General features: G+C 64.9%; 102 protein-coding genes, 1 tRNA gene and 3 pseudogenes (1 of these 106 only partly in view). 49 read left to right on the forward strand and 57 right to left on the reverse strand.

Annotated features, from left to right (window positions below):
* The first annotated feature begins 132 nt into the window (after positions 1-132).
* The 3 genes from ACQY39_RS11990 (at position 133) to ACQY39_RS12000 (ending at position 1,882) form a co-directional block, all read left to right on the forward strand.
* Positions 133-618, forward strand: coding sequence for a DUF2726 domain-containing protein (locus ACQY39_RS11990; RefSeq protein ID WP_428506488.1), 486 nt, complete (start codon positions 133-135; stop codon positions 616-618).
* A 164-nt stretch (positions 619-782) separates the two neighbouring features.
* Positions 783-1,157: an antitoxin Xre/MbcA/ParS toxin-binding domain-containing protein gene (locus tag ACQY39_RS11995; protein WP_428506490.1), complete on the forward strand. Its 375-nt coding sequence runs from the start codon at positions 783-785 to the stop codon at positions 1,155-1,157.
* A complete protein-coding gene (locus ACQY39_RS12000; protein ID WP_428506492.1) occupies positions 1,157-1,882 on the forward strand; it encodes an RES family NAD+ phosphorylase in 726 nt (241 codons plus the stop codon). Before ACQY39_RS11995 ends, ACQY39_RS12000 begins: the two co-directional genes overlap by 1 nt.
* 730 nt (positions 1,883-2,612) lie before the next feature.
* Here ACQY39_RS12000 and dnaA read toward each other — a convergent pair.
* From dnaA to exaC, 5 genes and pseudogenes are all read right to left on the reverse strand, one after another.
* A pseudogene (gene dnaA, locus ACQY39_RS12005) lies at positions 2,613-3,674 on the reverse strand (chromosomal replication initiator protein DnaA); the annotation flags it as partial.
* Positions 3,675-5,357: 1,683 nt separating this feature from the next.
* A complete protein-coding gene (locus tag ACQY39_RS12010) occupies positions 5,358-6,317 on the reverse strand; it encodes an AAA family ATPase (RefSeq protein WP_428506494.1) in 960 nt (319 codons plus the stop codon).
* Positions 6,314-7,648, reverse strand: a complete 1,335-nt coding sequence (locus tag ACQY39_RS12015) for a hypothetical protein (RefSeq protein ID WP_428506496.1) — start codon at positions 7,646-7,648, stop codon at positions 6,314-6,316. The genes ACQY39_RS12010 and ACQY39_RS12015 overlap by 4 nt, the downstream gene beginning before the upstream one ends.
* Positions 7,649-7,651: 3 nt before the next feature.
* A complete protein-coding gene (locus ACQY39_RS12020) occupies positions 7,652-7,993 on the reverse strand; it encodes a CU044_2847 family protein (RefSeq protein ID WP_428506498.1) in 342 nt (113 codons plus the stop codon).
* Between the two features lie 1,732 nt (positions 7,994-9,725).
* Positions 9,726-11,246 carry an acetaldehyde dehydrogenase ExaC gene (gene exaC / locus ACQY39_RS12025; protein WP_428506500.1) on the reverse strand — a complete coding sequence of 507 codons (1,521 nt, stop codon included), beginning with the start codon at positions 11,244-11,246 and terminating at the stop codon, positions 9,726-9,728.
* A gap of 445 nt (positions 11,247-11,691) precedes the next feature.
* Here exaC and ACQY39_RS12030 point away from each other — a divergent pair, with 445 nt between their 5' ends.
* From ACQY39_RS12030 to ACQY39_RS12075, 10 genes are all read left to right on the forward strand, one after another.
* Entirely contained in the window at positions 11,692-13,713 is a 2,022-nt protein-coding gene (locus ACQY39_RS12030; protein ID WP_428506502.1) for a sigma-54-dependent Fis family transcriptional regulator, read from the forward strand.
* A gap of 36 nt (positions 13,714-13,749) precedes the next feature.
* Entirely contained in the window at positions 13,750-13,968 is a 219-nt protein-coding gene (locus ACQY39_RS12035) for a hypothetical protein (protein ID WP_428506504.1), read from the forward strand.
* Positions 13,969-14,019: 51 nt separating this feature from the next.
* Complete coding sequence (gene tadA, locus ACQY39_RS12040) at positions 14,020-14,658, forward strand: tRNA adenosine(34) deaminase TadA (RefSeq protein ID WP_428506506.1); 639 nt, start codon at positions 14,020-14,022, stop codon at positions 14,656-14,658.
* Positions 14,655-15,620, forward strand: coding sequence for an LD-carboxypeptidase (locus tag ACQY39_RS12045; protein WP_428506508.1), 966 nt, complete (start codon positions 14,655-14,657; stop codon positions 15,618-15,620). The genes tadA and ACQY39_RS12045 overlap by 4 nt, the downstream gene beginning before the upstream one ends.
* 505 nt (positions 15,621-16,125) lie before the next feature.
* Positions 16,126-18,849: a TonB-dependent receptor gene (locus tag ACQY39_RS12050; RefSeq protein WP_428506510.1), complete on the forward strand. Its 2,724-nt coding sequence runs from the start codon at positions 16,126-16,128 to the stop codon at positions 18,847-18,849.
* Between the two features lie 524 nt (positions 18,850-19,373).
* Positions 19,374-20,024: an energy transducer TonB gene (locus tag ACQY39_RS12055; RefSeq protein WP_428506512.1), complete on the forward strand. Its 651-nt coding sequence runs from the start codon at positions 19,374-19,376 to the stop codon at positions 20,022-20,024.
* 106 nt (positions 20,025-20,130) lie between these two features.
* Positions 20,131-20,964: a MotA/TolQ/ExbB proton channel family protein gene (locus ACQY39_RS12060; RefSeq protein WP_428506514.1), complete on the forward strand. Its 834-nt coding sequence runs from the start codon at positions 20,131-20,133 to the stop codon at positions 20,962-20,964.
* Between the two features lie 25 nt (positions 20,965-20,989).
* Entirely contained in the window at positions 20,990-21,418 is a 429-nt protein-coding gene (locus tag ACQY39_RS12065) for an ExbD/TolR family protein (protein WP_263519256.1), read from the forward strand.
* Positions 21,419-21,435: 17 nt separating this feature from the next.
* Positions 21,436-21,867 carry an ExbD/TolR family protein gene (locus ACQY39_RS12070; RefSeq protein WP_428506516.1) on the forward strand — a complete coding sequence of 144 codons (432 nt, stop codon included), beginning with the start codon at positions 21,436-21,438 and terminating at the stop codon, positions 21,865-21,867.
* A 91-nt stretch (positions 21,868-21,958) separates the two neighbouring features.
* Entirely contained in the window at positions 21,959-23,212 is a 1,254-nt protein-coding gene (locus ACQY39_RS12075) for a hypothetical protein (protein ID WP_428506518.1), read from the forward strand.
* 126 nt (positions 23,213-23,338) lie between these two features.
* Here ACQY39_RS12075 and ACQY39_RS12080 read toward each other — a convergent pair whose 3' ends face one another.
* The 7 genes from ACQY39_RS12080 to ACQY39_RS12110 form a co-directional block, all read right to left on the reverse strand.
* Positions 23,339-24,097, reverse strand: coding sequence for a 3-hydroxyacyl-CoA dehydrogenase (locus ACQY39_RS12080; RefSeq protein ID WP_428506520.1), 759 nt, complete (start codon positions 24,095-24,097; stop codon positions 23,339-23,341).
* Between the two features lie 103 nt (positions 24,098-24,200).
* Positions 24,201-24,854, reverse strand: a complete 654-nt coding sequence (gene adk / locus ACQY39_RS12085; protein WP_428506522.1) for an adenylate kinase — start codon at positions 24,852-24,854, stop codon at positions 24,201-24,203.
* A gap of 124 nt (positions 24,855-24,978) precedes the next feature.
* The gene (kdsB, locus tag ACQY39_RS12090) at positions 24,979-25,788 is read right to left on the reverse strand and encodes a 3-deoxy-manno-octulosonate cytidylyltransferase (RefSeq protein ID WP_428506524.1); all 810 of its coding nucleotides are present in this window, start codon (positions 25,786-25,788) and stop codon (positions 24,979-24,981) included.
* Positions 25,785-25,991, reverse strand: coding sequence for a Trm112 family protein (locus ACQY39_RS12095; protein WP_428506526.1), 207 nt, complete (start codon positions 25,989-25,991; stop codon positions 25,785-25,787). Before ACQY39_RS12095 ends, kdsB begins: the two co-directional genes overlap by 4 nt.
* Before the next feature lie 12 nt (positions 25,992-26,003).
* Positions 26,004-27,086: a tetraacyldisaccharide 4'-kinase gene (gene lpxK / locus ACQY39_RS12100; RefSeq protein WP_428506528.1), complete on the reverse strand. Its 1,083-nt coding sequence runs from the start codon at positions 27,084-27,086 to the stop codon at positions 26,004-26,006.
* Complete coding sequence (locus ACQY39_RS12105) at positions 27,086-27,502, reverse strand: ExbD/TolR family protein (protein WP_263519264.1); 417 nt, start codon at positions 27,500-27,502, stop codon at positions 27,086-27,088. The genes lpxK and ACQY39_RS12105 overlap by 1 nt, the downstream gene beginning before the upstream one ends.
* Positions 27,503-27,523: 21 nt before the next feature.
* On the reverse strand, positions 27,524-28,141 hold the full coding sequence (locus ACQY39_RS12110; protein ID WP_428506530.1) for a MotA/TolQ/ExbB proton channel family protein: 618 nt from the start codon (positions 28,139-28,141) through the stop codon (positions 27,524-27,526).
* Between the two features lie 397 nt (positions 28,142-28,538).
* On the opposite strand from ACQY39_RS12110, the gene xseA reads away from it, so the two are divergent.
* The 11 genes from xseA to ACQY39_RS12165 all read left to right on the forward strand — a co-directional run bounded on the left by xseA (position 28,539) and on the right by ACQY39_RS12165 (position 38,574).
* Positions 28,539-29,849, forward strand: coding sequence for an exodeoxyribonuclease VII large subunit (gene xseA, locus ACQY39_RS12115; RefSeq protein ID WP_428506532.1), 1,311 nt, complete (start codon positions 28,539-28,541; stop codon positions 29,847-29,849).
* A 134-nt stretch (positions 29,850-29,983) separates the two neighbouring features.
* Positions 29,984-30,565, forward strand: a complete 582-nt coding sequence (locus ACQY39_RS12120; protein WP_263519267.1) for a superoxide dismutase — start codon at positions 29,984-29,986, stop codon at positions 30,563-30,565.
* Between the two features lie 161 nt (positions 30,566-30,726).
* A complete protein-coding gene (locus ACQY39_RS12125; protein WP_428506535.1) occupies positions 30,727-33,045 on the forward strand; it encodes a heavy metal translocating P-type ATPase in 2,319 nt (772 codons plus the stop codon).
* A 2-nt stretch (positions 33,046-33,047) separates the two neighbouring features.
* Positions 33,048-33,248 (forward strand): cbb3-type cytochrome oxidase assembly protein CcoS, encoded by a 201-nt coding sequence (gene ccoS, locus ACQY39_RS12130; protein WP_428506537.1) that lies wholly within the window; start codon positions 33,048-33,050, stop codon positions 33,246-33,248.
* A gap of 21 nt (positions 33,249-33,269) precedes the next feature.
* Complete coding sequence (ccoN, locus tag ACQY39_RS12135; protein ID WP_428506539.1) at positions 33,270-34,715, forward strand: cytochrome-c oxidase, cbb3-type subunit I; 1,446 nt, start codon at positions 33,270-33,272, stop codon at positions 34,713-34,715.
* Between the two features lie 34 nt (positions 34,716-34,749).
* Positions 34,750-35,373 carry a cytochrome-c oxidase, cbb3-type subunit II gene (gene ccoO, locus ACQY39_RS12140; protein ID WP_263519271.1) on the forward strand — a complete coding sequence of 208 codons (624 nt, stop codon included), beginning with the start codon at positions 34,750-34,752 and terminating at the stop codon, positions 35,371-35,373.
* Positions 35,374-35,394: 21 nt separating this feature from the next.
* Positions 35,395-35,550, forward strand: coding sequence for a cbb3-type cytochrome oxidase subunit 3 (locus ACQY39_RS12145; RefSeq protein WP_263519272.1), 156 nt, complete (start codon positions 35,395-35,397; stop codon positions 35,548-35,550).
* A complete protein-coding gene (gene ccoP / locus ACQY39_RS12150) occupies positions 35,547-36,461 on the forward strand; it encodes a cytochrome-c oxidase, cbb3-type subunit III (protein ID WP_428506542.1) in 915 nt (304 codons plus the stop codon). The genes ACQY39_RS12145 and ccoP overlap by 4 nt, the downstream gene beginning before the upstream one ends.
* A 2-nt stretch (positions 36,462-36,463) precedes the next feature.
* Positions 36,464-37,978 (forward strand): cytochrome c oxidase accessory protein CcoG, encoded by a 1,515-nt coding sequence (gene ccoG, locus ACQY39_RS12155; protein WP_428506544.1) that lies wholly within the window; start codon positions 36,464-36,466, stop codon positions 37,976-37,978.
* Between the two features lie 37 nt (positions 37,979-38,015).
* On the forward strand, positions 38,016-38,270 hold the full coding sequence (locus ACQY39_RS12160) for a hypothetical protein (RefSeq protein WP_428506546.1): 255 nt from the start codon (positions 38,016-38,018) through the stop codon (positions 38,268-38,270).
* 1 nt (position 38,271) lies between these two features.
* Positions 38,272-38,574 (forward strand): hypothetical protein, encoded by a 303-nt coding sequence (locus tag ACQY39_RS12165; protein WP_428506548.1) that lies wholly within the window; start codon positions 38,272-38,274, stop codon positions 38,572-38,574.
* An 85-nt stretch (positions 38,575-38,659) separates the two neighbouring features.
* Here ACQY39_RS12165 and fnr read toward each other — a convergent pair whose 3' ends face one another.
* On the reverse strand, positions 38,660-39,394 hold the full coding sequence (gene fnr, locus ACQY39_RS12170; RefSeq protein WP_428506550.1) for a fumarate/nitrate reduction transcriptional regulator Fnr: 735 nt from the start codon (positions 39,392-39,394) through the stop codon (positions 38,660-38,662).
* 182 nt (positions 39,395-39,576) lie between these two features.
* Here fnr and hemN point away from each other — a divergent pair, with 182 nt between their 5' ends.
* The 4 genes from hemN to icd all read left to right on the forward strand — a co-directional run bounded on the left by hemN (position 39,577) and on the right by icd (position 45,491).
* The gene (gene hemN / locus ACQY39_RS12175) at positions 39,577-41,019 is read left to right on the forward strand and encodes an oxygen-independent coproporphyrinogen III oxidase (protein WP_428506552.1); all 1,443 of its coding nucleotides are present in this window, start codon (positions 39,577-39,579) and stop codon (positions 41,017-41,019) included.
* A 5-nt stretch (positions 41,020-41,024) separates the two neighbouring features.
* A complete protein-coding gene (locus tag ACQY39_RS12180; protein WP_428506554.1) occupies positions 41,025-41,723 on the forward strand; it encodes a sulfite exporter TauE/SafE family protein in 699 nt (232 codons plus the stop codon).
* Positions 41,724-41,861: 138 nt separating this feature from the next.
* Positions 41,862-44,099 carry an NADP-dependent isocitrate dehydrogenase gene (locus ACQY39_RS12185; protein WP_428506556.1) on the forward strand — a complete coding sequence of 746 codons (2,238 nt, stop codon included), beginning with the start codon at positions 41,862-41,864 and terminating at the stop codon, positions 44,097-44,099.
* A gap of 138 nt (positions 44,100-44,237) precedes the next feature.
* Entirely contained in the window at positions 44,238-45,491 is a 1,254-nt protein-coding gene (icd, locus tag ACQY39_RS12190) for an NADP-dependent isocitrate dehydrogenase (protein WP_428506558.1), read from the forward strand.
* A gap of 112 nt (positions 45,492-45,603) precedes the next feature.
* On the opposite strand, the gene ACQY39_RS12195 is transcribed toward icd, so the two are convergent.
* Positions 45,604-45,852: a cold-shock protein gene (locus ACQY39_RS12195; protein ID WP_428506560.1), complete on the reverse strand. Its 249-nt coding sequence runs from the start codon at positions 45,850-45,852 to the stop codon at positions 45,604-45,606.
* Between the two features lie 223 nt (positions 45,853-46,075).
* Here ACQY39_RS12195 and clpS point away from each other — a divergent pair, with 223 nt between their 5' ends.
* Positions 46,076-46,432 carry an ATP-dependent Clp protease adapter ClpS gene (gene clpS / locus ACQY39_RS12200; protein WP_171825978.1) on the forward strand — a complete coding sequence of 119 codons (357 nt, stop codon included), beginning with the start codon at positions 46,076-46,078 and terminating at the stop codon, positions 46,430-46,432.
* On the forward strand, positions 46,429-48,756 hold the full coding sequence (gene clpA / locus ACQY39_RS12205) for an ATP-dependent Clp protease ATP-binding subunit ClpA (RefSeq protein ID WP_428506562.1): 2,328 nt from the start codon (positions 46,429-46,431) through the stop codon (positions 48,754-48,756). The genes clpS and clpA overlap by 4 nt, the downstream gene beginning before the upstream one ends.
* Before the next feature lie 70 nt (positions 48,757-48,826).
* Here the strand turns inward: clpA and ACQY39_RS12210 are convergent, their stop codons facing one another.
* The 5 genes from ACQY39_RS12210 to ACQY39_RS12230 all read right to left on the reverse strand — a co-directional run bounded on the left by ACQY39_RS12210 (position 48,827) and on the right by ACQY39_RS12230 (position 52,249).
* Positions 48,827-49,633, reverse strand: coding sequence for a zinc-dependent peptidase (locus ACQY39_RS12210; RefSeq protein ID WP_428506564.1), 807 nt, complete (start codon positions 49,631-49,633; stop codon positions 48,827-48,829).
* Entirely contained in the window at positions 49,633-50,424 is a 792-nt protein-coding gene (locus ACQY39_RS12215) for a UDP-2,3-diacylglucosamine diphosphatase (RefSeq protein ID WP_428506566.1), read from the reverse strand. Before ACQY39_RS12215 ends, ACQY39_RS12210 begins: the two co-directional genes overlap by 1 nt.
* A gap of 10 nt (positions 50,425-50,434) precedes the next feature.
* Positions 50,435-50,941 (reverse strand): peptidylprolyl isomerase, encoded by a 507-nt coding sequence (locus tag ACQY39_RS12220; RefSeq protein ID WP_428506568.1) that lies wholly within the window; start codon positions 50,939-50,941, stop codon positions 50,435-50,437.
* Positions 50,938-51,573: a peptidylprolyl isomerase gene (locus tag ACQY39_RS12225; RefSeq protein WP_428506570.1), complete on the reverse strand. Its 636-nt coding sequence runs from the start codon at positions 51,571-51,573 to the stop codon at positions 50,938-50,940. The genes ACQY39_RS12220 and ACQY39_RS12225 overlap by 4 nt, the downstream gene beginning before the upstream one ends.
* 82 nt (positions 51,574-51,655) lie before the next feature.
* A complete protein-coding gene (locus tag ACQY39_RS12230; protein ID WP_428506572.1) occupies positions 51,656-52,249 on the reverse strand; it encodes a tetratricopeptide repeat protein in 594 nt (197 codons plus the stop codon).
* Between the two features lie 239 nt (positions 52,250-52,488).
* Between ACQY39_RS12230 and cysS the strand changes: the two genes are divergently transcribed.
* The 11 genes from cysS (at position 52,489) to ACQY39_RS12285 (ending at position 63,753) form a co-directional block, all read left to right on the forward strand.
* Entirely contained in the window at positions 52,489-53,865 is a 1,377-nt protein-coding gene (cysS, locus tag ACQY39_RS12235) for a cysteine--tRNA ligase (RefSeq protein ID WP_428506574.1), read from the forward strand.
* Positions 53,866-53,867: 2 nt separating this feature from the next.
* On the forward strand, positions 53,868-54,521 hold the full coding sequence (locus ACQY39_RS12240; protein ID WP_263519291.1) for a DNA-3-methyladenine glycosylase family protein: 654 nt from the start codon (positions 53,868-53,870) through the stop codon (positions 54,519-54,521).
* Between the two features lie 78 nt (positions 54,522-54,599).
* On the forward strand, positions 54,600-55,571 hold the full coding sequence (locus tag ACQY39_RS12245; RefSeq protein WP_263562660.1) for an acetyl-CoA carboxylase carboxyltransferase subunit alpha: 972 nt from the start codon (positions 54,600-54,602) through the stop codon (positions 55,569-55,571).
* Between the two features lie 63 nt (positions 55,572-55,634).
* Positions 55,635-57,014 carry a tRNA lysidine(34) synthetase TilS gene (gene tilS / locus ACQY39_RS12250; protein WP_428506577.1) on the forward strand — a complete coding sequence of 460 codons (1,380 nt, stop codon included), beginning with the start codon at positions 55,635-55,637 and terminating at the stop codon, positions 57,012-57,014.
* A 130-nt stretch (positions 57,015-57,144) separates the two neighbouring features.
* A complete protein-coding gene (locus ACQY39_RS12255; RefSeq protein ID WP_263562658.1) occupies positions 57,145-58,416 on the forward strand; it encodes an aspartate kinase in 1,272 nt (423 codons plus the stop codon).
* Between the two features lie 51 nt (positions 58,417-58,467).
* Positions 58,468-58,560: transfer RNA gene (locus tag ACQY39_RS12260), tRNA-Ser, on the forward strand.
* 451 nt (positions 58,561-59,011) lie between these two features.
* Positions 59,012-59,314, forward strand: a complete 303-nt coding sequence (locus tag ACQY39_RS12265) for a DUF2249 domain-containing protein (RefSeq protein ID WP_428506579.1) — start codon at positions 59,012-59,014, stop codon at positions 59,312-59,314.
* Between the two features lie 24 nt (positions 59,315-59,338).
* Entirely contained in the window at positions 59,339-60,559 is a 1,221-nt protein-coding gene (locus tag ACQY39_RS12270; protein ID WP_428506581.1) for an NnrS family protein, read from the forward strand.
* A gap of 39 nt (positions 60,560-60,598) precedes the next feature.
* The gene (locus ACQY39_RS12275; protein WP_428506583.1) at positions 60,599-61,108 is read left to right on the forward strand and encodes an RrF2 family transcriptional regulator; all 510 of its coding nucleotides are present in this window, start codon (positions 60,599-60,601) and stop codon (positions 61,106-61,108) included.
* Positions 61,095-62,531 carry a cytochrome c oxidase accessory protein CcoG gene (ccoG, locus tag ACQY39_RS12280; protein WP_428506585.1) on the forward strand — a complete coding sequence of 479 codons (1,437 nt, stop codon included), beginning with the start codon at positions 61,095-61,097 and terminating at the stop codon, positions 62,529-62,531. Before ACQY39_RS12275 ends, ccoG (ACQY39_RS12280) begins: the two co-directional genes overlap by 14 nt.
* Positions 62,532-62,550: 19 nt before the next feature.
* Entirely contained in the window at positions 62,551-63,753 is a 1,203-nt protein-coding gene (locus tag ACQY39_RS12285; protein ID WP_428506587.1) for an NnrS family protein, read from the forward strand.
* Between the two features lie 46 nt (positions 63,754-63,799).
* Here the strand turns inward: ACQY39_RS12285 and ACQY39_RS12290 are convergent, their stop codons facing one another.
* Positions 63,800-64,369 carry a Crp/Fnr family transcriptional regulator gene (locus ACQY39_RS12290; protein WP_428506589.1) on the reverse strand — a complete coding sequence of 190 codons (570 nt, stop codon included), beginning with the start codon at positions 64,367-64,369 and terminating at the stop codon, positions 63,800-63,802.
* Positions 64,370-64,886: 517 nt separating this feature from the next.
* Between ACQY39_RS12290 and ACQY39_RS12295 the strand changes: the two genes are divergently transcribed.
* From ACQY39_RS12295 to ACQY39_RS12305, 3 genes are read left to right on the forward strand one after another with little or no spacing between them, the layout of a single operon-like run.
* The gene (locus ACQY39_RS12295; protein WP_428506591.1) at positions 64,887-66,818 is read left to right on the forward strand and encodes a type IV pili methyl-accepting chemotaxis transducer N-terminal domain-containing protein; all 1,932 of its coding nucleotides are present in this window, start codon (positions 64,887-64,889) and stop codon (positions 66,816-66,818) included.
* On the forward strand, positions 66,815-67,516 hold the full coding sequence (locus ACQY39_RS12300; RefSeq protein WP_428506593.1) for a response regulator: 702 nt from the start codon (positions 66,815-66,817) through the stop codon (positions 67,514-67,516). The genes ACQY39_RS12295 and ACQY39_RS12300 overlap by 4 nt, the downstream gene beginning before the upstream one ends.
* A gap of 36 nt (positions 67,517-67,552) precedes the next feature.
* The gene (locus ACQY39_RS12305; protein WP_428506595.1) at positions 67,553-68,683 is read left to right on the forward strand and encodes an HPP family protein; all 1,131 of its coding nucleotides are present in this window, start codon (positions 67,553-67,555) and stop codon (positions 68,681-68,683) included.
* 18 nt (positions 68,684-68,701) lie between these two features.
* Here ACQY39_RS12305 and ACQY39_RS12310 read toward each other — a convergent pair whose 3' ends face one another.
* Positions 68,702-69,121 (reverse strand): SirB2 family protein, encoded by a 420-nt coding sequence (locus ACQY39_RS12310; RefSeq protein WP_428506597.1) that lies wholly within the window; start codon positions 69,119-69,121, stop codon positions 68,702-68,704.
* 16 nt (positions 69,122-69,137) lie between these two features.
* The gene (locus ACQY39_RS12315) at positions 69,138-71,183 is read right to left on the reverse strand and encodes a TonB-dependent receptor plug domain-containing protein (RefSeq protein WP_428506599.1); all 2,046 of its coding nucleotides are present in this window, start codon (positions 71,181-71,183) and stop codon (positions 69,138-69,140) included.
* A gap of 423 nt (positions 71,184-71,606) precedes the next feature.
* Between ACQY39_RS12315 and ACQY39_RS12320 the strand changes: the two genes are divergently transcribed.
* Both ACQY39_RS12320 and ACQY39_RS12325 read left to right on the forward strand, forming a co-directional pair.
* On the forward strand, positions 71,607-73,184 hold the full coding sequence (locus ACQY39_RS12320) for a cytochrome D1 domain-containing protein (protein WP_428510795.1): 1,578 nt from the start codon (positions 71,607-71,609) through the stop codon (positions 73,182-73,184).
* A gap of 139 nt (positions 73,185-73,323) precedes the next feature.
* Positions 73,324-73,632 (forward strand): c-type cytochrome, encoded by a 309-nt coding sequence (locus ACQY39_RS12325; RefSeq protein ID WP_428506601.1) that lies wholly within the window; start codon positions 73,324-73,326, stop codon positions 73,630-73,632.
* A 79-nt stretch (positions 73,633-73,711) separates the two neighbouring features.
* Here the strand turns inward: ACQY39_RS12325 and mobB are convergent, their stop codons facing one another.
* Complete coding sequence (gene mobB / locus ACQY39_RS12330) at positions 73,712-74,215, reverse strand: molybdopterin-guanine dinucleotide biosynthesis protein B (protein WP_428506603.1); 504 nt, start codon at positions 74,213-74,215, stop codon at positions 73,712-73,714.
* Positions 74,216-74,340: 125 nt separating this feature from the next.
* On the opposite strand from mobB, the gene napF reads away from it, so the two are divergent.
* Positions 74,341-74,778, forward strand: coding sequence for a ferredoxin-type protein NapF (napF, locus tag ACQY39_RS12335; RefSeq protein WP_428506605.1), 438 nt, complete (start codon positions 74,341-74,343; stop codon positions 74,776-74,778).
* On the opposite strand, the gene ACQY39_RS12340 is transcribed toward napF, so the two are convergent.
* The 30 genes and pseudogenes from ACQY39_RS12340 to ACQY39_RS12485 form a co-directional block, all read right to left on the reverse strand.
* Positions 74,761-75,387, reverse strand: coding sequence for a NapC/NirT family cytochrome c (locus ACQY39_RS12340; RefSeq protein WP_428506607.1), 627 nt, complete (start codon positions 75,385-75,387; stop codon positions 74,761-74,763). The genes napF and ACQY39_RS12340 overlap by 18 nt on opposite strands.
* 10 nt (positions 75,388-75,397) lie before the next feature.
* Entirely contained in the window at positions 75,398-75,865 is a 468-nt protein-coding gene (locus ACQY39_RS12345) for a nitrate reductase cytochrome c-type subunit (protein ID WP_271008912.1), read from the reverse strand.
* A 2-nt stretch (positions 75,866-75,867) separates the two neighbouring features.
* Complete coding sequence (gene napH, locus ACQY39_RS12350) at positions 75,868-77,529, reverse strand: quinol dehydrogenase ferredoxin subunit NapH (protein WP_428506610.1); 1,662 nt, start codon at positions 77,527-77,529, stop codon at positions 75,868-75,870.
* Positions 77,530-77,559: 30 nt separating this feature from the next.
* A pseudogene (gene napA / locus ACQY39_RS12355) lies at positions 77,560-80,105 on the reverse strand (nitrate reductase catalytic subunit NapA).
* Positions 80,106-80,209: 104 nt separating this feature from the next.
* Positions 80,210-80,521 carry a chaperone NapD gene (locus ACQY39_RS12360; protein WP_428506612.1) on the reverse strand — a complete coding sequence of 104 codons (312 nt, stop codon included), beginning with the start codon at positions 80,519-80,521 and terminating at the stop codon, positions 80,210-80,212.
* Between the two features lie 13 nt (positions 80,522-80,534).
* The gene (locus ACQY39_RS12365) at positions 80,535-81,332 is read right to left on the reverse strand and encodes a tetratricopeptide repeat protein (RefSeq protein ID WP_428506614.1); all 798 of its coding nucleotides are present in this window, start codon (positions 81,330-81,332) and stop codon (positions 80,535-80,537) included.
* A complete protein-coding gene (locus ACQY39_RS12370) occupies positions 81,329-81,751 on the reverse strand; it encodes a cytochrome c-type biogenesis protein (protein ID WP_428506616.1) in 423 nt (140 codons plus the stop codon). Before ACQY39_RS12370 ends, ACQY39_RS12365 begins: the two co-directional genes overlap by 4 nt.
* A 32-nt stretch (positions 81,752-81,783) precedes the next feature.
* Complete coding sequence (locus ACQY39_RS12375; protein ID WP_428506618.1) at positions 81,784-82,308, reverse strand: DsbE family thiol:disulfide interchange protein; 525 nt, start codon at positions 82,306-82,308, stop codon at positions 81,784-81,786.
* The gene (locus tag ACQY39_RS12380) at positions 82,305-84,266 is read right to left on the reverse strand and encodes a heme lyase CcmF/NrfE family subunit (protein WP_428506620.1); all 1,962 of its coding nucleotides are present in this window, start codon (positions 84,264-84,266) and stop codon (positions 82,305-82,307) included. Before ACQY39_RS12380 ends, ACQY39_RS12375 begins: the two co-directional genes overlap by 4 nt.
* Positions 84,263-84,730: a cytochrome c maturation protein CcmE gene (gene ccmE, locus ACQY39_RS12385; protein ID WP_428506622.1), complete on the reverse strand. Its 468-nt coding sequence runs from the start codon at positions 84,728-84,730 to the stop codon at positions 84,263-84,265. The genes ACQY39_RS12380 and ccmE overlap by 4 nt, the downstream gene beginning before the upstream one ends.
* The gene (gene ccmD, locus ACQY39_RS12390) at positions 84,727-84,891 is read right to left on the reverse strand and encodes a heme exporter protein CcmD (RefSeq protein WP_263519319.1); all 165 of its coding nucleotides are present in this window, start codon (positions 84,889-84,891) and stop codon (positions 84,727-84,729) included. The genes ccmE and ccmD overlap by 4 nt, the downstream gene beginning before the upstream one ends.
* A complete protein-coding gene (ccmC, locus tag ACQY39_RS12395) occupies positions 84,888-85,640 on the reverse strand; it encodes a heme ABC transporter permease CcmC (RefSeq protein WP_428506624.1) in 753 nt (250 codons plus the stop codon). The genes ccmD and ccmC overlap by 4 nt, the downstream gene beginning before the upstream one ends.
* A 29-nt stretch (positions 85,641-85,669) precedes the next feature.
* Positions 85,670-86,329, reverse strand: a complete 660-nt coding sequence (gene ccmB, locus ACQY39_RS12400) for a heme exporter protein CcmB (RefSeq protein WP_428506626.1) — start codon at positions 86,327-86,329, stop codon at positions 85,670-85,672.
* Positions 86,326-86,934 (reverse strand): heme ABC exporter ATP-binding protein CcmA, encoded by a 609-nt coding sequence (gene ccmA, locus ACQY39_RS12405; RefSeq protein WP_428506628.1) that lies wholly within the window; start codon positions 86,932-86,934, stop codon positions 86,326-86,328. Before ccmA ends, ccmB begins: the two co-directional genes overlap by 4 nt.
* On the reverse strand, positions 86,931-87,992 hold the full coding sequence (locus ACQY39_RS12410; protein WP_428506630.1) for a cytochrome D1 domain-containing protein: 1,062 nt from the start codon (positions 87,990-87,992) through the stop codon (positions 86,931-86,933). The genes ccmA and ACQY39_RS12410 overlap by 4 nt, the downstream gene beginning before the upstream one ends.
* Entirely contained in the window at positions 87,989-88,654 is a 666-nt protein-coding gene (locus tag ACQY39_RS12415; RefSeq protein WP_263519324.1) for a Crp/Fnr family transcriptional regulator, read from the reverse strand. Before ACQY39_RS12415 ends, ACQY39_RS12410 begins: the two co-directional genes overlap by 4 nt.
* A 195-nt stretch (positions 88,655-88,849) precedes the next feature.
* On the reverse strand, positions 88,850-89,560 hold the full coding sequence (locus tag ACQY39_RS12420; RefSeq protein WP_428506632.1) for a Crp/Fnr family transcriptional regulator: 711 nt from the start codon (positions 89,558-89,560) through the stop codon (positions 88,850-88,852).
* Between the two features lie 175 nt (positions 89,561-89,735).
* Positions 89,736-91,622, reverse strand: coding sequence for a nitric oxide reductase activation protein NorD (locus tag ACQY39_RS12425; RefSeq protein WP_428506634.1), 1,887 nt, complete (start codon positions 91,620-91,622; stop codon positions 89,736-89,738).
* A 16-nt stretch (positions 91,623-91,638) separates the two neighbouring features.
* A complete protein-coding gene (locus ACQY39_RS12430; RefSeq protein WP_428506636.1) occupies positions 91,639-92,634 on the reverse strand; it encodes a 4Fe-4S binding protein in 996 nt (331 codons plus the stop codon).
* A complete protein-coding gene (locus tag ACQY39_RS12435; RefSeq protein WP_428506638.1) occupies positions 92,627-93,436 on the reverse strand; it encodes a CbbQ/NirQ/NorQ/GpvN family protein in 810 nt (269 codons plus the stop codon). The genes ACQY39_RS12430 and ACQY39_RS12435 overlap by 8 nt, the downstream gene beginning before the upstream one ends.
* Before the next feature lie 2 nt (positions 93,437-93,438).
* Positions 93,439-94,881 carry a cbb3-type cytochrome c oxidase subunit I gene (locus ACQY39_RS12440; RefSeq protein WP_428506640.1) on the reverse strand — a complete coding sequence of 481 codons (1,443 nt, stop codon included), beginning with the start codon at positions 94,879-94,881 and terminating at the stop codon, positions 93,439-93,441.
* Between the two features lie 9 nt (positions 94,882-94,890).
* Positions 94,891-95,316, reverse strand: a complete 426-nt coding sequence (locus tag ACQY39_RS12445) for a c-type cytochrome (RefSeq protein WP_428506642.1) — start codon at positions 95,314-95,316, stop codon at positions 94,891-94,893.
* Between the two features lie 153 nt (positions 95,317-95,469).
* On the reverse strand, positions 95,470-96,099 hold the full coding sequence (locus ACQY39_RS12450) for a nitrous oxide reductase accessory protein NosL (RefSeq protein ID WP_428506644.1): 630 nt from the start codon (positions 96,097-96,099) through the stop codon (positions 95,470-95,472).
* Positions 96,100-96,105: 6 nt separating this feature from the next.
* Entirely contained in the window at positions 96,106-96,666 is a 561-nt protein-coding gene (locus ACQY39_RS12455; protein WP_428506646.1) for a nitrous oxide reductase accessory protein NosL, read from the reverse strand.
* Positions 96,663-97,487: an ABC transporter permease gene (locus tag ACQY39_RS12460; protein WP_171829201.1), complete on the reverse strand. Its 825-nt coding sequence runs from the start codon at positions 97,485-97,487 to the stop codon at positions 96,663-96,665. Before ACQY39_RS12460 ends, ACQY39_RS12455 begins: the two co-directional genes overlap by 4 nt.
* Positions 97,487-98,473 carry an ABC transporter ATP-binding protein gene (locus tag ACQY39_RS12465; RefSeq protein WP_428510797.1) on the reverse strand — a complete coding sequence of 329 codons (987 nt, stop codon included), beginning with the start codon at positions 98,471-98,473 and terminating at the stop codon, positions 97,487-97,489. The genes ACQY39_RS12460 and ACQY39_RS12465 overlap by 1 nt, the downstream gene beginning before the upstream one ends.
* Complete coding sequence (locus ACQY39_RS12470) at positions 98,460-99,779, reverse strand: nitrous oxide reductase family maturation protein NosD (RefSeq protein WP_428506648.1); 1,320 nt, start codon at positions 99,777-99,779, stop codon at positions 98,460-98,462. Before ACQY39_RS12470 ends, ACQY39_RS12465 begins: the two co-directional genes overlap by 14 nt.
* Positions 99,776-102,427, reverse strand: a complete 2,652-nt coding sequence (locus ACQY39_RS12475; RefSeq protein ID WP_428506650.1) for a 4Fe-4S binding protein — start codon at positions 102,425-102,427, stop codon at positions 99,776-99,778. Before ACQY39_RS12475 ends, ACQY39_RS12470 begins: the two co-directional genes overlap by 4 nt.
* Before the next feature lie 106 nt (positions 102,428-102,533).
* Positions 102,534-104,480, reverse strand: coding sequence for a TAT-dependent nitrous-oxide reductase (gene nosZ / locus ACQY39_RS12480; protein ID WP_428506652.1), 1,947 nt, complete (start codon positions 104,478-104,480; stop codon positions 102,534-102,536).
* Between the two features lie 14 nt (positions 104,481-104,494).
* Positions 104,495-104,878 carry a hypothetical protein gene (locus ACQY39_RS12485; protein ID WP_428506654.1) on the reverse strand — a complete coding sequence of 128 codons (384 nt, stop codon included), beginning with the start codon at positions 104,876-104,878 and terminating at the stop codon, positions 104,495-104,497.
* Between the two features lie 201 nt (positions 104,879-105,079).
* Here ACQY39_RS12485 and ACQY39_RS12490 point away from each other — a divergent pair, with 201 nt between their 5' ends.
* Positions 105,080-105,484 carry a c-type cytochrome gene (locus ACQY39_RS12490; protein WP_428506656.1) on the forward strand — a complete coding sequence of 135 codons (405 nt, stop codon included), beginning with the start codon at positions 105,080-105,082 and terminating at the stop codon, positions 105,482-105,484.
* Positions 105,485-105,494: 10 nt separating this feature from the next.
* A complete protein-coding gene (locus ACQY39_RS12495) occupies positions 105,495-106,541 on the forward strand; it encodes an FAD:protein FMN transferase (protein ID WP_428506658.1) in 1,047 nt (348 codons plus the stop codon).
* A gap of 122 nt (positions 106,542-106,663) precedes the next feature.
* Here ACQY39_RS12495 and ACQY39_RS12500 read toward each other — a convergent pair whose 3' ends face one another.
* From ACQY39_RS12500 to ACQY39_RS12515, 4 genes and pseudogenes are all read right to left on the reverse strand, one after another.
* Complete coding sequence (locus ACQY39_RS12500) at positions 106,664-107,824, reverse strand: IS30 family transposase (RefSeq protein WP_428504309.1); 1,161 nt, start codon at positions 107,822-107,824, stop codon at positions 106,664-106,666.
* Positions 107,825-108,076: 252 nt separating this feature from the next.
* On the reverse strand, positions 108,077-108,526 hold the full coding sequence (locus ACQY39_RS12505) for a hypothetical protein (protein WP_428506660.1): 450 nt from the start codon (positions 108,524-108,526) through the stop codon (positions 108,077-108,079).
* 136 nt (positions 108,527-108,662) lie between these two features.
* A pseudogene (locus tag ACQY39_RS12510) lies at positions 108,663-108,935 on the reverse strand (integrase core domain-containing protein); the annotation flags it as partial.
* 828 nt (positions 108,936-109,763) lie between these two features.
* Positions 109,764-112,412, reverse strand: the 3' portion of a protein-coding gene (locus tag ACQY39_RS12515) for an alpha/beta hydrolase family protein (protein WP_428506662.1). The gene runs 408 nt beyond the window's last position; 2,649 of the gene's 3,057 nt are visible here — the last part of the coding sequence; its start codon lies beyond the right edge, outside the window; the stop codon is at positions 109,764-109,766.

Here is a 112,412-nt window from a genome sequence, read left to right on the forward strand (position 1 = left end):
CTCCAGACTCAGGGCAGCGACTCTCAACGAAGCCTTACGCTAGCTAGCGTGCAAGCTCAGCACAAGCCACCCAGGCAGTCGGTACAGTCGCTGTCGGCTTCGTGCTGACAGCTTGTTTGAAGGGAAGAGCCCATGCCAAAGAACCTGACCACGACCTTGATCCTGTTGATGGTCTTCGGGCTGGCCGTGACGATGATCGCCATCAAGAGCATGAGCGCTGGGCGCCGCAGGGCCAGGGGCGACATTCGCGCGCGCAAGCTGCTAACGAATCGAGAACAGGCAATGTTTCACCGCCTGCAGCAGGCCTTCCCTGAGCACATCGTGCTCACCCAGGTTGCGTTCTCCGCACTAATCACGGCCAAAGACCTACCCACTCGCGCCATCTTCAATCGCAAAGTGGCGGACTTCGTCCTGGCGAGCAAGGCCTTCGACGTCGTGGCGGTCATCGAGCTCGATGACGCCAGCCACCGTGGTCGGGAAGATCATGACCGCGGGCGTGACATCCTGCTGGAGCGCGCGGGCTATCGCGTGATGCGGTTCAAAAACGTACCGGACGTTGAAGCAGTCCAGCTCGCGGTGCGCCCGCCTATCGCAGCGGACCCGGCGCTTCGGGTTTGACGCTGCAGGTAGACGGCGGTTGTCGCATCACAGGGCCACGCCCCCAGCGCGCAGCGTGTTGGCGATAGCCAGTTGGCTCTCGCTATGCCTCTGCACGATGAAAAATTCTGTTTTGGGTTACTATTCTTTCAGCAGAAATAAGAAAGAGCACCTAAGGAAGAGCCATGCAAGCCAGCCCCGTAATGGAAGTTGACCGCACCCATGTGCTGGGCAAGGCCACGCAACGTGCCGCCGAAGCCCTGGGCCTTAACGGCCGCGAGTTGGCACTGACCGTCGGATTCAGTGAGCCGACGGTGTCACGCATCGTGAAAGGCGAGCGTGGCATTGATCCTGCATCCAAGGAAGGCCAACTCAGCCTCATGCTGGTGCGCGTGTTTCGCTCACTCGACGCGCTGGTGGGCGGCGATGCCGCAAAGCGCCAGACCTGGATGAAGTCGCACAACTCAGCCCTGAACGGTGTTCCGGCGACACTCATCGTCACGGCTGAGGGCCTGGGCCGCACACTGGCCTACCTCGACGGCATGCGCGCTCCGATCTGATGACCACGGCTCCAATCGAAATTCCGTTCGCTTGGGAACCAGCATGGTTTCAGACTTGCGCGCCGGCCGAAATGACAGCCTGGCGAGGCGTGGAAAGCCAAGCACAAGTCGCCACATGGCGGCTCGTCGATTCGAGCGCCGAACACGACGCATTGGAAGGAATGCTGGAGGCTTCGAAGCCACCGCTGCCTGAAGGCTGCCAGGGACTTCACTATTTGCTGTTCACACCGTTTCGATACACCTCGCCCTACCAGTCACGGTTTCGGCGCCCGAACGAGGCTGGCATCTGGTATGGCGCCGAATCGGTGGAGACCGTGTGCGCCGAGCTCGCATATTGGCGCCATCGCTTCATTCTCGATTCAGCAGGCTTGGCCAAGGATGCCGATGGACTGCTGACGCTGCACACGCTTTTTCAGACTCGTGTCCAAGGTCAGTCAATGAACCTGACTGAGGCCCCTTGGGATGCTGGGCGCGCCCTGTGGACACACGGCGCCGACTACAGCAGCACACAGGCAGTCGCCGCCGAGGCTCGCGTTCATGGCGTCGAGTGGATTCGTTACGAGTCGGTGCGTTGCCCCGGGACGCACTGCGCAGCGGTTCTTAGCCCGCGGGCACTGCGCTCAGTTCCGCCCTTCGGCATGCAGGAATGGGTCTGTAGTACAACCCGCGCTCGGGTGATCGTCACCCACAAGGACAGCGGCACGACCTTCAGCTGGGATTTCTAGCGTCAGATGCAATGCTGCGACGGGGTACTCCTGCAGTTAAACACTACCGTCACTGAAATCGGTACCTCGTGCAGTTTGGCTGGGCTTGTGGGTCAGCACTTATCGTCTGTTCCGTGTCAGTTGGCAGCTTCGTGCCCGAAGCCGAAGTCTGTCGAATTTCAGCAATAGGCTGATTGCGGATGTTCACCATCGGCTGCTTCGAGACACTTCGTTGACCGGCACGGCGATGACGATATCCAGCGCCTTGAGCTCGTGCTCGCACACACGATGCGTCCTTTCTTCGGCTCGTAACTGCAGACCAAGGCCGCCGCCGACATCCCACCGCACTAGAGCGAGCGCTCGAAGAGGGCCGCCTGGCGCGCAGTGCGTCGTGCCAGGCGACCGGCAGGTGCCATTTGACCGGAATGGCACGGGCCACGACTCGCTGCGGGAACCTACGCGCCCCGAGAGTGGCGAAAACATGGCGCTTGAGATTTTTGGCGCCACAGAGTCATCGCTCTGGTGCACGAGCACATGGGCAGTGCAAAGGCGGTTCAACCGGGTAAGCGCATGCAACTGTACCCGGCACCGCGGCAGCGTTGTAGACAGTCACTATCGACTAGGCACGCACACTGGCAGTCCAACTTCTGGGGTCAGTGCAAGTCGTTGATGGATACGAGCATCCTAGGCACCGCTCAGCGGATCAACATGCCTTGCCAGGGCGCTTGCACTGCGCTTGCAAACTGACGAGTTAACCCTTCAGCATCTGTTCCAGCACGTGTAGCTGCTGGTTCAGCTCTGTATTCTTTTGGCGCTCGCCGGCGATCTTGCGCACTGCGTGCAGAACAGTCGTACGGTCGCGACCACCGAAAAGTTCGCCAATCTCGGGCAGGCTTTTCTGCGTAAACTCCTTGGCTAAGTACATCGCAATCTGGCGCGGAACGCCGATCTCGGCCGTGCGCCGTTTGGAATACATCGTGGCGACGCTGACTTTGTAGAAGTCGGCCACCGTCTTCTGAATGTTCTCCACACCGATCTGGCGGCTCTGGACGTTCAGCAGATCTTTCAGCGCCTCGCGTGCCAGCGCAATGCTGACTTCCTTGTGCGAAAACTTGGCGTAGGCCAGCACTTTGCGCAGCGCGCCTTCGAGCTCGCGCACGTTGGAGCGCACGTTCTTGGCGACGAAGAAGGCGACGTCCTCCGGCATCAGCGTGCCCTCGGCCTCGGCCTTATTGATCAGGAGGGCGACGCGCATCTCCAACTCTGGCGGCTCGATGGCCACCGTCAGGCCGCCGTCGAAGCGGCTGCTCAGGCGCTCGTCAATATCCACCAGACCCTTGGGGTAGGTGTCCGACGTCAGGATGATGTGGGCTTTTTTTGCGAGCAGGGCCTCGAAGGCGTTGAAAAACTCTTCCTGGGTGCGTTCCTTGCCGGCGAAGAACTGCACGTCGTCGATCAGCAGCAGGTCCAGTGAGTAGTACTTGGCCTTGAGTTCGTGAAAGGACTGGCGTTGGTAGTTCTTGACCACGTCGGAGATGAACTGCTCGGCGTGCAGGTAGAGCACACGGGCGTCGGGGCGGTCCTTGAGCAACGCATTGCCTACGGCATGGATGAGGTGGGTCTTGCCCAGGCCCACGCCGCCGTAGATGAAAAGCGGGTTGTACAGGGCGCCCGGTGCGCCGGCCACGTGCAGGGCGGCGGTACGGGCCATCTGGTTGGAGCGGCCGGGCACTAGAGTCTCAAAAGTCAAGGATGGGTTGAGGTGGTGGGGAGAGCGGCGCGATGCAGAGGCTGAGCCTGCGACAGGAGCTGTACGCGCGGCCGGGTGTAGGGCACGGGGACTACTTGGTGCGCTTGAAAGACTGTTTGGCGTCCCCTGCGCGCTTGAGGGCAACAGCGCCTGCCGTGTGTTCTTGTCAGAACTTCTGATTGCCCAATTCTGCCCAGGGAGACTACCCAGCATCCAACGAAGTCTGTCGGTGTCGAGACCGGCGGGAAGCTTTACGTCGTTTTGTAGGAGGAGGCTGCGAGTAGCAAGAGCCCAAGCGGTTTGGACCGCCTCGCCGCCGTCACCGATCAAGCGTTCGCTTCGCGAAGCGAGCCTAAGCATGAAGTCCGCAACGTCTTGCGTGAGGTCTTCTGGGCCATGAAACAGCCACAGAGCAGCGCACTCCATTAAGCGTTCGCCCTCAGCGCATGCGTTGCGCAGCACGGTGGCCATCTCGCTCTTGCGAGTCATCAGAGGGAGCACCAACTGGGCATACTCTGTGCGAACCAACGGCGACATTGCCAAGAGCGCCTCCCAGTGTGTGCGAACTACTGTGTCGCGCAGTGCGTCTGGTAGGCGCGCGAAGTCCTGACCAATATCGTCTCGACTTTCAGGGCGCAGAGCGCAAGCATTGGTCGAAGCGATGACTGCTGAGTCATGCCAGACTTCGTTTTCAGTGGCAATGTCCACTTCTATCCCAGCACCTTGCAACTTGCGTCTGAGCTGGCGGAAAAGAGTGGACGGCACATACGCATTGCCGAAAAGAGCGGCGCGAAGGATTACGGCGCCGTCCGTCAAATCGCGCGGCGCTTCGTCGGATGGGAGCGCAATGCCGGATCTTGCGATGCGCAGGCGTGGACCATCATCAAGAACAATCACTGAATAGGCAGCAGTGGTCGCCGGATCCAGTCGTCTGGCCGCTATCGGTGCGAGGAGGAATGCCTTTCCTCCACTCCGGCGCTGCTTCTCGCCGCAGGCGGTCCATCGGCGATGTGATGCACTTCCCGGCCGATATTGCCCTCCGTCGCTCAGCACGACTAGTGGCACTTGCCCCAGGCGTAGATGGGCCTCTTGACCGTGTTGATTCACTAGGCGGGTCGGGTCACCATCCGACCGGTAAAGCTTTACGCGATGCCCAAGCGTACGTTGGATCTGCTTGGCGAGTGGCGCAAGGTCCTGTCTGAACGGATTGACGGCAACCCCGGTGTCAACGACCAGCTGCAGTGTGGATGGCCAGCGCGGGCGGGCCGCAGGTGGCCATTTAATGATCGGCCGGAGGAGAGCGATTTCACGCACGATCTTCGCGAGGTCGGGCAGCCGCCCGGCGCAATCCTCCGTCAGGTTGCGACGGAGAAATGAAGCGAACCGCGGGCTCGGTACGAACGGCGCGACTCTTGGGGGAACAGCGTCGGGACTGCTTTCGAATACGTTCTCTGATGGCGGTTCGCCCATTTCAAGCCACGCGGGAATGTCGACACTTCCACGCGATTCGGCTTTGTCCCCGCCTAAACGCATCAGTCGCTGCGCAGCGGGTGACTTAATTGCAGGACTCGCGACAGGCTGAGTCAATGCAAATGTCGCGTCGCGCCAAGCGCCCAGCGATTGCAGGGCTTTGGCGTCATAGCCCAGCGCGGCAGCTGCGGCAACGTGTTCATGCGGATCCAGTTGGGCTAGGACACGCAACAGATCAGCCTCGGAGATGACGGCAAACGACATCCGAGTAGGTCCTCAAGCCCGACTGGGGACAGACTTTCGGAAGGCGAATTCGTCGAGCCGTTCAATTGACTGGATCTGAGCCTTGGCATCGTCCGGCCACAGTGCCGAGAGCGCGTTGATCAGATCCAGAAATTCGGCTGTGCCAGGCATGTATTCCGCCGCCTTGCGGGCACCCTCCCGAGCGTCCCAAAGTCGCTCTGCTGCCTGCTGCATAACGAAGCAACGTCCAGCCCGCTTGGTCAGAAGAAACCTCTCGTGGCGCTGCCCAATGTCGACCAGGTAGTTACATAGCGCAGATTTACCCTCTGGAAGTTCGAGCGTTAGGACTAAGCATCGCCTTAGAAAGGCGCTGGGTAGCTCCCGCTCTTCGTTGGTCGTAATGACGACGAGCGGACGGTTCTGATCGCCGCACCGGACAAGCTGACCGCCATACGGCACACGGAATCCTTTGTTCGCCAGAATCTCCAATAGGGCGTTTGGAAGGTCGGGGTCCGCCTTGTCGATTTCATCAATCAAGAGCACGGCTCGATTGTTTTCAGGATCCCAGTTGTGGGGCCGTTCGCATGGCGGCGGGTGCTCGCCTGATTTCGACGCAGCACTTACCCAGTCGTAGGCCCACCAAAGCGCCTGTGGCTCGACATACGAAGCCTCCTCCGCGAGCAGGGCATCGCGGCGCGTTGCCTGAGCATCCGACAAGCGTCTGACGGCGTCGAAGCGCCACATAAGGTCATGCGCCTCCGTCCTGCCGTCGATGACGACTGATAGAAAGGGTCGTTCGGCAAATGCAGCCGCAGCGCGAGCGGTTTGACTTTTTCCGACGCCAGGTGAGCCACGGACAAGCAAAGGTCTGCCGCATGCCTCAGCCGCACGAAGGGCTGCGACAGCACGCTCGTCGAAGTGATGAATAGATGCCGGCCAGGTTCCCTGGTCGTTCAACTGCACATCTGCGTCCACTGGGTAGGCGGGGATCATGCACACTCCTCGATGGCGCGCAAACAAAGAGCCAGCGCGCTGTTTAGTTTTCCTTCGTCGACCAGCAGAATGTCTCCTGCGATACCGCTCCGCGCTACTGCCACTACCGGAAGAGTCTGCGCGAGCCTTCGCAAACCCGCGCCGCCGGTTGTATCTACACCTGTCAGCACGAATGGTCGATCGTCTCCTTCTGAAAGGTTCGTCATCGCATCAACCAATTCTTTATGAAGTGACGCGTGCAGCGGTTGCTCACCGGACGGAAAGGCCTCTATGAAGACTTGGCACCAAAATTCTTTTTGAACTTGAGCAACTCTGTCTTTGCCAACGCCAGCATCGAGCCCTGCGTCATCAACCATTCGCTCCACGCGAAAATTGGAGCGCATCGGGCTGGGCGAAATCTTGACACCTGCGCTGGAAGCAACGGCATGAATGAATGCAGAGGCCTCGGCGGACTGGCAGGGCAGCGTGAGCTGTTTGTTAATCCATGTCCTGGCTGATTCACCGTCGATGGCTAGTCGGTACACACGCGCAAGGATGTCTCTGCATCCATCTTTAAATCTACGCATGGATCGGCCGTCGAAGGTCAGCCCTTCGCTGGAGGCTAACTCGATGGCTGCGCGCATCCGGTTCACTACGCGTGTGACGTCGTGGGTGGTCAGGCCTTGGAGGGGGTCAGTCCCCCACGTGCGGGAAAGAGCAAGCATTTCCTCTCGCAGAAGGATGACTCGTATGGCATCACGCGTCTCTGCGTATGGAGCTCCTGTGACGTCTGACGAGAAAGCGCTCAACGTTGGAGCATGGCTTAGCAACCATGGCAAGAGCCGATGCATAGAGACCGCGCGGCAAAGGGGTTCACCCTTCATTCGCGCAAACAACAGGCCAACCACCTGATTCTTCCAGGTGATGACGCCGCCACTGTGGCCGCGGGCGTTGTCTGGCGTGAGAACGTACTCAGCACGTCCGGCGTCGTAGCTGCCTATCTGATAGTCCGCACGATGAACTCCATGGTGCAGAGGGTCGATTGCATGCATCGTTACCACTTGATTATTCAGTGAAATATGTTCGTTCATCAGCCAGGGCGGCGGACCATTTATCGGACATTCAGCATCGAGCTGGAGAATTGCTGCATCGTGGTCCTGATGGCAGTTGATGACGGTGGCGGCAACAAGACCATGATGGTCATCGACAAGGCCGACGTATGCTTTTTCCCTGTCACGAACTAGATGCTTTGCAGTCAGAACGTGTCGGCCATCGAGCTGACATCCCGATCCGAGAAATGCATGAGTCAAGTCAGGCCCGCTCCAGATCGAGAGAATCTTGGCTGCCCCCACGTCTCAGCCGCCTTTTTTCCACTTCGCAGTGACTTTGAAGGCTGCATTTGCCTCACCTTTGGTCAGGCATGGGATCCCTGCTTCGCCTTTGAATCCAATGTTCAGTTCAACGCTCCACTCATTTGGCTGGGCATCCTCAAGCGACTGCTTGGCTGACTTGACGACGGCATGAAGCATGCGACGCAACTCGTCACCGACGTCGGCGACTCTGTCAGTGACTCCCGTTTCCTCAAGGGCGCGATCTGTCAGCGTGCCTTGCGTGCCGTGCAGACTTACCGGCGTTTCGAGGCCGTCAATTTCAAGGTGAACAGTGACCCCGTCGAGCAACACTGATGTGATTGGCATGGCTTCGTCCTTTCAATTGGTTAGGCCTGCTTGAGGGCTAGAGGCAGATTTAAGAGTTAGAGCGGCTATCAACGCCCTACGCACCCGCAGCACGGGGAGTAGGGGCGGACCTACTACGCAGCAGGCGAACACGGACGGTCCGAGGGCAAGCCGGCTATACAGCCTGCAAAAGCAGCCGTACAGGCATGGGGCTTTGGCGCCAACAACTGCTCCTGAACTTGCATACCTCCCTCCCTCGTCTTTGGTCGCCAGCGTCGCGTTGGCACGCGCTGGGTATGCGCGAGATGCTATCCCGTGAGGGCATCTGAGACAAACGTCTGGACCCCGAGCGCTCGAAGAATACATGAGGCCGGAAAGCTGGCTCTAGCAGCACGGAGACGGCCCATCATCTCGACGGCGATCCAGGAGTTGCGATCAAGCTTTCGGCGTGAGTGGCTGGGGCCCTCCCGCGCCCTTGGACCGCGGGCCAGATACCTTCCCGCTACGCGTGAACGGGCCCACTTGGCGAACAGTCCGGTCCGGATCGACTGCGCTGCGCGCGTGTCCGGCCAGATCGCCACCCCATGCGCCCTCCAAGCCCAAGGCCGGGCCACCAAAATCCGCGATGTGCTCGTCTCGGCTTGGCCGTCGCGCCGGCCACGGGGCCGCCTCAGCTCGTGGACATGCGGGGCCTTCGCTGCATCTGCTGCGCCAGCTAGGCCGTCACATCGAACGTGGCGGCTGCGGCGCTGTGGGGTAGGGCAGCCCTGTGCGCCAGTCGTCCACCATGCTCCCCCCAACACCCCCCATGCCTGGGTGAGGGGGCGAGGGAAGACTCGTGGGGGTCTTCAAGCGGTGGGCCGGGTAACCGGCTCACTGCTTCGGCTGCGAGTCAAAACTTCCATCCCCCACCCGTTCCCGCTGAAAGGGACAGTGCCCACCCCGGCCCGCCCGTGGGCGGGAGCGAGGAAGTCCGAGCGATAGGATCTGCAGTCAGGGAACCCGTCATTACAGGCGACAACCTACGGGTCGTGCCTGAACTCCAGCGTTAAACGGCGGCTATGGGGCGTCGAGTTCGAGTAAAGAAGATGCCGCAGACGCTGCATAGATGCCGGCCGACGGCCAACGATGCCTTCAGGCTGATCTGAGACGGTCGACGCCCGAGTCCTGAGCGGCGCCAACGACGAACACCGGTGATCCAGCGCCGGCTGCCCTTACCGACAGCGTCACCGCCGATTCCTGTCGCCTGATCAAGGCCGGCCTAGCAAGCCGGCCCGAACGCCCCCGGATTGCTGCAGGCTCAAAGCGGCCCTGAGCTGTAGGTCAGTCATGCCGCGACCGTCTGACCTAAACCAACTGCCTGCCGCGGAAATCGGGGCGGTTCAGTCCGAGGTCGCGATGCGGTACCGTCACCGATACCGTCGAGCGGAGGGTGAACGGAGACGGCAATACCGTCAGTCATAGACGGGGCCAGAATCAAACTGTCAGAGCTAGCCAGCAGTGATTGAGACAGGCTCGTTGGCGTCCGGGGCGTCGCGGTCGTCGGTCAGTCCAGTGGTGCGCTCGGACGGTATTGGTGACGGTATCGGTACGGGCGAGCTATCGCGGACCTGCTCACTTCCCAGGAGGGGCGAGTTGGATTGACAATCGAGTGGGAATGATCTTTCTGGCCTGAACTCGATGCTCGGGCCATGAGTAAAAAAGGCGGCCCGCAAGGCCGCCTTTCTTGTTTCAGCTCAGCAAGGCTGAAGGCTCAGAAGAAGCCCAAGGCGTTCGGCGAGTAGCTGACCAGCAGGTTCTTGGTCTGCTGGTAATGGTCCAACATGGCCTTGTGGGTTTCGCGGCCGATGCCGGATTCCTTGTAGCCGCCGAAGGCCGCGTGCGCCGGGTAGGCGTGGTAACAATTGGTCCAGACCCGGCCGGCTTGGATGGCGCGGCCCATGCGGTAGGCGCGGCTGCCGTCGCGCGTCCAGACGCCAGCGCCCAGGCCGTAAGGCGTGTCATTGGCGATCTGCAAGGCCTCGGCCTCGTCCTTGAAAGTGGCCACGGCCAGCACCGGGCCGAAGATCTCTTCCCGGAACACGCGCATATTGTTCGTGCCCTTGAACAGCGTCGGCTCGATGTAATAGCCACCGGCCAGCTCGCCGCCCAGCTGCTTGCGGCCGCCGCCGATCAGCAGCTGAGCGCCTTCCTGTTTGCCCACTTCCAGATAGGACATGATCTTGTCCATCTGCAGCGAGGAGGCCTGCGCACCCATCATGGTGTCGGTGTCCAGCGGGCTGCCTTGCTTGATGGCGGCCACGCGTTTGAGCGCGCGTTCGATGAAGCGGTCGTAGATCGACTCCTGGATCAATGCCCGGCTCGGGCAGGTGCAGACCTCGCCCTGGTTGAAGGCGAACAGGACCAGGCCTTCGATCGCTTTGTCGAGGAAGGCATCGTCCTGCGCCATCACATCGTCGAAGAAGACATTCGGGCTTTTGCCGCCCAGCTCCAGCGTCGCCGGAATCAGATTGGTCGCCGCAGCCTGGGCGATCACACGGCCGGTGGCGGTGGAGCCGGTGAAAGCGATCTTGGCGATGCGCTTGCTGGTGGCCAGGGCCATGCCGGCTTCGCGGCCATAGCCGTTGACGATGTTGAGCACGCCGGGCGGCAGCAGGTCGGCGATCAGCTCGGCCAGCACCAGGATGCTGATGGGCGTTGATTCCGCCGGCTTGAGCACCACGCAGTTGCCCGCGCCCAGGGCAGGTGCCAGCTTCCAGGCCGCCATCAGGATGGGGAAGTTCCAGGGGATGATCTGGCCGACCACGCCCAGGGGCTCGTGGAAGTGATAGGCGACTGTGTGGTCGTCGATCTGGCTCAGCGCGCCTTCCTGTGCGCGCAGGCATCCGGCGAAGTAACGGAAATGGTCAGCGGCGAGCGGAATGTCGGCATTCAGGGTTTCGCGGATGGGCTTGCCGTTGTCCACGGTCTCGGCATAGGCGAGCAGTTCCAGATTGGCATCGATGCGGTCGGCGATTTTGAGCAGGATGTTGGCGCGGGCGGCAGCATTGGTCGCGCCCCACTGGGCGCTGGCCGCATGGGCTGCATCGAGGGCCAGCTCGATGTCCTCGGCGGTGGAGCGAGCTGCGCGGGTGTAGACCTGGCCGCTGATGGGGGTGATGACATCAAAATACTCCCCCTTGACCGGTGGCACGAATCGGCCGCCGATGAAGTTGTCGTACTGTGTTTTGTAGGCGAGTGTGGCGCCGGGGGTGTTGGGGCTGGCGTAAAGCATGTCGGTCTCCATTTGTTGTGCGGTCAGGCCTGGTCTCCAGGCCTGTCTTCTAAAGGCATGGCTTGCGTCGGATCCATCCGCGGATGGATGTCGCCGCAAGCACACCTGTGAGATGACTTGCAGGGAGCGTGCCAGGCGCCTGGCTTGTACAGGAAGCCCCGGCTTTTCTGCACGAGCCGGGGAGCGAGTTTGGAATCCGGCCCTCCTGGTGCTGACGCCTGTGACGGCGTACTGTCACGAAACAGCACAGTCTTGGGCGTCGTTTGGCACAACTTCCGTGGAATTCGACGGGAAGTCGCCAAAAGGAGTGCAAATGCTTGGCAGCGGACGGAGGCCTGTTAAGGTCGCGCTGCGACGGTGGGTGCAGGCCGCAAAGGCGTGCTCCGTTTGAGCCTCAGCGTCCGATTCAGAGCCCATGCAAGGGCCGACCACGGAGACAAGTGAGATGACTGCGAATGCTTTGATGAGCCTGCGGGCGGCGCCCAGCCGCTTGCGCCAGGCGCGCCGACAGTTGCTGGAAACCGGTGAGCTGGGCGACGGCCTGCTGGACCCGCGCCTGCAGGCCAGCTGGCTGCGCAGCCGGGCTTTCGGCCTGACTCCCGAGGGCCGTGCGCAAGGAGTGCCGCACGCCTCGGCCGCCCAGCTGGCACGCTCGCTGGAGCAACGGCGGGCCTTGCTGGCCCAGGCCCGGCCGGTGATGGAGTTCGTGGCAGAACAGGTCAAGGCCAGTGACAGCTTGGTCATTTTGGCCGACCCGCAGGGCATGCTTTTGCATGCGCTGGGTGATGATGGTTTCGCCGACAAAGCCGCCCGGGTGGCCCTGCGGCCTGGCGCCGTTTGGCTGGAACAGTGGCGGGGCAGCAATGCCATCGGCACGGCCTTGGCGGATGGGCGTCCCGTGGTCATCAATGGCGCCGAGCATTTTCTGGAGCGCAATGGTTTCTTGACCTGCGCGGCCGCACCGATTGCCGACTCCAGCGGTGCCTTGCTGGGCGTGCTGGACATCTCCGGCGACCGTCGCGGCTACCACCCTCACACCCTGGGCCTGGCGCGATCGGCGGCGCGCATGATCGAGCATCAGCTGTTCCAGGCTCGCCATGGCAGCGGTTTGGTCTTGCGTCTGCATGCCCGCCCCGAAGGCCTGGACACGGTCACCGAGGGGCTGCTGGCGCTGGCTGACGACGGCATGATCTTGGGCGCCAACGGGCTGGGCCTGGAATGGCTGGGTCTGAACAGTGCTGCGCTGGGGCGTTGCACGGTCGAGGCGGCGCTGGGTTTGTCCATGCAAACGCTGCTGGGCGATGGCCTGCTGACCCAGCCGCGGCAGTTGCAGCGTGCCGATGGCAGCCTGCTCTATGGCCGACTCGATGGCGCGCGGCCGCGTGCGCGCTCGGTCGTCTCTGCGCCGGCGGTCTCGGCGCTGCCCGCACTGCCTGCACGCTCCGCTCTATCCGACGCGGTGGTGCCGGCACCCGATGCGCTGAGCGCCCTGGATACGGGCGATGCCGCCGTGCAAGGCTTGCTCTCGCGGGCCCGGCGCGTCTTGGGCAAGCCGATTGCGCTGCTCTTGCAGGGTGAGTCCGGTGTCGGCAAGGAGTTGCTGGCGCGCGCCTGCCACCAGAGTGGGCCGCGTCGCAGCGGCCCATTTGTGGCCATCAATTGCGCGGCTCTGCCCGAGTCACTGATCGAGGCGGAGTTGTTCGGCTACCGCCCGGGCGCCTTCACCGGCGCGCTCAAGGAGGGTGCGCCGGGCCTGCTGCGGCAGGCCCACGGGGGCACGCTTTTCCTTGACGAGATCGGCGACATGCCTCTGGCCTTGCAGGCCCGGCTCTTGCGCGTGTTGCAGGAGCGTCAGGTGTCGCCCTTGGGCGGCGGGCCAGCGGTGGCGGTGGACTTCGCCCTGATTTGCGCCAGTCACCGGCGCCTGCGAGATGAGGTCGAGGCGCAGCGTTTTCGTGAAGACCTGTATTACCGGATCAATGGCCTCAGCCTCTTGATCCCGCCCCTGCGCCAGCGCAGCGACTTTGCAATGCTGGTGGAGCGCCTGCTCAAGGACGCCGAGCCCACACGCAAGCTCAGCGTGGCGCCTGAGCTCTTGGCGGCGCTGGGCGCTCACCCTTGGCCCGGCAATCTGCGCCAGCTGGCCAATGTGCTGCGCACCTGCTGTGCCTTGATGGACGGCGCAGAGGCGCAGATCGATTGGAGCCATCTGCCTGACGATATCGCCGAGGACTTGAACGCCTCAGCGCAGGCGACTCGCGCGGCCGCGCTGCCGCCCTTGACGCCGGCGGTGGACAGCGCGCTCGATCTTCGCCTGCAGTCCAGTCGTTGTGTGCAGCAGGCCTTGGCGCTGGCCCAGGGCAACCGCAGCGAAGCCGCGCGACGCCTCGGTGTCAGTCGCAACACCTTGTACCGGAAGATGCGAGAGGCCGGCCTGGAGCCAGGGCAGGGCGGTGGCTTCGAGTAGGCTGGCGGTTTGTCAATCAGAAGCGGAGCCGAATCGATGCGCGCAGCTTTCAGCATTCTTGGCCTGGTGATCGCCCTGGCCGCGGTCTTGTTCCTGGTCAAGCAGCAGGCGCGCACGCTGGCGCCGACCACGGCTCCAAGCTCCGCGCCGGGCAGCGCCGCCAGCGCGACGGCGACGCGGCCCGAAGCTGTGCGGCAAGAGGTGCAGCAGCTGCTCGATCAAGCTGCGGTGCGTGCCTCAGAGGCGCAGCCCTGAGGGCTTTCCCTGGGGGCGCTGAGGGGCTTGCTACACTGCGCCGGGCCGACCATGTCTGAAACCCGCATCCTCACCCCAGAGCCCGCCGCCGTCGCCATTTCGGCCGCCTTTTCGGCCGCCGATGAATTTGCCATGCGCATCGCGCTGGACCAGGCCCATAACGCCTGGCTTGCCGGGGAGGTGCCGGTCGGCGCCGTGCTGATGCGTGCCGGCCAGGTGATCGCCACCGGCTACAACCGCCCCATCACCACGCACGATCCCACGGCCCATGCAGAGATTGTGGCCTTGCGCCATGGTGCCACGCTGCTGGGCAATTACCGCCTGCCGGAATGTGAGCTGTTCGTGACCCTGGAGCCCTGCGCCATGTGCGCGATGGCCATGATGCATGCGCGCCTCAAGCGGGTGGTGTTTGCCGCACGCGACCCCAAGACCGGCGTGGCCGGTTCTGTGCTCAACCTGTTTGAGCAGCCGCAGCTCAACCACCACACCTGCATCCAGGGTGGCGTGCTGGCCGAGCCCTCGGCCCAGTTGCTGCGCGAGTTTTTTGCCCAGCGGCGCGATGCTGCCCGGCAGCGCCGTGCGGCTGCGCGCGCCGAAGCCTCCGGTGCGGAGCTGGCCGACGCCATCCCGACTGGTGATGCGACCCATCTCGATTTCTCCCCTGAACCTCCATCGGAACCCCTGCCATGAGCGCCTCCAACAGCTTGACTCTCTACACCCCGGCCGGCGTGCTGGCCCACGCCGCACCGCTCAAGCGCGCCGCCAAGCGCCTGGAGAAACTGGGGTTTGCCGTCACGGTGGATGAGGACGCTTTGGCTCGGCATCAGCGTTTTGGTGGCGACGACGCGACACGCTTGGCGGCCTTGCACCGCGTGGCTGCTGCGGCGCCCAGCGTGGCCTTGGCCACCCGTGGCGGCTACGGCCTGACTCGCTTGCTGGATCAGATCGACTGGAAATTGCTCGCGCGCAGCGTCGAGCAGGGTACGCGTTGGGTGGGCTACAGCGACATCACTGCCTTGCAGTTGGGCTTGCTGACCCACGCCAAGGCGCAGAGCTGGGCTGGCCCCTTGGCCTGCGGTGATTTTGGCCGCAGCAAGGATGAAGGCGGTGTCGATGATGTCACCCAGGACTGTTTCGTCGAGGCCATGGACGGACTGCTGGAGGCCGTAGGCTTTCGCACCGAAAAGGGCTTTGAGGGCCTGGGCCTGAAGGGGCAGCTTTGGGGTGGCAATCTCTGCGTGTTGACCTCCATGCTGGGTACACCGCATTTCCCGCGCATCAAGGGAGGCGTGCTGTTCCTTGAGGACGTGGGTGAGCATCCTTACCGGGTGGAGCGCATGCTCTTGCAACTGCAGCAGGCTGGTGTGCTGGATGCGCAGAAGGCGGTGCTGCTGGGCGAGTTCAGCGCCTGGAAGAAGTCGCCGCTGGACCATGGCTACACGCTCAAGCACGCGATCGAAGCGGTGCGCGCGCGCACCAAAACGCCCATCCTCACCGGACTCCCCTTCGGTCATGTCGACACCAAGGTTTGCCTGCCCGTGGGTGCCAAGGTCGAGCTGGTAGTGGAGGGGCGCGATGTCATGATGGGCTGGCAGGGCGACCCACAGCATCGCCACGATCACTCTGAGCCTCATTCCGAGCACGCGCACTGAGCCTCATTGGTCGCCGCGCGGCCTTGTTGGTGAGCCCGGGAGGGCTTGCCCAGCGAGCTTTCTATCCAGCCTAACTGCTGACTTGCGCTGTCGCGAATGCAGTCCGACCGCCCGTCGAGGAGTGAGGTACCTGGGTGACTTTGTCTGTCGTCGGGCCTTTGTCGCTCAGGCGACAGGAGGGCGCAGAGTGCGCATTTCCCGTTGCGTCAGGGCGACAGCGCACAACTTTACTTTTGGCTGATCCGCCCATTCAGCGCTAACCCTGCAGTCCCATGTGAACGGGAAATCCCCTGCGGAATCAAGCACCTAGCGGTGCGGGTCGGGTGTGAGAAGTTACCTTTCGAAATTGCGCCGCGCGTAGTTTCCCTAGGCTGCCGGGAAGCCGCCAGACTCGAAGAATGTACGCAAGCGTGCGTCCAACGCACCGAGGCTTTCATCAATCGCCCTGCGTGTGCTGACCATGCTCAGTGTCTATCGACCTCGCAATTTCCCCCAGGAGTAGCTCATGTTCAAGAAATCCCAGATCAGCACCGCTGTCTGGACCGCCCTCGGCGGTCTGGTGCTGTCTGCTGTGCCCGCTCACGCTCAGCAAACGCTCGAGCGCATCGAGGTCACCGGTTCGTCCATCAAGCGCATGGTCGATACCGACAGCGCCTTGCCCATTTCCGTGATTTCGGCTGCCGATCTGCGTGCCACTGGTGTCAATTCCGCCGAAGGCGCATTGGCCAAGATCGCCGCCAGCCAGTCCATGACCGGCAGTTCGCAGACCATCGGTTCGGGCACGGGGGGTGCGGCCTATGCCAATCTGCGCGGTCTCGGCTCCAACAAGACCTTGGTGCTGTTGAATGGTCGCCGCGTGGCTGCCTTCGCTTTCAGCTCGGCCTCGGTTGACCTGAACTCCATCCCTTTCGCCGCGATCGACCGCGTCGAAGTGCTGCGTGACGGCGCTTCAGCCATCTACGGTACCGACGCCATCGGCGGCGTGATCAACTTCATCACCAAGCGCGATTACCGTGGCATGGACGCTTCGGTGAACTATTCCAAGCCGAAGGAAGAGGGCGGCGTCAAGAAGGGTATCGCCGTCAGCGGTGGTTTCGGCAACCTGGAAGCCGACGGCTTCAACGTTTGGGCCTCGATCGACAAGCAGACCAATGAGCGTGTGCGCGCTGTGGACCGCGATTTCGCCCGAACCGGCGTGATCCCCGATCGCGGCCTGCTCAAGACCTCGGGCACATCCTTCCCTGCCAACTTCGCCCAAACCCAGCCGGTGCTGGATGCCAATGGCCAGCCGGTGCTGGACGAGACCGGGGCTCCCACGACTATTTCGCTGTCGGGTAATCCTTCATTGAAGGGTTGCTCGCCGCCGTTCTCGCTCTACCTGCCCAGCATCTCGACCAGTACCTGCCGTTTTGACTACACGGCCTTTATCGACATCATTCCTGACACGGAAACCAAGACCGGTCTGCTGAAGGCGTCGGCCAAGCTCGGCAGCAACTACCTGTCTTTGGAGCACATGGCGACGGACAACAGCAATATCGCTCGCGTCGCATCGGATCCGGTGACTGGCCTGAGCATGCCCGCCAACAGCCCCTTCTTCCCGAAGACCTACGCTGGTATTGACGCGACCCAGCCCATCACCGTGGGCTGGCGCATGATCCCGGCCGGTGCGCGTACCAACCAAGCATCGACCAAGGCCAACCGTACCGTGATCTCCCTGGATGGCACGTATGCCAACTGGGACTATCGCGCCGGCTTCTTCAATGCCGAGAGCAAGGGTGCTCAGGACATTCAAGACGGCTACGTCAACAAGTCCCTGATCCAGAAGGGTGTGACGGACGGCAAGCTGAACCCCTTCGGCGATGCTGATGCAGCCGGTTTGGCCATCATTGAAGCCGCCAAGATGAAGGGCGTCTACTCCAACGCCAAGGGCAGCAGCCAGGGCTTGGACTTCAATGCCTCGACCCAGTTGTGGGACATGGCCGGTGGCCCGGTTGGCGTGTCGGTGGGTGCCGAGTTCCGCAAGGACAAGTACCGCAATGACACGGTCGACAGCATCGTCGAGAACGTGCCTTCCCTGGGTGTGGCGCCTTACCACGTGAGCGGCGATCGCAAGATCTCGGCTCTGAGCACTGAGTGGCTGTTCCCGGTCAGCAAGGAAGTGGAATTGACCTTCGCCGGTCGCTTCGACAAGTACTCTGACTTCGGTTCGACCTTCAACCCCAAGGCCGCGATTCGCTGGACCCCGGTGAAGAACGTCAATCTGCGCGCCTCTTACAACACGGGCTTCCGTGCACCGTCCTTGGACGAGGTCTATGGCCCGCAAGCCGTCAGCTTCACGGGTGACCCGTACGACGATCCGGTCCTGTGCAAGGGCGGCGTGGTGCAGCCTGGTGGTGTCGAGTCGCGTGACTGCGGTCAGCAAGGTCAGATCCAGTCCGGTGGCAACACCGATCTGAAGCCAGAAAAGTCCAAGACCTTCTCGCTGGGCTTGGCCTTCGAGCCGGTCAAGGGTCTGACGGCTTCGATCGACTACTGGAACATCAAGATCACCAACTCCATCTCGGCCGTGTCCGAGCAGGCGATCTTCGGTGACCCGGCCAAGTACGCATCGCGCTACAAGCGCTGCAAGGACTTGAGCTCGGAGATGCAAGCCACCCTGGATCGTTGCAATACGCCTGAGTGGAAGAACTCCAATGCACTGGGCTATGTGGTTGCGTTGAATGACAACCTGGGTGACGTCAATACCGACGGTTTCGACTTCGCTGCAGGCTACGCCTTCAACAATGCCATGGGCCGTTTCCAGCTGGGCTGGGAAGCCACCTATGTTCGTAGTTATGAGTACCAGCGCGACAAGGGTGATCCGTTCATCCAGAACGTCGGCAAGTACAGCGACTCGAGCCCGGTGCTGCGTTGGCAGCATGCCGTGACCGTGAACTGGCGTCTGGGCGACTTCAGCACCAACTTCGGTCTGAGTCACAAGTCGGGCTATGTGGACCAGAACGCGGTGGAGGACCAGTACCTCAACAACGTCAAGGCTTACACTTTGGCCGACCTGTCGGTGACCTGGAGCGGCATCAAGCACACCAAGTTCACCGTGGGCGTGAAGAACCTGTTTGACACCAAGCCGCCGTTCTCGAACCAAGGCACCGTGTTCCAGCAGGGTTATGACCCCCGCCTGACCGATGCTTACGGCCGCACGCTGCTGGTTCGCGCCAGCCTGTCGTACTGATCGTTTCGCGCGCCTCGTAAGAGGATGAAAAACGCGGCCCTTGTGGCCGCGTTTTTTTTGCTGTCGTGTCAGAGCGGGTTCCGCGTCGATTCGCGAAAACCCTAGGCTTTGATGGTGGCTTGAGTTTCTGGATACCACTAAAATACCAGTGACGGATTGGCTTCCTTGTCGTCGGTCGGGCTCGGGGTGCTTTGCAGCACTTGCTGCAAGCTCGGTTCTTCGGGTAAGCCCCATGTCAGGCGGTCTTTGGAACTCGTTTATGATCGCAGGCGTTTGAGGATTTGCCCTGTTTCGGCTCGCCGATCGGGTGGATACCAAGCCGAAGCCCGTGGTCGAAAGCTGACGGGCATTTTTGTTGTAGGAGTTGTCGTTGATGCCGAGATCAGCAGCGCTTCATCATCATTTGATGAAGCACATCTGTTCGGTACCATGCGCCACTCAAAGGTTCGAGACGGGCGCTGCGCAGGGGCTGAACCCCCACGTGTCTTGATGGAAGAATTTCGCAGTCTTAAGAAGGAGCGCGCATGAACTTTGCGCAGGATAAGCAAGGCTCGTCACGCTTTACGGGTATCGGCATCGTGGTCATGATCCACGTGTTGATCGCGTGGGCGTTGGCAAGTGGACTGGCCCGGAAAGCCATTGAGGCGGTCAAGGGTCCCATCGAGACCAAGGTGATTGAAGAGAAGGTCAAGCCGCCGCCGGAGCCGGAAAAAATTGTGCCGCCGCCGCCGGATCTGAAGGCTCCGCCGCCGCCCTTCATTCCGCCCCCGGAATTCCAAGTCACGGCACCCACGCCTCCGGCGCCGGCTATTCAGTCGACCCAGGTCGCTCCGCCTGCGGCTGCCCCCGTTCGCCCGGCTCCTGCTCCGGCACCGGCTGCAGCACCTGCGCCGGCACCGGTTCGCGCGGGCCCCAAGACTGCCGGCATGGTTTGCACCAAGATGGGCAAGCCGGAAGTGCCTTCGGTGAACTGGAGTGGTGAAGCCTTGTACAAGGTGACCGCGACAGTCAAGTCCGGTCGCGTGGCCAGCATTGAGGTGCAAAGCTTGCGGCCTGGTGTGGATCGCAAGGCGCAACGCGCCATCATTGCGGCCATCGAGGAAACGCTGCGCGACACCTATGAATGCCCGGGTGATCACGTGTTCGAGCAGGAATTCCAGTTCCGCATCGAATAAGGCAGCGTCAGGCTACAGTTCTGCAAGACCCCAACATTGGGGCAGGGCATCGCCCGGCTCCATTTCTCTCAAACCGATTTCGATTTCATTCGCAGGAGTTGACTCCATGATTTCTCGTATTTCCGGCCTGTTCGCCGCCATCGCTTTTGCTGCGGCAATGGCTGTTTCGCCTGTGCAAGCTCAAGAAGCTGCTGCTTCCGCTGCTGCACCTACCGAGGCAGTTGCTCCTGCTGCCGACGCCGCTCCCGTGGCGCAAGCCGCCGCCAAGCCTATTGACAACCCTTACGGCCTGCAGGCCATGATCGCTCACGGCGACATGGTGTCCAAGGGCGTTCTGGCCCTGCTGCTGATCATGTCCATGGGCAGCTGGTACATTCTGATCACCAAGCTGTGGGACACCCAGAAGCTGTCCAACGAAGCCAAGGAAGTGCGCGCCACCTTCTTCAAGAAGGCCAGCCTGGCCGAAGGCATCAAGGGCCTGAAGGAAGCCAGCGCATTCCGCTACATCGCAGCCAATGCGATCGAAGCTTCTGAGCACCACGAAGGCGCCCTGACCGAGAACATCGATCACAACACCTGGGTGTCGACCAATATCGAGCGCTCGGTCGCCGAAGTGCAGGGTCGCGTTCAGACCGGCCTGGGCTTCCTGGCTACCGTCGGTTCGACCTCGCCGTTCATCGGCTTGTTCGGTACCGTGTGGGGTATTCTGCAAGCGCTGACCGCCATCGGCGTGGCCGGCCAGGCATCTATCGACAAGGTGGCCGGCCCTGTGGGTGAAGCGCTGATCATGACCGCCATCGGTCTGGGCGTCGCTGTTCCTGCTGTGCTGGGTTACAACTGGCTGGTGAATCGCAACAAGACCGTCATGGGCCAAGTGCGTGCCTTCGCTGGTGACCTGCACGGCGTCCTGATGGGCAACCGTCAAGTTGCTAAGCGCTAATCAGCGCTGACCCGGAGAACCCATCATGGGAATGAACGTCGGATCTTCTTCCGGCGATGATGAAGTGGTCTCAACGATCAACACCACGCCCCTCGTGGACGTGATGTTGGTTTTGTTGATCATCTTCCTCATCACCATCCCGGCGGTGGTCAGCACGGTCAAGGTTGAGCTTCCTAAGGAAACCAACGTCGTCCGCGTGACCAAGCCTGAGAACATCGATATCTCGGTCACCAAGAGCGGCGAGATCTACTGGAACACGCAGCTGGTGCCTGATGTCGATGCCCTGGTGCAGCGACTGGGCAAGGTGGCGGTGCTGAATCCGCAGCCTGAGGTGCATGTTCGTGGTGACGACAAGTCGCGCTACGAATCCGTGGGCCGTGTGGTTTATGCCTGCCAGCGCGCCGGCATCATGAAAGTCAGCTTCGTCACCGAGCCGCCTGCGCGCGGTGGTTGAAGCGAGGAGCGAATAGCATGGGAATGAATGTAGGTAGCTCCTCCGGCAGTGAAGAGCCGGAAGTCATGATGGACGTCAACACCACGCCGTTGATCGACGTGATGTTGGTGTTGATCGTGATGCTGATCATCACGATCCCGATCCAGCTTCACTCGGTGAACCTGGACATGCCACCCCCGAGCAACTCGGTGCCGTTGAAGGATCCTGTGATCCACGTGGTGCTGATCGACTTCGATGGCAAGGTCTACTGGGACGAGAACGAGCTGCCCAACCACGAGGCTGTGGAAGCCAAACTGGCTGAAGTGGCCGCCGCGTCGGACCAGCCCGAAGTGCACATCAAGCCCAACAAGCTGGCCGAGTACGGCGCCGTGGCTGCTGTCATGGCATCTGCGCAGCGACTGGGTGTCAAGAAGATGGGCATGGTCGGCAACGAACAGTACGTCAAGTGAGACGGCGCAAGCCGTGAGCTGAGACGTCAAATGAACAGCGCGCCGTCCGTCAAGGGCGGCGCGTTTTTTTTCGCAAAGAGGGTAGAAGACGATGAAGATCAGGACATTGGCCTCGGTCGCTATTGGCACCATGGCGTTTGTGTTTGGCAGCGCGCCCCAAGGCGAGCTGGGCTTTGCGCAAGCCCAGGCGCAGGCCGAAGGCGTGCGTCCGCAGGTGGGCAAGGCTCTTAAGGATGCCGTCGCCTTGATCAAGTCCGGCAAATACAAGGACGCGCTGGCCAAGGTTCATGAAGCGGAAGCTGTCAGCGGCCGCAATGCCACCGAGAACTACAACATCGAAGCGATGCGCATGGCCGCCGCTTCGGGCGCCAGCGACACCGAATCCATGGTCAAGGCCTTTGAGGCGCTGAAGGCCAGTGGCAAGCTGTCGGGCGCCGATCAGCTGCGCTACATGGAGTCCATCTCGGGCACCTACTTGCGCAACAAAGACAACGCTCGCGCTCTGACTTGGGCCCAGCGCTACTTCAAGGAAGGTGGCAACAGCTCCACCATGAAGCAGGTTCTGACTTCGGCACAATTCAATTCCGGCGATATGGGGTCCATCATCAAGGACACCGAAGCCGAAATTGCTGCCGATGAAAAGGCGGGTCGCACGCCCTCGCAGGATAAGCTGAACCTGCTTCTGAGCGCTGCCATCCGCCAGAAGGACGGCAATGCCGAGCAACTGGCCATCTCCAAGCTGCTGAGTTACTACCCGCGCAAGGAGCTGTGGACGCAGGTCCTGTCGGGCATCCAGACCAAGAAGGGCTTCTCGGATCGCTTCTCGCTGGACGTCTATCGCCTCAAGCTGGCCACCGGCAACCTCAAGGATGCCAACGACTATATGGAAATGGCTCAGCTCGCTGCTCAGGCCGGTTTCCCTGAAGAAGGCAAGCAGGTCGTGGACAAGGGCTTTGCCGCCAATGTTCTGGGCCAAGGCAAGGAAGGTGAGCGTCACAAGCGCCTGAATGACCTGATGGTCAAGCGCATTGCTGAGGCCAAGGCTGCTTTGCCGGAGGCTGAGAAGGCCGCGCTGGCTGCTAAGGACGGCAATGCTCTGGTCGCGCTGGGCTTGGCTTACTCCTTCCGTGGCGATGCCGCCAAGGGTGTCAAGTACATCGAGCAAGCGATCGAAAAGGGCAACCTGACCCGTCCGGAAGACGCCAAGCTCTATCTGGGTCTGGCTCACTCCATGGCCGGCGAGGCGTCCAAGGCGCAAGCCGCTTGGCGTTCGGTCAAGGGTAGCGACGGTTCGGCCGATTTGGCTCGCCTGTGGGGCATCCACTCCCGCAGCGCCAAGCGTTAAGCACTCGCCTGCATTTGCTGGCTCAGGTCTGACTCCGGTCGGGCCTGAGTCGGCGATGGCAGCCGAACGAAAAAGGGCCCTGGCGCGCAGCCAGGGCCCTTTTGTTTGTCCGGATCTGCTTTCTGCTTACTTCGGTGCCAGGCGGATGGCGCCGTCGAGGCGGATCACTTCGCCGTTCAGCATCTCGTTGGTCACGATCTGATGCACCAGCTTGGCGTAGTCAGCCGGAGTGCCCAGGCGCGAAGGGAAGGGGACGCCGGCAGCCAGGGCGTCCTGCACCTCTTGCGGCATGCCGAAGAGCATGGGCGTGCCGAAGATGCCGGGAGCGATGGTCATGTTGCGGATGCCGTTGCGGGCCAGATCGCGGGCGATCGGCAAGGTCATGCCGACCACGCCACCCTTGGAGGCGGCGTAGGCTGCCTGGCCGATCTGGCCGTCATAGGCGGCCACAGACGCGGTCGAGATCAGCACGCCGCGCTCACCGGTGGGCTCCGGCTCGTTCTTGCTCATGGCCTCGGCGGCCAGACGGATCATGTTGAAGCTGCCGATCAGATTGACCGTGATGGTCTTGTTGAACAAGGCAAGGGCATGAGCGCCGTCCTTGCCCACGGTCTTGGCAGCCGGGGCGATGCCAGCGCAGTTGACCAGGCCGAAGAGCTTGCCCAGGCTCAGAGCCTTGGCGACCACGGCCTGGCCGTCGGCTTCCTGGCTGACATCGGCCTTGACGAAAGCACCGCCCAATTCGGCCGCTACGGCCTCGCCGCGCTCGACCTGCAAGTCGGCGATCACGACCTTGGCGCCGTGCGCCGTCAGCATGCGTGCCGTGCCCTCGCCGAGGCCCGAAGCGCCGCCGGTGACGATGAAAACCTTGCCTGCGATGTCCATGTTCAATCCTTTGAAAGAAGGGTTGGTTGACGTTGACGTAAACGTCAATTATTGGTCAAAAGAAAGCCGCATTGAAGCGGCTTTGCTTGAGAAGAAAAAATGATCAGCTCAGGGCTGCCAGAGCGCGCTGGGTGATGTCATCGACCGAGCCGATGCCTTCGATGCAGCGGTACTGGGGGGCGCCGGCTTCGCCGCTGGCGGCCCAGTTTGAGTAGTAGGCCACCAGAGGACGGGTCTGGGCCTGATACACCTCCAGGCGCTTCTTGACGGTTTCTTCCTTGTCGTCGTCGCGCTGGATCAGCTCTTCACCGGTGCCGTCGTCGCGACCCTCCACCTTGGGTGGGTTGAACTTGACGTGGTAGGTGCGGCCCGATGCCACATGGACGCGGCGGCCGCTCATGCGCTCGATGATGGCGCTGTCAGGGACGTCGATTTCCAGCACATAGTCCAGCTTCACGCCGGCCGCTTTCATGGCGTCAGCTTGCGGAATGGTGCGGGGGAAACCGTCGAACAAAAAGCCCTTGGCGCAATCGGCTTGGGTGATGCGTTCCTTGACCAAGCCGATGATGATGTCATCGCTGACAAGGCCGCCCGCGTCCATGACCTTCTTGGCGGCCAGGCCCATCTCGGTACCGGCCTTGACGGCGGCACGCAGCATGTCGCCGGTGGAAATTTGCGGGATACCAAATTTTTGGCAGATGAAGGCAGCTTGGGTGCCTTTGCCGGCGCCGGGGGCGCCCAGAAGAATCAGTCGCATGGGTCTCCTTGATGCAGCATGGAAGGCACGCAAGGCCCTCTTCAACAGCGGGCGAGGATAGCACGCGCTGACCTACGCCAGACTGACGCAGGCCCCGCTTCTTGCCTCAGGGTAACCCCAGGGTTCAAGGGACGCCCTCAGTGCCCACCCGAGGCCCACCCGAGGCCCGCGCGCGGAACACGGCGCGCACGCGCGCGAGGTCCTCGGGGGTGTCCACGCCCGGGCCTGGCCGCTGTTCACTCACGTGCACCGCGATGCGCTCACCATGCCAGAGCACACGGAGCTGTTCCAGCGATTCGATCTGCTCCAGTGGGCTGACTTGCAGCCGCGGGAAGCTGCGCAGGAAGCCGGCCAGGTAGCCGTAGAGGCCGACATGGCGCAAGGCCGTGCCCGGCTGTGGCTGGCCTGGGTTTTGCGCTTGGCCGTCGCGCCAGAAGGGAATGTGAGCGCGGGAGAAGTAAAGCGCCAGGCCGTTCTTGTCGGTCACGACCTTGACGACATTGGGGTTGGCGAACTCAGCTCGGCCTTCCGGGCTGTCGTCCAGCGCGTGGGCGACCGTGCTCATCACGCATTCCGGGCGCTGGCGCAGCAGTTCCGCGCAGGCGTCGATCATGGCCGGCTCGATCAGGGGCTCGTCGCCTTGCACATTGACGACCAGATCCTGGCCGTCCAAGCCCAGCAGCTCGCAGGCTTCGGCCAGGCGGTCGCTGCCCGAGACATGGTCGGCGCTCGTCAACACCGCTTCGATGCCATGCGCGGCACAGGCTTGCACCACAGTGGCTGCATCGCTGGCCACGACCACACGCGCGGCCTTGGACTCTGCCGCCCTCTGCGCCACGCGCACGATCATGGGCAGGCCTTCGATCTCGGCCAAGGGCTTGTTGGGCAGGCGGGTGGAAGCCAGACGTGCCGGCACGATGACAGTGAAGCTCATGGCGCAGCGGGCTTGTTGCCTTCTGCCTCCGGGTCGTAGGCGCGGGCCTCGTTCTCCAGCATCACGGGAATGCCGTCGCGCACGGGAAAGGCGAGGCGGTCAGCATGGCAGATCAGCTCGCGACCGCCCTCGGGGCTGCGCAGATGTTCCAGGGGGCCTTTGCACAAGGGGCAGACCAATATTTCCAGCAAACGGTTATCCATCGTCATCCCCATCTAGGTTCGGTGAGCAGGCTCACGGGCCGGGCAGCCCATGGCCGCCAGGCGCTCAAGCAAAGCCTGCTCAAAAGCGTGTTCGGGCCGGAAGTCTAGCGTCACCACCCAGATTCGCGGCCCGCCGGGCTTGCTGCCGGGCGTCGGGCGCAGCTTGACGGCATCTTTCTCCGTCACCAGCACATCGGCTGCGTCCGCGCGCCAGGGGCGGGTGGCGAAGTCGAAATGGTCGGGCAGGGCGTGGCGCTCTGTGATCTCAAGGCCGCAGGCTTCCAGCATGTCAAAAAAACGCGCCGGCTGGGCCATGCCGGCTGCCGCGACCAGAGGGCGGCCGCGCAAGCTTTGCACGCTGGATAGACTCGCTGGCTGGCCATCCCACCAGTCCTGCAGCGACACCGCGCCGCTGAGCGTGCGCTTTGCCAGATGCCCGGGCAGGGCGGTGCTGGCTTGCGCGGCGTTGTAGAGCACCAGATGGTCGGCCGGCAGCCGGGCTTGAAAGGGTTGGCGCAGCGGGCCAGCGGGCAGCACATGGCCATTGCCGATGCCGCGGCTGTCGAACACCAGGATCGACAAGGCGCGCGGCAGGCGGCCATGCTGCAGGCCATCGTCGCTGATCAAGATTTGCAACTGCGGGTGGGCTTGCAGCAGCGCGCGCGCGGCGGCCACCCGGTCGCGGCCCACGGCCACGGGTACGTCGCTGCGCAAATGGATCAGCAGCGGCTCATCGCCGACGGCGCGCGCCGGGCTGTCGCGCCGCACCAAGGCGACCTCGTCGCTGTCGCGGCCATAGCCGCGCGAGATCACGCCGGCCTTGATGCCCCAGCTTTGCAGCAGTTGCAGAAGGGCCAGGGTGGTGGGGGTTTTACCGGCGCCGCCGACGATCCAGTTGCCGACCACGATCACCGGCACCGGCAGCGCTTCCGCGCGCTTCAGGCCCCAGCGGTACAGCAGGCTGCGCACGGCCCAGAGCAGTCGGTACAGGCCCGAGAGCGGCAGCAGGCAGGTGGACAGCGCGCCGCCGCTGAGCCACTCGCGTTCGAGGCGCCGGGCCAGGGTCGCGGCGGCTGGGTCGTGCGGCCCGGCCATCACTGGCCGTTGGTCTGGGCGGCGAAGGTCAGGCGGGACAGTCCAGCGCGGCGTGCCGCATCCATGACATTGATCACCGACTGGTGAGCGGCTGAAGCGTCGGCCGAGACGATCACCATGGTCTCGGCGCGGCCTTGGCTGGCCTGGGTCAGCGCGGCGGTCAGCAGGTCAACGGTGCGGCCTTCCACGGCTTGACCGTTGATTACATAGCGGCCATCGGCCGAGACGGCGATGATGATTTCCTGCGGCCTCTCCTTCAACTGCTCGGCGTTGGCTACCGGCAGCGCAATCTGCAGCTCGGTGAACTTCGAGTAGGTGGTGGACAGCATCAGAAAGATCAGGACCACCAAAAGGACGTCGATGAAGGGGATCAGATTGATCTCTGGCTCTTCGCTGCGGCGCTGTCTGAATTTCATCGTGGCAACTCCGGCGCGGACTCAGGCCGTGTAGCGTTGCAGCTGGCTCAAGAGGCGTTCGCCGCTTTGCTCCAACTCCAGCACATACTCTTCCACGCGGCCACGGAAGTAGCGGTAGAACATCAGCGAAGGAATCGCCACCATCAGGCCGAACGCGGTGTTGTAGAGCGCGATCGAGATGCCGTGCGCCATTTGCGCCGGGTTGCCGCCGCCGGGCGCCTGGCTGCCGAAGATCTCGATCATGCCGACCACCGTGCCCAGCAGGCCCAGCAAGGGGGCTGCAGTGGCAATGGTGCCCAGGGTGTTGAGGTAGCGCTCCAACTGGTGGATGGCTCGGCGGCCCGCCAGCTCGAAGACCTGGCGGAGCTTGGCCTCTTGCATCTGCGGCTCCAGCGTCACGGCGCGCAGGCCGGACGCCAGCAACTCACCGAGCAGGGAATGCTCGGCCAGGCGGTTGACCATCTCGGGCGTGGGCAAGGTCTGGCTGCTGATGCCCAGCACCTCATCCAGCAAGCGCGGCGGCACGATGCGGCTGCGGCGCAGGCTGGAAAAGCGCTCGATGACCAGGGCCAGGGCAATAACGGAACAGATCAGCAGGGGCCAAATCGGCCAGCCGGCGGCTTGTATGATCGAAAACAAAGACAACCCCTGTCGTTGAATGCTGCGATTGCTGGAAAACCTGCCGCGTGCTCCGGCCCGATTGGGTGGCTCGCGATTGCGGGCGATTATGGCCCGAAGCGCGTGCCATTCGAGAGAGTCTCTACCCGAGTCGGCGAGGCGGACCGCGGACACCGTTTTGGGGCGAAGTCCGGATCTTGGAACCATCCACTTCATCTGTGGATAACTTTGTGGGCAAGCTGATTTTTCAGGGCGCCAAGGCCCGAAAAATCAGGGTCTTAGATAAATTGCCTCTTTTTTGAGCAGAAAAAACACTTGAAAAACAAGCCTTTGTGTGCCTGTGACGGCACCGTGACGCGCGCTTCAGCCGGCCGGCCCATGATGGCCGTGGCTGTGGAGTTCTCGCGGGTGGACGCTGATGTTTGAGCGGTCTGTGACGCCGCCGCCGCGCGTGGTCTGGGGCGTGCAGGCCTTGCTGACCGCGGTCAGCGACAGCCTCGCGGCACGCTTCTCCGTCTGTGTTGTGGGCGGTGAGGTTTCGGGCTTCACTCGTGCTGGCAGCGGCCATTGCTATTTCAGCCTCAAGGACTCGGGCGGTTCGGGTGCCTTGCTGCGCTGTGCCATGTTTCGGCGTGCTGCTGGCCTGCTGGACTTCTCGCCGGCGGAGGGCATGCTGGTCGAGTTGCGCGGCAAGGTCACCCTGTACGAGCCGCGCGGCGAGTTGCAGTTCATCGTCGAAAGCATGCGCCGGGCCGGCGCGGGTGCCCTTTACGAACAGTTCTTGCGCTTGAAAGCGCGGCTGGAGGCGCAGGGCTATTTCGATGCCGACCGCAAGCGGCCGCTGCCGGCCTTTCCGCGCCGCTTGGGCGTGGTCACCTCGCGTGCGGGTGCGGCCCTGCATGATGTGCTGACGGCGCTGGCCCGCCGCGCGCCTCATGTGGAAGTGGTGATCTACCCCTGCTTGGTACAGGGCGAGCAGGCGCCGCCGCAGATCGTGCGGGCGCTGGAGCTGGCCAATGAGCGGCACGAGGTGGACGCCTTGTTGTTGGTGCGCGGCGGCGGCTCGCTGGAAGACTTGTGGGCCTTCAATGACGAACGGGTGGTCCAGGCCGTGGCCTTGAGTGCCTTGCCGCTGATCTGCGGTGTCGGCCACGAGACCGATGTCACCCTGGCCGACCTGGCGGCTGATTTGCGGGCGCCGACGCCGACCGCAGCGGCCGAGCTGGCCGCGCCCTCACGTGAAGCGCATCTGGAACGCCTGGCCGCCATCTCGGACGCCCTGAGCCGGCGCCTGGAGCAGCGCTTGGACGGATTGGCCCAGCGCCTGGACCGCGCGGCCCTGCGCCTGGCCCGGCCGACCGAGGTGCTGACGCGCCAGCGCCGCCGCCTGGCACTGCTGGCCCAGCGCTGGGGTCAGGCCTTGCCTCGGGTGCAAGGGGCAGAAGCCCAGCGCCTGGAACACATGACCCAGCGCCATCGCCGCGCTGCACCGCAGCTGCTACGAGCTCAAGAGCTGCGGCTGGATGCCTTGCAGGCCCGGCTCTTGGCGCTGGACCCGCAGCAGGTGCTGGCGCGCGGCTATGCCTGGCTGGACGATGGCCAGGGCAGGGCGCTGATCTCCGTGCAGCAACTGCAGCCAGGTCAACAGGTCCATGCCGTGCTGGCCGACGGAGAGGCGCAGATGCAGGTTCTGGAGCTCAAACCGAAGGCAGCCGCGAGTGGCATGTGAGGGTGTGGCGAAACCCGTGGTTTGAAGGGTTATCGCCAGCGCACCGTCAAAGGCAGCCAGCCTGCCTACAATCGCCCGCAAAGTCGTTTCACCCCCGCCTTTTTCTTTTCTCAATACTGCCCTGAGGAGTTGATATGGAACATCTGTTGCCCGCACTGCCCTATGCCAAGGACGCCCTGGCCCCTCACTACAGCGCCGAGACGCTGGAGTTCCACCATGGCAAGCACCACAACGCTTATGTGGTCAACCTGAACAATCTGCAAAAGGGCACCGAGTTCGAAGCCCTGAGCCTGGAAGAGATCGTCAAGAAGTCCAGCGGCCCGATCTACAACAACGCCGCCCAGATCTGGAACCACACCTTCTTCTGGAACTGCATGAAGCCCAATGGCGGCGGCGCACCGACCGGCGCGCTGGCCGAGGCCATCAACGCCAAGTGGGGCAGCCTGGATGCCTTCAAGGAAGCCTTCACCAAGAGCGCCGTGGGCAACTTCGGTTCCGGCTGGACCTGGCTGGTGAAGAAGGCCGACGGTTCGCTGGACATCGTCAACACCGGCGCTGCCGGCACGCCGCTGACCACCGCTGACACCGCTCTGTTGACCATCGACGTGTGGGAGCACGCCTACTACATCGACTACCGCAATCTGCGCCCCAAGTTCGTCGAGACCTTCCTGAACAGCTTGGTCAACTGGGACTTCGCTCAGGCCAATTTCGCTTGAGCTCCTGAGATGAAGTCTGGCGGCTTGACCGCCACCCCTTGAAAGCCGGCCTTGTGCCGGCTTTTTCGTGGCGTCTGTGCGGCACGCAAGCGACATGGGCTTGATAAATGTCATGACGATGGGGGCGGGCGTGACCTAGATTACGTTCATTCCGCCGCCCTATGACTCCCGCCATCGCCTCCCTCCCCACGATCAGCGCCGCAGTGCAGGCGCTGGATGACCCTGATTTGCTGGCGCCCTTCACGCGTTGGTTGCCCGCGGTGCCAGCCGAGGCCACGCCGGCTCTGGCTGAATCGCAGTTCCAGCTGTCCGGCCTGCACTGTGCCGCCTGCGCCGGCATCATCGAGCGTGCTTTGCAAGTTCAGCCTGGTGTTGTCGGTGCCACGGTCAATGCCGCGAGCGCCCGCCTGACGCTGCGTTGGCGCCCTGAGCAGACGCGCTTGGCGGACTTGCTGGCCAGCATCGAGCGCAGCGGCTATGGCGCTGCCCCCGATGTGGCCGCCCCAGCCCGAGCCTTGCGTGAGCGCGAGCAGCGTCAGGCGGTCTGGCGCTTGTTTGTGGCGGCTTTTCTGATGATGCAGGTCATGATGATGGCCGCGCCGGCCTATTTCGCCGAGCCCGGCGATCTGAGCCCCGATCTGGCCCGTCTTCTTCAGTGGGCCAGCTGGGTGCTCAGTCTGCCGGTGCTGCTGTTCTCGGCCGGGCCATTCTTTCGCGGCGCTTGGCTTCAGCTGCGCGCCCGCCGCTTGGGTATGGACGTGCCGGTGGCGCTGGGTTTGGCCGTCACCTTTGTGGCCAGCAGCGGAGCCGTGTTCGAGCCCGGCGGCGTGTTTGGCCATGAGGTTTACTTCGACTCGCTGACCATGTTCGTCAGCTTCTTGCTGGCCGGGCGCTGGCTGGAGCTGCGGGCGCGGCACCGGGCGGCCGCGAGCCTGGAGGCGGCCAACTCGGCCTTGCCCGATGCCGTTGAGCGCATCGAGGCCGATGGTTCGGTCAGCCGCGTCGCACCCATGCGTCTGCGCGTCGGTGACTTGGTGCGGGTCTTTGCCGGCCAGTCCTTTCCGGCGGACGGTCGGGTTGAGAGCGGCAGCAGCGCTGCCAACGAGGCCTTGCTGAGTGGCGAGTCCCTGCCCGTGGCGAAGGCCGCGGGTGATGAGGTGGTCGCTGCCAGTCTGAATCTGCAGGCACCTTTGCTGGTGCGCATCAGCCGGGTGGGCGCGGACACGCGGCATGAGGCGATTCAACGCCTGATGCGTGAGGCCATGAGTCAGCGCCCCGCTTCCATCGAGTTGGCCGACCGGGTTGCGGGCTATTTCCTGTGGGCGGTGCTTCTGCTCGCGGGCGCCGCGGCCATGGCTTGGAGTGTCATCGAGCCCGGCCGTGCGGTCTGGGTGGCTGTCTCGGTGCTGATCGTCACCTGCCCCTGTGCCTTGTCCTTGGCCGCGCCGGCTGCGCGTCTGGCGGCCACCGGGGCCCTGGCCCGGCGTGGCCTGCTGCTGGTGAACATGGATCTGCTGGAAACCTTGTGCAAGGTCGACACGGTGGTGCTGGACAAGACCGGCACGCTGACCGAGGACCGCATGGCCTTGCTGGCGCAGGCGGCCAGCGAACCGGCGGCCGAGGCCGCCTTGCTGGCGGCGGCGCGCAGTCTGGCGCGGCAGTCGCAGCATCCCTTTTCGCGCGCCTTGGTGCAAAGTGGGGCCGGACAGGCGGCCGCAGCGGATGAAATTCCGGGGAGCGAGCCAGCCTGGCAGCAGGTGCAGGAATCACCCGGTCGTGGCTTGCAGGCGCTGGACGCCCAAGGTCGCGTCTGGCGCCTGGGCGCGCCGGCCTGGGTGGCTTCCGCGGAGGCGCTCGCGGCCTTGCCCGAGCGCTTGCGTGCCGAGGCTCAGCTGGCTTTTGGCCAGCCCGAGGGTCAGGTCTTGCTGATGCAGTTCGGGGAAGTCTTGCGTGCCGATGCCTGCGAGGCGGTGCAGCAGCTCCATGCCCTGGGCTTGAGCACCTGCCTGCTGTCCGGCGACGCGCCCGAGCGCGCCGAGGCGCTGGCTCGCCAGGCCGGCCTGCAGCGCGCCGTCGGCGGCGCCAGCCCCGAGCGCAAGCTCGCTGAAGTGCAAGTTCTGCAGGAGGCTGGGCATTGCGTGCTGATGGTGGGGGACGGCATCAACGATGCGCCCGTGCTGGCGCGGGCCGATGCCAGTGTGGTGATGGGGCAGGGTGCCATGTTGGCACGTGCCAGCGCCGATGCCTTGCTGCTGTCGGGCCGCTTGATGGACCTGGTGCTGCTGCGGCGCCTGGCCTTGCGCACGCGCCGCATCATCCGGCAGAACCTGGCCTGGGCCGCTGCCTACAACGCGGCCTGCATTCCTCTGGCCTTGGCCGGCTATCTGCCACCTTGGGCCGCGGGCCTGGGTATGGCCGGCAGCTCGGTCTGGGTGGTCTTGAACGCGCAGCGTCTGGCGCGCAATCTGAGCGGACGCTGAGCATGGAAGTTCTGTATCTCTTGATCCCGGTGTCGGTGCTGCTGGTGCTGGTGATCGTCGGTGTGTTCGGGTGGGCAATTAACAACGGCCAGCTCGATGATCTGGAGCGCGAAGGCGTTCGTATTCTTGAAGAAGTTGCGGGGGTTGATGAAGGTCAATCTCCGTCGCCGGGCGCTGGCAAAGAATCGCCCTCGTCAAACTAAAAGCTGCAAGGAGCCAAAACAATGGCAAAGACTGCTGCGCCGGACATCGCTTCCGGAGGCGTATATGAGGATGGTGTGGTGCGTGCCTTTGCACTCGCCGCCGTCCTATGGGGTGTTGTGGGCATGTTGGTGGGGGTGATCATTGCTGCCCAGCTGACTTGGCCGGAACTCAATCTGGGCATTCCATGGCTGAGCTATGGCCGCCTGCGACCGCTGCACACCAATGCGGTGATCTTCGCCTTCGGCGGGTGCACGCTGTTCGCCACCGCTTACCACGTGGTTCAGCGCACCGGTCAGACGCGCCTGTTCGCGCCCGGTCTGGCCTGGTTCACCTTCTGGGGTTGGCAGCTGGTCATCCTCTCGGCTGCGATCACATTGCCCCTGGGTCTCACCAGCGGCAAGGAGTATGCCGAGCTGGAGTGGCCGATCGACATCTTGATCACCCTGGTTTGGGTCTCGTATGCGGTGGTGTTCTTCGGCACCGTCGGTACCCGCAAGGTCAAGCACATCTATGTGGCCAACTGGTTCTTCGGCGCCTTCATCATCGCCGTGGCCCTGCTGCATCTGGTCAACAGTGCCGCCATCCCGGTCTCGCTGTTCAAGAGCTACTCGGCCTATGCCGGCGTGCAGGACGCCATGGTGCAATGGTGGTACGGCCACAATGCCGTGGGCTTCTTCCTGACTGCAGGTTTCCTGGGCATGATGTACTACTACATCCCCAAGCAAGCCGGCCGCCCGGTCTACAGCTACCGCCTGTCCATCGTCCACTTCTGGGCGCTGATCTTCACCTATATGTGGGCGGGCCCGCATCATCTGCACTACACCGCGCTGCCGGACTGGGCGCAATCGGTGGGCATGGTGTTCTCTCTGGTGCTGCTGGCTCCCAGCTGGGGCGGCATGATCAACGGCATCATGACCCTGAGCGGTGCCTGGCACAAGCTGCGTGACGACCCGATCCTGAAGTTCCTGATCGTGTCCCTGTCCTTCTACGGCATGTCGACCTTCGAAGGTCCGATGATGTCCATCAAGACGGTGAATGCCCTGAGCCACTACACCGACTGGACTGTGGGCCACGTGCACTCCGGCGCCTTGGGCTGGGTGGGCCTGATCTCCATGGGTTCGCTCTACCACCTGATCCCGCGCATGTTCGGCCGCACCGAGATGTACTCGAAGAAGGCCATTGAGCTGCACTTCTGGATCGCCACCCTGGGCATCGTGCTCTACATCGCCGCGATGTGGATTGCCGGTGTGATGCAAGGCCTGATGTGGCGTGCAGTCAACCCGGACGGCAGCCTGGTCTACACCTTTGTCGAAAGCGTCAAGGCCACCTATCCCTTCTATGTGATCCGTTTGCTGGGTGGCTTGCTCTACCTGGGCGGCATGTTGGTGATGGCCTGGAACGTGGTGAAGACGGTGCAAGTGGGCCGTGCCGTCAAGGCACCGATCCCCACCTTGGTGGCCGCCTGAAGCGCTGAACGCGAGAACCTAGGAGAAATACAAAATGGCATCCACAGAACACAAGTCCAGTGGCCACCAACGCATCGAGACCAGCAATTTCTTGATGATCGTGCTGGTGCTGCTGACGGTGATCGCCGGTGGCGCGGTGGAAATCGTGCCGCTGTTCTTCCAGCGCTCGACCACCGAAGCTACCCCGGGCCTCAAGCCCTACACACCGCTGCAGCTGGCCGGCCGGGACGTCTACATCCGCGAGGGTTGCTACAACTGCCACTCGCAGATGATCCGCCCCTTCCGTTCGGAGACGCTGCGCTACGGCCACTACTCGACCGCCGGTGAATTCGTCTACGACCACCCCTTCCAGTGGGGTAGCAAGCGCACTGGTCCTGATCTGCATCGCGTCGGCGGCAAGTACAGCGACGAATGGCACCGCATTCACCTGATCAATCCGCGTGATCTGGTGCCCGAGTCCAATATGCCCGCCTACCCCTGGTTGGCCACGGCTGCTCTGAACCCGGCCGATATGGCGCCCAAGATGAAGGCCCTGCGCACCGTGGGCGTGCCCTACACCGACGCTGAAATCAGCGCTGCGGCCGACGAGGTCAAGGGCAAGACCGAAATGGAAGCTGTGATTGCTTATCTGCAAGTGCTCGGCACTTCGCTGAAGTAATAGGCAAGAAGGAGATCCGCAATGGATATCAATAGCTTGAGAACGGCGGTGACCCTGCTGTCACTGCTGGTGTTCCTGGTGATCGTGGTCTGGGCCTATTCCAGCCGCAACAAGGCGCACTTTGATGATCTGGCCGGCATGGCCTTGCAAGACGAAGCCGATGGGAGGCCTCAATGAGTGATTTTTTCTCTGATGGTTGGTCCATGTTCGTGGCCGGCACGACGATCGCTGGCCTAGTGTTCTGCATCATTTTGCTGCTGATCGCCGCTCGCCACCGTGTCATGGCCAGCGACAACAGCACCGGCCATGTCTGGGACGAAGACCTGCGCGAGATGAACAACCCGCTGCCGCGCTGGTGGGCCATCCTGTTCGTGCTGACCGTGGTGTTCGCCGGTATCTACCTGGCCGCCTACCCGGGTCTTGGCAGCATGAAGGGTTCGCTGGGTTGGTCCAGCGCCGGGCAGTACCAGAAGGAGCAGGATGACGCACACAAGGCCATGAGCGCGCTCTACGCCAAGTTCACCGGCAAGCCGGTTGAGCAGCTGGCTCAGAACAGTGAGGCCATGGCCATCGGTGAGCGTCTGTTCGCCAACAACTGCGCCAGTTGCCACGGCTCGGACGCCAAGGGCAGCAAGGGCTTCCCCAACCTGACCGACAGCGACTGGCTCTACGGCGGTTCACATGAAGTCATCGTGCAGACCATCACCAATGGCCGCAACGGCGTCATGCCGCCCATGGCTGCCGCCGTCGGTACTGCCGAAGATGTGCGCAATCTGGCCAACTATGTGCTGAGCCTGTCGGGCAGCGCCCATAACTCGATCGCCGCGCAGAAGGGCAAGGAGAAGTTCATGGCCTGTGCCGCCTGTCACGGTGCCGACGGCAAGGGCAACCAGGCTCTGGGCGCGCCCAATCTGACCGACAAGATCTGGTTGCACGGCTGGGGTGAGGATGCGGTGATGGCCATGATCAACAATGGCAAGAACAATATGATGCCGGCCCAATCCACACGTCTGAGCCCTGAGCAGATCCAGGTTCTGGGCGCCTATGTCTGGAGCCTGTCCAGCAAGACGGCAGTCGCCGCCCCCTGACCATGACTGAAGCCCGGGCAGTCCCGCCGGCGCCGCGTGTCGGACCGGCCATTTCTCCCTCCGCGTCGGCCGCCCAGGCGGCGGGCGAGGATGCGGTGGTTGAAATCATCTCGCTCTACGCAGCGCAGAAGAAGATCTACCCACGCGCCGTGTCCGGCCTCTTCGCCAGCTGGCGTTGGGGCTTGGTCTGGTTCACGCAGATCTTGTTCTATGGTCTGCCCTGGCTGCTCTGGAACGACCGGCAGGCCGTGCTCTTCGAGCTCGCCAGCCGGCGCTTTTACATTTTTGGCTTGGTCCTGTACCCGCAGGATTTCATCTACTTGACCGGCCTGCTCTTGATCTCGGCCTATGCCTTGTTCCTGTTCACGGCCGTGGCTGGGCGCTTGTGGTGCGGCTATGCCTGCCCGCAGACGGTCTACACCGAGATCTTTCTCTGGATCGAACGCCAGTTCGAGGGTGACCGTCAGGCGCGCATGAAGCTCGACGCTTCGCCCTGGGGCTTGAACAAGCTCTGGCGCAAGGGCGGCAAGCAGGCGGTGTGGATCACCGTCGCTTTGTGGACCGGCTTCACTTTCGTCGGCTATTTCACGCCCATCAAATCGCTCTGGGCCGAGGCTTTCACGCTCAGCTTCGGTCCCTGGGAGTGGTTCTGGGTGCTGTTCTACGCATTTGCCACCTACGGCTTCGCCGGCTTCATGCGCGAGCAGGTCTGCAAGTACATGTGTCCCTATGCGCGCTTCCAGAGCGCCATGTTCGACAAGGACACGCTGATCATCAGCTACGACGCCGAGCGCGGCGAGCCGCGCGGTTCGCGCAGCAAGAAAGCCAGCGTGGATGAGGTCAAGGCTGCCGGCTTGGGTTCCTGCATCGATTGCACCCTGTGCGTGCAGGTCTGTCCGACGGGCATCGACATCCGCCAGGGCTTGCAGTACGAGTGCATCGGCTGTGCCGCCTGCATCGACGTTTGCGACGGCGTCATGGACAAGATGAACTACCCGCGTGGCCTGATCCGTTACGACACGCAAAACGGTCTCCAGCAGCACCTGAGCCCGGCGCAAAAGCTGCGCCGCATGTTCCGCCCGCGCGTGATCATCTACACCGTGGTCTTGTTCGTGCTGTGCACGGCCTTGCTGGCCAGCCTGCTGTTCTTGCGCAGCCCCGTCAAGCTCGATGTGGTGCGTGACCGCGGTGTGCTAGCACGCGTGGTGGAAGACGGTTATGTCGAGAACCTCTACCGTCTGCAGGTCATGAACGCGACCGAGCAGACCCATCGCTACCGTGTCACCGTCAGCGGCCTGGAGGGTATCCAGCTCGAGAAGGCGGTCGAGTTGAGCGTCGCACCGGCCGAGGCGCGCTGGCTGACCCTGTCGGTGCGCGTGCCGCCCGAGACGGCGGCACGTGCGGCCCAAGACCACAAGGGCTCGCATGGCATCGAGTTCCAGTTGCGCAGCCAGGATGGCGGCCAATCCGGCGCCACCGTGGTGCACGAGAAATCAACCTTTATCGTGCCGCGCTGAGCGCCGGCTCGCACACGCACAGTCAGGAGACATACCCATGAGCCAGAACCTGAATCTCGATGCCCAAGCCCCGCTGGACAAGCCGGCCGGCTGGTGGCGTACCCCCATGATGTGGCTGGTCGTTGGCGGGCCCGCGCTGGTGATCGTCGCCAGCTTTGTGACCCTGAGCCTGGCCATCAGCCATCCCGACCCGGTGCTGGAAGAGAAGGTGGTGGCCAACAAAGCCAGCGGCGCCAAGGCCTTGCTGCCGGCCCGTGAAGCACGCAACCACGCTGCCACCGGCGGGCAGTGAAATGGACAGCGCTGATCGCTCCGCGTCGGCCGTCCCCAAGCTCAGCAGCCGCTGGGCCATGGCCGTGGCCTGGCCATCGTTTTTCATGGCCGGGGTGATGGAGGTGCTGGTGTTTGCCGTCATCGATCCCAGTGATCTGACTTGGTTCGGCGCTGAGCGGCTGGACTGGTCGCGCCAGGCGGTCTACACCGTCAGCTTCATGATCTTCTGGCTGGTGATCAGCCTATCGGCCAGCGTCAGTGTGATGTTGGCGACCTTGCCGGATCTGCCCGAAGACGCCCATCCACGCGGTTGGCCGCGCTGAGCGCCGCGCCAGACCCAGTCGCCATGGCGCGCATGAAAAAAGGCCTTCGGAATTCCGAAGGCCTTTTTCTTGGAGGTAGTTCGTCTCAGCAGGTGCTGTTGTTGACCAGCTTTTGTAGGCCTGCTTGGTCGAGGATGCGCAGATGGCGCTGCTTCACTTCGAGCAGGCCTTCTTCCTGGAATTTGGAGAAAGTGCGGCTGACGGTTTCCAGCTTCAGGCCGAGATAGCTGCCAATTTCCTCGCGCGTCATGCGCAGCACCAGGGCGGCGGCGGAGAATCCGCGCGCCTGCAGGCGTTGGGTCAGGTTGAGCAGGAAGGCAGCCAGGCGCTCTTCCGCACGCATGCTGCCCAACAGCAGCATCACGCCGTGGTCGCGCACGATCTCGCGGCTCATGATCTTGTGGAACTGGCGCTGCAGGTCGGTGAACTCACGGGACAGCTCTTCAAGCTGTTCGAAGGGGATCACGCAGACTTGCGAGTCTTCCAGCGCGACGGCGTCGCAGCTGTGGCGGTCGGTGCTGATGCCGTCCAGGCCCAACAACTCACCGGCCATCTGGAAGCCGGTGACCTGGTCGCGCCCGTCTTCTGAGGACACGCAGGTTTTGAAGAAACCGGTGCGCACGGCGTAAAGCGACTGGAACTCGTCGCCGCTGCGGAACAAGGTGTCGCCGCGCGCCACGGTGCGGCGAGTCGCGACCAATTGGTCGAGCTGGTCCAGGTCACCGGAGGACAAGCCGACCGGCAGGCACAGCTCGCGCAAATTGCAGCTGGAGCAGGCGACTTTCAGGGGCTCGATCTTGATCGGGACGGTGACGTTCATCGTGTGCTTCTTCAGGGGTTCAGCCCGCTCGCTTGAGCCGGCTTGCGCTTGTGGGACTTCCAGATTCTTGACGGACATGAGCATGATGCACCTCAAAACTTGAGGCATTGTTGTTCCGTCAAAGCGCGCGGAGCTTGATCCTTGTCAAGTCGCGCGGCCAAAGCCTTGGCAAAGTGCTGGACATGGTACAGAACATTCAAGGCCGCGCGCGCCCGGCCCCCGAGACAAGCCTCCCCGCCGCTGCCTGCATCAGTGAGGAGTTGCTGCGCCGCTTCGATGTTTCCGGCCCGCGCTACACCTCGTATCCGACGGCCGACCGCTTTGTTGAGGCTTTCACGCTGGAGCAATACCAGCAGGCCCTGGCGCAGCGATCGGGCGGCTCCCAAATTGGAGGCAACACGCCGCTGTCGCTGTACATCCACATTCCGTTCTGCGAATCGGTCTGTTATTACTGCGCTTGCAACAAGGTGATCACCAAGCACCATGACCGTGCCACCGAATATCTGCAGGCTCTGGTCACGGAAATGGACCTGACCCTGGAGCATCTCGGTCGCGGCGCCGCGGTCTCGCAGCTGCACCTGGGCGGCGGTTCACCAACCTTTCTCAGCGATGCCGAGCTGAGCCAGCTGATGGCGGACTTGTTGGAGCGATTCCGTTTGGCGCCCGGTGCCGAGGTGTCCATCGAGGTCGATCCGCGCACCGTGACGAACGAGCGTCTGGCTCATTTGCGTCAGCTCGGCTTCAACCGCCTGAGCTTTGGTGTGCAGGATTTTGACCCCGAGGTTCAGAAGGCGGTGCATCGTCAGCAGAGCTACGAAAGTGTGGAGGCGCTGATGACGGCTGCGCGCACGCTGGGTTTCGAATCCACCAATGTGGATCTGATCTACGGCCTGCCGCTGCAGACGCCCGAGTCCTTTGCGCGCACCATCGCCCAAGTCGGTGCGCTCAAGCCGGACCGCATTGCCCTGTACGGCTACGCCCACCTGCCGCAGCGTTTCAAGCCGCAGCGGCGCATCAACGAGGCCGAGCTGCCGGTGGCGGGCGACAAGGTGACCATGCTGGCCGCGGCCATCAGCGGCTTCGAGCAGCATGGCTACAGCTATATCGGCATGGACCACTTTGCACTGGCCACAGATTCCTTGGCTGTGGCCAAGCGCCAGGGGCGGCTGCATCGCAATTTCCAGGGCTACAGCACCCAGCCTGATTGCGATTTGATTGCCCTCGGCGTGTCTGCCATCGGCCGGGTCGGCGCCAGCTACAGCCAAAACGCCAAGACCCTGGACGAGTACTACGACTCACTGCGCCAAGGGCAGTTGCCGATTCAACGCGGCCTGGCATTGACGCGCGACGACATCGTTCGCCGGGCGGTGATCATGGCGCTGATGTGCCAAGGGCGGCTGGAGTTTGAGTCGATCGAGCTGGCGCATCTCGTCGATTTCGAGAGCTACTTCCGGCCTGAGCTGGAACGCATGCGCGGCCTGGCCGAGCAGGGTCTGGTGACGCTGGAGCCCGGGGCCATTCAAGTGACCGCCATGGGCTGGTATTTCGTGCGCGCTGTTGCTATGGTGTTTGACCGATACCTGCAAGCCGACCGCAGCCGTGAGCGCTTCTCCCGCATCATCTGACCCCCATGCTTGACGCCAGCCTGGCCGCATCTGCCGCTTTGATGGGCCTGGCGGGCACGCCGCATTGCTTGGCCATGTGTGGCGCGACCTGCGCTGCGGCCGGCGGCCGTTCGCCCTTGTCGTTTCAACTCGGCCGTTTGCTGGGCTATGTGATCGCGGGTGCCGTGGCCGCGGCCAGCATGCAGTTGCTGGACCAGATGGGGCAAGCCACGGCCTTGTTGCGGCCGCTCTGGGTGCTGGTCCATGTGGCGGCTCTTCTCTTGGGCCTGTCCCTGCTGTGGCGTGGCCGCCAGCCGGCCTGGTTGGAGCGGGTGGGGCAGGATGTGGGGCGCCAGGTCGAAATCCCTGTCGCCGGCCTGCGTCGCGGTGGCCAGGCTTTGGCGGCGCCGGCGCGGGCAGGCTTGGCCGGCCTGGCCTGGGTGGCCTGGCCATGTGGTCTGCTGCAATCGGCGCTCTTGTTGGCGGCGCTGGCCTCTGGGCCGGCACAGGGCGGGGCGGTCATGGCCAGTTTCGCGCTGACCTCGGGTGCGGGCCTGGCCGTGGGGCCGTGGCTGTTGAGCCGGATGGGCCGCACGCCATTCGGTGTGGACGGCTTGCGGCTTTCGGTGCGTCTGGGCGGCTTCGGTCTGGCGGCCGCGTCGGGCTGGGCCCTGGGCCATGGGCTCTGGGCGCAGATTGCTGCGGCATGCAGTGTGCCGGTCTGAACCGGCTGGCCTGAAGCAAGCGCCGAAATGCCAAGACTTATATAAGACTTGAGTCCGCAGCGGGCGCCGCTGACTTAGAATCGGCGCCCTAATCGTTCCAACCCTTGGGCCTGATTGCTGGGCCGATCTGGATAGCATATGACCGCTTCGCACCCCACCATCATCTACACCTTGACCGACGAGGCGCCGCTGTTGGCGACCGCGTCCTTCTTGCCCATCGTGCGCGCCTTCACGGCGCCGGCAGGCGTGAACGTCGAGACCAGCGACATCTCCGTGGCGGGCCGCATTCTGGGCCAGTTCCCGGAGTTCCTGAGCGAGGCACAGCGTGTGCCTGACCATCTGGCCGCGCTGGGCAAGTTGACCCTGAAGCCCGAAGCCAACATCATCAAGCTGCCCAATATCAGCGCCTCGGTGGCGCAGCTGAAGGCCGCCATCAAGGAACTGCAGGGCAAGGGTTATGCGATTCCGGACTACCCGGAAAGCCCCAAGACCGACGAAGAGAAGGACATCCGCGCTCGCTACGGCAAGTGCACCGGCAGTGCCGTGAACCCGGTGCTGCGCGAGGGCAACTCGGACCGTCGCGCGCCCAAGGCGGTCAAGGAATACGCCCGCAAGAACCCGCATAGCATGGCCGACTGGAGCCAGGCCTCGCGTTCGCATGTCTCGCACATGCACAACGGCGACTTCTATCATGGCGAGAAGTCCATGACCCTGGACCGCGCCCGCAATGTCAAGATGGAGCTGATCACCAAGAGCGGCAAGACCATCGTCTTGAAGCCCAAGGTGGCGCTGCTGGACCGCGAAGTGGTCGACAGCATGTTCATGAGCAAGAAGGAACTGCTGGCCTTCTACGAGCGCGAGATCGAAGACGCGCACAAGACCGGCGTGATGTTCTCGCTGCACGTCAAGGCAACGATGATGAAGGTCTCGCACCCCATCGTTTTCGGCCACTGCGTGCGCATCTTTTATCGCGAAGCGTTCGAGAAGCACGGCAAGCTGTTCGATGAGCTGGGCATCAATGTCAACAACGGCATGGTGGACCTCTACAGCAAGATCGCCTCCTTGCCGCAAAGCAAGCAGGAGGAGATCAAACGTGATCTGCATGCCTGCCATGAGCACCGCCCCGAGCTGGCCATGGTGGATTCGGCCAAGGGCATCACCAACTTCCACTCGCCGAACGACATCATCGTCGACGCCTCGATGCCGGCCATGATCCGCAATGGCGGCAAGATGTGGGGTGCCGACGGCCGCCTGAAGGACGTCAAGGCCGTGATGCCGGAGTCGACTTTCGCCCGCATCTACCAGGAGATCATCAACTTCTGCAAATGGCATGGCGCCTTCGACCCCAAGACCATGGGCACCGTGCCCAATGTCGGCCTGATGGCCCAGCAAGCCGAGGAGTACGGCTCGCACGACAAGACCTTTGAGATCGCCGAAGACGGCGTCGCCAACATCACCGACCTGGATACCGGCGAAGTGCTGATGAGCCAGAACGTGGAGCAGGGCGACATCTGGCGCATGTGCCAGTGCAAGGACGCCGCCATCCGTGACTGGGTCAAGCTGGCCGTCAATCGCGCGCGCAACTCAGGCATGCCGGTGGTGTTCTGGCTGGACCAGTACCGTCCGCATGAGGCGCAACTGATCACCAAGGTCAAGATGTACCTGCACGAGCACAACACCTCGGGCCTGGACATCCAGATCATGAGCCAGGTGCGCGCCATGCGTTACACCCTGGAGCGTGTGATCCGCGGCCTCGACACCATCAGCGCCACAGGCAACATCCTGCGTGACTACCTGACCGATTTGTTCCCCATCATGGAGCTGGGCACCTCGGCCAAGATGTTGTCCATCGTGCCTTTGATGGCAGGCGGCGGCATGTATGAAACCGGTGCCGGCGGCTCGGCGCCCAAGCATGTGCAGCAGCTGGTGGAAGAAAACCATCTGCGCTGGGATTCGCTCGGCGAGTTCCTGGCCCTGGCCGTGAGCCTGGAGGACCTGGGTCTGAAGAACGGCAACGCCAAGGCCAAGCTGCTGGCCAAGACGCTGGACGCCGCCACGGGCCAGCTGCTGGACAACAACAAGAACCCCAGCCCCAAGACGGGCCAGCTGGACAACCGCGGCAGCCAGTTCTACCTGGCCTTGTACTGGGCCCAGGCCTTGGTTGCGCAGACCGAGGATGCCGAATTGGCAGCCAAGTTCGCTCCGCTGGCCAAGGCGCTGACCGAACAAGAAGGCACCATCGTGGCCGAGCTGGCGGCAGTGCAGGGCAAGCCGGCGGATATCGGTGGCTACTACATGCCTGATATGGCCAAGCTGGCCGAGGTGATGCGCCCGAGCGCGACCCTCAATGCGGCGCTTGCGGCCATCACGGCCTGATCCTTCGAGGGTCCACTGACAAAGCCGGCGCCTTGACGCCGGCTTTGTCTTTCATCCCGGTCCGGCGCGCGATTGCCGCTAGAATTTTTGGCTGCTTTCAGCGCGACGGCATCTCGTCCAATTCGGAGACATTCCCCCATGTACCAGCACATCCAGATCCCTGAGCAGGGTTCCAAAATCACGGTCAACGCCGACATGTCGCTCAATGTGCCGGACGAGCCCGTGGTTCCGTATATCGAGGGGGATGGCACCGGTCTGGACATCACGCCGGTCATGCTGAAGGTGGTGGACGCGGCGGTGGCCAAGGCCTATGGCGGCAAGAGGAAGATCCACTGGATGGAGGTCTTTGCCGGCGAGAAGGCGACTCGCGTCTATGGCCCCGACGTTTGGCTGCCGGCTGAAACCCTGGAAGTCTTGCGCGAGTACGTGGTGTCGATCAAGGGGCCTTTGACCACGCCTGTGGGCGGCGGCATCCGCTCGCTCAATGTGGCCCTGCGCCAAGAGCTCGATCTCTACGTCTGTCTGCGCCCGGTGCAGTACTTCAAGGGCGTGCCTTCGCCGCTGAAGGAGCCGGAAAAGACCAATATGGTGATCTTTCGCGAGAACTCCGAAGACATCTATGCAGGCATCGAGTACGAGGCCGAGAGCGACAAGGCCAAGAAGCTGATCAAGTTCTTGCAGGATGAGATGGGCGTCACCAAGATCCGTTTCCCGAACACCTCAGGCATCGGCATCAAGCCCGTGTCACGCGAAGGTACCGAGCGTCTGGTGCGCAAGGCCATCCAGTACGCGATCGACAACGACAAGCCCAGTGTCACCATCGTGCACAAGGGCAACATCATGAAGTACACCGAAGGCGGCTTCCGAGATTGGGCTTATGCGCTGGCGCAGAAGGAGTTCGGCGCCGAGCTGATCGACGGCGGCCCCTGGTGCCGTTTCACCAGCCCGAAGAGCGGCAAGCCCATCACCATCAAGGATTCGATCGCCGACGCCTTCTTGCAGCAGATCCTGCTGCGCCCCGCTGAGTATTCAGTGGTGGCCACGCTGAACCTCAACGGCGACTACATCTCTGACGCCTTGGCTGCTCAGGTGGGCGGCATCGGCATCGCGCCCGGCGCCAATATGTCGGATTCGGTGGCCTGTTTCGAGGCCACCCACGGCACGGCGCCCAAGTATGCCGGCAAGGACTATGTCAATCCGGGCAGCGAGATCCTCTCGGCCGAGATGATGTTGCGCCATATGGGCTGGACTGAAGCCGCCGACGTGATCATTCGTTCGCTGGAGGCCGCTATCGCCAGCAAGAAGGTCACCTATGACTTCGCGCGCCTGATGGACGGTGCGGTTCAAGTGTCATGCTCTGGCTTCGGTCAGGTCATGATCGACCAGATGTAAATCTGGCAGCGGGCTGCCCAGCCCGCCTGCGCCAAGAAAAAAAGGCCCGCAAATGCGGGCCTTTTTGCTTGAAGGCCGGCCAAGTTCGTGGCCGGTCTGTTTTCGACCGCACTCAGGCCGCTTCGCTGAACTCCATGGCGGGCTGTGCCGCGCCGTTGTCCAGCGGGGTGATGTTCTGCGCCAGCTGACCCTTGGGGCCTTGCACCAGCTCATAGCTCACCTTGCCGCCTTGTTGCAGGGTTCGAAAACCCTCCATCTGGATGGCCGAAAAATGGGCGAACACATCTTCGCCGCCCGCTTCCGGTTCAATAAAGCCAAAACCCTTGGCATCGTTGAACCACTTCACCGTTCCTATCGTCATAACGCCTCCGTCCCGGTGTCTGATGCACCGCGGCGGATTTTTGGGGGCGGGTGGCTGGCTGTCAATTCAGGGCCTGCCCTCATGGGGCAGACCCGGAGATGGCGGCAGCGCCGCAAAAAAGCTGTCTGAGTGCAGCCAATTCCAGTCTTGTAATCTCGGCCACAGGCGCAAGATGAATTCCTGTGTGCCAGCGGCTCTCGGTGGCACTCGATAGAATCAGCCCATGCCAGATTTCCCCAGTCAACCGCCGATGCCTCCCGGCCTGCCTCCAGGGCGGGAGGACGCTGACGGCACGACCACCGTTGAGCGCCTGACCCAGAAAACCGAGCCGCCGCGCCTGTACCAGGTGCTGCTGCTCAACGACGATTTCACGCCCATGGAATTCGTGGTCATGGTTTTGCAGGAATATTTCCGGCATGACCTGGATACGGCCACCCAGATCATGCTCAAAATCCACCACGATGGGCGTGGGGTCTGCGGCGTCTTCAGCAAGGACGTTGCAGCGACCAAGGTCGAATTGGTGCTGGCAGCCGCAAGGCGCGCCGGCCATCCTTTGCAGTGCATTATGGAGGCCGCATGATTGCGCAAGAGCTTGAAGTTAGCCTGCACATGGCGTTTGTCGAAGCACGCCAGCAGCGCCATGAGTTCATCACCGTCGAGCACTTGCTGATGGCCCTGTTGGACAACCCCTCCGCCGCCGAAGTGCTGCGCGCCTGCTCGGCCAATCTGGACGATCTGCGCAAGAGCCTGACGCAGTTCATCAAGGAGAACACGCCCACGGTGGGCGGCTCCGACGAGGTGGACACCCAGCCGACGCTTGGTTTCCAGCGCGTCATCCAGCGCGCCATCATGCATGTGCAGTCCACCGGCAGCGGCAAGAAGGAAGTGACCGGCGCCAATGTGCTGGTGGCGATCTTTGGCGAGAAGGATTCGCACGCCGTCTACTACCTGCACCAGCAGGGCGTGACCCGCCTGGACGTGGTCAATTTCATTGCCCACGGCATCAAGAAGTCAGATCCGCCGGAAGCGCCGGGCTCGGGCAAGGGCCAGGAAGGCAGTGCCGGCGCCGAGGCCGAGCGCGAGGAAGGCGAGGGCCAGGGCAAGGGCTCACCGCTGGAGCAGTTCACCCAGAACCTGAACCAGCTGGCCAAGGACGGCAAGATCGACCCGCTGATCGGGCGCGAGCATGAAGTCGAGCGTGTGGTGCAGGTGCTCTGCCGCCGCCGCAAGAACAACCCGCTGCTGGTGGGCGAAGCCGGCGTGGGCAAGACGGCCATCGCCGAGGGCCTGGCCTGGCGCATCACCGAGGGCGATGTGCCCGAGGTGCTGGCTGAGGCCGTGGTGTATTCGCTGGACATGGGCGCCTTGCTGGCTGGCACCAAGTACCGCGGTGACTTTGAACAACGCCTCAAGGCCGTGCTCAAGCAGCTGAAGGACCAGCCGCATGCCGTGCTCTTCATTGACGAAATCCACACCTTGATCGGTGCCGGTGCGGCCTCGGGCGGCACGCTGGACGCCAGCAATCTGCTCAAGCCGGCGCTCAGCTCCGGCGCGATGAAGTGCATTGGCGCCACCACCTTCAGCGAGTACCGTGGCATCTTCGAAAAAGACGCGGCGCTGAGCCGTCGCTTCCAGAAGGTCGATGTGGCTGAGCCTTCGGTCGAGCAGACCATCGAGATCCTCAAGGGCCTGAAGTCGCGCTTCGAAGAGCACCACAACGTCAAGTACGCCCTGGGTGCTCTGCAGGCGGCGGCCGAGCTGTCGGCCAAGTACATCAACGACCGCCATCTGCCTGACAAGGCCATCGATGTGATCGATGAGGCCGGTGCCGCCCAGCGCATTCTGCCCAAGAGCAAGCAGAAGAAGACCATCACGCGCAGCGAGGTGGAGGACATCGTGGCCAAGATCGCGCGCATCCCGCCCGCGTCCGTGTCCAGCGATGACCGCAGCAAGCTCAAGAGCCTGGATCGAGATCTCAACAGCGTGGTGTTCGGCCAGGAGCCGGCCATCGATGCCTTGGCTGCCGCCATCAAGATGGCACGCTCGGGCTTGGGCAAGCCGGACAAGCCGATCGGTTCCTTCCTGTTCAGCGGCCCCACCGGCGTGGGCAAGACCGAAGTGGCCAAGCAGCTCGCCTACATCCTGGGTATTGAGCTGATCCGCTTCGACATGTCCGAGTACATGGAGCGTCATGCGGTCAGCCGCTTGATCGGCGCGCCTCCGGGCTATGTCGGTTTCGACCAAGGCGGTCTGCTGACCGAAGCCGTGACGAAGAAGCCGCATGCGGTGCTGCTGCTCGACGAAATCGAGAAGGCGCACCCGGATGTCTTCAATGTCCTGCTGCAGGTCATGGACCATGGCTCGCTGACCGACAACAACGGGCGCAAGGCTGACTTCCGCAACATCATCATCATCATGACGACCAATGCGGGCGCCGAGGTGATGAACAAGAGCAGCATTGGCTTCATGAATTCGCGCCAGCAGGGCGATGAAATGGCTGACATCAAGCGCCTGTTCACGCCGGAGTTCCGCAACCGCCTGGATGCCATCGTGTCCTTCCGTGCGCTCGATGAGGAAATCATCATGCGCGTGGTCGACAAGTTCCTGCTGCAGCTGGAAAGCCAGTTGCAGGAGAAGAAGGTCGAGGTCACCTTCAGCGATGCGCTGCGCAAGCAGCTGGCCAAGAAGGGCTTCGACCCGCTTATGGGTGCTCGCCCCATGCAGCGCCTGATCCAGGACACGATCCGCCGCGCCTTGGCCGATGAGCTGCTGTTCGGTCGCCTCGTGGACGGTGGGCGCCTTGGCGTCGATGTGGATGAGGCCGGCGCGGTGCAGCTGGACATCCAGCCGCTCAGCAAGGTCAAGGACAACAAGCCCAAGGCGGAGCCCGCGACCGCCAGCTGATCGCTTTCTTCAGTGCTGCTAAGGCCCTGGGACGAACCGTCTCGGGGCCTTTTCTTTTTCCTTTGCTGTTTCAGGCGGCCGGATCCTGGTGGAAGAAGCCGGCCAGGAGGCGGTAGAGCGGCGCTTGTTCGGCGCGCAGGGCTTTCGGGGCGACGAAAAATGCCTCCACCGCCACGGCGAAAAACTCCTCCAGACTCTCGGCGCCATAGGGATCGATCAACGTCGCTTCACCGGCATCCACGCGTTGGCAGAAGGCCTGCCATTCGGCCTCGATCACGTCCAGCCACTGCTCGCGTGCGGCGAGGCTGGCCAGGGGCGGCACGCCGTCGGCCCAGCCATCTCGCATGTCGATCACGTGGGCGAACTCATGGATGACCACGTTGAAGATGCTGTCCCCGTGGTCCATGGCGGGGTCGGCCAGCGGCGACATGGCCTGCCAGCTCAGCATCAAGGGCCCGCCTTCCATGGCCTCGCCGGCCAGTTCTTCGTCAAAGGCATGGACCACGCCGTCTTCGTCCATCACCTCGCGCCGAGCCAGCACTTCGTCCTCGTGCATGACGATGCCGACAAAGCCGTCGTACCAATCCAGCCCTAGGCGCAGCACCGGTAGGCAGGCTTGCGCCGCGACGGCCAGAGCGACTTCATCGCGCACTTCAAAACCAGCCGCGCCGTGAAACTCCTTGCGGTCGAGAAAGAGCGAGCACAGACGACGCAGCTCGATCAGGTCTTCTTCAGAGCGCTCGGCCAGGAAGGGGTAGCGCAGCAGCGTCAGCTGCCAAAGGGGCTCTGGGATGGCCAGGCGTTGAACCGTGAGCCGATCGCGACGCCGCGTCCAGGCCTCACGGAGCCCCTGCAGGCGGCGCAGCCAGTTCAGCATCAAGCCAGTTCAATGCGGCGCAGGCCGGCGTGGCGCAGGCGCAGCACATCGCCTCGGGGCTGTTGTGCGTCTTCAAAGTCCCAGTCCGACAGCACATGGCGGCGCAGTCCTGGTGCCAATTCATGACGCGCCGGCCGGTGGGTGTGGCCGTGGATCAGGTCGCTGCAGCCCGAGGCTTTAAGCCAGTTCTGGCAGGCGGCGGGGTCGAGGTCGACGTATTCGGTCTGTCCGGCCTGGCCTGCTTTGCTTGCATCGCGCATCTGGCGGGCCAGGGCGCGGCGCTGCTCGAGAGGGCGGGCCAGGAAGGCCGCCTGCCATGCAGAGCTGCGCACCTGGGCCCGGAAAGCCTGATAGGGCTTGTCGTCCAGGCACAAGGCGTCTCCGTGGCTGAGCAGCCAGCGTTGCCCGAATGCGTTGAGCACGGTGGGGTCGGCCAGGCCTTGCATGCCGCAAGCGGCCAGCATGTCCGGGCCGACGAGAAAATCGCGGTTGCCGGCCATGAAGTAAAGGGTGTGGCGCTGGCTGGCGGCGTGCAGCAGTTCCACGCAAGAGGCTTCGAAGTCCTGGTGCCGGGCGTCGTCACCGATCCAGACTTCAAAGATATCGCCGAGCAGAAACACCGCCTCGGCGCTAGTTTCTTGCAGATGCGCGGCCAGGGCGGCCAGTGTGGCCGGCGTATCCGGCGAAAGGTGCAGGTCGGACAGAAAGTCCAGCCGGCGCCACTCGGCGGGCACGCTCAGCTCGGCAAACTCGGGCAGGGCAGGGGTGGTGTCACCGGCTGCTCCTGCCATGGTGCTCGTCTCAGGCTGCAACTTCGACGGCGCGTTCGATCACCACGTTTTCCAGCGGCACATCGTCATGGAAGCCCGAGCGGCCGGTCTTGACCTTTTCGATGGCGTCCACGACTTCCTTGCCTTCGATCACGCGACCGAACACGGCATAGCCCCAGCCCGATGGGGTCTCGGACTTGAAGTTCAGGAAGCCGTTGTTGGTGGTGTTGATGAAGAACTGGCTCGAGGCCGAGTGCGGCGCATTGGTGCGTGCCATGGCCAGGGTGTAGTGATCGTTCTTGAGGCCGTTGTTGGCTTCGTTTTGGATCTCGCCCGTGGTCGGCTTTTGCTTCATGCCGACTTCAAAACCGCCGCCCTGGACCATGAAGCCCTTGATCACGCGGTGGAACACGGTGCCGTTGTAATGGCCGCTGTTCACATAGGACAGGAAGTTGGCAACCGAGATCGGCGCCTTGGCGTCGTCGAGTTCGACGCGGATCAGGCCGTGGTTGGTGTGCAGTTCAACGATCTTGCTCATTTCTTGGGCTCCACAAGGGCTTTGGTGATGGTGATGGGGTTTTGCGGAAGGTTTTGGTGCGGGCCTTGGGCCGTGGTCGGCGTGGTGCGGATCTTGTCGACCACGTCCATGCCTTCGAGCACGAGGCCGAAGACGGCATAACCATTGCCGTCTCGCGAGTTGTCCGCATCCAGGAAGGCGTTGTCCACCGTGTTGATGAAGAACTGCGATGTGGCCGAATTCGGGTCATTGGTGCGGGCCATGGCCAGGGTGCCGCGCAGGTTCTTCAGGCCGTTGCGCGACTCCAGCGGAATCGGCGGTTTGGTCGGGCGCTGCTGCATGTCTTTGGTGAAGCCGCCGCCCTGGATCATGAAGTTCTCGATGACGCGGTGGAAGATCAGGCCGTTGTAATGGCCGGCCTTCACGTACTGCACGAAATTGGCCACGGTCTTGGGCGCCTTGTCGGCATCGAGCCCGATGCGGATGTCACCTTCGCTGGTGCTCAGGCGTACGAACACGGTCGGATTGATCTGCGCAGTGGCTGCTGCTGATGCGGCCAGGGGTGCCTGTGCCTCGGCGCCACAAACAGCCAGGGCCGCCAGCGAGAACAGGGCCAGTCTTCGGCCCAAGGATTGAATCGTTTTCGTTTGCATGGCTTTCATTCCTCCAGGATGTGGGGCAATTCTCGGTGGTGCTTGCTTGAGGCTCGGCGCCGTCGTGAAAACCGCTGGCTTGTCACTGCGGGCGGCGCGAGGCCTCTTGCAGCAAATCATGGGTTCGCTTGAGCTTGAGCGCCAGGGTGGTGGATGGCGCCGCCAGGGCCTGCTGGGCCCTCTGGTAAGCCCGCAAGGCCTGGCGCAGCAAGACGTCGCCCAGGTTCTCCTGAGCCTGCGCGTGATTGGGTTGCAGGCGCAGGGCTTGTTCCAGTTCGTTGCGGGCGCGGTCAAGGTCGCCCTGGCTGGCGTGGATGACGGCCAGGTTGTTGTAGGGGTCGGCCAGGTCGGGGAAGTCTTCGGTCAGCTGGATGAAGATCTGCTGCGCGCTGCCCTGTTCACCCAGCTCCATGCGCATCACGCCCAGGGCAAAACGCAGCTTCAACTCATCCGGGGTCTGCTTCAGAGCGGCTTCCAAGGTGGCCACCGCCTGCGGCCGTTGGCCAGCCAGCCACTGCCTTTGGGCAATGTCGAGCTCGCTGGCATGGGCCAGAGGCAGACCGAACAGATGGAACAGCAGGGCGGCGAGTGCCAGACGGAGCGTCGCGGGAAAGCGAGCCTTTGCTGGCCGGCTGGCGCTGCGTTGCGGACGAATTGACGGGTGTTGGAGGGGCATTGAGGGCGGGTTTGGGCTGGTTGCGGGGTAAGTGCCAAGGCCTGGCCGCAAAACCCTGCCGGTATACTGAAGCTCATTCTACGGCGCCCGCCTCAAGTCGTCCGGCCGGCCTTCGACGCAGTGTGCGCATCGCTTGGAGCCGAACCGGCTCGCAGCGCATGCATCCAAGCGCAGCGCGGGCAGGCCAGCCGAATTCAAGTTCCCGGCGGTTCGGCGCGTACATCCTGGTTCAAGCACCCATGTCTCTTCGCATTTACAACACGCTGACCCGCTCGGTCCAGCCTTTCGCCCCTATCGAACCCGGTCATGTGCGCATGTATGTCTGCGGCATGACGATTTACGACCTCTGCCATGTGGGCCACGCTCGCATGATGATGGCCTTCGATGTGGTGCAGCGCTGGCTCAAGGCCTCGGGCTACCGCGTGACCTATGTGCGCAACATCACCGACATCGAGGACAAGATCATCAAGCGCGCGGTCGAGCGCGGCATCAGCATCCGCGAGCTGACCGACGAGATGATCGCCGCCATGCACCGCGACATCGGCGCCCTCGGCGTCGAGCGTCCTACCCATGAGCCGCGCGCCACCGATTACGTCGGCCAGATGCTGGATTTGATCGGCACGCTTGAGAACAAGGGCTTGGCCTACCGCGCCAGCAATGGCGATGTGAACTACGCCGTGCGCAAATTCCCTGGCTACGGCAAGCTCAGCGGCAAGTCGCTGGACGATTTGCGCGCGGGCGAGCGCGTGGCCGTGGACGATGGCAAGCTCGACGCCCTGGACTTTGTGCTGTGGAAGTCCGCCAAGGAGAGCGAGCCCGAGGACGCCAAATGGGCCAGCAGCTACGGCGCCGGCCGCCCGGGCTGGCATATCGAATGCTCGGCCATGGCCTGCGCTTTGCTGGGTGAGCGCTTTGACATCCACGGCGGTGGCATGGACCTGCAGTTCCCGCACCATGAGAACGAGATCGCCCAGAGCGAGGGTGCGCTGGGCCATGCTTTCGTCAACGTCTGGATGCACAACGGCTTCTTGAACGTGGACAACGAGAAGATGTCCAAGAGTCTGGGCAACTTCTTCACCATCCAGGACGTGCTCAAGACTTACGACGGCGAAACCCTGCGCTACTTCATGCTGCGCACCCATTACCGCAGCCCCTTCAATTTCAGCGATGCCAATCTGGACGACGCGCGCGCCGCACTGCGCCGCCTCTACACGGCGCTCGATGGTTTGGACGTGCCGGAACTGGCTGAGTTGGACTGGAGCGAGCCGCGCGCGGCTGCCTTCCGCGCCGCCATGGACGACGACTTCAACACGCCGGGCGCCCTAGCCGTGTTGTTTGAGTTGGCCAGCGAAGTCAACCGCTCGCGCTCGCTGGCTGATGCCGCCTTGCTGAAAAAGCTGGCCAGCACCTTGGGCTTCTTGCAGCAGCCGCCGCGCCAGTATCTGCAGGCCGGTGCCGGTCTGGATGAAGTTGCCATCCAGGCTCAGATCGAGGCTCGCGCCGCTGCCAAGGCCGCGCGCGACTTCGCCGGCGCCGATCGAATTCGCGCCGAACTCCTGGCTGCAGGCATCGTCCTGCAGGATTCCGCCGCTGGTACCAGCTGGTCGCGGGCCTGAGCGTGGTGCGCTCCAATCCGGCCGGGGTGACCCCGGACTACTGGGATGAGGCTTGCCGCCATCTGGTCAAGCGCGACCGGGTGCTCAAGAAGCTGATCCCTCAGTTTGGCGAGGCGCGCCTGCAGAGTCGCGCCGATGCATTCACGACCTTGGCTCGCTCCATCATCGGTCAGCAGATCTCGGCCAAGTCGGCGCAGGCCACCTGGGAGAAGTTTGTTGCACTGCTGCCCGGCAATGCCGCGAAGATCCAGCCCGCGGCCTTGTTGGCCCAGGCGCCGGAGGGCTTGAGGGTGGCCGGGCTTTCGGCTCGAAAGGTCGACTATCTGCGCGACCTGGCTCAGCATTTCGAAGACGGCCAGGTCCATGTCAAGCAATGGACGCAGATGGACGACGAAGCCATCATCGACGAGCTGGTGGCCATTCGCGGCATCGGTCGTTGGACGGCCGAGATGTTCCTGATCTTCCATCTGACGCGGCCCAATGTGCTGCCGCTGGACGATCCGCGCTTGATCAAGGGCATCAGCGATTTGTACTTTTCCGGCGAGCCGGTGTCGCGGGCGGAAGCGCGCGAGCTGGGCGACGCCTGGGCGCCTTACCGCTCGGTAGCCACATGGTACATTTGGCGCAGCCTCGATCCGGCCCCGGTGCAGCCCTGATTCGCCAGCCCTCTGGCCTGCCTTAAAATGGTGGCTTGAGTCGTCTTCGGACCCTCCTCACTGACACGAAATCGCAGGATGAGCAAAAAACATTTTCTCGAGTTCGAGCAGCCTATCGCTGAGCTGGAAACCAAGATCGAAGAGCTGCGCTATGTGCAAAGCGAATCGGCGGTGGACATCTCCGAAGAGATTGATCGGCTCTCCAAGAAAAGTCAGCAGCTGACCAAGGACGTCTACGCCAGCGTCGAGCCCTGGCAGGTCTACCAGATCGCCCGGCATCCGCAGCGCCCCCAGACCCTGGACTACTGCGCCGAGGTCTTCACCGAATTCCAGGAACTGCACGGCGATCGTCATTTCGCTGATGACGCTGCCATCGTCGGCGGTTTGGCTCGCTTCAACGGCCAGGCCTGCATGGTCATCGGCCATCAGCGTGGCGCCGATTCGAAAGAGCGCGCACTGCGCAACTTCGGCATGCCGCGCCCCGAGGGCTATCGCAAGGCCTTGCGCCTGATGAAGCTGGCCGAGAAGTTCGGCCTGCCGGTCTTCACCATGATCGACACCATGGGCGCCTACCCTGGCATCGGTGCTGAGGAGCGTGGTCAATCGGAAGCGATCGGACGCAACATCTTCGAGATGGCGCAGCTGGAAGTGCCCATCATCGCCACTGTGATCGGTGAAGGTGGCTCGGGCGGCGCCCTGGCCATCGGCGTGGCCGACCAGGTGCTGATGCTGCAGTTCTCGGCCTATTCGGTGATTTCGCCGGAAGGTTGCGCCTCCATTTTGTGGAAGTCTTCGGAGCGCGCTCCGGAGGCTGCCAGTGCCCTGGGCATCACCGCCCACCGCCTCAAGGCCATGGGCCTGATCGACAAGATCGTCAATGAGCCGGTCGGTGGCGCCCATCGCGACAACAAGCAGATGGCATCCAACCTCAAGCGCGCCCTCAGCGACGCCCTGCGCCAGGTCAGCGACCTCAAGCCCAAGGAACTGCTGGATCGTCGCTATGAGCGCCTGCAGGCCTATGGCCGCTTCGGCGACACCAAGAGCCGCTGATTCGTCGGCGGATCTCAAATTCCGGGCCCCGTGGGGCCCGTTTTTCATGGGCGATCTGTGGTTGTGCTGAATCCCGAACTGAATGCCGATCTGTCCGCGCCCCGGCGCGTGGCTGTGGCATTCAGCGGAGGCCGTGATTCGACGGCCTTGCTCCACTGTGTTGCCCTCCAGGCCCAGGCACTCAATCGAACGATCGATGCACGTGTTCAGGTGCTGGCCTTGCATGTCCATCACGGCCTGAGCTCGCAAGCTGATGCCTGGCTGCAGCACGGCCAAACGCTGTGCCGAGATTGGGCGGCGCAAGGTCTGCCGGTCGAGTTCCATCACCGGCGCTTGGCAGGCCAGCCCGCTGCGGCGCAGAGCATCGAAGCCTGGGCGCGCGAAGGGCGCTACGCCGCCTTGGCCGAGATGGCGCTGGAGGCGGGTTCCAAGCTCATCCTCTTGGCCCACCATAGGCGTGATCAGGCCGAAACCCTGCTGCTGCAAGCTCTGCGCGGTGGCGGCGTTGCTGGGCTGGCTGGCATGCCGCGCTTGCAGGAGCGAGCGGGGCACACCGGCCTGGTTTGGGCGCGGCCCTGGCTGCAGTTGGGACGAGAGGCCATCGAGGCTTATGTGGAGGCTCAGGGCTTGCCCCATGTCGAGGACGACAGCAACAGCGACCCGCGCTACAGCCGCAACCGCCTGCGTTTGCAGATCTGGCCGGCGCTGGCCGACGCCTTTCCGGCGGCGGAGCGCAGCTTGGCCCTGGGTGCGCATTGGGCCCAGCAAGCGCTGGCCCTGCAGCGCGAAATGGCCGAGCAAGACTTGCCGGCTTTGCTGAGTCAGCAAGGCCTGCATCTGCCGGCTTTGCAGGCTTTGAGCCCCGCGCGCGCCAGCAATGCCTTGCGTGCCTGGCTGCATCAGCAGACGGGGCAGGCCGCTTCAGCGCACCTGGTCACCGAGGTCTTGGCGCGCGAGGACTGGGGATCAACACTCAGCTGGCCTTGCGGCCCTGGCGTCTTGCATCTCTACCGCCAGCATCTGAGCTGGCAGGCGGCCCTTGAGGTGGGTGCTCCGATGGGTGAGGCGAGGCTGCTCGATTTGAGCCGACCGGGTGTCTACCCTCAGCCCGATTGGGGTGGCGCCTGGGAGGTCGTAGCCGTGAGTGAGGGTGGCGTGCTGCCGGAAAGTCTCGCCGCTGTCTGCATGCGGGCCCGGCAGGGCGGCGAACAGTTTCAGCGTCAGCCTCGTGGCGTGGCGCGCAGCCTCAAGAAGGCTTATCAGAGTGCGGCGCTGCCGGCCTGGCATCGAGAGGGGCCCTTGTTGCTGCAAGCCGCAAGGCAGCAGGTGCTGTTCGCGCCAGGCCTCGGCCTTGATGCGCGCCATTGGGCTCCGCCGGGCGCGTCGCAGCTGGCGGTGCGCTGGCTTCGTCTGGGTGAGAGTGAGCCTGCATTGGATGCGTAAGCCTCGGCCCGCAGGCCCGGGGGAGGGCGTCATATTGCTGCAATGCAGCAGCTAGAATCTTTGGCTGCGACCGCGGCGCACCCCACCCGACCGGGAATTTTCCTATTCCGCGCGTGACGAACGAACCCTTATGGCCTTGATTGTTCACAAGTACGGCGGCACCTCGATGGGGTCGACCGAGCGCATCCGCAATGTCGCCAAACGAGTCGCCAAATGGGCCCGCGCCGGGCATCAGATGGTGGTCGTGCCCTCGGCAATGAGCGGTGAAACCAACCGTCTTCTGGGCCTGGCCAAAGAACTGGCCCCAGCGGGCAGCAGCGCCGCGCTGAACCGTGAACTGGACATGATTGCCTCGACTGGCGAACAGGTCTCGGTAGGCCTCTTGGCCATCGCCTTGCAGGCCGAAGGCCTGGAGTCGGTCAGCTACACCGGCTGGCAAGTGCCCGTGGCCACCGATTCGTCCTACACCAAGGCACGCATCGAAAGCATCGACGACACCCGCGTGCGCGCCGACCTGGCCGCCGGCAAGGTGGTCGTGATCGCCGGTTTCCAGGGCATCGACGAGCACAAGAACATCACGACCCTGGGTCGTGGCGGTTCGGACACTTCGGCGGTGGCGATTGCCGCGGCCATGAAGGCCGACGAATGCCTGATTTACACCGATGTGGACGGCGTCTACACCACCGACCCGCGCATCGTGCCGGAGGCCCGCCGCCTGCACACCATCAGCTTCGAAGAGATGCTGGAGATGGCCTCGCTGGGCTCCAAGATTCTGCAAATCCGCTCGGTCGAGTTCGCGGGCAAGTACCGCGTGCCGCTGCGCGTGCTGTCCAGCTTCACGCCCTGGGATATCGATATCAACGAGGAAGCCAAGTCCGGCACCCTGATCAGTTTTGAAGAGGACGAGAAAATGGAACAAGCCGTCGTGTCGGGCATTGCCTTCAACCGTGACGAAGCCAAGGTGACCCTGCTGGGTGTGCCGGACAAGCCCGGCATCGCCTTCCAGATCCTGGGCCCGGTGGCCGATGCCAATATCGACATCGACGTCATCATCCAGAACGTCTCCCACGACGGCAAGACCGACTTCAGCTTCACCGTGCCGCGCAACGATTACGCCCGCACGCTGGAACTGTTGGAGACCAAGGTCGGCCCCGCCACCAATGCCTCCAAGGTGGTTGGCGATCCGCGCATTTGCAAGGTCAGCATCGTCGGCATCGGCATGCGCTCGCATGTCGGCGTGGCCTCCAAGATGTTCCGCGCGCTGAGCGAAGAGGGCATCAACATCCAGATGATTTCCACCAGCGAGATCAAGACTTCGGTCGTGATCGACGAGAAGTACATGGAGCTGGCCGTGCGCGCGCTGCACAAGGCTTTCGATCTGGACCAAGACGAAAAATCTTGAAGAAGTTCTTGCGAAGCCTGAAATTCTTCGTATAGAATGCAAGGCTACGCTGGAGTCGTGACCGAGTGGCCGAAGGTGCTCCCCTGCTAAGGGAGTATGTGGGCAAAACCTGCATCGAGAGTTCGAATCTCTCCGACTCCGCCAGCTGAAGTTGGCAGACTGAAAAGTCGAAAACAGACGCTGCAAAAATGCGAAACCCCTGATGAGCGAAAGCTGATCAGGGGTTTTTGCTTTCTGGGCTCGCCATGGCTGCGGGCTTTGATGGGGGCAATAAAGCCCGGCCACCTTGCGGCTGCGGGTTGCCGCCCAACTAACGGTTTACGAAGACGCGGCTGCCGCAGCACCGAGTTATCTCCTTCGGTCCTGAGGCTTTGGGTCTGTGGGCTTCCGACACAGCGCGCTTGCCGCGCTTCAAGCCGTGCCGCGCCGGACGGTCAAAAGCAGGAGTAAGCAGGGTACCCTGCGTCGCCGCTTGCTGGGTGGGGTACTTCAGTGGGACAGGCGGTTGCTTATAAGATTCATTTTAAATATTGCTTTTAAGCGCGGATGGCGGGACAATAGATGCATTCTGAATGCAACTTATCGGAGGTCCCGTATGAACATCGACTCCACCCACTGTGCCGTGCCGGCCGTGCCCCCTGTCATTGATGTGCGTCTGATTCCCCCCGCGCAGCGCCATGGCCTGATCGTTCAGCACTTCGAAAGCTTGCCGATCGGGGCTTGGTTCGAATTGCACGCCGACCATGAACCTCTGCCCTTGAAGCAGCAGTTCCAGTCCTTGTGGCCGGGTCAGTTCGATTGGGAGGTAGTGGAGGCCGGTCCGACGCAATGGCGTCTTCGTATCGGTCGGCGCCCGGCGGCTCAAAGTTGCTGCGGCTGCTGCAGTGGCGCCCGCTGAGCGAAGCGGCAGGAGGAGAGCAGGATGGGCACTGTGTTCGTTCAGTTGCAGGAGCCGCCTCGGCGGCACCGGTCCGGCCAGGGGTTGGCGCTCTGGGATCTGGGCTTTCGGCCGTTTTATCTGTTGGCTGCCTTGCTGGCCATGCTGTCCGTGCCTTTGTGGGCGCTGCAATTCAGCGGCTTGCTGGCCAGTGGAGGTCTGCGCGGTTCAGCCTGGCATGCCCATGAGATGGTGTTCGGCTATGCCCTGGCCATCGTGATCGGCTTTCTGTTCACGGCCGGTCGAAACTGGTCGGGGCGGGCCACGCCGACGGGCCGCCGCTTGATGGCGCTGGCGGCGCTCTGGGTGCTCGCCCGCGTGCTGGTGCTGACGCCTTGGCTGTGGGCCTCGCTGGCGGTCAATGTGGCCGTGCCTTGGCTGGCGGCTTGGGGTTTGTGGCGGGCCCTGCACGCAGGTGGCAACCGGCGGAATTACTTCTTTGTCGGCCTGCTGCTGGCCTTGGGCTTGGCAACCGCTGCTTTGCATCTCGAGCAGTTGGGCCTGTGGGCCGCGCTTCAGTTGCCGTCGGCACCGTTTCAAGGCCTGGGCTTGCCCTTGGCGCTCGATCTGCTCTTGTTCATGATTGCCGTCATGGCCGGCCGAGTGCTGCCCATGTTCTCCAACAATGGTGTGCCTGGCATGAACGCGCGCCGTGAGCCTCGCCTGGAGCGCGTCGCACTGGCGGCGCTGCTGCTGCTGGCCGCCTGTGACGCACTGGGCTTGAGCGGCCCGGTGATGCTTCTGGCGCTGCTGCTGTCTTTGCTTGCGCACAGCCTGCGCTTCGCGCTCTGGCAGCCTTGGAAGACCCTGGGCAACCCTTTGGTCTGGGTGCTTCACGCGGCCTACGCTTGGCTCTTGCTGCACCTCGCTTTGCGTGCAGCGGCGGCCCTGGGTTGGCTGCCCGCGGCCTCTGCGACCCATGCCCTGACGGTGGGTCTGATCGGACTGATGACCCTGGGCATGATCACGCGCACCGCCCTCGGGCACACCGGTCGGCCGCTGAAAGCTGGGCCGGTGGAGACGACGGCCTACCTGGCCTTGCTTGCGGCCGCTGTGCTGCGGGTATTTCTGCCACTGCTGCTGCCGGCGGCCTTGCTATGGGCAGTCCGGCTGTCTGCCCTGTGCTGGACATTGGCATTTGCCCTGTATTTGTGGCGTTATGGTCCCATGCTGCTGCGGCCCAGGGTTGATGGGTTGCCAGGATGAGAACATGGCTCCGTTCATGAAAACCAACAAGGATCAGCCATGCGTTTGACCACCATGACCGACTACGCCTTGCGCATGCTGATCTATCTGGGCCAGCATCCCGATCGGCTCTGCACCACGGCTGAGATCGCTCAGGCCTATGACATCTCGGAAGCCCATCTGACCAAGATCACCCACCAGCTCGGGCTGGGCGGCTGGATTCGTACGGTGCGTGGCAAAGGCGGGGGCATGAGCTTGGCTTTGGCGCCGGAAGACATCATGCTCGGCGAATTGGTTCGCGCCGTGGAGCCCGACTTCTACCTGGTGGAGTGTCTCGGCAATGGAAATGCCTGTAGCCTGACCGGCCGCTGCCGCCTGACCGGGATCTTCAACGAGGCGCTCGCGGCCTTCCTGGAGCAGCTGGATCGCCACAGCCTGGCTGATCTCCTGAGCCCGGCCCAGACTCCCGCCAGCGCCACGTCGCGCGGCGTGCCTGTGGGCTTGTCCGGCTTGAGCATTCAGTCCGTCCCCATCAAACGGCGCAGCCGAAAGCCCCATGAGCCACTCTGACACCCCGCGCTCACCGCTGGGTTCGACGGCGTCCCGGGTGATTCCCCTGTATGTGGCCGAGGCCAAGGTCTACCCGCGTTCGGTCAGTGGCCGCTTTGCCAACTGGCGCTGGCTGATGGTCGCCCTGACCCAGCTCTTCTTCTACGGCGTGCCATGGCTGCAGTGGAATGAACGCCAAGCCCTGTTGTTCGATCTGGACGCTGGGCGTTTCTATGTCTTGGGCCTGATGTTCGTGCCGCAGGACTTCATCTACCTCGCTGCCTTGCTGGTGCTCAGCGCCCTGGCCTTGTTCTTCTTCACCGCCGTGGCCGGCCGCCTCTGGTGCGGCTACAGCTGCCCGCAGACCGTCTACACCGAGATGTTTCTGTGGATCGAACGCCATACCGAGGGCGATCGCCAGGCGCGCATGCGCCTGGACCGCTCGCCCTGGTCGGCCGAGAAGCTGGCACGCAAGACCGCCAAACACGGAGGCTGGTTGGCCCTGTCCTTGCTGACCGGCTTCAGCTTCGTCGGCTACTTCGTGCCGATCCGCGAGCTCAGCCAACAGCTCTTGCACCTGCAGCTCGCGGCTTGGCCGAGTTTCTGGGTGCTGTTCTACGCGGGCGCCACCTATGGCAACGCCGGGTTTTTGCGCGAGCAGATGTGCAAGTACATCTGCCCCTATGCGCGCTTTCAGAGTGCCCTGATTGATGCCGATTCGCTGATCATCAGCTACGACGCCGCCCGCGGCGAGCCGCGTGGCGCGCGTTCGCGCAAAGGGCCAGAGCTCGCGCTTGGCCAGACCGCCGATTGCGTGGACTGCACCCTGTGCGTGCAGGTTTGCCCCACCGGCATTGACATCCGCAATGGCTTGCAGAACGAATGTATAGGCTGCGCCGCCTGCATTGACGTCTGTGACCAGGTGATGGACAAGGTCGGGGCGCCGCGTGGCCTGATCCGCTATGCCACCGAGAACGGCATCAAGAATCACTGGACGCGCTCGCAGATGCTGGCCCGCGTGCTGCGGCCGCGGGTCTTGATCTATGGGGCGGGCCTGTTCTTGCTGAGCGGCGCCTTTGCTTTCAGCCTGCAGCAGCGCCAGGACCTGTTGATCGATGTAGTCAAGGACCGCAGCACCATGGCGCGCGAGGTCGAGGACGGCGTGGTCGAGAACGCCTACCGCCTGCAGCTGATCAACCGCACCGAGCGGCCTTTGCGCCTGACTCTGAGCGCCGAGGGTTTGGACGGGCTGCAGTTGCAAGCCCAAGGGGGTAGCCAGTTTCTGTTGGCGCCGGCCGCCATCGGCGCCGTGCCGGTTCAGCTGCGCTTGCCTCAGCAGGCCGGCCTCGCACCAGGCACCCATACTGTCTACTTCGTCGCCGAGGATCGCGACCACCCCGGCAGCCGCTTCCGCAGCAAGGCCGTGTTCTACCTGCCGCGCTGATCTCTGCCGGCGCCTGCACATGCTGTCGCCCCACCGTCCGTTGTTCGCGGCTGCCGCTGCGCTGTGGCTGAGCAGCGCACTCTGGTGGAGCGCGTGCTTGTTGGGGCAGCGGCCAGCCGGTGTGCTGCCGGTGTCGGTCCTGCATGGCTGGCTGATGAGTCTGGGCATGATGCCGCTGTTCATTGCCGGCTTTGCTGGCACCAGCTTTCCGCGCTGGCTGGACCAAGAGCCGCTCGACGGCAGCCGGCTCGTGCTGCCCGCTGTGGCCGCCTGGCTGGCCTGGCTGGGCTTGCTGCTGGCCGATGCTGCGGGCCGACGCGGTCTGGCCGCCGGGTTTGCCGCTGTGCCGGGCCTGTTCATGCTCGGCATGGCAATGGTCCTGCTGCGCCGCTGCGCCCGGGACGGTGCGCGCTTTTCAGCGCATGCCTGGGGCATCGCCGCCGGCTTGCTCTGGGTTGGCCTGTGCCAGCTGTGTGCTGCGCTGGCCGTGCTGTTCGAGCAGGCGACGCTGTTGCAGGCGGCACAGCGTCTGGCTTTGTGTCTGGGTGTTGGCAGCATCTTCGTGCTGGCCTTGCAGCGCTTGACGCCGTTTGTGCACCAGCAAGGCCGACGCGCGCCAGGCCTCTTGATCGGTCTGCTGCTCAGCCTGCTGCTGCGCGCTGGCCTGGACCTGGCCGCGCTCTGGGCCTGGCCGCTGCCGGCGCCGATTCACCTCTTGGCTGCCGCGACCCTGCTGTGCCTGGCGGTGTTCGTTTTGCGTGACGCGCAGCGGCGTGAGCTGCACGCCGCCCGGCGCACGCCCCTGGTCGCCCAGCTTCATGCCGGCTATATGTGGCTGGGTCTGAGCCTGGCCTTGGACGCGCTGGCGCAAGGGGGCGCCGGACTGGGCCGCCCGGATCTGCAGCGCGCGCTGGCCATGGCTGCCTTGCATGCGCTGACGCTCGGATTTATGGGCACGACTTTGCTGGCCATGGCCAGCCGGGTCAGCGCCGTTCAACAGGGCCGAAGCGTGGCCGTCGACCGAGGCCTGAGCTTGATGCAGGCCCTGCTGCAGTTGCTGACTGCTGGCCGCTTGGCTGCCACGCTGGCTCCTGTCTGGCCGGGCCTTGTAGACCTGCTGCCTGCTGTTGCGCTGGCCTACCTCGTTCTGGCGCTGGCCTGGAGCTTGCGCTATGGGCCGTGGCTGCTTCAAAGCGGGAGAGGAAGAGGTCGTGAACGATGAAGCGCAATGCAGCTGCCCCGGGCTAGGACGCCTCAAAGGCCGGACCTCAGCTCATGGGCGCGCTGGCTTGACGCTGGCTCAAGGCGGCGAGGCGCGCGGGATCCGGGAAGCGCAGCTGGCTGTGCTTCATCACGATCAGGCCTTGCTCATGGAACTGACGCAGGGTGCGGGACAGGGTCTCCGGCGTCACGCCCAGTTGCGCAGCCAAGTCCCGCTTGAACTGACTCAGAGTCAGGCAGTCGCCTTGGCCCTTCAGCATGAACTCATGAAGCAGCCATTCGGCGAGCCGAGACGGGAAGTCTTGAGTGGCCAGGGCCTGGCGCGATTCCAGGGCATCGCAAGCGCTTCGACTCAGGCTGTCCAGCAAGGTGGCCAGCAGCGCCGGATGCTGGCGGCAGAGATCCAGCACGGGCAGTGCCGGAAACTCATGGGCCACCACCGGGCTGAGGGCCAGGGCGGACTCGGGGAAGGGCGCCTGGGTCCAGGCTGTGACCAGGTCCAACCATTGCCCCCCTTGCAGCGCCCGGCTCTGTCGCCAAACCCCCTTGTTGTCCTGTCTGCCCAGGCTGAGCTTGCCGCGGACCAGCAGCCACAAGCCGCCCGCCTGGTTGCGCAAGCCATCGCTCAGAAGGCGCGCGCCTTGCCGCGCGCGGTGCCCGCATCCCAGTGAGGCCAGCCTGATCAGAATCTCATCATGGCCGGCCAGTTCCGGCCATGCTTGCTGCAATGCCAGGAGCAGGGCAGGGGACGGGCGGGCCGATCCTGACTTCGAGCTTGGCATGAGGCTTGTGCCCGTCGCTGTCGGCGTGAGCAGCACCGGGCCTGACCGAGGCTGACTTGGGTGCGATGCATGGCTGCTGGGTGTCATGATGGTGGCCTTTTTGGCAAAGCAGGGCAATACCGGGGCGGCGTGCGGGCCTGCGTGAGTGCCTGCGTGTGATGGGCTCTAGTCGAACACCGATGGCCCCCGCTCGACCTTGAACTGGTGCAAGAATGCAGCGCTTTCCAGCACCTTTCCCTCATGCGATCCTGCTTGGACCCGCTGCCTCGCCGTTCAGGCATGGGCCGCTGCCTCGACGGACACCCAAGTACCTAGACCCTGCCGTCTGACTCGAAGTCCATCGCCACAGCTCATGAATCTCTCCTCGCCGCGTTTGCCCTGGTCACTGGGGGCCAAGCTGAACCTGATTGGCGCTTGCCTGCTCTTGCTGGCCCTCAGTGGCATCGGTTTGATGATGTCTTTCACCCGGCAGTTGGACGGGGGGGCTGCGGCGGTCAACGAAGCCGGCCGGATGCGCATGCAAACCTGGCGCTTGGCCCAATCTCTGGAGGGCGGCAATTCAGCGCTGATTGCGGGCCAGCTTGCGCAGTTTGAGCAGAGCTTGCTCTTGCTCAGTCGCGGCGACCCCACGCGGCCGCTGGTCCTGCCCAAGGACCCAGCCACTCGCGCTGCATTTGTCGTGGTGCAGGACGAGTGGCTGCGTTTGCGCTCAGATTGGACCTCGGGCGCGGCGCCTCAAGCCGAACAAGTCGCGGAACGAGCCACGCGGTTTGTCGCCCACATCGATGACTTTGTGTCGGCGATTGAGTCGCAGCTGGCGAGCCTGACTGCGCTTCTCAACTGGCTGCAGTTCGCCATGGTCGGCCTGGCCTTGACGGCGGCGGCTGCCTTGCTGCACGCCGGCTACCGCCTGATCCTGCGGCCTTTGAGCCGTTTGCAGACAGGCCTGGCTCAGGTCGGCCGCGGCGATCTGGAGGCGCGGGTGTCGGTCAGTTCGCACGATGAGTTCGGCGCGCTTTCGGAAGGTTTCAACGCCATGGCCGCCACCCTCCAGGGCCTGTATCAAAACCTGGAGGCCCAGGTGAGCGCCAAGACCCAGGATCTGGCGCTGCAGAACACCCGCCTGGCGGCGCTCTACCGGGCTGCCGACTGGGTGTCCAAGGCCGACAGCCTGCCCACGCTGGCCCAAGGCTTCGCCACCCAGCTCCGAGCCGTGGCTCAGGCCGATGCTTCGGCCGTGCGCTGGTCTGACGAGGGCAATCGACGTTACTTGCTGCTGGCCTCCGACGGCCTGCCGCAAGCCCTGGTGGACGAAGAGCAGTGTGTGCCGACGGGCACTTGTTTTTGTGGTCAGACGCTGGACAGCGCCGAAACCCGGGTGATTCCCATACTGCCGCTGCAGGACGGGCCCGACGCAGACGCGAGAGCCATGCTCGGCCATTGCGAGCGCGCCGGTTTTCAAGCCGTCATCACCGTGCCGGTGCGCCTGCATGAGCGCATGCTGGGCGAGCTCAATCTCTTTTACCGCCAGCCCAAGGAGTTGGCGGCGGACGAACGTGCGCTGCTGGAAACCTTGGCCAGCCATCTGGCCGGCGCCATCGAGGGCTTGCGTGCATCGGCGATGGAGCGCGAGGCCGCCGTGGCCGAGGAGCGCGGCCTGCTGGCACGCGAGCTGCACGACTCCATCGCCCAAAGCCTGTCCTTCTTGAAGATCCAGGTCAGCCTCTTGCGCCAGGCCCAGGAGCGCCAGCAGCCGGAGGCGGCGGCGCAAGCCGTGGCCGAGCTCGACGCCGGCGTGCGCGAGAGCCTGGCCGATGTGCGCGCCTTGTTGCTGCATTTCCGCACACGCACCAACGGCGAGGACATCCTTCCCGCTTTGCAGAGCACCCTGCGTAAGTTCGAGCAGCAGTCGGGCTTGCAGAGCGAGCTCTCCATGGCCAATGACGGCCTGCCGCTGGCGGCCGATGTGCAGGTGCAGGTCCTGCATGTGGTGCAAGAAGCGCTGTCCAATGTGCGCAAACATGCGCAGGCGCGGCGGGTCTGGGTCAGCGTGCAGCAGCGGCCCTTCTGGCGTGTTGAAGTGCGTGACGACGGCTGTGGCTTCCAGCCCAATGCGGCGGCCTGGGACGAGACCCATGTCGGCTTGCGCATCATGCAGGAACGAGCTGCCCGCATCGGCGGCCGGGTCGAGGTCAGCTCCGTGCCAGGGCAGGGCAGCCGCGTGGTCTTGAGCCTCGAACCCTTGGTGTCGGCTGACGCCGGTATTCAAAAAGGAAATGCATGAACGCTGAAAGCCCCAAGGCACGGGTCTTGGTGGTCGACGACCACAGCCTGTTTCGCCGTGGCCTGATTGCCTTGCTGGCCGGTGACGGCCGCTTCGAAGTGGTGGCCGAGGCCGGTGACGCCGCGGAAGCGCAGCGTCGGGCGGCCGAATGCCAGCCCGACGTCATCCTGCTCGACCAGCATTTGCCCGGCGTGCTCGGCGCCGATGCCGTGGCTGGCCTGCTGGAAGTGGCGCCGGCTGCGCGGGTCTTGATGTTGACCGTCAGCGAAGACGAGGCCGACCTGGCCCGGGCCTTGCGCCAGGGCGCTTGCGGCTACCTGCTCAAGACCACGGACAGTGATGTGCTGATCCAGTCCCTGCTGCAGGTGCTGTCCGGGCAGTCGGCCGTCAGCCCGGAGATGACCAGCAAGCTGGTCAGCGCGTTCCAAAACCTGGGCCGGCAGCCTCTTGCTGCGGCCGCATGCGCGCCGGCTGCTGCCGAGCCGGTCGTGCCCGAGGCCCAGGCCGTACCTGCGGTCTCGCCGCGCGAGCAGGAAATCCTGGCCCATATCGCCAAGGGCGCCAGCAACAAAGAGATCGCGCGCGCCCTGGGCATTGCCGAGACCACGGTGAAGATCCATGTGCAGCACATCCTGCGCAAGCTCGGCCTGAGCTCTCGCGTGCAGGTGGCGGTGTTCGCCAGCCAGCGTGGCCTTTGAGCCGCTCCCCTAGCCATCTTGTCTGAGGGAGCCGCTGTGCCCCATCGTTCCAATTCACCGCGCCCAGGCCCTGGGTCGGCCGGGCTTGCCGGCTGGCGCGCCGCGTGCCTGGCCTGGCTGAGCGCCTTCCTGCCGGCCCCCCTGGCCATCGACGGCCGCGAGCGCCTGCGCGTGGTGGCTGGGGCCAGTCTGGGTATTGGCTTGACGGCCTGGCTGTGCCACGCGCTGGCCGGCGCTCAGCCCAGCCCGTGGCTGGTGGCGCCCCTGGGGGCCAGCGCGGTGCTGGTGTTCGCCGTGCCGGGCAGCCCGCTGGCCCAGCCCTGGGCCGTGATCGGCGGCAACACGGTGTCAGCCCTGGTGGCCGTGCTCTGCATGCAGCTCCAAGTCGGGCCGGAGTGGACCGCAGCGCTTGCGGTGGGGGCGGCTATCGCTGCCATGATGGCGCTGCGCTGCCTGCATCCGCCGGGCGGGGCTTGCGCTTTGCTGGTGGTTTTGAACGGCATCAGCGACCCCGCTTTTGCCTGGCAGCCGGTGTTGCTCAACTCGGTCTTGCTGGTGCTCTGCGGCATGGTCTACAACCAGGCCACAAAGCGGCCTTATCCGCACCGTGCGGCCGCGGCCGTGCCGGCGGCCGATCTGGACCTCGACCAGGTGCTGGCGCGCTACAACCAGGTCCTGGACATCAGCCGTGACGAGTTGCGGGCGCTGATTGAAGACACCCAGCTGCAAGGCTATCAGCGGCGCCTGGCCGATCTGCGCGCCCGCGACATCATGTCCACGCACATCATCACCGTGGCGCGCAGCTGGCCGCTGGCTCAGGCCTGGCCCTTGTTCCGCCAGCACAAGATCAAGGCCATGCCCGTGGTGGACGCCCAAGGCGAGCTCGTGGGCATCGTCACGCCGGCCGACTTTTTGCGCAGCCCGGGCTTCGACGCCGCGGCGGCTCTGGCGCCCGGCGGCCTGCAGGTGGGCCAGATCATGACGCGTTCGGTGCGGGTGGTCTCGGCCGATCGCCATTTGGCCGAGCTGATCCCGGTCTTCGCCGGCAGCGGCCACCATCACCTGCCCGTGATCGATGCGCAGCATCGACCGCTCGGCATGGTCACCCAGTCGGATGTGGTGGCCGCCCTGTCCGGCAGCCTGCTGCGCGCTGCTCCGCCGACCTGAGCGGCCGCAGCGCCTGTATCAGTGGAGCAGGCCCAGCGGGTGGTGGGTACGCGCCACGGTCACCATCAAGCCCAGCACCAGCAGTGCGGCCAGCAAGCCCGCCGCGCGATGGCCGCGGCTGCGGCCGCGCTTGAGGGCGATGCTGCCCAGCACGATGTAGAGCAGCAGCAGGCTCAGCTTGCTGGCGAGCCAGGGATCCCGGCCGGGGTTCAGGCCCAGCAGGCTCCAGAGGCTGAGGCCGGCGGCCAGCAAGGCCACATCGATCAGCACGCTGAGCCGGCGCGCCACCCTCTGCATGGGCCAGGCTGCACCGGCCAACACGGCCAAGCCACGCGCTGTGAACAGGCTGGCGCTGCAGGCGACCAGGCTGATGTGGGCCAGCTTGATGACCGGGTAATGGGGCTGCAGCAGGGCTGGCAGTTGTTCAAGCAGATTCATGGCCCGCCATCATCGCTCACCAGCGCCCGCGCAGGCTCAGGCGCCAGGTGCGCGGCGCCTCGGCCCAGGTGAACAGCGGTGAGCGCTGCGACAGCACGCTGTTGCCCAGATTGCTGACGCCCAGGTCCAGGTCGAGCTGGGGGCCCAGGCTGCGGCCCAGGCTGGCGCCGCTCAGGGTCAGGGCCGGCACGGCCTGCAAGGGCTGGCCAACGATGGCGGACGCCATCAGCTGACCGATGCTGCGCTCCGTTCGAATCTGGGCACGCCAGGGCCCTTGCGCCCAAGCCAGTTCGGCTGCCACGGTGTGGCGCGGGCGTTTTTCAAGCCGCTGATCCTGGCCGTCACGGGCGTCGAGGTATTGGTAGTTGAGGCCGGCGCTGAAGCCGCTGCCGAGGCGTGCGCGGGCGCTGAGCTCCAGGCCGCGCAGGCGGGCACGGTCCACATTCTGGAAGCGGAAGGTGCTGCGTGGGCCGCTGCTGCTGACCAGCACGGGCACGATCAGGTCGCGCAGGCGGTTGTCGAACAGCATGGCCTGCAGTCCGGCATCCTGGCGGTCCCAGCCCAGGCCCAGCTCCAGGCCGCGGTTCTTCTCGGGCTTGAGCGCGCTGTTGGAGACGTAGGTGTACGGGCCCTCGTCTTCCTGGTAGCCGGGGCTGATCTGCTTGATCGTGGGCGGCTTGAAACCGGTGCTGGCCCCGCCCTTGAGCGTCCACTCGGGTGCGAGATGCCAGACGCCGTAGAGGCGCGGACTCCAGGCGGTGCCGAAGCGCTGGTGCTGATCCTGGCGCAGGCCCGCGGTCAGGCTGAACTGACGGCCGAACTCGAGTTCGTCCTGCACGTAGAGCGCGTGGTGGCGGGCTGAAGCCCTACCGCCGGGCAGGCCCTCGTTGTCCAGCCGCTCCTGGCGGGCCTCGAAGCCGGCGCTCAGCTGTTGAGCCCCGACACGACCGCTCAATTGTCCCTCGAGCACCTGGTCCTTCAAGGTGTTCGGGCGCAGGCTGGCGACCCCGTTGCTGCGCGTGTTTTCCATGGCGATGCGACTGTCGTAGAGGCGCAGCAAGCTGTGCAGCCCTGCATCCACTCGGTTCACCCTTGCGCCTGCGCTGCCATTCCAGTCGGCCTCCCAGCTCAAGCTGCGGTGACGCCGCTGCAGCGCGGTGTCCGAGGCATAGACGCGTTTCTTGCCGCTGCGCTCGACGGCGAGGCCGTGACGATCTTCGTCGCCGCTGCGCAAGTCCAGGTCGAATTGATGGCCTGCGAGCGGCGTCCAGCGCAGGGCGAGGGCAGCGTCGCGGCGATGCCGGCCTTCGATGTCCGAGATGCGCGCATCGCTGGCGGCGGCCACATCGTCACGGCGACTGTCGGCCAGGCTGAGCCGTGCGCTGAGCTCGGGCGCCAGGGCGCCGCTGAGGCGTGCCGAGACGCGGTGGCCGTCGCCGCCGCGGCCGCCCTCGGCCTGGCTGCCTTCCAGGCGCACAGCGCCTTGCCAGGCCAGGCCCGGGGCGCGGGTGATGATGTTGACCACCCCACCCAGGGCTTCGGCGCCATAGAGCACCGAGAGCGGGCCGCGTACCACCTCGATGCGCTCGATGTCGTCGGTCGACAGCCAGTCGATCTGGAAGTCCGAATGGCCGATCACGCCGTCGCTGGCGCCGATGCGGCGGCCGTCCACCAGGAACAGGGTGTGGCGTGCGTCCATGCCGCGCAGGCTGAGGGTTTTGCGGCCGCTGATGGTGCGCCCGAACACGGCCACGCCCGGCTCGCCGCGCAGGGCTTCCAGCACATTGCCGGCGCCGCGCTGCTCGATCTGCTCCTGTGTGACGACGCTGATGGCGGCCGGTGCGTCCACCAAGGCCATGGCGTGGCGGGTGGCCGATACCACCACCAGGGGCAGTTGCTCCAGACCGCCAGCCGGGCCTGGAGGGGCATCGGCGCAGGCCAGGCCACTGGCCAGGGCGCACAGGGCGGCGGCCGCGAGAGCGCGGCTTTGGACTCGTGGGCCAGTTGGAGGCAGAAGAGGGGCGAAGCGGGGGCGGGCAGGGTGGGCGTGGAGGGTCTTCATATCAAGGTGACTTGGTGTGCGATGAACACAGCTTGCGTGCGGCGGCGCTGCCGCGCCTTGACCCAGTTCGGGTTTGCGCTTGGCTGAGGCGGCGGCGCCACGCTGGCCAGCGGCTTCATCGCCGGACCTTGAACCAGTTCAAGGACGGCCGCCGAGCGCGGCGGGACCATGCCGGCAAACCCCTGCATGGCGCAGGGCTTGCTGAAGTTCCATCCCGAAGAAGAGAGGTATGACATGAAGCTGAACCGAACCCATTTGCCACGGCCTTTACGCTATCCGAGCCACCTGAGTCTGCTGGGTCAGCTGGCCTTGCTGGTCTGCTTGCCGCTGAGCCTGGGCGTGCAGGCTCAAGAGGGCAAGAAAGACATCAGCCCGGGCGATGTGAAGTACCACGCTGCGCCCTCGGCACTCAGCGATGTGCCCATGGTGCAGAGCAGCAACCCCAAGGCGCCGCCCATGACTCAGGCCGAGTTCGATGTCGCGCGCAAGATCTATTTCGAGCGCTGCGCCGGCTGCCACGGTGTCCTGCGCAAGGGCGCCACCGGCAAGCCCTTGACGCCCGACATCACCCTGGGCAAGGGCACGGACTATCTGAAGGTCTTCATCGCCTATGGCTCGCCCGCCGGCATGCCGAACTGGCAGACCTCGGGCGAGATGAGCGAGCAGCAGGTGGACCTGATGGCGCGCTACATCCAGCACGACGCGCCGACGCCGCCCGAGTTCGGCATGGCCGATATGAAGGCCACGTGGAAGGTGGTGGTGCCGCCCGAGAAGCGCCCGACCAAGAAGATGAACAACTACAACATCGAGAACATCTTCTCGACCACGCTGCGTGACACCGGCGAAGTGGCCCTGATCGACGGCGACAGCAAGCAGATCATCAACATCGTCAAGACCGGCTACGCGGTGCACATCTCGCGCACCTCCGCCTCGGGCCGCTATCTGTTCGTGATCGGCCGTGACGCCAAGATCAATATGATCGATCTGTGGATGGAGAAGCCCGACAACGTGGCCGAGATCCGCATGGGCCTGGAAGCCCGTTCGGTGGAGGCCAGCAAGTACAAGGGCTATGAGGACAAGCTGGTGATCGCCGGTGCCTACTGGCCGCCCCAGTACGTGATCATGAAGGGCGACACCCTGGAGCCGCTGAAGATCGTCTCCACCCGCGGCAACACCGTGGACAAGCAGGAGTACCACCCCGAGCCGCGCGTGGCCTCCATCGTGGCCAGCCACTACCGGCCCGAGTTCATCGTCAACGTCAAGGAAACCGGCAAGACCTTGATGGTGGACTACACCGATCTGAATGCACTCAAGACCATCGAAGTCGGTACTGCTCGCTTCTTGCATGACGGCGGCTGGGACAGCACCAAGCGCTACTTCATGGTGGCCGCCAACCAGAGCAACAAGATCGCCGTGGTGGACGCCAAGGAAGACAAGCTGGTGAAGCTGGTTGAGGTCAGCAAGATCCCGCACCCGGGCCGCGGTGCCAACTTCATCCATCCCAAGTTCGGCCCGGTCTGGAGCACCGGCCACCTGGGTGACGAGGCCATCTCCCTGATCGCCACCGATCCGGTCAAGCACAAGCAGTACGCCTTCAAGGAAGTGGCGCAGATCAAGGGTCAGGGCGGCGGCGCGCTGTTCATCAAGACGCACCCGAAGTCCAAGCATCTGTACTCGGACACGCCGCTGAACCCCGACGCCGCGATCTCGCAGTCGGTGGCGGTGTTCGACATCAATGCGCTCGACAAAGGCTTCAAGGTGCTGCCGATCGCCGAGTGGGCGGGTATCAAGGACGACGGCGCCAAGCGCGTGGTCCAGCCTGAGTACAACAAGGCCGGTGATGAGGTCTGGTTCTCGGTCTGGTCGGCCAAGGACAAGCAGAGCGCCATCGTCGTGGTGGACGACAAGACGCTCAAGCTCAAGGCCGTGATCAAGGACCCGCGCCTGATCACACCGACCGGCAAGTTCAACGTCTACAACACCCAGCACGACGTTTATTGACCCACCCCCGAGGCGCTGACGCGCCTCCCCCTCAAGGGGGCACGCCCGCAGGCCCGGCAAAGCCGGATCCTCGGGCGTCGTTGGAAGACCCCTGGAGCTACGCCCAGGGACTCGATGAGCCTGAAACGGAGATATTCTGATGCGCACGATTGCATTACTGCTGGCCGGCCTCGGCCTGACCCTACCTGCCGCCGCGGCCACGCCCGAGGAGTCGCTCAGCAAGGCCGGCTGCATGGCCTGCCATGCCAAGGACAAGAAGCTGGTCGGCCCGTCCTTCAAGGACATTGCCGCCAAGTACAAGGGTCAGGACGCCGCAGCCGCGATGGCGCAGAAGGTGCGCAGCGGCGGCAAGGGCGTTTTCGGCCCCATCCCCATGCCGCCCAATCCGCCCGAGAAAATCAGCGATGCCGACCTCAAGGAGGGGGTGGGGTGGATCCTCAAGCAATGAGCTGACCAAGATCTCAGCCAGCCAGATGGGCGCCCATGGGAAGCTATGGGCGCCCTTTTACTTCGTGGTTCCAGCCGGCTCAGGCGCCGACCTCCCGCGCCTCTTGCAAGACCAGCTCCACCAGAGGCGCCAGTTCGGCCGCGCTGAAGTGGGGCGGCGCGTCGGCGAGGTCGGGCGCATCGCCCACCATCGCCACGATGCCCGGCCACTCGGGCCAGAGCATGGGCTTGCCCACGGCCGCACGCCAGACCTCCAGCTTGGGGAAGTCGCCGCCCTTGAAGCCCTCGACCAGGACCAGGTCGCAGTCCTGGATGCGGCTGAGGAGGTAGTCCAGATCCGGCTCGGTATCGCCGCGCAGCTCATGCATCAGCGCCCAGCGCGTGCGGCCGAGCAGCAGCACCTCCTGGCAGCCGGCCTCGCGCAGGCGATAGCTGTCCTTGCCCGGGCGGTCGACTTCGATGTCCTTGTGGCTGTGTTTGATCAGCGAAACACGCAGGCCGCGGGCGCGCAGCGCTGGAATCAGGCCTTCCAGCAAGGTGGTCTTGCCCATGCCGGAGCGGCCGGCGATGCCGAAAACTTTCATGGGAGATGCTCGCTGCAAAGAGTCATGGGAATGTGCTCGCCTTGATCTCAAATAAGGCGGCGGGAGCGCGTGCGCAGCACAATGCGCGCATGGATCCTGGTCGCCGTTTTTTGTTCCGTCCCTCCATGGCACGCGCCGCCGTGCAAAGGCCGCCCGGCGCCGTGGCCGAGCCGGCTTTTCTTGCCAGCTGTACACGCTGCGACGCCTGCATCAAGGCCTGCCCGGCCGGCGTCATCCGGCGCGGCGATGGAGGTTTTCCTGAAATGGACTTCAGGAGCGCCGGCTGCGATGCCTGCGGGGCCTGCATACCGGCCTGCACCGTGTCGGCACTGCGCCCGCCGCTGCTGTTTCGCGACTGGCAGGCCCAGATCGGCGCGCAATGCCTGGCCCAACAAGGGGTGGAGTGCCGGGTCTGTGGTGAGGCCTGTGACGCCGCTGCGATTCGCTTCAGGCCACGCCTGGGTGGCGTGGCCCAGCCCGAGATCAGCCCGAGTGCCTGCACCGCTTGCGGCGCCTGCGTCGGGGTCTGCCCCTCGGGCGCGGTTTCAATGCGCCGAGCCTGAAGCAGCGCTGGCCGGCGGCAGGGTGATTTCACCGGCCTTGTGAGCGCCAATCGGCTGGGCAATCGGCGGCAAGGTGTGCGCGATGCCCTTGTGGCAATCGATGCAGGTCTGGCCCGCCGAGAAGGCCACTTGGTGCCGGGTCGCGGCGCGGCTGTTCTGCTCCGCATAGTCCATATAGCTGAAGTTGTGGCAGTTGCGGCACTCCTGCGAGTCATTGGCCTTCATGCGGTCCCACTCATGCTGGGCCAGGACGGCGCGCTTGGCATTGAACTTCTCGGGCGTGTCGATCGAGCCCAGCACCTTGTGCAGCACCTCGTTGGAGGCCTGGATCTTGCGCCACATCTTCGGCCCCCATTCCTTGGGCACATGGCAGTCCGGGCAAGTGGCGCGCACGCCGGTGCGGTTCTGGTAGTGGATGGTGTTGCGGTACTCCACGTAGACGTTCTTTTCCATCTCATGGCAGGAGATGCAGAAGGCCTCGCGGTTGGTCCACTCCATGGCGGTGTTGAAGCCACCCCAGAAGATGATGCCGCCGGCGAAGGCGAGCGCCAACAGCCAGAACAGCTTGGTGTGGGCGAAAGCCCAGGCACGTCGGATCAGGTTCTTCACAGCGGGCTCCTCACTTCATGCCCTTGGCACGCTCATAGGTGTTGGCCACCAAGGGCTTGGCATCACTCTGCGGCACATGGCATTGGGTGCAGAAGTAACGGCGTGGGCTGACGGAGTCGAGCTCAATGCCGTCGCGGGTCTTGAAGTGGGTGACGCTGATCTTGGTGGCGCCGCTTTCCTTGGTCTTCTGCCAGGCGTGGCAGTCCATGCATTTGTTGAAGTTCTTGGTGATCTGATAGCCGCTGATGGTGTGTGGGATCAGCGGTGGCATCTGCACGAAGTCACGATCACCGACAGGGTGGTCGCGCTCCTGGCGGTTGTTGGCGGGCGGGTTGTCCTGGTTCAGGGGCGTGCCTTGGCGCAGCCCTTCCAGTTTCACGGGCGCGGCCTTGTCGGCAGCCGCTGCCGGCCCGGCGGCAAACACGGAAAACGCCAGCAGCAGGCTCAGGGCGGGGCGGAGCAGGGGGGGGATCTTCATGGTCAGTCCCTTCGGGTGTCAAAGCGGTGGGTGAATCGGAAAACGGAGCTGTCGCACACATCGATGCAGCGGCCACAGGCCGTGCAGTCGGGCGCCAGGATCAAGGGGCCGGCGTCTTGCTTGGCCTTCAGTGGGCCGACGATGATCTGCGGCTCGGGGCAGACGGCGAAGCAATCGCCGCAGTCATTGCAGCGGCTGCTGTGGGCGGCCGAGACGCGCAGCAGCGGTTTGGCGCCGATCAGGGCGTAGGCCGAGCCCATGGGGCAGACATGGCCACACCAGCCGCGCGGCGCCACCAGCAGGTCGAACAGGAAGACGGCGGCCAGCGCGCCCCAGGCCAGGCTGCCGCCGAAGATCAGCGCACGCTGGGTCAGAGTCACCGGGTTGACTTGCTCCCAGACCGGGCTGCCCAAGGCCGCGGCGGCCAGCAGCACGCAGGCCAGCAAGGCGTGGCGCAGCTGGCGGCTCGGGGCGCGACCGCTGCTGATCTTCAAGCGCCGGCGCAGCCAGGCGGCCGCATCGGTCACCGCGTTGACCGGGCAAACCCAGGCGCAATAGGCCCGGCCCGCCAGCAGGCCGTAGAAAGCCAGGACGATGGCCGCGCCGATCAGGGCGCTGGCGGCGGGCCAGAGCCCGTGCCGCAGGCCCGCAAGCAGGCTCTGGGCCAGCACAAAGGGGTCGCTCAGCGGCAGCACATCGAGGGTCAGGCTGGAGGCCAGATTGCCCTTGACCCACCACAGGCCGAACAGCGGGCCGAGCAGGAAGAGGCCGATCACGCCCAGTTGGCTGCTGCGGCGCAGGATCAGCCAGCGCTGGGCGGCCCAGGGGCTGCGTGCGGGCTGCGAGGGGATTTGAGCCGGGCCGCTCATCGCTGCGGCTCCGATGAGGCTGTGGCATAGGGCTGGCGCACCGCTGCGCAGCGGGCCGATGTCGCTGCCGCCTTCGGGCAGTCGCTGCTCGGGCTGGGCGAAGCGGGGCTTGCCCTGGCGGTTCTGCTCTTCCCAGCCTTTGCGGTAATGCGGGCCCAGCTCGCCCTGGGCCAAGTCGCGCGGCAGCACCTTGATGGCCGGCTGCTCCAGCACGCAGGCGCGCTCGCACTTGCCGCAGCCGGTGCAGGCCTCGGCGTGCACCGTGGGCAGCAGCATGGCGTGGCGGTCGCTGCGCGGGTTGCTTTGTTTTTCCAGCGAAATGGCGCTGTCGATCAGCGGGCAGACGCGGTAGCAGACATCGCAGCGCAGGCCGAGGAAGTTCAGACAGCTCTCATGGTCGATCAGCACGGCCAGGCCCATGCGGGCTTCGGCGATGTCCTGCAGGCCGGGGTCGAGCGCGCCGGTCGGGCAGGCCTTGACGCAGGGGATGTCCTCGCACATCTCGCAGGGGATCTCGCGCGCTTCGAAGAACGGCGTGCCGATCGCCACCTCGGCGGCCAGGCCGGCGCCCCATTCGCTGAGCTTGAGGTTGTGCGGCGGGCAGGCGCGCACGCACAGGCCGCAGCGCACGCAGGCGGCCAGGAAGTCGGGCTCAGCCAGCGCGCCCGGCGGCCGCAGGGCCTGGGCCGGGTGCGCTTGCGTCGGGCGCGAGAGCACGGCCGCAGCCCCGGCCAGAAGGCCGGCGCTGGCGGTGGTGCTGGCGCCTTGCAGCAGCGCACGGCGGCTCAGGTTCATGTGCTCACTCCGGCTCGGCTCAGCTCGGGTTCAGGCCTTGACGACCTTGACCGCGCACTTCTTGAAGTCGGTTTCCTTGGAGATCGGGCAGGTGGCGTCCAGGGTCAGCTTGTTGACCAAGCGGCCCTCGTCGAAGAAGGGTACAAAGACCAGGCCGCGCGGCACCTTGTTGCGGCCCTTGGTCTCGACGGCGCAAGTGATCTCGCCGCGGCGCGAGGCCACCTTGACCTTCATGCCGCGCTGCAGGCCGCGGTCCTTGGCATCGTCGGGGTGGATGTAGAGCAGGGCCTCGGGCACGGCACGGTGCAGCTCGGGCACGCGCCGCGTCATGCTGCCGGTGTGCCAATGCTCGAGCACCCGGCCGGTGCACAGCCAGAGGTCGTACTCTTTGTCCGGGCTCTCGGCCGGCGGCTGGTAAGGCAAGGCGAAGATCACGGCCTTGCCATCCTTGTGGCCGTAGAACTTCACGCCCTCGCCCTTTTTGACATAGGGGTCGTAGCCCTCGCGGAAGCGCCACAGCGTTTCCTTGCCGTCGACCACGGGCCAACGCAGGCCGCGCACTTCGTGATAGGTGTCGAAGGGGGCCAGGTCATGACCGTGGCCGCGGCCGAATTCGGCGTACTCCTCGAACAGGCCCTTCTGCAGGTAGAAGCCCAGCTCCTTGGACTCGCTGTTCATGTAGTCGGGGATGTACTTGCCGTTGATGCGGCCGACATCGGCGAGCGGGAACTTGTTGACCTTGCCGTTCTTGAAGAGCACGTCGAACATCGTCTTGCCCTTGTACTCGGGCTTCTTGGCCAGCAGCTCGGCCGGCCAGACCTCTTCCATCTTGAAGCGCTTGCTGAACTCAATGAACTGCCAGAGGTCGCTCTTGGCCTCGCCCGGTGCGCTGACCTGCTGGCGCCAGACCTGGGTGCGACGCTCGGCGTTGCCGAAAGCGCCTTCCTTCTCCACCCACATGGCGGCGGGCAGGATCAGGTCGGCCGCCATGGCGCTGACGGTGGGGTAGGGGTCGCTGACCACCACAAACGCCTTGGGGTTGCGCCAGCCAGGCAGGATCTCGCCGTTGATGTTCGGCCCGGCCTGCATATTGTTGTTGGTCGTGACCCAGTAGCACTTGAGCTTGCCGTCCTTGAGCGCGCGGCTCTGCGCCACGGCATGAAGGCCCACCTTGTCAGGGATGGTGCCGTCGGGCAGCTGCCAGATTTCCTCTGTGTGCTTGCGGTGCTCGGGGTTGGTGACCACCATGTCCGCCGGCAGGCGGTGGGCAAAGGTGCCGACTTCGCGCGCCGTGCCGCAGGCGCTGGGCTGGCCGGTCAGGCTGAAGGGGCTGTTGCCGGGCTGGCTGATCTTGCCGGTCAGCAAGTGGATGTTGTAGACCATATTGTTGGCCCAGGTGCCACGGGTGTGCTGGTTGAAGCCCATGGTCCAGAAGGACACCACCTTGACCTTGGGGTCGGCATAGAGCTTGGCCAGGTCTTCCAACTGCTTGACCGGCACGCCCGACAGCGCGCTGACTTTTTCGGCCGTGTAGTCGGCGACGAACTTGCCGAACTCCTCGAAGCTGATCGGTGTGGCGTCGTTGGGGTTGCCTTTGGGCTTGCCATCGGCGCCGGGGTAACCATTGCTCTTGGCGTCTTTCTCCAAGGCATGGGCCGGGCGCAGGCCGTAGCCGATGTCCTCGGCGCCCTTCTTGAAGTTGACGTGGTTCTTGATGAACTCTTTGTTGACCTTGTTGTTCTTGATCAGGTAGTGGGCGATGTAGTTCAGGATCGCCAGATCGGTCTGCGGCTTGAAGATGATGGGCTGGTCGGCCAGGTCGAAGCTGCGGTGCTCATAGGTCGAGAGCACGGCCACCTTGGTGTCGGGGTGGCTGAGGCGGCGGTCGGTGATGCGGCTCCACAGGATGGGGTGCATCTCGGCCATATTGCTGCCCCAAAGCACGAAGGCATCGGCCTGCTCGATGTCGTCGTAGCAGCCCATGGGCTCGTCGATGCCGAAGGTGCGCATGAAGCCGGTGACCGCGCTGGCCATGCAGTGGCGAGCATTGGGGTCCAGTTGTTGGAGCGAAAGCCCGCCTTCCAGAGCTTGGCGGCGGCATAGCCTTCCCAGATCGTCCACTGGCCGGAGCCGAACATGGCGATGCCGTTCGGGCCGTCGGTCTTCAGCGCCTCTTTCCACTTGCTGGCCATCAGGTCCAGGGCTTCGTCCCAGCTGACCGGTGTGAACTCGCCTTCCTTGTCGTAGACGCCGTTCTTCTTGCGCAGCAGCGGCGTGGTCAGGCGGTCCTTGCCGTACATGATCTTGGACAGGAAATAGCCCTTGATGCAATTCAGGCCGCGGTTCACCGGGCTTTCGATATCGCCCTGGGTGGCCACCACCTTGTCGTCCTGCACGCCCACGACGACGGAGCAGCCCGTGCCGCAGAAGCGGCAGGGTGCTTTGTCCCAGCGCACGGCGCTGTTGCTGGTCGGTGCCTTGGCGGCCGCGCCGTGGACGGTGATGGGAATGCCGGCGGCGGCAGCGGCGGCAGCAGCGGCCTGCAGTTTCAGGATGTCGCGACGATCGACTTGCATGAGGTGCTCCCGTGGCCGCCCGCCGTCTTGGCTGGCGCCCGTGAAATGAAGATGTAGATGAAAAGCATGGTCCTGGAATTGGCGCGTTTGCGCCTTGAACTGCTTCAAGTTTTTGCGCTGTCCAACTCTCCAAGACGGGTTCGCCAGCCCTGCGCGGGTTCCAGGTGGCCGTCTGGTGCGGGGGCATCCGGGCCGCTGTACTCGAACACCAGGGAGGTGCCCAGCACATCGGGCCAGAGCGCGATGGCACCGAGCTGGGCCGCGGCGGAGATCTGCTCGCAGTCCTCCATCACCAGGACCAATCGGCCGTCACCGGGGTTGTGTGTCAGTTCCACGCCTGGCAGGGTCGCGAGCCGAGAGCTCACATCGGATACATGCTCGGGCCGCATGCGCAGCACCACGCCGAGAACACTCATGGGGAACTCCTGTTCATGGCCGGCGCGCCGAAGCTGCACCGGCCGGGGTTGATGGGGGCGCAGCCGGGGCGCGAGGCCCCTGCGCGCGTGCGGCCACCAGGCCTTGCACCGCCAGCTCGCGCAAGGGGTGCTCGGCTGGGGCGATGTCTTGCAGGCGCTGCCAATGGCGGATGGCGCCGGCTGCGTCACCCTGGCGCATGGCGCGGGTGCCGGACAGAGCCAGGGCCTTCAAGTGATCTGGCGCGATCTGCAGCGCGCGCTGCAGCAGGGCCGCCGGTTCGCCTTCCAGCGAGCCCTGCTGGCCACTGGCCATGACATCGGCCAGATCGGCCATCAGGTCGGCATCCTCGGGCCGCAGGGCCAGGGCGCGGCGGTAGGCGGCGATCGAGGGTTCGCTGCGGCCCAGCACCAGGTAGGAGCGGCCCAGCATGGCCCAGCCGGCGGCGTCCTCGGGCTGCTGCTGCAGGCGCCGGGCCAGGCCCGCGACCATGGCCTCGGTGCGGTCCGGTGCTGCCTCGGGCGAGATGGCCTCGGGCTGACCCTTCCAGGCATAACCGCCCGCGCCGACGAGCAGCACCAGGCCCAGGCAGGCTGCCAGCAGGCGCTTGGAAGCCCGCGGCAGCGGCGCGGGCGGCGGCGCCAGCACCTGATCGGCGATCTCCTGGCGCAGCCGGTCCAGCCGGGCTTGCAGCGCGGTGTGGTCTGCAGATTCACCGGTCGTGGCGCTGCCGCTCAGCTGGGCTTGCAGGGCCAGGCCTTGGCGGCGCAGCGCTTGCAGTTCCTGCTGCTGTTCTTGCGTGGGCCAGCTCATCGGATGTCTCCCTCCTCTTCGGGCGCCGCCTCAAAGGCTTCATCGGGCTCGCGTGCCCGGCGGCGCAGGTTCAGCACCAGGCCGGCCAGGGCGGCGGCCATCAGCAGGGCCGGGCCGGCCCAGAGCAGCCAGGTGTTGGCTTGCAGCGGCGGCTTGTAGAGCACGAAGTCGCCGTAGCGCTCGGTCATGTAGTGGATGATTTCTTCGTCCCGGCGGCCGGCCTGCAGCTGCTCGCGCAGCTGGGCTTTCAAGTCCATGGCCAGCGGCGCATGGGAGTCGGCGATGGTCTGGTTCTGGCAGACCAGGCAGCGCAGCTGCTGGGCCAGGTCCTGGGCGCGGCGGTCCAGCTCGGCAGAGATGGGCTTGGCAGAGGCGGGCTCGGCCTGGGCGCAAGACATGGCGCCGAGGCTCAGCAGCATGAGGCAAGCAAGCAGACAGACAAGCAGGGGTCTCATAGGCGGTCCAGCAAGGGTTCCAGGGTGTCGCGCAGCAGCTCGGCCGTCAGCGGGCCGACATGCTTGTAGCGAATCAGGCCCTGGCGGTCGATCACAAAGGTCTCGGGCACGCCGTAGACGCCCAGGTCGATGCCGACCTGGCCGCGCGTGTCCGAGCCGATGGCGCGGTAGGGGTTGCCCAGCTCTTTCAGCCAGCGCGTGGCCTGGGCGGGCTCGTCCTTGTAGTTCAGGCCCAGCAGCTGCAACTCCGGCCGGCGCCGCGCCAGGTCCAGCAGCAGCGGGTGTTCCTCGCGGCAGGGGCCGCACCAGGAGGCCCAGACATTGAGCACGCTGATTTTGCCCGTCATGTCGGCCTGGCGCAGCTGCGCGCCGCCCTCCAGCAAGGGCGGCAGCACAAAGGCCGGCACCGGCTTGCCGATCAGCGGCGAGGGGATCTCGCGCGGCTTCAGCTGCAGGCCACGCGCCAGGAACAGGGCCAGCACGGCAAAGCCCAGCAAGGGGATCATCGCTTTGAGCTTCATGGGCGTGCGCTCGCTCGTTGGCTGTTGCTGCGGTAGCGTCGATCGCTGGCGGCCAGCAGGCCGCCCAAGCCCATCAGCAGGCAGCCGCCCCAGATCCAGTTGACGTAGGGCTTGATGGTGATGTGGACGATCCAGGCATCGGCCTGCTCATTGATCGGCTCGCTCAGCGAGACGTAAAGATCGCGCAGCAGGCCACTGGCGATGCCGGCTTCGGTCATGGGCATCTCCTGGCTGCGGTAGAGCCGCTTCTCGGGGTACAGGGTGGCCACAGTCCGGCCCTCGCGAGTCACCTCCACCGTGCCGCGCATGGCGCGGTAGTTGGGGCCGTCCACGGCGCGCAGCTCGCTCAGGCGGAAGCTGTGCTCGCCCAGGCGGGCGCTCTCGCCGCGCTGCAGCGGCAGGTCCTGGCTCAGGGCCAGGCTGCCGACCAGGGTGACGCCGATGATGAAGACGCCGACGCCGGCATGAGCCAGCAGCATGGCGGCCGCTGAGCGCGGCAAGGCGCGCGCGCGCGCCCACCAGCCCTGGCCCGGCGTTGGCCACAGGCGTTCACCCAGCTCCAGCGCCACCGACACCAGCACCCACCAGGCCAGCAGCAGGCCGCCCCAGGCGGCCAGGCTCAGCTGCGCCGTGGCCCAGCCATGGGCGCCGGCGGCCAGCGGGCTCAGCAGCAGCGGCCAACGCAGGCGACGCAGCAGCTCGGCGCTGTCCATGCCCTTCCAGCGCAGCAGCGGGCCCAGGCCCATCAGCAGGATCACCGGCGCCATCAGCGGCACGAACACCGCCTCGAAATAGGGCGGGCCGACCGAGATCTTCTGCCCGCTGACGGCATCCAGCGCCATCGGGTAGAGCGTGCCCAGCAGCACCGCGCCGCAGGCGGCCAGCAGCATCACATTGTTGGCCAGCAGCGTGGTTTCACGGCTGCGCCAGTGGAAGCGCGCCCCCAGGCCGACCGCGCCGGCGCGTGCCGCATACAGGCTCAGCGAGCCGCCCACCACCAGCACCAGAAAGACCAGGATGGCCAGGCCGCGCTGCGGGTCGGTGGCGAAGGCATGGACCGAGCTGAGCACGCCCGAGCGGACCAGAAAGGTGCCCAGCAGGGACAGCGAGAAGGTGACGATGGCCAGCAGCACCGTCCAGGCCTTGAAGACACCGCGCTTTTCGCTGACGGCCAGCGAGTGCAGCAAGGCGGTGCCGGCCAGCCAGGGCATGAAGCTGGCGTTCTCGACCGGGTCCCAGAACCACCAGCCGCCCCAACCGAGCTCGTAGTAGGCCCACCAGCTGCCCAGGGCAATGCCCAGGGTCAGAAAGGCCCAGGCGGCGCTGGTCCAGGGCCGGGCGAAGCGCGCCCAGGCGGCGTTGAGTTCACCGCCGGCCAAGGCCGCGATGGCGAAGGCGAAGGCCACGGCGAAGCCGACATAACCCATATACAGCATGGGTGGGTGCAGCACCATGCCGGGGTCCTGCAGCAGCGGGTTCAGGTCGCGGCCCTCGGGCAGGCCGGGCACCAGCCGGGCAAAAGGATTGGAGGTGACGAGCAGAAAGACCAGGAAGCCGGCCGCCAGTGCGCCCAGCACGCCCAGCACCCGCGCGCGCAGCGGCGCCGGCAGCCGCCGGCCGGCGGCCGCGACGGCCAGGGTCCAGGCCACCAGCAGCGCCACCCACAGCAACATCGAGCCCTCATGCCCGCCCCAGACCGCGGCGATGCGGTAGGCCAGGGGCAGCTCGCGGTTGGAATGCTGGGCCACATAGGCGACCGAAAAATCGCTGGCCACAAAAGCCTGGGTCAAGGCCAGATAGCCCAGGCCGACCAGGGCTGCCAAGGCCAGGGTCAAGGGCCGGTCCAGTGCCATCCAGTCGGCGCGTTGGCGCTGTGCGCCCAGCACCGGCAGGCCGGCCAGCAGCAGGGCCACGCCCAGGGCCAGCCAGAGGGCGAGATGTCCGAGTTCGGGGATCACGGCGTGCTGCCTTTCAGGGTCTGGGCGGCGCGCTCGCGGGCCTGCTGGCTGCGCTGCAGCGCGTCGGCGGCCTCGGGCGGCATGTAGTTCTCGTCATGCTTGGCCAGCACCTCGCGGGCCAGGAACTGCCGTCCCTGCAACTGGCCTTGTGCGACCACGCCCTTGCCCTCTTTGAACAAGTCGGGCAGGGCGCCGCTGAAGCTGACGGGTACATGCTCGCTGCCGTCGCTGATCACGAACTGCACCTGCACGCCTTCGCGCCGGACGCTGCCCGGCTGCACCAGGCCGCCGATGCGGAAGCTGCGGCCTTGCGGCGCCTCTTGCGCGGCCACCTGGCTGGGCGTGTAGAAGAAGACCAGATTGCTGCGGAAGGCATTCATGACCAGGGCCGCGATGGCGCCCAGGGCCAGCAGGCCGGCGGCGATCAGCAGCAGGCGGCGGTGGCGAGCTTTTTTAATCATCATGCGACGTCCTCCTCGGACAGCTGCAGCAAGGCTTGGCTGTGGCGGCGCCGGGCCAGGCCCACCTCGACCAGCATCCAGAGCAGGGCCGAGCCGTAGCTGCCCCAGACAAAAAAGCCGTAGCCGTCCATATGGAAGAAATCGGCGGCGCTGTGCCAGTTCATGTGGCTTGTCCTTTCTTGCTCAGGGCCTGCACCCAGGCCTTGTCGCGTTCGCGCTCCAGGATCAGGCCGCGGGCGCGGGTGAAGATGACGGCGAAGGCATAGGCCCAGCAGGCCAGGCTCATCACGGCCAGGGCCTGCAACATGGTCTCGGCCATGCGCGGCGCGGCCGTCAGGCTGATGCTCGCGCCCTGGTGCAAGGTGTTCCACCAGCGCACGCTGAAATAGATGATGGGCACATTGACCACGCCGACCAGGGCCAGCAGGGCGCCGGCCGGGTCGGCCCGCTGCGGGTCCTCGATGGCGTGCACCAAGGCCAGATAGCCGAGGTAGAGAAACAGCAGGATCAGCTCCGAGGTCAGGCGCGCGTCCCAGACCCACCAGCTGCCCCAGCTCGGCTGGCCCCAAAGCGCACCGCTGAGCAGGGCGATCACGGTGAAGCCGGCGCCGGTCGGTGCGATCGCCCGCGCCAGCAACGAGGCCATGCGGGCCTTGAAGGCCCAGCCGATGGCGGCCCAGAAAGCCAGGGCCAGGTAGAGCAGCATGGACAGCCAGGCCGCCGGCACATGGATGAAGAGGATGCGATAGGCCTGGCCCTGGGTGGCGTCGGTCGGCGCTTTGAAGAAGGCCAGGTACAGGCCCAGGGCCCCCAGCCCCGCGGCCAGCAGCCACAGGCCCGGCAACAGGCGTCCGGCCAGCGCGTAGAAACGCGAGGGCGCGGCATAGGTGTAGAAGCGGTGCGTGTGTGTCATGGGATGTGGGGGCGAGCTCAGCATGTCCATCAGATCAGGGCAATGCGCAGGGCCGCGGCGGTGGCCGCCGGCAGGGCCAGCAGGGCGCCGATCAGCAGGGCGGCCAGCAGGGACAGATGGCCGTCAACAGGCAGGCCGGCCTCCAGCGCGCCGACGGCGCCGCTGCCGAAGATCAGAACAGGCACCGCCAGCGGCAGCACGATCAGCAGATTGAGCAAGGCGCCGTTGCGCAGGCCGAGGGTCAGGGCGGCGGCCAGATTGCCCAGCAGGCTCAAGCTCGGCGTGCCCAGCAGCAGGCTCAGCATCAAGAGACCGAGGCTGTCGCTGTGCATGCCGTACATCAGGCCCAGCAGCGGCGTGGCCAGCAGCAGGGGCAGGCCATGGCTCAGCCAGTGCGCCAGGGCCTTGACGGCGGCCAGGCGCCAGGCCGAGTGCGGCGGCAGCAGCAACTGGTCCAGGCTGCCGTCCTGGGCATCGGCGGCATACAGGCTGTGCAGGGACAAGAGACTGGCCAGCAAGGCCAGCACCCACAGCACGCCCGGCGCCATGCGACGCAGCTGCTCGGGTTCGGGCCCCAGGCCGAGCGGAAACAGGCAGGCTGCCAGCAGCAAAAAGGCCACCGGCAGGCCAGCGTCGACGGGCCGGCGCATCGCCAGGCGCAGCTCGCGCTGCAGCAGCAGCCAGATCATGGGCGGCCTCCGCTCAGTGGCAGCTGGCGGCTGGCCAGCCCAGGCAGATGCTGGTGGCTGGTGAACAGCACCGCGCCGCCTGCGGCCGCATGGCTGCTCAACAGAGCGCACAACTGCTGCACGCTGTCGTCGTCCAGCGCATCGAAGGGTTCGTCCAGCAGCCAGCAAGCACCCGCCTGCGGCAGGGCCAGCGATGCCAAGGCAGCGCGGCGTTGCTGGCCTTGGCTGAGCTGAGCGCTGCGGCGGCTGCGCATGGGCGCCAGTCCGAAATGCTTCAGCGCCTGCAGCAGGCTGGCCTCATCGTCCGCCAGGCCTTGCCAGCGGGCCTGAAAGCGCAAGCCCTCCAGCACGGTCAGGTCCGGCTTCAGGCCATTGTTGTGGCCGAGAAAGCGCAAAGCCGCCGAATGCTGGATGCTGCCCCGCTCAGCCGGCCGCAGGCCCGCAAGCGTGCGCAGCAAGGTGCTCTTGCCGCTGCCATTGCTGCCCTGGAGCCAGACGATGTCGCCCGCGTTCAGCTGCACGCTGAGCTCTTGGAACAGGGAGCGGCCTCCGCGCTCGCAGCTCAGTTGCTCGGCGCTCAGCAAGCAGGGCGAGGCCATGCTCATGACTCTGCTCCATCGATGCCTACGCAGGGGTCTGCCGGTTCCACCGCATCAGCAGCAAGGGTCGGCCTGGGGTAGCGCCCTTTCAGCTGGCTCCACGGCAACTTTCGCAGTGCGTCAGTCAGCGACGCGCTCTGGGCCTGGCCCACAGCGTTTGCGATCCTGGGCAGGTCCAGGCCAAGCGGTGGGTGAAGGCGCTGGAGGTCGATGAACTCCAACGGGTCCTGACCCTGACCCTGCGCCGGAACGGCCAGGACGGGATGGCCTTGTCGCTCAAAGAGCAGGCCCGCGCTCAGCTTCACGGCGCGGCTGAGCGGCATGCTGGCGATGGCGCGGCGAACATCGAGGTGGAGCAGTTGCAGCCGCAGCCCGCCGCCCGCCCTGGGCTGCAAGGTGAGCCAGATGTGAGGGGCGGCCGTGCCCTTCAGCCAGTCCAGCACGGGCGCTTCCAGCGGTGTGCGTCGTGGATGCAGAAATCCCGGCTGGCCCAGGGCTTCGCCCATGCGGTAGTCATGGACCAGACCGTCATGGACTTCCTCCGCCAGCGGGTCGTATGAAATCTCCCAAACCTCAGCCAGGTCCTGCAGTGCGACCAAAAAGCTGCGGCGTTCTGGTAGGTCGCGAATGGCCGCGACGCGTGTGCGCTGCCGGCCGTCCAGGCTTTGCAAGGCAATCGTCTTGACCGGCTGCAGCTGCCCATCGAAGAGCTGCAAGGCGCTGGCCTGCTCGGTGCTGGCCAGCAGCCAGCGGCCATCGCTGCTCAGGGCCAAGGCTTCGAGTGAGGAGGCGATCCGTCGCTCTTGCCGCAGGCTGCTTGGGTTCATGTCAAACACGGCCACCCATCCGTCTCGCGATGCCAGCACCAGTTGGCGGTCCTTGGAGGCGAGCAGGGGCGGCAGGTCGGCAGAGTTCAGAGCCTCAGCCTTGGATTCGGCCGCGGCGAGCGGGCTGGCCTCGCTGCCCGCAGATGCACCGGGCAGCAAGGCGAGCAAGCCCAGGCAAGCGGCCAGGCCATGGCGCAGCCGCGAACCGGCACCGGTGCTGAAACAGCAGCTGCTCATTGCAGGGTGTAACTCGCCAATTCCTCGGGCTGCAGAATGTGGATGTCGCGCCGCGAGATTTGAATCAGGCCTTCGTCCTCCAGCTCGCGCAGCACCCGTGAGAAGTACTCGGGGGTCAAGCTCAGGCGCGAGGCGATCGTCGCCTTGCTGACGGGCAGCGACACCGTGTGGGGCGCGCGCCGTTCGGGGCTGTGCCGCTGGTCTTCCAGCAGGAAGCCGACGACACGCTGCAGACCGCTGCGCAGGCAATAGCTCTCCACATCGTGCTGCAGGCCGCGGATGCGTTGCGATGCGTCGGCCAGCAGACGCAGGGCAAAACCGGGGTCGCGCTTGATCTGGGCCGTGATGGCGCGCTTGGGGATGCGCAACAGCAGCGCTTCCGTGAGGGTCTGCGCATTGAATGCCTGGGGCTGGTCGTTGAAGATCGACGACTCGCCGATGGTTTGCCCGGGCCCGATCAGCTCCAGCACCTTTTCGCCACCATGGGTGGCCAAGGCGAACACCTTGACCTGCCCGGTGATGATGATCATCAAGTGCTCGCAGGTCTCGCCGCTGCTGAACAGGGCCTGGCCGCGAGGCAGGCGCATCAGGCTGCTCCCTTGGTCCACGATCAGGCCGAGATCCGCTTCACTCAGGCCCTGGAACATGGGATGAACCGCCATGTATCGCGGCAGCTCAGAGGCAGTAGAACGATGGGCAGTGGGCATGGTTTGAGCCTTGTCGAGCAGGGAAAGAAGGGCTTGCGGGGGCCATTCTGTTCAGCGCTGACCGTGCTCGTTTGACCTGTATCAAGCGGCCTGATCCAGTAGTTCTACGGAACGATGGTCAATACTCCTTTCGAACGATGGGTGCTTGCATCAGCCCGCTTGCTGGCCGCCGGTATAGGCCGCCAGGCTGGCGACATCGCGAATGCGGATGTCGCGCTTGTCCACTTCGATCAAGCCCGCGGCTTCGAGTTCATGCAGCACGCGCGAGAAGTACTCGGGCGTCAGGCTCAGGCGCGAGGCGATGGTGGCTTTGCTCACCGGCAGGGACACCGTGACCATCTCGCCGCTGACGCGGTCCTCGGCCAGCTGGTCGCGCAGCAGGTAGCCGATCACGCGCTGCACGCCACTGTGCAGGGCATAGGCCTGAACATCATGGACCAGGCCATGCAGGCGGCGTGAGATGCCCGCCAGCATGCGCAGGGCGAAGCGGCTGTCGTGCTCGATCTCGGTCAGCACCGCCTGCTTGGACACCGAGAGCAGCAGGGTGTCCATCAGTGCCTGGGCATTGATGATGTAGGGGCGGCCCGTGAACATCAGCGCCTCCGCGAAGCTGTGTCCGGGGCCGACCAGTTCGATCACTTTTTCCTGCCCCGCGGGCGAGATGGCGAAGAGCTTGACCTGCCCGGTGACGGTGACATGGAATTCTTCGCAGGGTTGGCCAACGCGGAACACCGGGTCGCCGCGCGTCAGCCGCCGCAGGCTGCAGCCTTGCGCCAGGCGGGCCAGCTCCGGAGCACTGAGATCGGTGAACAAGGGCAGCACGGAGAGGTAACGAGGAAGGTCAAAGGCGCGCATGTCCATGACGGGACTCCGGTCTGGGGGGGCTTGAGATGCCGCCATTGTCGAGAGCGTTGCGGCGCACCGCCTTGATCTGTTTCAAGCGCGCGGAGTTGACGCTGGCCAGCTGGCTTGCTCGCTCGTACACAGAGGGTGAGAGTCTTTCGTAGCGAGCGCGCAGTAGAAAACTCTCACCCGCTCAGGCGCAGCGAGTCAGCCGGCTGTAGACGCCGGCCAGGCGCAGCGGCAGCTCGGTCGGGCGGGCCACGCGAGCCCAGCCCTGGTGGCCGAAGAGATGGGGCAGATAGTCCTGGGCCTGCTCGTCGATGCTCAGGCAAAAGGGCTGCAGGCCGGCGCGGCGCGCCTCGCGCACCGCTTCGCGCGTGTCTTCGATGCCCCAGCGGCCCTCGTAGACATCGAGGTCATTGGGCTTGCCGTCGGTCAGCAGCAGCAGCAGTCGCTGGCGCTCTGGGCGCTCTTGCAGCCGGCGTGTGGCCAGGCGAATCGCTGCGCCCATGCGGGTGTAGTAGCCAGGCTTGATCGCGCCGACCCGGCTTTGCACCGGGCCGGACCAGGCTTCCTCGAAGCCCTTGAGTTGATGGATGCGCACCTGGCTGCGCCGCACCGAGCTGAAGCCCAGCATGGCAAAGGGGTCGCCGCAGCCATGCAAGGCCTCGCCGAAGACATAGAGCGCATCGCGGATCACATCGATCACCCGCTGCTCGTTGTTGGCATAGGCGTCGGTGGACAGGGACAGATCGGCCAGCAGCAAGGTGGCCAGGCTGCGCTCGCTGCGCTGGCGTCGGGCCCAGACTTGGGGCTCGGGGCTGCTGCTGGCGTGCAGGCCGCCCAGATGCCGCACCCAGGCATCGAGATCGAGCACCTCACCCTCGTTGCAGCCGCGCTGCCACTGCGGCGCGCTGCGCAGGGTTTCGAGCCGGCGGCGCAGGCGGCGTGCGGTCTGGCGCAAGGCAGCTGGGGGCGAGAACGCCGGGCCGCTCGGTCGCGCCACCAGGGTCTGAACCCGGCAATGTTCGGGCAGCAGGCATTGCCGCTTCCAGTCCCATTCGGGCAGCGACTCGCCCTCGCCCAGGGGCAGGTCGTCGGCGCTGGCGCTGGGCAGGTCGAGGTCGAACTTGATGCGGGCGGCGCTGGCCGAGCCCTCGCGCGCCAGCGTCAGCTCCTCCATATCGTCGGCCGCGGCGCGTGCCTCGTCCTCGTCGGTCTCGTCTTCGCTGGCCCGGTCCAGGGGCACATGCTCGCTCCAGCTGCGCAGGGACTCGGCCTTGGAGGCCAGCAGCAGCGGCGCCCGCTGCGAGGCCGGCTTGGCCGGGCGGGCGCGGCGGCGCTTCGCTTTCTCCTGTTCTTGCTCTTGTTCCTGCCGAGCTTGCTGCCCGCCGCCCGCGGCCGCGCTGCGCGCCTGGCCCGTCGCCCCCGCCGCGGCCGCAGGCAGGGCCTGCAGCCACAGCCAGACCGGGGCCAGCAGCGGGGCCTCCACATCGAAGCGGCCATCGAGGCTGCCATCGATCCTGGCCTGCCCGGGTTCGGCCAGCAGCAGGGCTTGCAGGCGCGCCTCGGCCGCCCGCGCCTCGGGCGTGCGCAGCGCCACGGCCTCGGCGCGGCGTTGGGCCAAATGGGCCTCGCGCAAGCGCAGCCAGCGCGGCCGCAGGCCCGGGCAGCGCTGCAGGGCCAGCTGGCAAGCGGCCAGGTTGTCGCCCGCCCAGCTGCCGCTGGCACCGAGTTCGAAGCAGGCGGCCAGGGCGGCCAGCCAGAGGTAGAGGTCGCGGTTCAGTTCCGCCTGCTCGAACAGGGCGATGCGCGGCGGCAGGGCCAGGGTCTCGCTGTCCAGGCGTGGCAGTGCGGCGCGCGTGCCGCTGCCGGCCAGGCGCTGCAGCCAGTGGCGCGGGCCGCCAATGCGCATATCGGCCGAGGGCACGATGCGCAGGCTGTGGCTGCCGCCGGCGGCGCGGTAGAGCAGGCCGGCGGCCTGCTGCACATCGGGCAGCGCCACGGCGGCCCCGGCATGGCCGCGCTCGGCGGCTCCGGTGATGAAGCGATGCCAGCGTTCGCCGATCCACTCTTCCATGGTCTAACTTCCTACTTCAAGGGTCGGTTCTGTTGCTGTTCTTTTTCGACTGGCGCAGCGTCTCACGCAGCGCGTCCACGCCCACCGTCCATTCCAGCTGGGGCTGGGGCAGCTGCGGCTGCGCCTGTTGCGACTCGGCGCATTGGTCCACGCAGCGGCCGCATTGCACGCAGGAGAACATCAGGCGCTTGATCTGGCGCGGCCGTAGCCGCATCGGGCAGACGCGGTCGCAGGCGCTGCCCTCGGGCGCACGCTCGGTGCTGCAGGTCCGGCAGTCGCTGGCGCGTTCGCGCTTGAAGGCCACGACCAGGGCGCGCGGGTTGGCCATCCAGGCCAGGCTCTGGAACAGGCCGACGGCGCAGCCGAAGCGGCAGAACAGGTGGCGGGCGAACAGCAGCTCCAGGGTGAAGGCGCTGCCGGCAATCAGGATGAAGCGGCTCTGGTTGGCGGTCAGCGTGCCTTGCAGCAGGCCGCCCCAGATCGCTTGCGGCGGCAGCAGATAGGTCAGCAGGGTGATGGCCCAGAGAAAGCCGAAACCCGCGCAGCTCAAGGCATAGATTGGCCACCAGCGGCGCTGCGCTGTCTCGCCCGGCCGCAGGCTGGCCTGCTCGTCCCAGAGGCTGAATTTGCCGCAGGCCTTGTGCAGCAAAGCGTTCAGGCCCTCGACCAGCGAGAAATGTGGGCACAGCCAGCCGCAGTACAGCCGGCCCCAACGCCAGGCCACGCCGAGAAAGATTGCCACCAGGGCCAGGCCTGGGAGGATGCCGCGCAGAATCAGAGTGATTGCCGCTTGATTGGCGCTGACCTCGCCGCGCTGCAGGGCGCCTAGCCCCAAACTCCAGCGCTGGCCCAAGACCCAGAGCTGTGTTTCGTTGAGGTCGAAGCGCAGCAGGTTCAGGGCCGGCGCCAGCAGGAAGAGGGCGAAGAAGGCCAGCTGCGTGGCGCGCCGGCGGCGCTGCAGGCGCTGGCTGTGCTGAACTGAGGAGCCCGTCGCGGGGCCAGGATCAGGCATCGCCGATCACCGCGCGCAGCACCTCGTGCAGGGCGGCGCCGGTGTCGGCCTCGTCCGTCAGCGCGTCGACGATAGCCGCGCGGCAGGCGGGCAGCAGGGCCAGGCCGGCCACATGCAGGCGCGCCGCCATCACCAGCAGCCGGGTGCTGGCGGTTTCTTCCAGGTCTTGCTCGGTCAGGCGGCGCAGGGCCTGGGCCAGGCGGACCAGCTGGGCAGCCACCGCGTCCGAACAGCCGCTCTCGCTGGCGACGATGGCGCGCTCGATGGCTGGCGCCGGGTAGTCCAGGCCCAGGGCGACGAAGCGCTGGCGGGTGCTGGGCTTCAGGCCTTTGAGCAGGTTCTGGTAGCCGGGGTTGTAGCTGATCACCAGCATGAAGCCGGGCGCAGCCTGCAGCAGCTCGCCGGTGCGCTCGATGGCCAGCTGGCGCCGGTCATCGGCCAGCGGGTGCAGGACCACGGTGGTGTCCTTGCGCGCCTCGACCACCTCGTCCAGATAGCAGATCGCGCCTTCGCGAACGGCCCGGGTCAGCGGGCCGTCGCACCAGCGTGTGTCGCCGCCCTGAATCAGATGGCGGCCCACCAGGTCGGCCGCGCTGAGGTCGTCATGGCAGCTGACCGTGATCAGTGGCCGGCCCAGCCGGGCCGCCATATGCTCGACCAGGCGGGTCTTGCCGCAGCCGGTCGGGCCCTTGATCAGCAGGGGCAGGCGGCTGGCATGGGCCTGCTCGAAGAGCCGGCACTCCTCGCCTTGGGGCGCATAGAAGGGCAGTTGTTGCAACTGCCTGGCACTGTGCATTTCCATGCTCAGGCCGCGCGGGGCAAGGCGCCGTTTTGCTGGGCGCTTTCGTGCAGGGCTTCATCCTCGGCCCGGCCGGGGCCGACGAAGAAGCTGGCCAGATAAGTCAGCAGGCCCAGCAGGAACATCACGCCGCCGACCATGCGCAGCCAGTAGAAGAAACGCAGCTGGTCTTGCGTGGCCATGAAGCTCATCGCGCCCTCGGTGGGCATGCGCTGCAGCCAGACCTGCAGGATGCCGGCGCCGGTCAGGGCCAGCACCATCACGCCCATGCCTATGGTCATGATCCAGAAGCTCCACATCTCCACGCTCTGGGCACGGCGTGAGTTGGCTTCGCGGCCGCGCAGCAGGGGCATGGCATAACTGATCATTGCAATGACCACCAGCACATAGGCGCCGTAGAAGGCCAGGTGGCCGTGGGCGGCGGTGATCTGGCTGCCGTGGGTGTAGTAGTTGACCGGGCTCAGCGTGTGCAGGAAGCCCCAGACGCCGGCGCCGAGGAAGCCCATCACCGCGCAGCCGACGGCCCAGAGCACGGCCGCCTGGTTGGGATGCTCGCGCTTGCGCCGCTGCACCATATTGAAGGCGAACAGGGTCATCATGAAGAAGGGAATCGGCTCGAAGGCGCTGAACACGCTGCCGACCCACAGCCAGTAGCCCGGCAGACCGATGAAGAAGAAGTGGTGGCCGGTACCCAGGATGCCGGTGACCAAGGCCATGGTGACGATCAGGTACAGCCACTTGTCGATCACTTCACGGTCCACGCCGGTGGTCTTGATCAGCACAAAAGCCAGCAGCGCGCCCAGGATCAGCTCCCAAGTGCCTTCCACCCAGAGGTGAACCACGAACCACCAGTACATCTTGTCGCGCACCAGATTGCTGGGGTTGACGAAGCTGAACAGGAACATCAGGGCCAGGCCCCACAAGCCCATCAGCAGCACCAGGGTGATGGCGGTCTTGCGGCCCTTCAGCACTGTCATGCTGATGTTGAAGAGAAAGGCCAGGGCGACGACGACGATGCCAAGCTTCGTCGGCAGCGGCTGCTCCAGGAACTCGCGCCCCATGGTGGCCAGCAGGTTGTTGCCGGTCATCTCGGCCAGCGTGGCATAGGGCACCAGCAGATAGCCGAGTATGGTCAGCGCGCCGGCGCCCAGGAAGACCCAGAACAGGATCTTGGCCAGCAAGGGGCTGTAAAGCTCGGTCTCCGCCTCCTCGGGCACCAGGAAATAGGCGCTGCCCATAAAGCCCATCAGCAGCCACACGATCAGCAGATTCGTGTGCACCATGCGGGCGATATTGAAGGGAATGGCCGGGAACATCAGGTCCCCGATCAGGTACTGCAGGCCCAGGGTGATGCCGAAGACGATCTGGCCAAGAAAGAGTGCCAGTGCGCCGACGAAGTAGAGCTTGGCGACGGCTTGGGATTTGTATTTGAGGGTGATGGGTTTCATGTTGTCTCCTCAACCTTCGATGTTTGGCGGCCACTTCTCGGTGTCCACGCCATTAGTCCAGCGCAGGAACTCGACCAGGTCATTGAGCTGCTTGTCGTCGAGCTGGAAGTTGGGCATCTGGCGGCGGCCGGGGGCGCCGGTCGGCTGGGCCTTGATCCAGGCCTTGATGAAGTCAGGGCCGCGGCGCTTGTAGACATTGCCCAGCTCGGGCGCGAAATAGGCGCCTTCGCCGAGCAGGGTGTGGCAGCCGATGCAGTTGCGGGTTTCCCAGATGTGCTTGCCGCGCACCACGGCCGGCGTCAGTTCGCCGGCATTGGATCGCTTGGGAATTCTTTGCTCGGTGTCGAAGATCAGCGCGGCGAACAGCAGCACGAAGAACAAGGTGCCTCCGTAGAAGATATTGCGCGCCATCTGGCTGGTGAAGCCTCGGCTCATGATGGTCCGTCCTCAGGGTCTGTTGCAGATGCCGCAAGACTAGGGACTTATGTCAGCCGCTTCCTTGAACCGGAATAAGGAAAGTAGTGTTCGCTGCCTTCGGCGAGCCCGGGCTTCAGGGCGGCTGCGTTGTGACAAGCGCCTCAGACGGGGTCAATGGCCCAGATGGGCTCGAGGATCCAATTGCTTCAGCAGGGAACGCGGCACCTCGGCCAGGCGCATCGCTTGGCCACCGCGCCGCTGCGCGAAGGCCAGCGCCGCCGCGCGGTCGGCAAAAGCCGGCAGATTGCCGGCCCGCATCGGCCCCAGCGCATCGGAACCGCTGACGAAGACGGCCTGGCCGGCGTCCAGCCAGGCGCCTGGCTGAGCACGGTTGCCGCCCGCGTCACGGACATAACGTGCTGCGACCTCGGTGACACTGCGGCCACGCGCATAGCGGCCGACGTCCTGCAGATAGATCAGCATGGACACCGGCGAATCGAAGAACTGCGTAGCGCCGTCGCTGAAGATCAGCTGCGCCGCCCACTCCGGCGCACGCGCCGGGAACATGCCGCAGACCGGGCAGCGCGCATCGGCCGGAATGGGGCGAGCCTGCAGCAGGCCCAGGCCCGAGCTCGGCTCATAGGCCAGCGGCGGTGCCAGCACGCAGAAATCGTCCACCGGCAGGGCTGCTGCCGCGGCCGGCGAGCGCTGGCGCGCCCAGAGCAGGCCGGCGCCCAGCAGGCCGCTTGCCGCGAGGCCGGCCGCCAGCAGGCGGCGCCGCGCGAAGGGCGAGCGCTTCATGAATGACTACATCCGGCTGTCATGCAAGGCGCCGCCGCTGAGGTCCACCATCTCGGGGCGGATCTCGGCATAGCGCAGCAGGCGGCCGCCCCAGCTCTTGATGAAGGCCTGGGCCTGGTCCTCGCGCCTGAAGCTGGCCAGGGTCGGGCCCATGGAACCATGGCGTTTGCTGCCCAGCACATAGAGGCCGTTCTTGGCTTCGAACCAGTGGCCGCGCGGCTGTTCCCAGTCGGCCAGGCCCATGTCCTGCACAAAGGCGGCGCGCACGGCGCGCACCTGCTCGGGCCGAAGCAAGGTGTTGAACAGCTCCACCGTGTCGCAGAAGAACAGGGGCTGCGGTGTGCCCTCGTAGAAGATCTGTGCCTTGGGACCGGGGTAGTCGGCCAAGAGCATGCCGTCGAGGTCGCAGGTGCTGCGTGGGTCGATCTCGGCCGGGACCAGGGCTTGCTGGCTGTCCTCGGCCGATTTGCCGCAGGCGGCCAGGCCCAGGCCGGCCAGTCCTGCCATGCCGGCGATCAGCAGGCTGCGGCGCGGCAGCACGGGGGATGAATCAAGCAGTGTTTTCATGAACGGAATCTCCAGCGTGCCAGGGCCAGCGGCAATACGATCCAGACCCCCATGACCAGGCCCATCAACCAGGGCTTGGCCATGGCCGGAGGCACCAAGGTGCCCAGGCCGTAGAGCGTGCGCATGTCCTCCAGCGAAAAGATATTGAGGATGCGGAACACATCGGCCGGGTTCAGCAGCAAGGCATAGGCCAGGGCGTCGCCGGCCAGCCAGCCACCCCCGGCGCCGGCCACCAGCAGGCCCAGCAGCACCAGGTCGAACACCAGAACGAAGAAGAACCAGAGGGCGATGGCCAGGCCCGAGGCCCGGGTGCGCTCGCGCGCCAGCACCGAGAGCAGCACGGCCAGGCTTAAAAAGGCCAGGCCCAGCAGCAGGGCGCTGAGTACAAAGCCCAGGTAGTGATAGAGCCCGGCCCAGCCGAACTGCTGCCAGAGCAGGCCGGCCACCAGGGCAAAGCCGCTCAGCGTGGACAGGCTCAAAGCGGCGGCCAGGCCCAGGTACTTGCCCAGCAGCAGCTCCAGCCGGGTGATGGGCAGGGCCAGCAGCAGGTCCAGGCTGCCGCGCTCGCGCTCGCCGACCACGGCGTCGAAGCCCAGCAGCAGGGCGATCAGCGGGATCAGGTAGATGACCAGGCTGACCAGGCTGGCGATGATGAACTCGATCGAGCGCGGCCCGATCTGGCCCTGGGCGGAGCCGCCGAAGTAGGTGATGGCCAGCGAGAACAAGGTGAACACCAGGGCCACGGCCAGCACCCAGCGGTTGCGCATGCGTTCGCGGAACTCCTTGGCCGCCAGGGTCAGGATCTGTCGTGCGGCTTCCATCAGGCGGGCCTCCGGGCGGCGTCACCGAGGCCGAAGAACAGGTCTTCGAGCGAGGGCTCCAGAATCTTCAGGTCCAGCAGGCGCGAGCCCAGCTGGGTGGCAAGGGCCAGCGCGGCCATCTTGTGTTCGCGTGGGCAGCTCAGGCTGAGCCGGCAGTCCTGGGCGCCTTGCTGCAAGCCCAGGCCAGGCAAGCCCTGCTTGTCCAGCAGCTGGCTGGCAAACAGCACATCGGCCTCGCTGGCCAGGCTCAGCTCGATGTGCAGCGGCGCCTGCTGCTGCTCGCGCAGCGACTGCACCGTGCCCAGGGCCTGGATGCGGCCGGCCGCCATGATGGCCAGGCGGTCGACCCGCTCCTGCAGCTCGGCCAGGATGTGCGAGGTGATCAGCACCGTCACGCCCTGCTCGCGCAGCGCTTGCAGGCTGCGGTAGAAGTCGCGTATGGCTTGCGGGTCCAGGCCGTTGCTCGGCTCGTCGAGAAACAGCAGCTGGGGCCGGCCCAGCAAGGCCTGGGCAAAGCCGAGGCGCTGGCGCATGCCTTTGGAGTACTCGCGCAGCGGCCGGTGGCCGGCGTCGGCCAGACCAACCTGCTCCAGCAGCGGCTGGCATTGCGCGGCCGCTGCGCCCTTCAGACGGGCGAAGAACTGCAAGGTCTCCAGTCCGCTGAGGTTGTCGTACAGCACCACGTTTTCGGGCAGATAGCCCAGGCCGCGCCGGATGGCGCGGAAGTCGCCGCCGCTGATGGGCCGGCCCTGGATCAGCACCTCGCCGCTGCTGGGCGCGACCAGGCCCAGCATCATCTTGAACAAGGTGCTTTTGCCGGCGCCGTTGTGGCCGATCAGGCCGAAAATCTCGCCGCGCTGCACGCGCAGGTCGACGCCGTCGACCGCGCGCAGGCTGCCGTAATGCTTGCTCAGGCCGCGCAGCTCAATGGCCGGGCTGCCGCCCGTGCCTTCGTGTTCGCGGCCGGGGCTGTCAGAGGCCGGGATAGTGCTTGTCACGCCATTCACTCCATTGCTTGTGGGCCGCCCGCATCTGCGGGCGGGGGTCGATCACGCTGGGCACGCGCAGCACTGGGAACTGCTGGCCGACCAGGCGCAGGGCCTGGATGGCCGGGCTGGCCAGCAGCAGCTTGAGGCCGGGGTAGCGCCAGCTGAGGCGGTCCACCATGTCGTTGGCCTCGTAGGGCACGTCGCCGCGGCCGTCGCCATTGCGGTCCCAGCCCAGGTAGTTGCTCCAGTGGTTGCCGGCGCACTGCTCGGGCGGGACCGGTTTGCCACGATCCTTGCGGTCTTTGGGCAAGGGGCAGCCCCAGACCTCGTCGCGCGCGCCGATGTAGCGGATCTGCTCGCGGTTGGCGATGAAGTCATTGCCCTCGACCACATTGCGGGTCGAGCCGGCCGAGAGGTGCACGCCGACATGGTTGTCGACGATCAGATTGCCTTTCAGCGTCGCGTACTCGACGTCGTAGATGAAGAAGCCGCGGTTGTTGCCGGCGATGATGTTGTTCTCGATCAGCGAGTCCTGCAGCGTGCGCAGCATGATGCCGTGGTCGCTATTGCCCCAGGTGCGGTTGCCGCGCACGACCTGGTCGCGCACCTCCATCAAGGCCAGGCCACCGCGGTTGTAGTAGCTGTCGTTGTCCTCCCACAGGTTGTAGTAGGAGTTCATGTAGTGGCTGCCGTAGCGGCTGTGGTGCAGCTTGTTGCCGCGGAAGACGGCGTGGTGCGAGACATCGACGTAGAGCGCGTCGCGCACAAAGCCGATGTTGTTGCCGATGATGCGGGCGCCGGTGGTGTTGTAGAGCTGGATGCCGTTGCCGCGCTGCGAGCTGTTGTACTCGCGCTTGCCGGTGATCAGATTGGCCTCGATGCGCACATCGTTGGCCTTCTCGATCCACAGGCCGAACAAGTTGTACGTCAGGTCGCAGTTCTGAACCACGGCTCGGTGCGCGCCGGGGCGCAGATAGATGCCGGCGTTCTGGTCCTTGAGGCTGTCGCCCGAGTCGCGCACGATCAGGCCTTCGATGGTCACATCGGCGGCCGTCACCCGCAGCGTGTCGCCCTGCATGGCGCCGCTCAGGGTCGGCCGGCCGATGCCGCGCAGGGTCAGCGGCTTGTCGACCGTGAAATTGCCGCGGTACAGGGCGCGCTCCAGCTCTACCGTGTCGCCCGGGCTGGCGCGGTCCAGAGCCTGCTGAAGCGAGTCACCGGGGCGCACTCGCACGGTGGCTGCGTCGGCCGAAGCGCCGATCAGGAGCAGGGCACTCAGCCAAGCGGCTGCGACTGCTCTCATGCCGACAGCCCGCCCATGGACTTGAGCGCGAGGAAGAGCACGGCGCCGATCAAGAGGTTCTTGAAGCCGACATAGCTGAGCATGTCCATCACGCTGGCGCGGCGGTAGTTGGCTTGCCACCAGGGGCCGTCTTTGACATAGCGTTTGCCGGCCAGGCGGATCCGCACCTCGTAGACGCTCCAGCCAAACCACCAGGCGATGATGGCGCTCTGCGAGAGCCGGCCGCTGCCGGCCAGCACCCAGGCCAGGCTGGCGGCCAGGGCCAGGGAGAAGCCGGCGATCTGCAGCGCCCGCTGGCTGGCAAAGGCGCCGGCGTTCCAGGGCCAGAGATGGTCCCAGAGCTCGCGCGCCAGCCAGGCCAGGCCGCTGCGGCCGGTCTTGTGCGCGGGGCTCACCGCTTCGCTGGGCATGCGCGGGTCGGGGCCGGCGGCGACCTTGGCCGAGATCGCCGGCACCGAGTCGATGGGGATGAAATAGCCGTCGCGGCCGATCGGCGTGATCAAGAGGCCGTCGCGCTCGCGCCGCTTGCGTTCCTTGGCCAGGGGCGGGCAGCCCTTGGCATCGGTGTAGAGAATCATGCAGTCCAGGCAGTGCAGGCATTCGCGGTGGTCGATGCGACCGGCCGCGTCGATCGCCAGCGAGCCGCAGCCAACCGCGCAGGCCTTGCAGCTGTTGCAGTCCTGCTTGCGCTTGAGGCCGAACCAGCGGAAGGTGCTGGGCATGGCCAGGGCCGCGCCGAGCGGGCAGATGTATTTGCAATAGGGCCGCTCGATGAAGAGCGAGACACCCAGGATCAGGCAAACGAAGAGGCCGTAGGGCCAGGCGCGATTGCTGATGCCGACCAGAAAGGTGGTCTTGAACGGCTCCACCTCGGCCAGCTTTTCGGCCAGGCCCATGGAGAACATGGACACGCTCAGCAGGCCGAAGAAGACGCCGTACTTGAGCCATTTGAGCCGGTCGTGCCAGCGCTGTGGCAGATGGCCTTGCCAGCGCTTCAGGCCCAGCTTGCTGCCGATCTTGTAGAGCGCCTCGGACAGCGAACCGAAGGGGCACATCCAGCCGCAGAACAGGCCACGGCCGAACAGGAAGACGGTGGCGATGATGAAGATCCAGAAGCAGAAGATGAAGGGGTCGCTGAGGAAGAGCGACCAGGTCCACTGGAACAGCAAGGCATGGAACCAGGTCAGCACCTGGGTGATGGAGGGCTGGGCCATGGCGCCGAAGCCGACAAATGCGATGCTCAGCGCCCAGGCCGTGTACTTGAAGGCATTGACCGGCCACTTGTTCTTGTGCGTGGACAGGCGGGTCAGTCGCTCGCGCAGGGCATAGACCACGGTGACCGTCAGCAGCAGGGCGACGAAGAGCGCGATCTCCAGTGCCCGACTCTTCCAGACCTGCACCCAGGGCGCGGCGGCCTCGGGCAGGGCCGGGCGGCCGCCCACGAGAAGGCGATCATCGAGCCAGACCTGGGCGTCGAAATTGACGAAGCTGCGGGTGCCGGTCGCGCGCTCGACCTTGTTGCCCAGAAAGGCCAGCTTCCAGGGGTAGGCGGGCGAGAAACTCTTGTTGCGAACGATGAAGATGGCCGACTCGTCAAAGGCCGGTGCGCCCTCGGCTTGCAGGCCGTAAAGATTGAGGTAGTCGAGGTCGCGGAAGGTGAAGGCATCGGCGCCTTGCTTGAGCTGCACCCGGTCGTAGAGACCGCCGCGCACAAAGCCCGAGCCCTTGAAGGACTCCACACCGGCGCTGCGCACCACGAAGATGGCATGCTCGCCCGGCTTGAGCGAGGCCTGCAGCTGCTGCCGGCCGCGCTCGCCCAGCAGGCTGCGGGCGACATCGGGGTGGTTGAGGTCACCGAACCAGAGTTCGATGAAGGGCTGGTCGCTGTGCGCCAGGCCCAACTGCTCGCTGCGCACGCTCAGGCGCTGCAAGGCGCCCAGCGCCTTCAGCTGCGCCCAGCTGAGCGCCTGGTCTTGGGGTTCGGTGGCCTGGTAGCGGGCGGCTTCGCGGAGGGTGGGCGGCAGGATCCCGACCTGGCGGGCCACGGCCTGGCCCGAGGTCATCATGACCTGGTTCTGCGCGATCACGGTGACGGTGGCGCCGGAGATGGCGTCCAGGCCCAGCACGCCTTCATCGGGGCGTGACTGGCCGACCTCGATCTTGTCGGCCACCGACTTGCCCAGGTACTGCTTGTTGAAGTTCAGCAGCGCGGACTCCGGAATGCCCAGCAGCAGGATGGGCTCGGAATGCTTGAGCACCTGGGTGCCGACGAAACGGCCGGCACGGTCCATGCCGATCAGGGTGACCACCGGCTTGCCGGAATAGGCCGGCGTGTCGGTGATGTCGGTGGACAGCATCACATAGCCCAGCAGCGGCTTCTTGCCGGCGGCGTCGGCGGCGCCATAGGCCTCGACATAGGGCGGCGTGCCCATGCGCTCGGAAAAGCTCTGGGCGCCGGGGAAGACCTGGGCGCAGGGCAGCAGGGCGCAGAGATCGCGGGCCTGAGCCAAGCCAGCGGGCAGCTCCGCCTCGTAGGCGCCTTCCTTGGCGCTGGCGGTGCCGGGGAGGGCGGTGAAAGCAAGCAAAAACGCGGCCAGACAGAAGCTGCGCTTCAGTGTGGCCGCCAAGAGATGGCATCGCGAAAACATGGGCACTTTCAGGGGAGCCGGCGCACCGTCCTGTTTGAGGTCCAGGTGGGCGCCGGAGGTCAGGACGGCAGGGCTCGAGTCCGCCGTCCTGGGCTCTTCTTTTGCTTTAAGCCTCAACAATCATCCGCGTGCGCATCTCGAGGTGCAGGGCATGGCAGAAGTGGGTGCAATAGCACCAGTACACGCCCGGCTTGTCCGCCACGAAGGTCACCGAGGCGGTTTCCTGCGGGTTGACGATGAAATTGACGTTGTACTTGGGGATGGCAAAGCCGTGCGTCAGATCCTCGATCTTGTCCAGATTGGTCAAGGTCAGGGTCACCACATCGCCCTTCTTCAGCTTGAACTCGCGCAGGCTGAAGGCCGGGGCCTGCGAAGTCATCTTGACCTCGACCTTGTTGCCCTTGCGGAACACGCCCGATTCCTTGGGGTCCTTGATCGCATTGGGGAAGTCGTCGAGCTCGTAGACCTTCTTCGGATTCAGCAACTCGCGCTTGAAGATGATGAAGTCATGCGGTTCGCCTCGCACCGGGTGGTCGGCCATCAGCACCATCTTCTCGCCCGAGATGTCGATCAGCTGCTCGTTCTCCGGGTGCAGGGGGCCGACCGGCAGGAAGCGGTCCTTGGAGAATTTGCAACCGACGGCCAGGTACTTGCCGTCCGCGGCGCGGGTTTCCGACTGGCTGGCGTTCAGGTGGCCCGGCTGGTACTGCACATCGATGCGGTCGACCACGTACTTGGCGCTCTTGTCGCCGGCATGGAACTTGATGGCAGCCTCAAGATTCCACTTGACCACCTGGCTGTCCAGGAAGAGCGTGGTGTAGGCATTGCCGCGGCCGTCGAAGGCAGTGTGCAAGGGGCCCAGGCCCAGCTCGACCTCGGCGACGATGGCCTTGTCCGGCGACTCCAGCTTGCCGTCGAAGTAATCGAGCACCTTGGCCAGCTCGATCACGGTGCCGGTGGGCGAGAGCTTGCCGGCGCAGATGAAGTACTTGGCGTCTGGGCTGGCATTGACACCGTGCGGGTTCTTGGGCACCGAGACGTAGGCGGTCAGCGCGGTCTTGGGGTCTTTGTTGGCGGCGTGCGTGCCGTCCACCACTGGCACCTTGGAGTCGCCATAGGTCTTGAACTTGCCGGCCTTGACCGCGGCCTCGATGCGGGCGATGTTGAAGAACAGGCAGGCATCGCGCTCGGAAGACATCATGTCCTCGTACTTGGCGCCCATCTCGGTGTTGTACTGGTTGGTGGCGGCCAGCTTGCCGTCGTAGGAGGTGGCGGTCAGGTCGCAGTTGCCGTCGATCAGCACTTGCCAGCGGACCTCCATGCTCTCGGCATCGACGCAGCTGAACAGCGAGTGATAGGTGCTCGCGTCTTCGTTGCCGGCCGTGTTGGGCAGGGGGACGGAGAACTCACCGCCGCAGAACACGCGGGTGGTGTAGTTGATCTTCGGGTCCACCGGGTCGGCCTTGTCGGGGAAGATGCCGTGGAAGCCCTGCACATTGGGCAGCTCGGTGATCTTGTCGCAGACGAAGTAGTCCAGGCGGATGCGGGCGATGCGGCTGTTGATCTTGTCGTTGATCCAGGCGTAGCGGCCGTCGTAGTTGCCGTCCTTGTAGGAGGCGTGGGTGTGGTGGGTGTCGGCGACGGTGTATTTCAGGCTGCCGTCGGCCTTGGTGCCCATGACCTTCTTGGACTCGTTGGTGTGGCCCCAGCCGACCAGAGCATCGGGCACGAAGCAGGGGATGCGGGTGATCTCGCGGCCCGAGGGCAGGCCCAGCACGCGCATATCGCCGGTGTGGCCGCCGCTCCAGAGTCCGTAGTAGCTGTCCAGCTCACCGGGCTTCAGATGTGCGGCGTTGGCGGCGCCGCTGCCTGCCGCAGCATGGCCACCCGGCGCCGGGCCGGAGGCGGCCGCCGGAGCGACTGAGCCGGGCTTGTCGCTGCAAGCGACGGCGCCGAGGGTCAGGCCGGTCAGTGCGGCGGTGCTGACGAAACGGCGGCGGCCCAGTGCGGGCTGTTCGATGGCTGCCGGTGTCTTGCTCTTCTTGTCGTTCATGGGGGACGTCCTCTTCAGTGGAATCGGGGGTTCGGGGGGCCGCGTGCCGGGGGCGGCGCAGCTTGGAAGGTGTGGGGAGCGGGCGGCCTGGCCGCGCCGCTGGGGCCGGGGCCGGCCGGTGGCGTGGCCGCTGGCCACAGGCAGGGACCGGGCAAGGGCCCCAGCAGCAGGCAGTTGGGACAGTCCAAGCCCGAGGGGCTGCCGGCTTGGCCGGCTGTGCCCTCGTCGTCGCCGAGCTGAACCAGGCGCATCTGCCCGGAGCCCGAGCAGACGAGATCGAGCCTGCTGTGCTGGATCAGCGGTGTCGCCCAGGCCGCCGCCATGGCCAGCAGCAGCCAGCCGAGCACGCAGCGGCGCAGCGTTCGGCTGAAGGTGGGGACGAGGGTGGCGGAGCACATGGGGCGGAGGGGATCGGGCTGGGCATCAGAAAGCTTGCAGCGATGATCCCGACCCGGGTCGCTGTACGCCTTGAACTGGTTCAAGAAAAGCAAATAGAGCGGGCTTGGCTGCAGATATCGCTGGCCGGGCCTTCTCCCGGCGCAGCACGCTTCCTAGAATCTGCGCAGAACGCCGCATTGGTGCCACTTGAAGGATTCGTTATGTCCAAGTTTGTCAATACCACCCTGGCGCTGGCCGGACTGCTCTTGCTGCTGAGCGCCTGCGGCAAGAAAGAGGCCGCCGAGCCGACGCCAACGCCCGCGCCCGCCGTCGTGGCGGCACCGGTGCCCAGTGCGCCGGCCGTGGCCGAGAACACCGTCGGCAAGAGCATCTATGGCAAGACCTGCGCCATGTGCCATGCGGCCGGCGTGGCCGGTGCACCCAAGCCCGGCGACAAAGCCGACTGGGGCCCGCGCATCGCCCAGGGCAAGGAGCTGCTCTACAAGCACGCGCTGGAAGGCTTCACCGGTGCCAAGGGCATGATGCCGGCCCGCGGCGGCGGTGCTTCGCTCAGCGACGAGGACGTCAAGGCCGCGGTCGACCATATGGTGGCCTTGTCCCAGTGAGGATCCAACCATGAAGCGACCGGCCCTCACTGGCGCCGCCCTGTCGCGGCGCAGCGCTTTGGCCTGGGCCTTGCCGCTGCTGGCCTCGGCGGCAGCCCTGCCACAGCCGGCGCGGGCCATGGCCACGCAGCGCCGTGATTCGCGCCCTCTGCTCGGAACCCGGGTGGGCATGGTGGCCGAGGGCGGCTCGGCCGCCTTCCTGGCCGAGGCCATGGACAGCGCCTTCGGCGAGATGGCGCGGCTGAGCGCCATGATGAGCCGCTACGAGCCCGAGAGCCCGCTCAGCCGCATCAACCAGGCCGCGGGGCGCCGCGCCGTGGCGGTTCCGAGCGAGCTGATGGCCGTGCTCCAGACCGGCCTTGTGCTGCATCGGCGCACCGAGGGCTGGTTCGACATGACCGTCGGCGCGCTCAAGAGCTGGCGCTTCGAAGCCGGTCAGCATGGGGCGGTGCCGAATGAAGGCATCTTGGCGCACGAGCGCAGCTTGGTGGATGCCGCGGGCCTGCGCCTGGATCCTGCTGCAGGCCGTGCCCATTTGCTGCGGCCCGGCATGGCGCTGGATCTGGGCGGTGTGGCCAAGCTGCCGATCTTGGCGGCCGGCATGCGCCGCCTGCAAGACTGGGGCGTGGCGAACGCCTTGATCAATGGCGGCGGCGATGTGCTCTACCGCGGCCGCAACCAGGGTCGCCCTTGGCGGGTCGGCTTGCGCGACCCGCGGCGGCCGCAGCAACTGCTCGGCGTGCTGGATCTGCAAGGCCAGGGCGTGCTGGCGGCCAGTGGCGACTACGAGCGCTACTTCATCGCGGACGGCCAGCGGCAGCACCACATTCTCAGCCCCCGCTCCGGCCGCCCCAGCCAAGGCGCTTGTGGCGTCAGCTTGTGGGCGCGCGATGTGGACTTGGTCAACGGCCTCGGTGCGGCCTTCATGCTGGGCGGGCACGGCTACAGCCGCGACTATCTGGGGCGGACTCCTGAATTGCAGGCCTTGCTGGTCTACCCCGATCAAACTGTGTGGGCCACGCCGGACATGCAGCGAGCCCTGCGTCCTTGGGTGTAGCAAGGGTCTGTTAACACGACGTCGATGGGCCGCGAAGGCTCGCCTCAGCGGGTCAGGCTAGGCGCAGCGTGCCGACCGCACTCGCGTATTTGGCAATCGTGGGGCAGCCATGCGCGGCGGATTCAACCGGTCGTCGCAACACATTCGCTGAATCTCTCAGCGGGCGTTTGGAAGCCGAGCGTCTTGCGCGGCCTCTCGTTCAATTGTCTGGCGATCGCGTTGAGTTGGTGTTGTGAGTAGCCCGAGATGTCGATGCCCTTGGGTAGGTACTGCCTGAGCAGCCCATTGGTGTTCTCGTTGCTACCTCGCTGCCAAGGGCTTTGCGGGTCACAGAAGTAGACCTGAATATCGGTGGCCATGGTGAATCGCTTGTGCCCATGCATCTCCGTGCCTCGGTCCCATGTGAGCGACTTGTAGAGCTCCTGCGGCAGCTTGCGGGCATGCTTGATAAGCGCGTTGACGACCGTCTGCGAGTCCTTGCCTTCCAGCTTCACCAGCATCACGTATCGCGTCTGGCGCTCGACCAGCGTCGCGATCTGGCTGTTGCTGCTGCCGAAGACCAGGTCTCCTTCCCAATGGCCAGGCACCGCCCGGTCCTCGATTGACGCGGGCCGCTCGCTGATCGAGACCGCGTCGACGATCTGTCCATGAATCGCGGTCTTCTGCGTGTAAGAGCGAGAGCGCCGCATGCCGCGCGTGCGCCGCAGGTGCTCCAGCAACTCCTTCTTCAAGGCACCGCGCGCTTGAATGAACAGGCTGCGGTAGATCGTCTCGTGTGACACGTGAAAACTGTGGTCGTTCGGATAAGTATGCTGGAGCCAGCCCGCAATTTGCTCGGGCGACCAGAGCTTACGAAGCATGTCAGCCACGATGCCAGCCAAAGCCCGGTTCTTGGCAAGCTTACAGAGCTTCGGTCGAAGGGCCCGCTCCCACGCAGCTTGGTCGGCCAGGGCTGCGCGATAGCCATCCTGCCCGCCGTTGCGGCTGACTTCTCGGCTGATCGTCGACGGCGCCCTTCCGAGTTGGGCAGCGATCGAACGCATTGAATGCCCGGCCATCAGCGCCCGCGAGATCTCCTCTCGCTCCTCCAGCGTCAACGCACTTGCGCAGCGCTGCCGCTCGGGCGGTCGAATACCACCGGTCTTCGAAAGAATGCCATGGATCGACGTGTGCGGCCGGTCGAACAGCTTGCCAATCTCATGAAGCGTCCAGCCCTCCTTCCAGCGTTCCCACATCAATGCCTTCTGGGTGGCCGTGTAGTACGTACGAGTCCGGTACTTCATCTGCAACACTCCTTCTGCCCAAGCAGTGGTTAGTGTGTTGCATTGACCGGTTGAATCCGCCGCCCAAAGCTGCCGTTGACGGGCAGACAGTTGGATCGTCAAAAGGTTGGGGGCTTCAGATTCAAGACCTGACCCCGGCCTTCTATGGCAGTGGATGACACCTTTGGGCGGTGCATCTGCACGCAGGGTAACGGCGCCGCAGAAGCAGGCGCCCAAAAGTTCAGTGCTCATCACAAGGTATCCCGACCGAGTTCAACAAATGTCTCCGCCGGTCGGGCCATGAACACTGCGCATGGCGCGGACCACATCGTCCTGGAGGGTGGGCAAGTCCAGGCCGGTCAAATGGGCTCCCCAGTTCACGCCGACTGCCTCCAAGACCAGGGCCTCGCCTACCAGAGCGTCGGGCAACAAGGGCACGGGGCGCGAGACGCGCAGGCTGTAATAGCTGTCCACCACGCCCGGCACTACGCTCGGCACGGTGCGCTCCTGCAAGCCTAGCTGCGTGAACTTCATCTCAGACAGCAGCCAGGCCAGCCGCTCCACCCGCTCTCGGTCAAAGCTGCACAGCGTCCACTGAATCGCATAGATGCCGCCGTATACACAGCCGCGACCTTCCAAGCCATCAATTTGCGATTTCAGCTGGGTCTCCACCAAGACTCTGACGGCGGTGGCTTCTTCGGGGTTGAGTTGGGTAATGTCCATGCAGTTCCAGACGGATACAAACGCTAGGCGGCAGCTGCTGCCGGCTGGGCGCCAGCCTTGTGCGTGGCGGCATCGTCATTATCATCGGGCAGTAACATGAATCGCCCCGGGATTCGTGGAGGCCATTTGGTTTAAGTCATGCCGCCACCACGACGGCTTGATTGGCGAGTTGCCGGTAGTAGTTTGCTTCAGCCTCTGCAGGCGGTATGTAGCCGATGGGTTCAAGCACGCGATGGTTGTTGAACCAGGCCACCCACTCCAGCGTTGCCAGCTCTACTGCTTCCTTGGTCTTCCAGGGTGCTCGACGATGAGTCAGCTCGGCCTTGTAGAGTCCGTTGATCATCTCGGCCAGTGCGTCGTCGTAGCTGTCGCCCTTGCTGCCCACCGAGGGCTCGACGCCGGCCTCACCCCAAAGCGACGGGTACTCCCCGCGATGCTCCAAAACCATCCGCACGGCCCGCTCACGGACCTCAGGTGAGAACTTGTTCGACTTGTTCCTAGCTCCATCTTCTCAAGAGTTGGAGTCTCCTCAAAAACCGGGGCGATTCAGTTGTCGAAGAAGAGCTTCCCGCAAGCGGGCATGGGTGGGTGACTCCTTTCGCTGCAGTGGTTACCGTCAGCCCTTGAGTTGTACTTCGGCTTTGGGCACTGAGTTGGCAGGCCGTCAGGGCCGTCGCAATGTCCGGGCATGTTCTAGGCCGACAGTTCGAGCACGCGCCGCAAAGCTGACGTCTGGTCCGCCGGCCGTTTTGGTCGACGGCCGCTTACTGGCGACTATGCGGCCTCACGGTCCCGGCCAGTTCTTGTCATTCGGATGCGTAACGTGGGCGCCGGCCCGGTGCCCAAAGCGGAATTCCGCCGGACAATAGCAACAGGCTGATCTCAGACGTTGGCGGCTTGGGAACATCTGCGCAGACTGGCCCGAGATTCACGATGAAGTTGTCCGAGTTCTTGCGTTGACCAAGGCCGTGTGAGCCTGTAGTTGTTGCCTTGTGAGCCGGCCAGAGCCCAAGCGCCTACGCAAAGCAAGCTACCCGGCTCTGCCTGCTGAAATTGGCAGACTGAAAAGTCGAAGACAGACGCTTCAAAAATGCGAAACCCCTGATGAGCGAAAGCGGATCAGGGGTTTTTGCTTTGTGCGTTTGTCTTCTCTCAAGTCCTCTCGTCCATCTGAACGGTGGGCACAAAAGAAAAGCCCGGCCACCTTGCGGCGCCGGGCTGCCGTCCAGCGAACGGTTTACTGCGATGTGGCTGCCGCAGCGCCCGCCTTGCTGACCGCTTCAGCGGCCTTGGGCTTGTAGGCCTCCGACACATCGCGCTTACCGCGTTCCAGCCAGGGCACGGGTTGGTCCATCCAGCTCGGGCGCGGCGCGTCCAGCAGGTAGTGGTCGAAGAACTCGGTCATGTGCAGGCTGTAGTGCTTGATGTTGTCGCGCTCGCGCAGGCCGTGCTTCTCACCGTTGTAGTTGAACCAGTAGGCTTCCTTGCCCAGGCGGCGCAGGGCGGTGAAGAACTCGATGGCCTGATAGAAGGGCACGGCATCGTCCTCGTCGTTGTGCACGGTGAGGTAGGGCGTTTGCACTTTGTGGATCTGGAAGATGGGCGAGTTCTCGATGTAGAGCTGCGGCTTGTCCCAGGGCGTGGCGCCGATGCGGCTTTGGCCCTGCTCGTACTGCACGGCACGGCTGATGCCGGTGCCCCAGCGGATGCCACCGTAGCCACTGACCATATTGGCCATGGACGCGCCGGCCTCAGCGGCACGGAACATATTCGTGCGCGTCAGCATGTAGTTGATCTGGTAGGCGCCCCAGCTGTGGCCCTGGATGCCCACGCGCTTGGGGTCGGCATAGCCTTTCTTGATCAACTCGCGCACGGCCGGCAGCACCGTGTTCATGGCGCTCTGGCCCGGGTGGCCGACGCTGAACACCACATCGGGCCGCAGCACCAAGTAGCCCTGGCTGGCATAGCGCGTTGGGTTGATGTTCTGGCCCGGCGCCGGTGCCACATGGTTGTGCAGCTTGTCCGTCATCTTTTCGTAGATGTAGACCATCACCGGGTACTTCTTGGCCGGGTCGAAGTTCGCCGGCTTGGCCAGCAAGGCTTGCAGCTTCTTGCCGTCGGCGCTGGTGTAGTCCATCAGCTCCTGCGTGCCCCAGAGGTAGTCGGCCTGCTGCGGGTTGGCCTGGCTGATCTTTTTCGGCGTAGCCAGTGCGGTGTTGCTGGCCCAGAGGTCGGGGAACTCGCTGAAGCTCTGCTGCGTGTAGAGCAGGGTGTCGGCTTGCTTGGCCTTGATCACCGTGCCCAGCAGCTTGTCGGCATGCAGCAGGCGCTGCGGCTGGCCGCCGGCCAGCGGCAGCTGGTAGAAGCCGGTGTCACGTTTCAGCAGATGGGTGGCGCCCAGCATCAGGCCCGCGGCGGGCAGGGGCTTGTGCTCGGGCTCTTCGCTGTCCAGCACGATCTGGCGCAGCTGCAAGCCGTTCTTGCGGCCCCAGCCCTGGCTGAGAATGCGAGCGCTCAGGTCATTCAGCTGCACGGCCCAGAGGTCGTAGCGGTCGTAGAGCACGACGCTGGCATCGCCCTCGGTCCAGCCCACCGAGCCGTAGGGTCCGGCCGGCCCGGGCGTGTCGCGCTCTTCGTTGTCGAAGCGCACGCCGCTGCTCTTGCTCAGCTTGGCGGTCAGCGCATGCGCCTGGCCATTGTGCGTGTCCCAGGCCCACCAGCCGCGGTCCTCGACCTGGTAGCCCAGCACATAGCGCCCGGTCGGCGAGAGCTTGGGCGTGAACTTGAGCTTGCGGGCCAGCAGCTTGGCCTCGCCGGTGTTCAGGTCCACGGCATAGGCGTCCTGCTTCTGCCCGGACCAGGATTCTTCGATCTGGTAGGGACGGTCGTTCAAGCCCAGGGCGATCTCGGCGTTGTCGTTGATCACGACCGTGGGCAGCTCGGTGCGGGCCAGCTGCACCAGGCGCGGCGGCTTGTCGCTGCCCGACGCCTGCAGATGCAGCACGGCGCGGTAGCTGCGCTGGCGTTCCTTGTCGGCCTTGACCTTCTGCACGGATTGCAGCTCGGGGTCTTTCCAGTGCCAGAGGTCCACCTTGATCGGCTCGGGCGCGTCCTTGGGCTCGGGCTTGGGCAGAGGCGCGGTGCCCAGGAATAGGCGCTGGCCGTCTTTGCTGAAGCTCAAGAGCCCATGCTCGCTCGGACCCCAGCCGGCGGGCAGGCCGGCGGTTTCGGCGCTGGCCACGGTTTGTGCGGTTTTTTGATCGGCGCGCCAGAGGAAGAGCTTGAATGGCGTCGGCTCGTCCGCCTTTTCCTTCTTGTCGTCTGCTTTGGCGTCGGTCTTGTTTTCTGGCTTGGCGGCCTGCGCTGCCTGGGCGGCTATATGGTCGCGGTTGCTCAGCCAGGCCAGCTGCTGGCCGCTGCGGTCAAAGGCCAGCTGCTTGTAGCTGCCAGCGCCGGCGAGCAGCGCTTGCGGCGTGGCGTTCTCCGCGCCCAGCTCCAGCAGGTAGACGCCTTCGCGTGCCCGGGCCTTGGCCGTGGCGGCTGCGTCGGCCTTGCCCGAGGGCTCTTTCACGCTGAGGGCATAGGCGAGGCGCTGGCCTGAGCGGGCCCAGACGAAATCGCTGGCTTCCTTGTCCAGGCTCTGGCGCTGGCCGGTGGCAGCGTTGATCAGTACCAGCTCGCTGCCGGCCTCTTTCTTTTTGCTGGCTCCACTGTTGGTTCCCGTGGCGGCGGCGGTCTGGTCATCAGCTATATCGGCCTCATCGGTCTTGGCCTTGGCGGCCTCGTCTTTCTTGGCGGCCTCTTTGACCGGCTCCAAGAGCAGGGCCAGCTGGGTGCCGCCTTCTTCGGCCCAGGCGAAGCGCTTGACGCGCTCCAGGCTCTCGGG

Origin of the sequence: Roseateles sp. (assembly GCF_965262435.1) — a bacterium.
Lineage (GTDB): Bacteria > Pseudomonadota > Gammaproteobacteria > Burkholderiales > Burkholderiaceae_C > Paucibacter_A.

Bases quoted from the DNA above. Each gene is read 5' to 3' on its own strand.
- ACQY39_RS11990 (WP_428506488.1), top strand. From the start codon at position 133: ATGCCAAAGAACCTGACCACGACCTTGATCCTGTTGATGGTCTTCGGG.
- ACQY39_RS11995 (WP_428506490.1), top strand. From the start codon at position 783: ATGCAAGCCAGCCCCGTAATGGAAGTTGACCGCACCCATGTGCTGGGC.
- ACQY39_RS12000 (WP_428506492.1), top strand. From the start codon at position 1,157: ATGACCACGGCTCCAATCGAAATTCCGTTCGCTTGGGAACCAGCATGG.
- ACQY39_RS12010 (WP_428506494.1), bottom strand. From the start codon at position 6,317: ATGATCCCCGCCTACCCAGTGGACGCAGATGTGCAGTTGAACGACCAG.
- ACQY39_RS12020 (WP_428506498.1), bottom strand. From the start codon at position 7,993: ATGCCAATCACATCAGTGTTGCTCGACGGGGTCACTGTTCACCTTGAA.
- exaC (WP_428506500.1), bottom strand. From the start codon at position 11,246: ATGCTTTACGCCAGCCCCAACACCCCCGGCGCCACACTCGCCTACAAA.
- ACQY39_RS12030 (WP_428506502.1), top strand. From the start codon at position 11,692: ATGACTGCGAATGCTTTGATGAGCCTGCGGGCGGCGCCCAGCCGCTTG.
- ACQY39_RS12035 (WP_428506504.1), top strand. From the start codon at position 13,750: ATGCGCGCAGCTTTCAGCATTCTTGGCCTGGTGATCGCCCTGGCCGCG.
- tadA (WP_428506506.1), top strand. From the start codon at position 14,020: ATGTCTGAAACCCGCATCCTCACCCCAGAGCCCGCCGCCGTCGCCATT.
- ACQY39_RS12045 (WP_428506508.1), top strand. From the start codon at position 14,655: ATGAGCGCCTCCAACAGCTTGACTCTCTACACCCCGGCCGGCGTGCTG.
- ACQY39_RS12050 (WP_428506510.1), top strand. From the start codon at position 16,126: ATGTTCAAGAAATCCCAGATCAGCACCGCTGTCTGGACCGCCCTCGGC.
- ACQY39_RS12055 (WP_428506512.1), top strand. From the start codon at position 19,374: ATGAACTTTGCGCAGGATAAGCAAGGCTCGTCACGCTTTACGGGTATC.
- ACQY39_RS12060 (WP_428506514.1), top strand. From the start codon at position 20,131: ATGATTTCTCGTATTTCCGGCCTGTTCGCCGCCATCGCTTTTGCTGCG.
- ACQY39_RS12065 (WP_263519256.1), top strand. From the start codon at position 20,990: ATGGGAATGAACGTCGGATCTTCTTCCGGCGATGATGAAGTGGTCTCA.
- ACQY39_RS12070 (WP_428506516.1), top strand. From the start codon at position 21,436: ATGGGAATGAATGTAGGTAGCTCCTCCGGCAGTGAAGAGCCGGAAGTC.
- ACQY39_RS12075 (WP_428506518.1), top strand. From the start codon at position 21,959: ATGAAGATCAGGACATTGGCCTCGGTCGCTATTGGCACCATGGCGTTT.
- ACQY39_RS12080 (WP_428506520.1), bottom strand. From the start codon at position 24,097: ATGGACATCGCAGGCAAGGTTTTCATCGTCACCGGCGGCGCTTCGGGC.
- adk (WP_428506522.1), bottom strand. From the start codon at position 24,854: ATGCGACTGATTCTTCTGGGCGCCCCCGGCGCCGGCAAAGGCACCCAA.
- kdsB (WP_428506524.1), bottom strand. From the start codon at position 25,788: ATGAGCTTCACTGTCATCGTGCCGGCACGTCTGGCTTCCACCCGCCTG.
- ACQY39_RS12095 (WP_428506526.1), bottom strand. From the start codon at position 25,991: ATGGATAACCGTTTGCTGGAAATATTGGTCTGCCCCTTGTGCAAAGGC.
- lpxK (WP_428506528.1), bottom strand. From the start codon at position 27,086: ATGGCCGGGCCGCACGACCCAGCCGCCGCGACCCTGGCCCGGCGCCTC.
- ACQY39_RS12105 (WP_263519264.1), bottom strand. From the start codon at position 27,502: ATGAAATTCAGACAGCGCCGCAGCGAAGAGCCAGAGATCAATCTGATC.
- xseA (WP_428506532.1), top strand. From the start codon at position 28,539: ATGTTTGAGCGGTCTGTGACGCCGCCGCCGCGCGTGGTCTGGGGCGTG.
- ACQY39_RS12120 (WP_263519267.1), top strand. From the start codon at position 29,984: ATGGAACATCTGTTGCCCGCACTGCCCTATGCCAAGGACGCCCTGGCC.
- ACQY39_RS12125 (WP_428506535.1), top strand. From the start codon at position 30,727: ATGACTCCCGCCATCGCCTCCCTCCCCACGATCAGCGCCGCAGTGCAG.
- ccoS (WP_428506537.1), top strand. From the start codon at position 33,048: ATGGAAGTTCTGTATCTCTTGATCCCGGTGTCGGTGCTGCTGGTGCTG.
- ccoN (WP_428506539.1), top strand. From the start codon at position 33,270: ATGGCAAAGACTGCTGCGCCGGACATCGCTTCCGGAGGCGTATATGAG.
- ccoO (WP_263519271.1), top strand. From the start codon at position 34,750: ATGGCATCCACAGAACACAAGTCCAGTGGCCACCAACGCATCGAGACC.
- ACQY39_RS12145 (WP_263519272.1), top strand. From the start codon at position 35,395: ATGGATATCAATAGCTTGAGAACGGCGGTGACCCTGCTGTCACTGCTG.
- ccoP (WP_428506542.1), top strand. From the start codon at position 35,547: ATGAGTGATTTTTTCTCTGATGGTTGGTCCATGTTCGTGGCCGGCACG.
- ccoG (WP_428506544.1), top strand. From the start codon at position 36,464: ATGACTGAAGCCCGGGCAGTCCCGCCGGCGCCGCGTGTCGGACCGGCC.
- ACQY39_RS12160 (WP_428506546.1), top strand. From the start codon at position 38,016: ATGAGCCAGAACCTGAATCTCGATGCCCAAGCCCCGCTGGACAAGCCG.
- ACQY39_RS12165 (WP_428506548.1), top strand. From the start codon at position 38,272: ATGGACAGCGCTGATCGCTCCGCGTCGGCCGTCCCCAAGCTCAGCAGC.
- fnr (WP_428506550.1), bottom strand. From the start codon at position 39,394: ATGAACGTCACCGTCCCGATCAAGATCGAGCCCCTGAAAGTCGCCTGC.
- hemN (WP_428506552.1), top strand. From the start codon at position 39,577: ATGGTACAGAACATTCAAGGCCGCGCGCGCCCGGCCCCCGAGACAAGC.
- ACQY39_RS12180 (WP_428506554.1), top strand. From the start codon at position 41,025: ATGCTTGACGCCAGCCTGGCCGCATCTGCCGCTTTGATGGGCCTGGCG.
- ACQY39_RS12185 (WP_428506556.1), top strand. From the start codon at position 41,862: ATGACCGCTTCGCACCCCACCATCATCTACACCTTGACCGACGAGGCG.
- icd (WP_428506558.1), top strand. From the start codon at position 44,238: ATGTACCAGCACATCCAGATCCCTGAGCAGGGTTCCAAAATCACGGTC.
- ACQY39_RS12195 (WP_428506560.1), bottom strand. From the start codon at position 45,852: ATGACGATAGGAACGGTGAAGTGGTTCAACGATGCCAAGGGTTTTGGC.
- clpS (WP_171825978.1), top strand. From the start codon at position 46,076: ATGCCAGATTTCCCCAGTCAACCGCCGATGCCTCCCGGCCTGCCTCCA.
- clpA (WP_428506562.1), top strand. From the start codon at position 46,429: ATGATTGCGCAAGAGCTTGAAGTTAGCCTGCACATGGCGTTTGTCGAA.
- ACQY39_RS12210 (WP_428506564.1), bottom strand. From the start codon at position 49,633: ATGCTGAACTGGCTGCGCCGCCTGCAGGGGCTCCGTGAGGCCTGGACG.
- ACQY39_RS12215 (WP_428506566.1), bottom strand. From the start codon at position 50,424: ATGGCAGGAGCAGCCGGTGACACCACCCCTGCCCTGCCCGAGTTTGCC.
- ACQY39_RS12220 (WP_428506568.1), bottom strand. From the start codon at position 50,941: ATGAGCAAGATCGTTGAACTGCACACCAACCACGGCCTGATCCGCGTC.
- ACQY39_RS12225 (WP_428506570.1), bottom strand. From the start codon at position 51,573: ATGCAAACGAAAACGATTCAATCCTTGGGCCGAAGACTGGCCCTGTTC.
- ACQY39_RS12230 (WP_428506572.1), bottom strand. From the start codon at position 52,249: ATGCCCCTCCAACACCCGTCAATTCGTCCGCAACGCAGCGCCAGCCGG.
- cysS (WP_428506574.1), top strand. From the start codon at position 52,489: ATGTCTCTTCGCATTTACAACACGCTGACCCGCTCGGTCCAGCCTTTC.
- ACQY39_RS12245 (WP_263562660.1), top strand. From the start codon at position 54,600: ATGAGCAAAAAACATTTTCTCGAGTTCGAGCAGCCTATCGCTGAGCTG.
- ACQY39_RS12255 (WP_263562658.1), top strand. From the start codon at position 57,145: ATGGCCTTGATTGTTCACAAGTACGGCGGCACCTCGATGGGGTCGACC.
- ACQY39_RS12265 (WP_428506579.1), top strand. From the start codon at position 59,012: ATGAACATCGACTCCACCCACTGTGCCGTGCCGGCCGTGCCCCCTGTC.
- ACQY39_RS12270 (WP_428506581.1), top strand. From the start codon at position 59,339: ATGGGCACTGTGTTCGTTCAGTTGCAGGAGCCGCCTCGGCGGCACCGG.
- ACQY39_RS12275 (WP_428506583.1), top strand. From the start codon at position 60,599: ATGCGTTTGACCACCATGACCGACTACGCCTTGCGCATGCTGATCTAT.
- ccoG (WP_428506585.1), top strand. From the start codon at position 61,095: ATGAGCCACTCTGACACCCCGCGCTCACCGCTGGGTTCGACGGCGTCC.
- ACQY39_RS12285 (WP_428506587.1), top strand. From the start codon at position 62,551: ATGCTGTCGCCCCACCGTCCGTTGTTCGCGGCTGCCGCTGCGCTGTGG.
- ACQY39_RS12295 (WP_428506591.1), top strand. From the start codon at position 64,887: ATGAATCTCTCCTCGCCGCGTTTGCCCTGGTCACTGGGGGCCAAGCTG.
- ACQY39_RS12300 (WP_428506593.1), top strand. From the start codon at position 66,815: ATGAACGCTGAAAGCCCCAAGGCACGGGTCTTGGTGGTCGACGACCAC.
- ACQY39_RS12310 (WP_428506597.1), bottom strand. From the start codon at position 69,121: ATGAATCTGCTTGAACAACTGCCAGCCCTGCTGCAGCCCCATTACCCG.
- ACQY39_RS12315 (WP_428506599.1), bottom strand. From the start codon at position 71,183: ATGAAGACCCTCCACGCCCACCCTGCCCGCCCCCGCTTCGCCCCTCTT.
- ACQY39_RS12320 (WP_428510795.1), top strand. From the start codon at position 71,607: ATGGTGCAGAGCAGCAACCCCAAGGCGCCGCCCATGACTCAGGCCGAG.
- ACQY39_RS12325 (WP_428506601.1), top strand. From the start codon at position 73,324: ATGCGCACGATTGCATTACTGCTGGCCGGCCTCGGCCTGACCCTACCT.
- mobB (WP_428506603.1), bottom strand. From the start codon at position 74,215: ATGAAAGTTTTCGGCATCGCCGGCCGCTCCGGCATGGGCAAGACCACC.
- napF (WP_428506605.1), top strand. From the start codon at position 74,341: ATGGCACGCGCCGCCGTGCAAAGGCCGCCCGGCGCCGTGGCCGAGCCG.
- ACQY39_RS12345 (WP_271008912.1), bottom strand. From the start codon at position 75,865: ATGAAGATCCCCCCCCTGCTCCGCCCCGCCCTGAGCCTGCTGCTGGCG.
- napH (WP_428506610.1), bottom strand. From the start codon at position 77,529: ATGAACCTGAGCCGCCGTGCGCTGCTGCAAGGCGCCAGCACCACCGCC.
- ACQY39_RS12360 (WP_428506612.1), bottom strand. From the start codon at position 80,521: ATGAGTGTTCTCGGCGTGGTGCTGCGCATGCGGCCCGAGCATGTATCC.
- ACQY39_RS12365 (WP_428506614.1), bottom strand. From the start codon at position 81,332: ATGAGCTGGCCCACGCAAGAACAGCAGCAGGAACTGCAAGCGCTGCGC.
- ACQY39_RS12370 (WP_428506616.1), bottom strand. From the start codon at position 81,751: ATGCTGCTGAGCCTCGGCGCCATGTCTTGCGCCCAGGCCGAGCCCGCC.
- ACQY39_RS12375 (WP_428506618.1), bottom strand. From the start codon at position 82,308: ATGAAGCTCAAAGCGATGATCCCCTTGCTGGGCTTTGCCGTGCTGGCC.
- ccmE (WP_428506622.1), bottom strand. From the start codon at position 84,730: ATGATGATTAAAAAAGCTCGCCACCGCCGCCTGCTGCTGATCGCCGCC.
- ccmD (WP_263519319.1), bottom strand. From the start codon at position 84,891: ATGAACTGGCACAGCGCCGCCGATTTCTTCCATATGGACGGCTACGGC.
- ccmC (WP_428506624.1), bottom strand. From the start codon at position 85,640: ATGACACACACGCACCGCTTCTACACCTATGCCGCGCCCTCGCGTTTC.
- ccmB (WP_428506626.1), bottom strand. From the start codon at position 86,329: ATGATCTGGCTGCTGCTGCAGCGCGAGCTGCGCCTGGCGATGCGCCGG.
- ccmA (WP_428506628.1), bottom strand. From the start codon at position 86,934: ATGAGCATGGCCTCGCCCTGCTTGCTGAGCGCCGAGCAACTGAGCTGC.
- ACQY39_RS12410 (WP_428506630.1), bottom strand. From the start codon at position 87,992: ATGAGCAGCTGCTGTTTCAGCACCGGTGCCGGTTCGCGGCTGCGCCAT.
- ACQY39_RS12415 (WP_263519324.1), bottom strand. From the start codon at position 88,654: ATGGCGGTTCATCCCATGTTCCAGGGCCTGAGTGAAGCGGATCTCGGC.
- ACQY39_RS12420 (WP_428506632.1), bottom strand. From the start codon at position 89,560: ATGGACATGCGCGCCTTTGACCTTCCTCGTTACCTCTCCGTGCTGCCC.
- ACQY39_RS12425 (WP_428506634.1), bottom strand. From the start codon at position 91,622: ATGGAAGAGTGGATCGGCGAACGCTGGCATCGCTTCATCACCGGAGCC.
- ACQY39_RS12430 (WP_428506636.1), bottom strand. From the start codon at position 92,634: ATGCCTGATCCTGGCCCCGCGACGGGCTCCTCAGTTCAGCACAGCCAG.
- ACQY39_RS12435 (WP_428506638.1), bottom strand. From the start codon at position 93,436: ATGGAAATGCACAGTGCCAGGCAGTTGCAACAACTGCCCTTCTATGCG.
- ACQY39_RS12440 (WP_428506640.1), bottom strand. From the start codon at position 94,881: ATGAAACCCATCACCCTCAAATACAAATCCCAAGCCGTCGCCAAGCTC.
- ACQY39_RS12445 (WP_428506642.1), bottom strand. From the start codon at position 95,316: ATGAGCCGAGGCTTCACCAGCCAGATGGCGCGCAATATCTTCTACGGA.
- ACQY39_RS12450 (WP_428506644.1), bottom strand. From the start codon at position 96,099: ATGAAGCGCTCGCCCTTCGCGCGGCGCCGCCTGCTGGCGGCCGGCCTC.
- ACQY39_RS12455 (WP_428506646.1), bottom strand. From the start codon at position 96,666: ATGAAAACACTGCTTGATTCATCCCCCGTGCTGCCGCGCCGCAGCCTG.
- ACQY39_RS12460 (WP_171829201.1), bottom strand. From the start codon at position 97,487: ATGGAAGCCGCACGACAGATCCTGACCCTGGCGGCCAAGGAGTTCCGC.
- ACQY39_RS12470 (WP_428506648.1), bottom strand. From the start codon at position 99,779: ATGAGAGCAGTCGCAGCCGCTTGGCTGAGTGCCCTGCTCCTGATCGGC.
- ACQY39_RS12475 (WP_428506650.1), bottom strand. From the start codon at position 102,427: ATGTTTTCGCGATGCCATCTCTTGGCGGCCACACTGAAGCGCAGCTTC.
- nosZ (WP_428506652.1), bottom strand. From the start codon at position 104,480: ATGAACGACAAGAAGAGCAAGACACCGGCAGCCATCGAACAGCCCGCA.
- ACQY39_RS12485 (WP_428506654.1), bottom strand. From the start codon at position 104,878: ATGTGCTCCGCCACCCTCGTCCCCACCTTCAGCCGAACGCTGCGCCGC.
- ACQY39_RS12490 (WP_428506656.1), top strand. From the start codon at position 105,080: ATGTCCAAGTTTGTCAATACCACCCTGGCGCTGGCCGGACTGCTCTTG.
- ACQY39_RS12495 (WP_428506658.1), top strand. From the start codon at position 105,495: ATGAAGCGACCGGCCCTCACTGGCGCCGCCCTGTCGCGGCGCAGCGCT.
- ACQY39_RS12500 (WP_428504309.1), bottom strand. From the start codon at position 107,824: ATGAAGTACCGGACTCGTACGTACTACACGGCCACCCAGAAGGCATTG.
- ACQY39_RS12505 (WP_428506660.1), bottom strand. From the start codon at position 108,526: ATGGACATTACCCAACTCAACCCCGAAGAAGCCACCGCCGTCAGAGTC.